General features: G+C 35.3%; 112 protein-coding genes and 1 tRNA gene (1 of these 113 running past the window's edge). 79 read left to right on the top strand and 34 right to left on the bottom strand.

The features are described 5' to 3' along the window. The 4 genes from ACXAGJ_RS20910 to ACXAGJ_RS20895 all read right to left on the bottom strand — a co-directional run. A protein-coding gene (locus tag ACXAGJ_RS20910; protein ID WP_474842613.1) for a VCBS repeat-containing protein crosses the window boundary here: on the bottom strand, positions 1-702 show its 5' end (the start). The gene continues 2,664 nt to the left of window position 1, outside the view; the window shows 702 of its 3,366 coding nt (coding positions 1-702); it begins with the start codon at positions 700-702; its stop codon lies off the left edge, out of view. 100 nt (positions 703-802) lie between these two features. Beyond that, positions 803-2,374 carry a RagB/SusD family nutrient uptake outer membrane protein gene (locus tag ACXAGJ_RS20905; RefSeq protein WP_474842611.1) on the bottom strand — a complete coding sequence of 524 codons (1,572 nt, stop codon included), beginning with the start codon at positions 2,372-2,374 and terminating at the stop codon, positions 803-805. Positions 2,375-2,407: 33 nt separating this feature from the next. Further along, positions 2,408-5,419 carry a SusC/RagA family TonB-linked outer membrane protein gene (locus ACXAGJ_RS20900; RefSeq protein WP_474842609.1) on the bottom strand — a complete coding sequence of 1,004 codons (3,012 nt, stop codon included), beginning with the start codon at positions 5,417-5,419 and terminating at the stop codon, positions 2,408-2,410. 263 nt (positions 5,420-5,682) lie between these two features. Further along, positions 5,683-6,699: a GntR family transcriptional regulator gene (locus ACXAGJ_RS20895; RefSeq protein ID WP_474842607.1), complete on the bottom strand. Its 1,017-nt coding sequence runs from the start codon at positions 6,697-6,699 to the stop codon at positions 5,683-5,685. 228 nt (positions 6,700-6,927) lie between these two features. Between ACXAGJ_RS20895 and ACXAGJ_RS20890 the strand changes: the two genes are divergently transcribed. Further along, positions 6,928-7,077 (top strand): hypothetical protein, encoded by a 150-nt coding sequence (locus ACXAGJ_RS20890; RefSeq protein WP_474842606.1) that lies wholly within the window; start codon positions 6,928-6,930, stop codon positions 7,075-7,077. 23 nt (positions 7,078-7,100) lie between these two features. On the opposite strand, the gene ACXAGJ_RS20885 is transcribed toward ACXAGJ_RS20890, so the two are convergent. Further along, positions 7,101-7,556: a GAF domain-containing protein gene (locus ACXAGJ_RS20885; protein WP_073319462.1), complete on the bottom strand. Its 456-nt coding sequence runs from the start codon at positions 7,554-7,556 to the stop codon at positions 7,101-7,103. Between the two features lie 176 nt (positions 7,557-7,732). Between ACXAGJ_RS20885 and ACXAGJ_RS20880 the strand changes: the two genes are divergently transcribed. Next, positions 7,733-8,275 carry a DUF3347 domain-containing protein gene (locus ACXAGJ_RS20880; RefSeq protein WP_474842602.1) on the top strand — a complete coding sequence of 181 codons (543 nt, stop codon included), beginning with the start codon at positions 7,733-7,735 and terminating at the stop codon, positions 8,273-8,275. Between the two features lie 171 nt (positions 8,276-8,446). Beyond that, positions 8,447-9,205, top strand: a complete 759-nt coding sequence (locus ACXAGJ_RS20875; protein WP_474842600.1) for a M15 family metallopeptidase — start codon at positions 8,447-8,449, stop codon at positions 9,203-9,205. 1 nt (position 9,206) lies between these two features. Here ACXAGJ_RS20875 and ACXAGJ_RS20870 read toward each other — a convergent pair whose 3' ends face one another. Together ACXAGJ_RS20870 and aceB are read right to left on the bottom strand one after the other, a co-directional pair. After that, on the bottom strand, positions 9,207-10,337 hold the full coding sequence (locus ACXAGJ_RS20870; RefSeq protein WP_474842598.1) for a hypothetical protein: 1,131 nt from the start codon (positions 10,335-10,337) through the stop codon (positions 9,207-9,209). 448 nt (positions 10,338-10,785) lie between these two features. Further along, positions 10,786-12,384 carry a malate synthase A gene (gene aceB / locus ACXAGJ_RS20865; RefSeq protein WP_474842596.1) on the bottom strand — a complete coding sequence of 533 codons (1,599 nt, stop codon included), beginning with the start codon at positions 12,382-12,384 and terminating at the stop codon, positions 10,786-10,788. 145 nt (positions 12,385-12,529) lie between these two features. On the opposite strand from aceB, the gene ACXAGJ_RS20860 reads away from it, so the two are divergent. Then, complete coding sequence (locus ACXAGJ_RS20860) at positions 12,530-14,011, top strand: helix-turn-helix domain-containing protein (RefSeq protein WP_073319447.1); 1,482 nt, start codon at positions 12,530-12,532, stop codon at positions 14,009-14,011. 136 nt (positions 14,012-14,147) lie between these two features. Here ACXAGJ_RS20860 and groL read toward each other — a convergent pair whose 3' ends face one another. The 7 genes from groL to miaB all read right to left on the bottom strand — a co-directional run bounded on the left by groL (position 14,148) and on the right by miaB (position 20,880). Then, the gene (gene groL, locus ACXAGJ_RS20855; protein ID WP_073319444.1) at positions 14,148-15,785 is read right to left on the bottom strand and encodes a chaperonin GroEL; all 1,638 of its coding nucleotides are present in this window, start codon (positions 15,783-15,785) and stop codon (positions 14,148-14,150) included. 85 nt (positions 15,786-15,870) lie between these two features. Next, on the bottom strand, positions 15,871-16,146 hold the full coding sequence (locus ACXAGJ_RS20850; protein ID WP_073319441.1) for a co-chaperone GroES: 276 nt from the start codon (positions 16,144-16,146) through the stop codon (positions 15,871-15,873). 144 nt (positions 16,147-16,290) lie between these two features. Next, positions 16,291-16,617: a preprotein translocase subunit SecG gene (gene secG / locus ACXAGJ_RS20845; RefSeq protein ID WP_474842593.1), complete on the bottom strand. Its 327-nt coding sequence runs from the start codon at positions 16,615-16,617 to the stop codon at positions 16,291-16,293. A gap of 7 nt (positions 16,618-16,624) precedes the next feature. Next, entirely contained in the window at positions 16,625-17,560 is a 936-nt protein-coding gene (locus ACXAGJ_RS20840; RefSeq protein WP_474842591.1) for a hypothetical protein, read from the bottom strand. Positions 17,561-17,584: 24 nt separating this feature from the next. Further along, positions 17,585-18,091: an LptE family protein gene (locus tag ACXAGJ_RS20835; protein WP_474842589.1), complete on the bottom strand. Its 507-nt coding sequence runs from the start codon at positions 18,089-18,091 to the stop codon at positions 17,585-17,587. A 43-nt stretch (positions 18,092-18,134) separates the two neighbouring features. Next, on the bottom strand, positions 18,135-19,400 hold the full coding sequence (locus ACXAGJ_RS20830; protein WP_474842587.1) for a sigma-54 interaction domain-containing protein: 1,266 nt from the start codon (positions 19,398-19,400) through the stop codon (positions 18,135-18,137). A gap of 34 nt (positions 19,401-19,434) precedes the next feature. After that, positions 19,435-20,880 (bottom strand): tRNA (N6-isopentenyl adenosine(37)-C2)-methylthiotransferase MiaB, encoded by a 1,446-nt coding sequence (gene miaB, locus ACXAGJ_RS20825; RefSeq protein ID WP_474842585.1) that lies wholly within the window; start codon positions 20,878-20,880, stop codon positions 19,435-19,437. Positions 20,881-21,008: 128 nt separating this feature from the next. On the opposite strand from miaB, the gene ACXAGJ_RS20820 reads away from it, so the two are divergent. The 8 genes from ACXAGJ_RS20820 (at position 21,009) to ACXAGJ_RS20785 (ending at position 31,386) form a co-directional block, all read left to right on the top strand. Continuing rightward, positions 21,009-21,800 carry a hypothetical protein gene (locus tag ACXAGJ_RS20820; protein WP_474842583.1) on the top strand — a complete coding sequence of 264 codons (792 nt, stop codon included), beginning with the start codon at positions 21,009-21,011 and terminating at the stop codon, positions 21,798-21,800. Between the two features lie 106 nt (positions 21,801-21,906). After that, the gene (topA, locus tag ACXAGJ_RS20815) at positions 21,907-24,414 is read left to right on the top strand and encodes a type I DNA topoisomerase (protein ID WP_474842581.1); all 2,508 of its coding nucleotides are present in this window, start codon (positions 21,907-21,909) and stop codon (positions 24,412-24,414) included. A 3-nt stretch (positions 24,415-24,417) separates the two neighbouring features. Continuing rightward, a complete protein-coding gene (locus ACXAGJ_RS20810; protein WP_474842579.1) occupies positions 24,418-25,581 on the top strand; it encodes a formimidoylglutamase in 1,164 nt (387 codons plus the stop codon). Positions 25,582-25,691: 110 nt separating this feature from the next. Beyond that, positions 25,692-27,065, top strand: a complete 1,374-nt coding sequence (gene porK, locus ACXAGJ_RS20805) for a T9SS ring complex lipoprotein PorK/GldK (RefSeq protein WP_474842577.1) — start codon at positions 25,692-25,694, stop codon at positions 27,063-27,065. Between the two features lie 76 nt (positions 27,066-27,141). Beyond that, positions 27,142-27,771: a type IX secretion system motor protein PorL/GldL gene (gene porL, locus ACXAGJ_RS20800; RefSeq protein ID WP_073319410.1), complete on the top strand. Its 630-nt coding sequence runs from the start codon at positions 27,142-27,144 to the stop codon at positions 27,769-27,771. Between the two features lie 49 nt (positions 27,772-27,820). Next, positions 27,821-29,368, top strand: coding sequence for a type IX secretion system motor protein PorM/GldM (gene porM / locus ACXAGJ_RS20795; RefSeq protein WP_474842575.1), 1,548 nt, complete (start codon positions 27,821-27,823; stop codon positions 29,366-29,368). Positions 29,369-29,384: 16 nt separating this feature from the next. Further along, the gene (gene porN, locus ACXAGJ_RS20790; RefSeq protein ID WP_474842573.1) at positions 29,385-30,275 is read left to right on the top strand and encodes a type IX secretion system ring subunit PorN/GldN; all 891 of its coding nucleotides are present in this window, start codon (positions 29,385-29,387) and stop codon (positions 30,273-30,275) included. Between the two features lie 70 nt (positions 30,276-30,345). Then, positions 30,346-31,386 (top strand): NAD(P)/FAD-dependent oxidoreductase, encoded by a 1,041-nt coding sequence (locus ACXAGJ_RS20785; protein WP_474842571.1) that lies wholly within the window; start codon positions 30,346-30,348, stop codon positions 31,384-31,386. On the opposite strand, the gene ACXAGJ_RS20780 is transcribed toward ACXAGJ_RS20785, so the two are convergent. Continuing rightward, entirely contained in the window at positions 31,383-31,769 is a 387-nt protein-coding gene (locus tag ACXAGJ_RS20780) for a DUF983 domain-containing protein (RefSeq protein ID WP_073319399.1), read from the bottom strand. The genes ACXAGJ_RS20785 and ACXAGJ_RS20780 overlap by 4 nt on opposite strands. Before the next feature lie 58 nt (positions 31,770-31,827). On the opposite strand from ACXAGJ_RS20780, the gene ACXAGJ_RS20775 reads away from it, so the two are divergent. The 7 genes from ACXAGJ_RS20775 to ACXAGJ_RS20745 all read left to right on the top strand — a co-directional run bounded on the left by ACXAGJ_RS20775 (position 31,828) and on the right by ACXAGJ_RS20745 (position 40,655). Next, entirely contained in the window at positions 31,828-33,753 is a 1,926-nt protein-coding gene (locus tag ACXAGJ_RS20775) for an ABC-F family ATP-binding cassette domain-containing protein (protein ID WP_474842569.1), read from the top strand. A gap of 217 nt (positions 33,754-33,970) precedes the next feature. Further along, positions 33,971-34,429 carry a MarR family winged helix-turn-helix transcriptional regulator gene (locus tag ACXAGJ_RS20770; protein ID WP_073319393.1) on the top strand — a complete coding sequence of 153 codons (459 nt, stop codon included), beginning with the start codon at positions 33,971-33,973 and terminating at the stop codon, positions 34,427-34,429. A 163-nt stretch (positions 34,430-34,592) separates the two neighbouring features. Next, complete coding sequence (locus tag ACXAGJ_RS20765; protein WP_474842566.1) at positions 34,593-35,759, top strand: efflux RND transporter periplasmic adaptor subunit; 1,167 nt, start codon at positions 34,593-34,595, stop codon at positions 35,757-35,759. Beyond that, entirely contained in the window at positions 35,759-38,986 is a 3,228-nt protein-coding gene (locus ACXAGJ_RS20760) for an efflux RND transporter permease subunit (protein WP_073319385.1), read from the top strand. Before ACXAGJ_RS20765 ends, ACXAGJ_RS20760 begins: the two co-directional genes overlap by 1 nt. Further along, positions 38,955-40,292, top strand: coding sequence for a TolC family protein (locus ACXAGJ_RS20755; protein ID WP_474842565.1), 1,338 nt, complete (start codon positions 38,955-38,957; stop codon positions 40,290-40,292). Before ACXAGJ_RS20760 ends, ACXAGJ_RS20755 begins: the two co-directional genes overlap by 32 nt. A gap of 3 nt (positions 40,293-40,295) precedes the next feature. Then, positions 40,296-40,478 (top strand): zinc ribbon domain-containing protein, encoded by a 183-nt coding sequence (locus tag ACXAGJ_RS20750; RefSeq protein WP_473282764.1) that lies wholly within the window; start codon positions 40,296-40,298, stop codon positions 40,476-40,478. Between the two features lie 104 nt (positions 40,479-40,582). Beyond that, positions 40,583-40,655 (top strand) — tRNA-Met (locus ACXAGJ_RS20745). A 117-nt stretch (positions 40,656-40,772) separates the two neighbouring features. Here the strand turns inward: ACXAGJ_RS20745 and ACXAGJ_RS20740 are convergent. The 4 genes from ACXAGJ_RS20740 to ACXAGJ_RS20725 all read right to left on the bottom strand — a co-directional run bounded on the left by ACXAGJ_RS20740 (position 40,773) and on the right by ACXAGJ_RS20725 (position 44,322). After that, on the bottom strand, positions 40,773-42,140 hold the full coding sequence (locus ACXAGJ_RS20740; protein ID WP_474842563.1) for a hypothetical protein: 1,368 nt from the start codon (positions 42,138-42,140) through the stop codon (positions 40,773-40,775). 35 nt (positions 42,141-42,175) lie between these two features. Beyond that, a complete protein-coding gene (locus ACXAGJ_RS20735; RefSeq protein ID WP_474842561.1) occupies positions 42,176-42,535 on the bottom strand; it encodes a hypothetical protein in 360 nt (119 codons plus the stop codon). A 95-nt stretch (positions 42,536-42,630) separates the two neighbouring features. Further along, on the bottom strand, positions 42,631-43,398 hold the full coding sequence (locus ACXAGJ_RS20730; protein ID WP_474842559.1) for a MerR family transcriptional regulator: 768 nt from the start codon (positions 43,396-43,398) through the stop codon (positions 42,631-42,633). 165 nt (positions 43,399-43,563) lie between these two features. Continuing rightward, positions 43,564-44,322 (bottom strand): hypothetical protein, encoded by a 759-nt coding sequence (locus ACXAGJ_RS20725; RefSeq protein WP_474842557.1) that lies wholly within the window; start codon positions 44,320-44,322, stop codon positions 43,564-43,566. 254 nt (positions 44,323-44,576) lie between these two features. On the opposite strand from ACXAGJ_RS20725, the gene ACXAGJ_RS20720 reads away from it, so the two are divergent. From ACXAGJ_RS20720 to ACXAGJ_RS20695, 6 genes are all read left to right on the top strand, one after another. Beyond that, positions 44,577-44,870 (top strand): hypothetical protein, encoded by a 294-nt coding sequence (locus ACXAGJ_RS20720; protein ID WP_474842556.1) that lies wholly within the window; start codon positions 44,577-44,579, stop codon positions 44,868-44,870. 19 nt (positions 44,871-44,889) lie between these two features. Next, complete coding sequence (locus tag ACXAGJ_RS20715; RefSeq protein ID WP_474842554.1) at positions 44,890-45,024, top strand: hypothetical protein; 135 nt, start codon at positions 44,890-44,892, stop codon at positions 45,022-45,024. A 105-nt stretch (positions 45,025-45,129) separates the two neighbouring features. Next, positions 45,130-46,482, top strand: coding sequence for a hypothetical protein (locus ACXAGJ_RS20710; protein ID WP_474842552.1), 1,353 nt, complete (start codon positions 45,130-45,132; stop codon positions 46,480-46,482). A gap of 23 nt (positions 46,483-46,505) precedes the next feature. Then, entirely contained in the window at positions 46,506-46,997 is a 492-nt protein-coding gene (locus tag ACXAGJ_RS20705; protein ID WP_474842551.1) for a hypothetical protein, read from the top strand. After that, positions 46,994-47,293 (top strand): hypothetical protein, encoded by a 300-nt coding sequence (locus ACXAGJ_RS20700; RefSeq protein ID WP_474842549.1) that lies wholly within the window; start codon positions 46,994-46,996, stop codon positions 47,291-47,293. Before ACXAGJ_RS20705 ends, ACXAGJ_RS20700 begins: the two co-directional genes overlap by 4 nt. Before the next feature lie 35 nt (positions 47,294-47,328). Continuing rightward, positions 47,329-48,486, top strand: a complete 1,158-nt coding sequence (locus ACXAGJ_RS20695; RefSeq protein WP_474842547.1) for a glycosyltransferase — start codon at positions 47,329-47,331, stop codon at positions 48,484-48,486. A gap of 46 nt (positions 48,487-48,532) precedes the next feature. Here ACXAGJ_RS20695 and ACXAGJ_RS20690 read toward each other — a convergent pair whose 3' ends face one another. Continuing rightward, the gene (locus tag ACXAGJ_RS20690; RefSeq protein WP_474842545.1) at positions 48,533-49,630 is read right to left on the bottom strand and encodes a helix-turn-helix domain-containing protein; all 1,098 of its coding nucleotides are present in this window, start codon (positions 49,628-49,630) and stop codon (positions 48,533-48,535) included. 896 nt (positions 49,631-50,526) lie between these two features. Between ACXAGJ_RS20690 and ACXAGJ_RS20685 the strand changes: the two genes are divergently transcribed. The 19 genes from ACXAGJ_RS20685 (at position 50,527) to ACXAGJ_RS20595 (ending at position 71,780) form a co-directional block, all read left to right on the top strand. Next, entirely contained in the window at positions 50,527-51,129 is a 603-nt protein-coding gene (locus ACXAGJ_RS20685) for a C2H2-type zinc finger protein (protein WP_474842543.1), read from the top strand. Between the two features lie 57 nt (positions 51,130-51,186). Then, a complete protein-coding gene (locus ACXAGJ_RS20680) occupies positions 51,187-51,483 on the top strand; it encodes a hypothetical protein (protein ID WP_474842541.1) in 297 nt (98 codons plus the stop codon). A 1,047-nt stretch (positions 51,484-52,530) separates the two neighbouring features. Further along, positions 52,531-56,154: an Eco57I restriction-modification methylase domain-containing protein gene (locus tag ACXAGJ_RS20675; protein ID WP_474842539.1), complete on the top strand. Its 3,624-nt coding sequence runs from the start codon at positions 52,531-52,533 to the stop codon at positions 56,152-56,154. After that, positions 56,151-56,573: a hypothetical protein gene (locus ACXAGJ_RS20670; protein ID WP_474842538.1), complete on the top strand. Its 423-nt coding sequence runs from the start codon at positions 56,151-56,153 to the stop codon at positions 56,571-56,573. Before ACXAGJ_RS20675 ends, ACXAGJ_RS20670 begins: the two co-directional genes overlap by 4 nt. 62 nt (positions 56,574-56,635) lie before the next feature. Next, a complete protein-coding gene (locus tag ACXAGJ_RS20665) occupies positions 56,636-60,949 on the top strand; it encodes a strawberry notch C-terminal domain-containing protein (RefSeq protein WP_474842536.1) in 4,314 nt (1,437 codons plus the stop codon). Between the two features lie 33 nt (positions 60,950-60,982). Next, on the top strand, positions 60,983-61,939 hold the full coding sequence (locus ACXAGJ_RS20660) for an AAA family ATPase (RefSeq protein WP_474842534.1): 957 nt from the start codon (positions 60,983-60,985) through the stop codon (positions 61,937-61,939). A 9-nt stretch (positions 61,940-61,948) separates the two neighbouring features. Continuing rightward, positions 61,949-62,965: a DUF7192 family protein gene (locus tag ACXAGJ_RS20655; RefSeq protein WP_474842532.1), complete on the top strand. Its 1,017-nt coding sequence runs from the start codon at positions 61,949-61,951 to the stop codon at positions 62,963-62,965. A gap of 3 nt (positions 62,966-62,968) precedes the next feature. Beyond that, complete coding sequence (locus ACXAGJ_RS20650; RefSeq protein ID WP_474842530.1) at positions 62,969-63,313, top strand: hypothetical protein; 345 nt, start codon at positions 62,969-62,971, stop codon at positions 63,311-63,313. Positions 63,314-63,315: 2 nt separating this feature from the next. Next, positions 63,316-63,675, top strand: coding sequence for a hypothetical protein (locus ACXAGJ_RS20645; protein WP_474842529.1), 360 nt, complete (start codon positions 63,316-63,318; stop codon positions 63,673-63,675). Positions 63,676-63,691: 16 nt separating this feature from the next. Continuing rightward, on the top strand, positions 63,692-64,348 hold the full coding sequence (locus ACXAGJ_RS20640) for a hypothetical protein (RefSeq protein ID WP_474842527.1): 657 nt from the start codon (positions 63,692-63,694) through the stop codon (positions 64,346-64,348). 6 nt (positions 64,349-64,354) lie between these two features. Then, a complete protein-coding gene (locus tag ACXAGJ_RS20635; protein ID WP_474842525.1) occupies positions 64,355-64,615 on the top strand; it encodes a hypothetical protein in 261 nt (86 codons plus the stop codon). A gap of 26 nt (positions 64,616-64,641) precedes the next feature. Continuing rightward, entirely contained in the window at positions 64,642-65,130 is a 489-nt protein-coding gene (locus ACXAGJ_RS20630) for a hypothetical protein (RefSeq protein WP_474842523.1), read from the top strand. A gap of 20 nt (positions 65,131-65,150) precedes the next feature. Continuing rightward, positions 65,151-65,609: a hypothetical protein gene (locus ACXAGJ_RS20625; protein ID WP_474842521.1), complete on the top strand. Its 459-nt coding sequence runs from the start codon at positions 65,151-65,153 to the stop codon at positions 65,607-65,609. 6 nt (positions 65,610-65,615) lie between these two features. After that, positions 65,616-66,569 carry a hypothetical protein gene (locus ACXAGJ_RS20620; RefSeq protein WP_474842520.1) on the top strand — a complete coding sequence of 318 codons (954 nt, stop codon included), beginning with the start codon at positions 65,616-65,618 and terminating at the stop codon, positions 66,567-66,569. Further along, positions 66,508-67,560 carry a zonular occludens toxin domain-containing protein gene (locus ACXAGJ_RS20615; protein ID WP_474842518.1) on the top strand — a complete coding sequence of 351 codons (1,053 nt, stop codon included), beginning with the start codon at positions 66,508-66,510 and terminating at the stop codon, positions 67,558-67,560. Before ACXAGJ_RS20620 ends, ACXAGJ_RS20615 begins: the two co-directional genes overlap by 62 nt. Before the next feature lie 201 nt (positions 67,561-67,761). Continuing rightward, positions 67,762-69,987 carry a hypothetical protein gene (locus tag ACXAGJ_RS20610; protein ID WP_474842516.1) on the top strand — a complete coding sequence of 742 codons (2,226 nt, stop codon included), beginning with the start codon at positions 67,762-67,764 and terminating at the stop codon, positions 69,985-69,987. Positions 69,988-70,009: 22 nt separating this feature from the next. Continuing rightward, on the top strand, positions 70,010-70,627 hold the full coding sequence (locus ACXAGJ_RS20605) for a HEPN domain-containing protein (RefSeq protein ID WP_474842514.1): 618 nt from the start codon (positions 70,010-70,012) through the stop codon (positions 70,625-70,627). A gap of 47 nt (positions 70,628-70,674) precedes the next feature. After that, a complete protein-coding gene (locus tag ACXAGJ_RS20600; RefSeq protein ID WP_474842512.1) occupies positions 70,675-70,908 on the top strand; it encodes a hypothetical protein in 234 nt (77 codons plus the stop codon). A gap of 17 nt (positions 70,909-70,925) precedes the next feature. Further along, positions 70,926-71,780, top strand: a complete 855-nt coding sequence (locus ACXAGJ_RS20595; protein WP_474842510.1) for a hypothetical protein — start codon at positions 70,926-70,928, stop codon at positions 71,778-71,780. Between the two features lie 14 nt (positions 71,781-71,794). On the opposite strand, the gene ACXAGJ_RS20590 is transcribed toward ACXAGJ_RS20595, so the two are convergent. Both ACXAGJ_RS20590 and ACXAGJ_RS20585 read right to left on the bottom strand, forming a co-directional pair. Next, a complete protein-coding gene (locus ACXAGJ_RS20590; protein WP_474842508.1) occupies positions 71,795-72,703 on the bottom strand; it encodes an IS1595-like element ISAlg2 family transposase in 909 nt (302 codons plus the stop codon). A gap of 101 nt (positions 72,704-72,804) precedes the next feature. Beyond that, the gene (locus tag ACXAGJ_RS20585) at positions 72,805-72,945 is read right to left on the bottom strand and encodes a topoisomerase DNA-binding C4 zinc finger domain-containing protein (RefSeq protein WP_474842506.1); all 141 of its coding nucleotides are present in this window, start codon (positions 72,943-72,945) and stop codon (positions 72,805-72,807) included. Between the two features lie 263 nt (positions 72,946-73,208). On the opposite strand from ACXAGJ_RS20585, the gene ACXAGJ_RS20580 reads away from it, so the two are divergent. The 27 genes from ACXAGJ_RS20580 (at position 73,209) to ACXAGJ_RS20450 (ending at position 90,775) form a co-directional block, all read left to right on the top strand. Further along, complete coding sequence (locus ACXAGJ_RS20580; RefSeq protein ID WP_474842504.1) at positions 73,209-73,376, top strand: hypothetical protein; 168 nt, start codon at positions 73,209-73,211, stop codon at positions 73,374-73,376. A gap of 113 nt (positions 73,377-73,489) precedes the next feature. Further along, on the top strand, positions 73,490-74,389 hold the full coding sequence (locus tag ACXAGJ_RS20575) for a hypothetical protein (RefSeq protein ID WP_474842503.1): 900 nt from the start codon (positions 73,490-73,492) through the stop codon (positions 74,387-74,389). Between the two features lie 115 nt (positions 74,390-74,504). Continuing rightward, positions 74,505-75,137: a hypothetical protein gene (locus tag ACXAGJ_RS20570; RefSeq protein ID WP_474842501.1), complete on the top strand. Its 633-nt coding sequence runs from the start codon at positions 74,505-74,507 to the stop codon at positions 75,135-75,137. A gap of 1 nt (position 75,138) precedes the next feature. Continuing rightward, entirely contained in the window at positions 75,139-75,879 is a 741-nt protein-coding gene (locus ACXAGJ_RS20565) for a hypothetical protein (protein WP_474842499.1), read from the top strand. Between the two features lie 24 nt (positions 75,880-75,903). Continuing rightward, the gene (locus ACXAGJ_RS20560; RefSeq protein WP_474842497.1) at positions 75,904-76,719 is read left to right on the top strand and encodes a hypothetical protein; all 816 of its coding nucleotides are present in this window, start codon (positions 75,904-75,906) and stop codon (positions 76,717-76,719) included. Beyond that, positions 76,703-76,930 carry a hypothetical protein gene (locus ACXAGJ_RS20555; RefSeq protein ID WP_474842496.1) on the top strand — a complete coding sequence of 76 codons (228 nt, stop codon included), beginning with the start codon at positions 76,703-76,705 and terminating at the stop codon, positions 76,928-76,930. The genes ACXAGJ_RS20560 and ACXAGJ_RS20555 overlap by 17 nt, the downstream gene beginning before the upstream one ends. Positions 76,931-76,946: 16 nt before the next feature. Further along, on the top strand, positions 76,947-77,408 hold the full coding sequence (locus ACXAGJ_RS20550; protein WP_474842494.1) for a hypothetical protein: 462 nt from the start codon (positions 76,947-76,949) through the stop codon (positions 77,406-77,408). A gap of 20 nt (positions 77,409-77,428) precedes the next feature. Further along, positions 77,429-78,184: a hypothetical protein gene (locus ACXAGJ_RS20545; protein ID WP_474842492.1), complete on the top strand. Its 756-nt coding sequence runs from the start codon at positions 77,429-77,431 to the stop codon at positions 78,182-78,184. After that, positions 78,181-79,899 carry a YncE family protein gene (locus tag ACXAGJ_RS20540; RefSeq protein ID WP_474842490.1) on the top strand — a complete coding sequence of 573 codons (1,719 nt, stop codon included), beginning with the start codon at positions 78,181-78,183 and terminating at the stop codon, positions 79,897-79,899. Before ACXAGJ_RS20545 ends, ACXAGJ_RS20540 begins: the two co-directional genes overlap by 4 nt. A gap of 14 nt (positions 79,900-79,913) precedes the next feature. Further along, a complete protein-coding gene (locus tag ACXAGJ_RS20535; RefSeq protein ID WP_474842488.1) occupies positions 79,914-80,372 on the top strand; it encodes a TIGR02594 family protein in 459 nt (152 codons plus the stop codon). A 34-nt stretch (positions 80,373-80,406) separates the two neighbouring features. After that, positions 80,407-80,916, top strand: a complete 510-nt coding sequence (locus ACXAGJ_RS20530) for an N-acetylmuramoyl-L-alanine amidase (RefSeq protein WP_474842487.1) — start codon at positions 80,407-80,409, stop codon at positions 80,914-80,916. Beyond that, entirely contained in the window at positions 80,913-81,101 is a 189-nt protein-coding gene (locus ACXAGJ_RS20525; RefSeq protein ID WP_474842485.1) for a hypothetical protein, read from the top strand. Before ACXAGJ_RS20530 ends, ACXAGJ_RS20525 begins: the two co-directional genes overlap by 4 nt. A 10-nt stretch (positions 81,102-81,111) precedes the next feature. Then, positions 81,112-81,570 carry a hypothetical protein gene (locus tag ACXAGJ_RS20520; protein ID WP_474842483.1) on the top strand — a complete coding sequence of 153 codons (459 nt, stop codon included), beginning with the start codon at positions 81,112-81,114 and terminating at the stop codon, positions 81,568-81,570. Further along, complete coding sequence (locus ACXAGJ_RS20515; protein WP_474842481.1) at positions 81,567-82,061, top strand: hypothetical protein; 495 nt, start codon at positions 81,567-81,569, stop codon at positions 82,059-82,061. Before ACXAGJ_RS20520 ends, ACXAGJ_RS20515 begins: the two co-directional genes overlap by 4 nt. Positions 82,062-82,071: 10 nt before the next feature. After that, on the top strand, positions 82,072-82,608 hold the full coding sequence (locus ACXAGJ_RS20510; RefSeq protein ID WP_474842479.1) for a hypothetical protein: 537 nt from the start codon (positions 82,072-82,074) through the stop codon (positions 82,606-82,608). Positions 82,609-82,632: 24 nt separating this feature from the next. Continuing rightward, positions 82,633-83,163, top strand: coding sequence for a peptidoglycan-binding domain-containing protein (locus ACXAGJ_RS20505; RefSeq protein ID WP_474842477.1), 531 nt, complete (start codon positions 82,633-82,635; stop codon positions 83,161-83,163). Next, the gene (locus ACXAGJ_RS20500) at positions 83,160-83,588 is read left to right on the top strand and encodes a hypothetical protein (RefSeq protein WP_474842475.1); all 429 of its coding nucleotides are present in this window, start codon (positions 83,160-83,162) and stop codon (positions 83,586-83,588) included. The genes ACXAGJ_RS20505 and ACXAGJ_RS20500 overlap by 4 nt, the downstream gene beginning before the upstream one ends. Before the next feature lie 5 nt (positions 83,589-83,593). Then, entirely contained in the window at positions 83,594-83,836 is a 243-nt protein-coding gene (locus ACXAGJ_RS20495) for a hypothetical protein (RefSeq protein WP_474842473.1), read from the top strand. Between the two features lie 4 nt (positions 83,837-83,840). Further along, on the top strand, positions 83,841-84,185 hold the full coding sequence (locus ACXAGJ_RS20490; RefSeq protein WP_474842471.1) for a hypothetical protein: 345 nt from the start codon (positions 83,841-83,843) through the stop codon (positions 84,183-84,185). After that, entirely contained in the window at positions 84,182-84,535 is a 354-nt protein-coding gene (locus ACXAGJ_RS20485; RefSeq protein WP_474842469.1) for a hypothetical protein, read from the top strand. The genes ACXAGJ_RS20490 and ACXAGJ_RS20485 overlap by 4 nt, the downstream gene beginning before the upstream one ends. A 338-nt stretch (positions 84,536-84,873) precedes the next feature. Then, positions 84,874-85,659, top strand: a complete 786-nt coding sequence (locus ACXAGJ_RS20480; RefSeq protein WP_474842468.1) for a hypothetical protein — start codon at positions 84,874-84,876, stop codon at positions 85,657-85,659. Between the two features lie 17 nt (positions 85,660-85,676). Further along, positions 85,677-86,309: a glycoside hydrolase family 73 protein gene (locus ACXAGJ_RS20475; protein WP_474842466.1), complete on the top strand. Its 633-nt coding sequence runs from the start codon at positions 85,677-85,679 to the stop codon at positions 86,307-86,309. Positions 86,310-86,968: 659 nt separating this feature from the next. Further along, positions 86,969-88,669: a group II intron reverse transcriptase/maturase gene (gene ltrA, locus ACXAGJ_RS20470; RefSeq protein WP_474842464.1), complete on the top strand. Its 1,701-nt coding sequence runs from the start codon at positions 86,969-86,971 to the stop codon at positions 88,667-88,669. Next, on the top strand, positions 88,666-89,022 hold the full coding sequence (locus ACXAGJ_RS20465) for a hypothetical protein (RefSeq protein WP_474842463.1): 357 nt from the start codon (positions 88,666-88,668) through the stop codon (positions 89,020-89,022). Before ltrA ends, ACXAGJ_RS20465 begins: the two co-directional genes overlap by 4 nt. 129 nt (positions 89,023-89,151) lie before the next feature. Continuing rightward, positions 89,152-89,643, top strand: a complete 492-nt coding sequence (locus tag ACXAGJ_RS20460) for a D-Ala-D-Ala carboxypeptidase family metallohydrolase (protein WP_474842462.1) — start codon at positions 89,152-89,154, stop codon at positions 89,641-89,643. 12 nt (positions 89,644-89,655) lie between these two features. Continuing rightward, the gene (locus ACXAGJ_RS20455; protein WP_474842460.1) at positions 89,656-90,135 is read left to right on the top strand and encodes a hypothetical protein; all 480 of its coding nucleotides are present in this window, start codon (positions 89,656-89,658) and stop codon (positions 90,133-90,135) included. Positions 90,136-90,202: 67 nt separating this feature from the next. Next, entirely contained in the window at positions 90,203-90,775 is a 573-nt protein-coding gene (locus ACXAGJ_RS20450) for a hypothetical protein (RefSeq protein WP_474842458.1), read from the top strand. Between the two features lie 576 nt (positions 90,776-91,351). Here the strand turns inward: ACXAGJ_RS20450 and ACXAGJ_RS20445 are convergent. The 9 genes from ACXAGJ_RS20445 to ACXAGJ_RS20405 form a co-directional block, all read right to left on the bottom strand. Then, a complete protein-coding gene (locus ACXAGJ_RS20445; RefSeq protein ID WP_474842456.1) occupies positions 91,352-91,624 on the bottom strand; it encodes a hypothetical protein in 273 nt (90 codons plus the stop codon). 498 nt (positions 91,625-92,122) lie between these two features. Next, positions 92,123-92,515: a DUF2750 domain-containing protein gene (locus ACXAGJ_RS20440; protein WP_474842455.1), complete on the bottom strand. Its 393-nt coding sequence runs from the start codon at positions 92,513-92,515 to the stop codon at positions 92,123-92,125. Between the two features lie 41 nt (positions 92,516-92,556). Continuing rightward, complete coding sequence (locus tag ACXAGJ_RS20435; protein ID WP_474842453.1) at positions 92,557-92,898, bottom strand: DUF6678 family protein; 342 nt, start codon at positions 92,896-92,898, stop codon at positions 92,557-92,559. A 218-nt stretch (positions 92,899-93,116) separates the two neighbouring features. Next, on the bottom strand, positions 93,117-93,614 hold the full coding sequence (locus ACXAGJ_RS20430) for a hypothetical protein (RefSeq protein WP_474842451.1): 498 nt from the start codon (positions 93,612-93,614) through the stop codon (positions 93,117-93,119). Next, positions 93,615-93,902, bottom strand: coding sequence for a hypothetical protein (locus tag ACXAGJ_RS20425; RefSeq protein WP_474842449.1), 288 nt, complete (start codon positions 93,900-93,902; stop codon positions 93,615-93,617). Between the two features lie 4 nt (positions 93,903-93,906). Continuing rightward, complete coding sequence (locus ACXAGJ_RS20420) at positions 93,907-98,925, bottom strand: DUF6443 domain-containing protein (protein WP_474842447.1); 5,019 nt, start codon at positions 98,923-98,925, stop codon at positions 93,907-93,909. Positions 98,926-98,942: 17 nt separating this feature from the next. Next, positions 98,943-102,278: an RHS repeat domain-containing protein gene (locus ACXAGJ_RS20415; RefSeq protein WP_474842445.1), complete on the bottom strand. Its 3,336-nt coding sequence runs from the start codon at positions 102,276-102,278 to the stop codon at positions 98,943-98,945. Between the two features lie 844 nt (positions 102,279-103,122). Next, entirely contained in the window at positions 103,123-103,620 is a 498-nt protein-coding gene (locus ACXAGJ_RS20410) for a hypothetical protein (protein ID WP_474842443.1), read from the bottom strand. 278 nt (positions 103,621-103,898) lie between these two features. Continuing rightward, on the bottom strand, positions 103,899-104,396 hold the full coding sequence (locus ACXAGJ_RS20405) for a hypothetical protein (RefSeq protein WP_474842441.1): 498 nt from the start codon (positions 104,394-104,396) through the stop codon (positions 103,899-103,901). 445 nt (positions 104,397-104,841) lie between these two features. Between ACXAGJ_RS20405 and ACXAGJ_RS20400 the strand changes: the two genes are divergently transcribed. Continuing rightward, complete coding sequence (locus ACXAGJ_RS20400; protein ID WP_474842439.1) at positions 104,842-105,288, top strand: hypothetical protein; 447 nt, start codon at positions 104,842-104,844, stop codon at positions 105,286-105,288. Positions 105,289-105,292: 4 nt separating this feature from the next. Here ACXAGJ_RS20400 and ACXAGJ_RS20395 read toward each other — a convergent pair whose 3' ends face one another. The 3 genes from ACXAGJ_RS20395 to ACXAGJ_RS20385 are packed head-to-tail and all read right to left on the bottom strand — an operon-like array spanning position 105,293 to position 106,329. Next, on the bottom strand, positions 105,293-105,490 hold the full coding sequence (locus tag ACXAGJ_RS20395; protein WP_474842438.1) for a hypothetical protein: 198 nt from the start codon (positions 105,488-105,490) through the stop codon (positions 105,293-105,295). Between the two features lie 13 nt (positions 105,491-105,503). Beyond that, positions 105,504-106,115 (bottom strand): hypothetical protein, encoded by a 612-nt coding sequence (locus tag ACXAGJ_RS20390; RefSeq protein ID WP_474842436.1) that lies wholly within the window; start codon positions 106,113-106,115, stop codon positions 105,504-105,506. Between the two features lie 31 nt (positions 106,116-106,146). Then, a complete protein-coding gene (locus ACXAGJ_RS20385) occupies positions 106,147-106,329 on the bottom strand; it encodes a hypothetical protein (protein ID WP_474842435.1) in 183 nt (60 codons plus the stop codon). A 586-nt stretch (positions 106,330-106,915) separates the two neighbouring features. On the opposite strand from ACXAGJ_RS20385, the gene ACXAGJ_RS20380 reads away from it, so the two are divergent. The 7 genes from ACXAGJ_RS20380 (at position 106,916) to ACXAGJ_RS20350 (ending at position 115,087) form a co-directional block, all read left to right on the top strand. Beyond that, complete coding sequence (locus tag ACXAGJ_RS20380) at positions 106,916-107,374, top strand: DUF4262 domain-containing protein (RefSeq protein WP_474842433.1); 459 nt, start codon at positions 106,916-106,918, stop codon at positions 107,372-107,374. Positions 107,375-107,519: 145 nt separating this feature from the next. Further along, the gene (locus tag ACXAGJ_RS20375) at positions 107,520-107,783 is read left to right on the top strand and encodes a hypothetical protein (RefSeq protein WP_474842431.1); all 264 of its coding nucleotides are present in this window, start codon (positions 107,520-107,522) and stop codon (positions 107,781-107,783) included. Between the two features lie 154 nt (positions 107,784-107,937). After that, positions 107,938-108,228, top strand: coding sequence for a helix-turn-helix domain-containing protein (locus ACXAGJ_RS20370; RefSeq protein ID WP_474842429.1), 291 nt, complete (start codon positions 107,938-107,940; stop codon positions 108,226-108,228). 12 nt (positions 108,229-108,240) lie between these two features. Then, positions 108,241-110,451, top strand: a complete 2,211-nt coding sequence (locus ACXAGJ_RS20365; protein ID WP_474842427.1) for a type I restriction-modification system subunit M — start codon at positions 108,241-108,243, stop codon at positions 110,449-110,451. Between the two features lie 2 nt (positions 110,452-110,453). After that, positions 110,454-111,875 (top strand): restriction endonuclease subunit S, encoded by a 1,422-nt coding sequence (locus ACXAGJ_RS20360; RefSeq protein WP_474842425.1) that lies wholly within the window; start codon positions 110,454-110,456, stop codon positions 111,873-111,875. Then, complete coding sequence (locus ACXAGJ_RS20355) at positions 111,868-112,998, top strand: hypothetical protein (protein ID WP_474842424.1); 1,131 nt, start codon at positions 111,868-111,870, stop codon at positions 112,996-112,998. Before ACXAGJ_RS20360 ends, ACXAGJ_RS20355 begins: the two co-directional genes overlap by 8 nt. A 4-nt stretch (positions 112,999-113,002) precedes the next feature. Continuing rightward, the gene (locus ACXAGJ_RS20350; protein ID WP_474842423.1) at positions 113,003-115,087 is read left to right on the top strand and encodes a GmrSD restriction endonuclease domain-containing protein; all 2,085 of its coding nucleotides are present in this window, start codon (positions 113,003-113,005) and stop codon (positions 115,085-115,087) included. Positions 115,088-115,343: the final 256 nt, after the last annotated feature.

The following is a 115,343-nucleotide window of genomic DNA, read 5'->3' as shown; positions in this document are numbered from 1 at the left end:
CTTGTAGACTATTTGCCCAGTTTCGGGATCACTTTGACGCTCTAATAGTATGTCCTGGAGATAATTCGGGAAATATTTTTGAGGTATGGGGATATTTTTATCCCTTCTCGTGTTGCCATTATGGACAATATAGGCATCGAGATCTCCATCCAGATCATAATCAAAAAATAAGGTTTGCTGACTGTAATGACCATCATCAAGCCCGTATACCTTGGCTTGTTCCTTAAAAGTGATTCGTCCTTTATCGTCTATGCCTGTATTTACAAACAATAGATTATTGCATTGTTTTTTCAGGCAGTCTGGACCACCTACACTAAGGTAAATATCATCCAGATCATCTCCGTTGATATCGACAATACTCACACCGTTTACCCAGGCGTTTGTCTTGAAATTTGCCGATGCGGAGATGTCTTTAAATTTCAAATTTCCTTGATTGAGATAAATTTTACTAGAGGTTTGATTGCCTGTAAAAACAATATCGGGTAAGTTGTCATTATTGAAGTCTCCAATACCCACACCACCACCATTGTAGCAGTACTGAAAATCTAATACGTTTATAGTATCGTTTTCTAGAATAGTATTTTCGAAATCTACATGAGTATGAGTGTTCGGAACATAAGAAAATAGAAAGTCATTGTTTTTTCTTTTGCAAGAAAAGATAAAAACTAGGCTTAAAATGATATGTGGCACACTGTTTTTCAAGAAAAAAAGAATGTTGGTTATAGTTAGCAGAGAGCAAACCCAATTATTGATTTACTCTCTGCTTGGTAAATGAAAAGTATGAGAACTGTTTAATCTTTATTTAGTATCCAGGGTTGGGTCTTAAATTAGGATTTGTTGCGATCTCACCTAACGGAATCCAGATCAATTCATCTCTTCCTGATTGGAACGATCCTCCTACCAATGATTTAGGGTGCGGAGTTCCGTGAAGAGAATTAGAACCAAGAAAATCATCTGCTAATTCCCAACGTACCAAATCCAGGAATCGATGTCCTTCTCCTGCAAGCTCCATGGCTCTTTCGTCAATAATTGCATTTCTCATATCTTCTTGACTTAGCGCATTTAGTAATGTGATTTGGGCTCGTTCTCTAACCATGTTAATGTACATTTCTGCTTCACCGGTTTTCGAATTTTCGTTAAGAGCTTCAGCAAGCATTAGTAACACATCAGAATAGCGTATTATTCGCCAATTATTTTCCATAGTATGCCCTAATTGTACAGCAATTACTTCTTCTCGTGTACCCAGGTCCAATCCGGCATATTTTTTAGAAAAGATAGGTTCCAAACCTTCGTTGGTAGCGGTTGCAATATCGTTGGCAAAATCTGTTAGATAATCGACTCCCCCGTATCCTGTTGCTCCTGGATAATCATAAACCAGGGTTTCATTACGTCTTATTACATCTCCATTGTTCTCAAACAGATCTCTTAACCAAGGGTTAATGAGGTGTCCTCTATCCGGAGATACTTCTGGAGAAGCATAGTCGATCAAGAAATTAGCTTGAGTACCCGTTCCTGGTATATCCTGTCCCCACGCAAAACTGGCTACCCCTTGAAATTGCAATTCGAAGATAGACTCTTCGTTATTTTCGTTAGTAAATCCAAAATTCTCTCCGTAACGGTTAGAAGGAAGTAAATTGTAGATTCCTGAGTTGACTACTTTTTTAAATTCGATTTCTGCAAGCTCCCATTCTTTTCTAAACAGATGACTTTTACCTTTTAAAGCAATGGCAGCACCAGATGTAGGTCTTCCTAAATTATCACCTCCCCAACTATCGGGTAGCATTTGCTCGGCCATCGTTAGGTCGTCTATGATCTGCTGCCATACCAATTCTGGATCGGCCTGCTCAACAAGTAAATTGTCTAGGTCTGGTTCTTGTGTAATTAATGGGATATTACCGTATAGCGTTAGTAAATACCAATAGTCGAAGGCTCTAAGGAAATATGCCTGTCCTAATAAGCCGTTTCTTGTAGCTTCATCAGGAATCCCTTCTTCGTTTACATTTAGGATGATCGTATTACATCTCCCAATAGATTTGTATAATTGTTGCCAGGGTTCTAGCGCCCAACGATCTCCTGGGTTTGCTCTAAGTCCGGCCATAGCGGTGTTAGAACCAAAAGGAAATACATTAAATTCGTCAGATCTTTGTAAGGCACCCACATGTAATACTCTTCCCCAGAAAAATGCAGTAGTAAGCGGATGGAATGCTGCATTTACAGCACTCTCTACCTGATCTGCTGAGGTCCCAAAGTTACTAAGCGAAGTACCATTGTTATTCTGTTGATCCAATAATTCATCAGAACATGCAATGACTAGTAAGCTGAACAATCCAAGAGTAAACAAGGAGGTAAGCCCATATTTATTAAATGTTTTCATCTGCTCTTTTTTTATTGTTTTGATATTGTGTGATTAAAAAGTTGCCTGAACGCCAAAACTGAAAGTTCTTGCGTTAGGGTAGGCTCTGGCATCTAACCCTCTTCCTAGTAAAGGGTTTACATTGTCTCGTAATCCTGGTACTCCAGAATTAAGATTGGCGCGTCCTCCATTGGTTGAAGAGACATCGGGGTCATAACCGCTGTAGTCGGTAATTACAAATACATTTTGAATATTGAAAGATACTCTGAGATCCTTTAATAAGGCAGATCCCAGTACATCTTCATCAAAGTTATATCCTACTTCTAATGTTTTTAGCCTGAAATACGATCCGTCTTCAACAAAAAATGAAGAAGGTGCCTGGTTTCCTGCGGGATCGCTTACCGAAGCTCTTGGAATATTAGTATCTGTATTCGTAGGAGTCCAAGCATTTAATACTTCGGTTAGCTTCCCACCATCCTGCCACAAGATGTTGTAATATCGTCCTAGATTGTAAATTTCATTTCCTTGTACTCCTGCAAAGTTTAATGCAAAGTCAAAGTTTTTATAGCCAGCATCAAATGTTAAACCATACACAAAATTAGGTACGGGATCACCAATAAGTGTAATGTCATCGTTGTCTATGGTTCCATCTCCGTTAATATCTCTTCTTACAAAATCTCCTGTTGCTGGATTTACTCGATCTTCTACCACAAAACCATAAAAGGCACCAATAGGTTGGTTAGGTCGAGTAGCATTTACAATTCGTAAATCCTCATCTATGGTAGGCCCGAGAATTGGATTTGGAATATCTCCTGCGCGGCTTTCTACATTAAAAGAGAAATTCGTTCCGATTCTATAGGTAAAATCTCCATCGTTTTTAGAATAATCGATATTGAATTCCAAACCTCGATTTACAAGATCCCCAGCATTACGAATTACCGGTAGACTTACTCCTGTAGTAGAAGGGATATTGGTAGCGACTAATACATCTTCGATATCTTTGGAATAGTAGTCAAAGGTTAGGTTTATTTTGTTGTCTAACAATGACATGTCAAAACCAATATCAAAGGTCTTTGTAGTTTCCCAGGTGAGATCTGGGTCTGCCAATGCCGTTTGTGCCAGACCTGGTGCTGCAGAGTTTCCGAAAGTTACATTGGACTGCCCACTTAGGAAAATGGCATCGGTTGGGTAAAATTCTCTGGTGGTGGATCCTAGCTCTCCATAAGAAGCTCTAATCTTGAAATAATTAATTTCAGGAACGTTCCAAAAAGATTCGTTTGAGATATTCCAGGCTCCAGAAAATGAAGGGAAGTACCCCTCTCTATTTTCTTCTTGAAAACGAGAAGAAGAGTCTCGTCGTAAAGTCGCAGAAAACAGATATTTTCCAGCATAGTTATAGTTTACTCTACCAAAATAAGATTCTAACCCGGCAGTGTTGTCGGTGCCTAAAAGCACAATTGAACTACTGGCGGGTAAATCACTAATTACCTGTATGTCGTTGGATTGTGTTCCCTGACCAAAAACACCGGTACCTTCTTCGTTTTCCAGAAAATAAGTATATCCAAGTACTGCGGATACTTTGTGATCTCCAAACTCCTGTTTATAGTTGATGGTTGGCTCGACCAGTACGTTAAGCACTTCGGATCTAAAATCGGTTAGATCATTTTCTTGATTATCGTTTCTCACTGCATCTACAGAACTCATAAAGAAGGTCGGCGTAAACTGAAAATTACGTTGATTGGTATAGTCTAATCCAAAATTTACAGATGCGGTAAAATTATCGGTGATATCGAAATCAAATTTGGTACTACCAAATAAGGTTCGAGTAGTAACCAAGTTGTCTTCCAAAACAGCTTGTGCAAATTGATTTACCCCTCCTGGACCCTGTACATCTGTTGACGGAGCTTCAAAACCACCTTCGTTATTTGGGTTGGTCAAAGCAACTGTTGGTGCTGTAGTACCATCAAATCCATACCATCTATTTTCTTGTAGCTTTCCTTGGGTTAAACCAAGCGATTGAGTAACATGAAATCTCCCTTTATCAAATCGGTTATTAAATCTGAAATTTATTCTTTCAAAACCTGAACCTACAAGAATACCATCTTGATTAAAGTAATTAGCAGATACAAAATGAGAGGAGTTTTCACCACCTCCTGATATTGAAAAGCCATAATCCTGTACGATAGCACTGGAAATATTTTCATCTTGCCAATCTGTGTCTACACCATTCCATTGGACTACTGTGTTTACACCGTCATTCGCAAAACGCTGATTGATATAATCTGTGTATTGTTGACCGTTAATGAAGTCTAGTTTTTTACTAGGTGTATCAACCCCCGTTCTTAGGTTTATCTTTACTTCAATGTCTTGGTTCTTTTTTCCGTGATTGGTTTTGATTAATACTACACCATTTGCAGCTCGTGACCCATAGATGGCAGCTGCAGCAGCATCCTTTAACACAGAGATATCTTCGATGTCCGCAGGGTTTATAAATTCCATACTATCGACAAAAAGACCATCAACCAAAAATAATGGGTCAGCGCTATTTAAAGAATTTACCCCTCGGATAAAAACATTGGCTCTACCTCCAGGTTGTCCACCAAAACTTTCTACTTGTATCCCGGGCACTCTTCCTTGTAATGCGGTAACAGGGTTACTGGCAACAGCGGTTTGTGTTACCGCCTCTCCTTTGATTGTGGATATTGCTGTAGTTAAATCTCTTTTGGATTCTGAACCGTATCCTACGATTACGATTTCGTCCAGAGATGCTGCGTCTTCTTGCATAGTAACATCAATTACAGTTCTACCGTCCACAGGAACTTCTTGAACCACAAATCCTATGTATGAGAACACTAGAATAGCGTCTTCTGCAACATTATTTAGGGTGTATTTTCCATCAAAGTCTGTGGTAGTACCTAAGTTGGTTCCTTTTACAGTGATGTTAGCTCCTGGTAAAGGTCCATTAGGTTCGGTTACCGTACCGGTTATGGTTTGTTGTGCAAGAACCCCGGTAGAGAGAAGCCCAATAAGCATCATCATAATACGATTGATTGTTTTTCGCCTCATATGATTTGTATTTGTGTGATTAATTTTAAAGTCTATCGGAAATCAAAACGGAGCAAGAGTTTAAATGCTATGATACTCTATGCTACTATTCAAATGTATATGATTTTTTATTAAATCAAAATAAAAACTTAAATAATATTAAGATTTACACAAAGAAATACTTAAAAATTAATGAAAATAGTAATATCTATTGAGCAAAAGAATTACTCAATAGCCTAATATTTCTTAGGATTGATTCGTTTTATAAAGGGGAATGGATAGTCTTATAAAGAATTTCTGCGGTAAAGATGTGTAGGAACAATTTCGTGAACATGATTGCCTTCTTTTACAAAAAGAGCTGCTTTTTTTGCCATTAAGTTGAAATCTGTAGAGATGGTAGTTATACCTCCAAAAGCAATTTCTCTCACGATGTTGTCATTGTGTGCCATAATACCAATGTCTGAGCCAATTCTATATTCCATTTTGCGAGCATCTTTTAGAACTTGCCATAGCTGAGTGTCGCTGATGCAGAAGTATACGGTGTTTTTATGTAATGCCTCTGATTCGTAAGTGTCCAAAACCTCACCTTTAATATGATGATCTCTAATAAACCGATTAAACGCAACAAGAATTTCGGGAGGGAAGTCTGAATTCTTTTTGAAGAATAAAACAAACTTGTCATATTTTTGGATTTGAGGTATTAACTCGACTAATTTTTGGTAAGTTACTTCTTCAAATTCTTGAGAGATAAAAGAGTATTCTTGAGGCATTTGTAATTGTCGATCTACAATTAACAATCGGTTCGAAGGTATTTGCTGTAATAGGTTAGAAACCTCTTCTTCCTGGATAGGAGCTACCACATACATTCCATACTTTTTGGAGATATTGTCCATGATAGTTTTGAAAAGAGCTAAGTTATTGTGATGAAAGAATACATCAATATGGTATCGTTTACCTAATTCTTTTCTAAATGTATTGTAAAACCCTTCCTGAAAACTATGAAAAGCAAATAGGATTAATGCTACTTTTAAGGTCACATTGGTTTCTTGGCTGATAATATAATAGCCTTTTAAGTTTTTTGATTCGACCAACCCACGCTCTTTAAGCTCGTTATACGCCTTTACAAAAGTCTTTCTAGCATAACCAACTTCGGCAACCATCTCATTGATAGAAGGAAGTTTATCGCCAACTTTAAGTACTCCAGAATCAATAGCTCCTATGATCCCATGAACAATTTGTTCGTGCTTGGATAAGCTGTTTACATCTTGAAGTTCATGAATTTTCTGAAGTAATGGCGACATTATTGGATAATGGTTTTTGTGTTGCCTTAAATTTAAGCTTTATAACTAAATTTCAAAAAGATAGCTTGATTTAAGTGTTTTTTGATACGCTACATGTTCAAACTTTTGTAGATATTCTCCAGTTTATAAGTTTGATGATGGAATGAAAACACAATACTTTTTAGGTCTCTAGGTTATCATTTATCTGCGATAAAAGACATAACAAAATTTTATAAGAAGTCATATGTTATGAAAGAGTTTATCATTCCATTTCCTATTGTAGAAATCACTAGGAGCGATAATACGTATTGGATACAAGATATTTGCAAATCCACAAAGATATATTACTCCATCACCGATTGTAAATACAATACACGAGCAGAGCAATGTCCACTATAATTCGAAGATAAAATAGTAACCTATTAAAGGATTTTTGCTACTTCTTGATTTACAAATTCAAGAAAACGTTCATCTTCTTCATTGAATGGATCTGGAGTTTCCGAATCAATATCAATTTGACCGATATTTTCACCATCTTTAAACAGCGGGATTACAATTTCTGATTTCACCGCAAAACTACAGGCTATATAATTATCCTGGGCCTGTACATCAGGTACCACAAAATTTTCATTAGATAGGGCTACCTGACCGCAGATTCCTTTACCAAAAGGAATAATATCATGTTCAGTTTCGGCTCCAACGTAGGTTCTTAACTTTAATTCTTCCTTGTCTCCATTTTTAAAATAAAAGCCAACCCAGTCGTAATAGGTGATATGATCTTTTAATAATTGACAAATTTCATGAAGTCTTTCGGTTACCGATTGACCTGTATTTTGAAGTATAGAAACTACTTCGGGCTTTAAATCTTCAAACGTCATTCTTGCAATTTTGATCGGGTAAAAATATTTAAAATATTTAATAAAATGAGTAATCTCAAATGGTATAGTTTTGTTAAAACTTTTCTCATCAAAGGAAAAATGTACTGGCGAATGTTTTATTTATAAAGTATTTTTGCAGACTTATAAAGAATTCAAATTATAAAATCTGAAAGCTGATGCGAAACTTATTTCTGATGTTATTGTCGTTTGTTGTTTTGATGAATATTTCTTGTAAAAGAGATAAGCAAATCGACACCAAGGTGGATACAGTTATTGCCGAAGGAGGAGACCTGAATGCTACTAAAACAAATTCTACCGTTGCATTTTCTGATCAGCATACCCAGCAAATTTATGATGCCTACCTTTCGATTAAAGGAGCATTGGTAAATGGTGATTCGAAAGCCGTTAGAACGAATTCTGAACTATTAAAATCATTATCAAAAGACAATAAAGAACTTATCGCTACGGCAAAATTGATAGCGTTGACCAAGGATATAAAAAAACAAAGAGATTTTTTTGTGGCACTTACCGTTCAGATAGAGCAAATTATTGAAAATGCCACCGTAACTAAGGGAGAAATTTACAAACAGTTTTGCCCTATGGCTTTTGATGGAAAGGGAGGGTATTGGCTCTCTGATTCTAAGGAAATACGAAACCCATACTATGGAGCAGCTATGCTCAACTGTGGAGAAGTTAAAAAGACTATTAAAAGTAATTAAACGCGATTTATTGTCAATAATTGGGTAGTTTATCGATGAAATTGCCCTTATAAAGAAAATATTAATTATCTTTAAAAAAGATTGAATGTTTTGAATCTGAATTTTTTGAGGGAAGAATTGTCGATGCATGATACATTTTGATCTTTTGTAATTGGAGTAAAATAGAGAAATATGATTGAGAGAAAATTAATTTTGCTGATTTTTTCGGCATTGGTTTTTTCTTGTAATAACGCTAAGGTTGCCCCGGGGATACAAACATTATCTCTCTTAGAAAAATCAAAAGCACTTAAATTACGAGGAGAAAAGGTAGAGCAAAGTATGCTCCGAAAGAAGGATTCTATCGAGAGACTTTTTGATGGAAAGCGTGATCAGTCTGTTAAGAGAAATGACGAGTTTGTTGATGTAGAAAAATTATCGGGGAATTTTGTACTGGATATGAAATATGCGACTGCCGATAACTTCCTGAAAGAAAAAGTATATTCCTGCGCCAAATGTTATGTTCGTAACGAGGTAGCACAAGCCTTGTTGAATGCTAACAAGGATTTTATGAGGCAAGGCTATCGTATAAAACTATTTGATTGTTATCGCCCACATAGTGTTCAAAAAAAGATGTGGAAAATCGTTCCAAACCCTGGGTACGTAGCTGATCCCAAAGGAGGGTCTGTTCATAATAGAGGAGCGGCTGTAGATATTACGTTGACCGACCTTAAAGGAAATCAATTGGATATGGGTACTTCCTTTGATCATTTTGGTAAAGAGGCAAGACATTCCTACACACAATTACCAGAAAAAGTGATTGCCAATCGAAAAATGTTGAGAAGTACCATGGAAAAGCATGGTTTCACAACTATAAAATCAGAATGGTGGCACTATAACTTCAGTACGGGTAAGAAGTTCAAAATATCTGATTTCCGATGGAAATGTAAGTAGTTTATCGGTTAAAAGGACGTTCGCTTATCCAGCGAAAACCCCGGTTGATTAACAAAAAGTCTTCTCTAGGCTTCTTTTTAGTTTTGATTTTTAAAGTATCCCCTTTGTAGATGGTTTCGAAATAAAACAAGCTGTCTTTTTGTTTAAAATAAAAACTCATCACATCTGTACTGTCTGTATTAGATGTTAGCTTAAGGATTTTAGAAATGGTATCGGTTTCCTCTTTGAATCTGATAATTTTTTCGTCCATGGTCTGGATTCCACTATACCATTTGTCTACTATTATACGTTTCCAACGAATACTATCTGTTGCTAAAGGCGGTAATGTGTCATTGTTTTGTATAAATTCTTCGACTTCATAAATCCCATACAAAGCGGGTTTTGGTGCTTTTTTACCCCATTTTTCTTGGTTTTTTATAGCTCCACCAAGGTTATTATATATCAAAAAACCTATAAACAAGACTTTGAAAATTAATACTGTTTTTTGATATTTTGAATTTGAGAAATAAGGTAATATGGTTTTAGGATATACTGTTTTGTTAAGGATGAAAAAGTTTAAAGTACGTTTGATATCCGGAGATAACAAGAACAATCCCATCATGGTTATAAGACCACTATATAATTTTCCAGGGATATCGTAACTCATATTCATCATAAAAACATTAAACATGACTCCTATGACAACTATGGCGCCGAAAACAACAGTTTTTCTAAAAAGTAATAGTGCTCCTGCGATTACTTCGGCAAAACCAGAAAACCGAGTATAGGTGTCACTATACTCCATAAAATTCCACATTAACCCCATAGGAGATTGATCTCCAAAAGTCTTTATTAAATCAAAATTATTTAGTTCTGAAAATTGTAAAGGGATAACTTTACCAAAACCATAAACAAATAGGGTAGAAGCTACATAGTATCTTATAAAAGCCCTAAAGTACAAAAGTACCTTGTCGTAATTTTGTCTTTTAAAATCAATAATACTCCAAATTACCATGATAATCAGAGATATTACGGCAATAATGAAATGAACAATGTAATTTGAAGTGGTATCTCCACTACCATTGAAACCAATAGTTATTTCATAGTTAATTCCTAGTACGTTCTTTCCAACCCAAACGGAAAGTTGTTGCATCCCGTTTGTATAAAAAGAAAATAGGTTATTCCCTAAAAGTGTATCGAGATAACTTAGAGGAAAAGGGAAAATGTGAAGAAAAAAGTAAACGCAAAAAAATCTAAATGCGATTTTGGTAGCTAGACTCCAATTGGTCTTTGTAATATCTTGATTAACAGTCATAGTGAACAACAAGATGTATTTCAGGTTTATAGTAAGATAATATGATTACAAATTAGGAATTTATTATAAGAAGATCAACGGGAATTGTATTAAAATGAAAACGACATTCATCGTAATGAATGCCGTTTTCGAGCACAATAATAAAAATCGGAAAAAAATTATGCTAATAGTTACAATTGCTCAACTTTTGTACTTCCCTCCATATACTTATAGATGATTTACTCACTGCAATCCCATAATATACAGCTTATAGTTGTAGTACCTATAAAACATAAATTATCATTATTTAGAGATACTGATAAGCCGAAGTAGTTAAGAACTCTTCAAAATCATCAGAGATTACTAGGCTTTTGAAAGTTGCAATAGCATTTTGATAATTTTCGGAATCAAAAAGTTGCTCTCCTACCTGTTCTTTGATGATATTTAGCTCATCTTCAAAAAGTGTATCAAATAATTCTTGGTTAAACGTTCTGTCATCTTCCAGACGAACTTCGTTTTTAAGCCATTGCCAAACTTGAGTTCTGCTAATTTCTGCAGTTGCAGCATCTTCCATAAGATTGTATAATGCTACTGCTCCGTTACCACTCAACCAATTGGCGATGTAATGAATGCCTACGTTAATATTTTCTCTGATTCCTTTTTCTGTTATCGTTCCTTGTGGAATCGCTAGCAGATCGTCTTCGGTAATCGTAATATCTTCTCGTTTTACGTGTAGTTGATTAGCGGTTGGCATGTGGGTATCAAAAACCTGCATCGCCAATTTTACCAAACCAGGGTGTGCTACCCAAGTACCATCATGTCCATTTTGTACTTCTCGCTCTTTATCTGCTTTTACTTTTGCAAATGCTTGAGCATTGCGTTCTTCATCATCTTTGATTGGAATTTGAGCTGCCATTCCTCCAATTGCAAGAATATTTCTTTTATGGCAACGTTGGATTACCAACTTGCTATAAGTATCCATAAACGGACTGGTCATGGTTACTTGTGCACGATCAGGAACTACAAAACCTTCGTGGTTTCTTAATTTTTTGATATAGCTAAAGATATAATCCCATCTTCCGCAGTTAAGACCTACAATATGATCTTTTAATGCGTAAATGATTTCATCCAATTGAAAACTTGCGGTAATGGTTTCTACCAAAACGGTAACTTTTACGCTTCCTGGTTCGATTCCCAGATATTCTTCAGAAAAGTCAATCACATCATTCCACCAGATAGCTTCTGTAAAATGTTCTAGTTTTGGAAGATAGTAATAGGCGCCTGTGCCATTTTCTTTCAGTTGTACATTGTTATGAAATAAGTATAATGCAAAATCAAATAAAGAAGCACTCATTTCCTGACCTCTGATCAACAGATGTTTTTCATCAAGGTGTAAACCTCTTGGGCGAACGATCAAAGTGGCTATTTTTTCTTTAAGTTGATACGTCTTATCTTTTTTTGGATTGTAAAACGAAATAGTTTTATTGACGGCATCCTTCAGGTTTTTCTGTCCTTGTAAGCAGTTCTCCCAAAGTGGAGCATTACTGTCTTCAAAGTCTGCCATAAATGTTTTGGCTCCAGAGTTTAATGCGTTGATGACCATCTTGCGGTCTACTGGTCCTGTAATCTCGACTCTACGATCCTGAAGATCGGCAGGGATTGGAGCAGCACACCATTCTGCATTGCGAATTTCCTTGGTGTTTTCTGGAAATGAAGGATACGTTCCCAGATCAAACAACTGCTGTTGACACTCGCGGTTTTTTAATAATGCTAATCGTCTTTCGTTAAAGCGATCTTGCAAAGCTTCTAAGAAAGTTAATGCGCCATCAGTTAAAATTTCCGGATGGTAATTTTTTACATTCTTTGAGAAGCTAATTTTTTGACTAATGTTTGTCTGAGTTTCCATAGTTTAAAAATTTAGGTTTTTACAACTATTATCGTTTTGAGTGAACAATATTAAAAAAAAGTTTTTTATAAAACAAGCGAACGTTCGCTAAATGTGAATTTTTTCTTTTTTCCAGGATTACGCGAAAATTCTTACTTTTGATTCTATGGCGATAGCAGAAGAATATATTAGACTTATTTTTGGCTTGAAAATCAAGCAAATACGTACAGAAAAGGATTTGTCTCTTTTTGGATTATCCAAATTAAGTGGATTGTCAAAGTCGTATCTCAACGAAATTGAAAAAGGAAAAAAATACCCAAAAACGGATAAGATCATCAAACTTGCAGAAACACTTGGGGTACCTTATGATCAATTAGTTTCTCTTAAATTGGATAAAAATCTGGCTCCTATTGGAGAGATTTTACAGTCAGGTATTTTAGATGAAATTCCGTTGGAACTCTTCGGAATTCAGCAAAGTGATTTAATCGATATCATTGCAAATGCTCCATCCAAGGTAAATGCATTTATAAGTACGATCATAGAGATCGCTCAGCACTATAATATGAGTCGCGAAGGATTTTATCTGGCTTCTCTGCGTTCTTACCAAGAAGCACATAATAACTTTTTCAAAGATTTAGAAGATAAAGTAATACGTTGCGCGAATACCTACCAACTAGATCTGACTGGTAAAATTGGATCGGCAGAACTAGAGGAGATACTGAAAGAAGAATATGGATATAATATTAATGAATCCGGAATCCCCAAACAGGAGGAGCTGGATAACCTGAGATCTGTATTTGTGCCTTCGACCAAGACCTTATTGCTTTCGGATAGAGTAGATGAGGCTCAAAAGACGTTTATTTTTGCCAAAGAGCTAGGGTATCAATATTTGGAGATTACAGATCGCCCTTATACCTTTACCTGGATACGATATAATCATTTTGAAGAGGTGTTGCATAACTTTTATGCCTCTTATTTTGCAGGGGCTCTTATTTTGCCTAGACAACATTTAGGAGAACAGCTTAAAGAATTGTTTTCTTCAGAAACTTTTTCTGAAAAGGCTTTTCATAAGATTATGAATCTTTACAATGCATCTCCGGAGTCTTTTTATCAGCGTTTGACTAATGTATTGCCTAAGGATTTTGGAATGCAAAATGTATTCTTTCTTAGGTTTACCCATAAAAAAGGTGTCGAAAAGTTCAATTTGGTAAAGGAGTTGCACATTACTCATCAGCAGCAACCCCATGCTAACGAAATTAACGAACACTATTGCAGACGATGGATGGCTATCAAAACTTTGCAACGCACTGCCAACGAAGATTTAGAATATACCTTTAACATCCAGATTTCTGATTATGCCGATACCGATCAGCAATATCTGGTTTTTACTTCAGCAACCAAAGACCCGTTTAGAAAAGACTATTATCGTAGTATTGGGATCGGTTTCTTGATTTCGTCAGCGTTAGAGAAAAAAATTAAGTTTGTTGGCGATTCAAAAATACCAAAGGTCAAAGTGGGGGTAACTTGCGAATCTTGTTCTCTTAAAGATTGTGATGTGCGTATGGCGCCACCTAAACGATTATTGATAAGAGAAAAACACAAAAAAACAGCTTCTTTGGTTCAAGATTTAGTGAAACAGTATTCGTAGAAGCTTTAGAACGTATTGTACTTTATATACAGACAAAACCCATTTTGAAACATTCAAAATGGGTTTTTATATTTTATTAACTGACTTGGAAACTTTACTTCACAAGCGCTAAATAATTTCGCTGTGGCCGCGCGACTTACATCATTCCTGGCATACCTCCGCCCATTGGTGGCATTCCGCCTCCAGCAGGAGCATCCTCTTTGATGTCTGTTAATGCACACTCGGTAGTAAGGATCATTCCTGATACAGAAGCTGCATTTTCTAAAGCAACACGAGTTACTTTCTTAGGATCGATAATTCCTGCTTTTAGCATATCTACATACGCTTCAGATTTTGCATCGTATCCAAAGTCGTCTTTACCTTCCAAAACTTTAGAAATCACTACAGAACCTTCACCTCCAGCATTTTCTACAATGGTTCTAAGAGGAGCTTCGATAGCACGGTTTACGATTTGTACACCAGTTACTTCGTCTGCGTTCTCAGTTTTTACCTTGTCTAATACTGCCTTAGCTCTTACTAGTGCAACACCACCTCCGGCAACGATTCCTTCTTCTACAGCAGCACGAGTAGCATGAAGTGCGTCATCTACACGGTCTTTCTTTTCTTTCATTTCTACTTCAGAAGCAGCACCAACATAAAGTACAGCAACACCTCCGGCTAACTTAGCCAAACGCTCTTGTAGTTTTTCTTTATCGTAGTCAGACGTAGTGGTCTCGATCTGAGCTTTGATTTGATTCACTCTATTCTTGATCAATTCTTCTTCTCCAGCACCGTTTACTACTGTAGTGTTATCTTTATCGATAGCTACTTTTTCTGCAGTTCCTAAGTGGTCGATAGTTGCATTTTCTAAAGTAAATCCTCTTTCTTCAGAAATTACGGTACCACCCGTTAAGATAGCAATATCTTCAAGCATTGCTTTACGTCTGTCTCCAAAACCAGGAGCTTTTACAGCAGCAATTTTTAACGCACCACGTAGCTTGTTTACTACTAGGGTTGCAAGAGCTTCTCCGTCTACATCTTCTGCGATAATCAATAAAGGTTTTCCGGTTTGAGCTACTGGCTCAAGGATCGGTAATAAATCCTTCATTGCAGAGATCTTCTTATCAAATAATAAGATGTATGGGCTTTCTAACTCGGTAGTCATCTTTTCGCTGTTGGTCACAAAGTAAGGAGAAAGGTATCCTCTATCAAATTGCATTCCTTCAACGATATCAACATGAGTTTCTGTTCCTTTAGCTTCTTCTACAGTGATCACTCCTTCTTTACCTACTTTTTCAAAAGCTTGAGCAATTAGGTCACCGATAGTTTCGTCGTTATTTGCAGAAATGGCAGCTACTTGTTTGATTTTATCTGAAGAATCACCAACTTCTTTAGTTTGCTTTTCCAAATCAGCAGTAATAGCTTCAACGGCTTTGTCGATACCACGTTTTAAATCCATTGGATTTGCACCCGCAGCAACATTTTTAAGTCCTTCTTTTACGATAGCTTGTGCTAAAACGGTTGCTGTTGTAGTTCCGTCACCGGCAAGATCATTAGTTTTTGAAGCTACTTCTTTTACCATTTGCGCTCCCATATTTTCAAGAGCATCTTCTAATTCTACTTCTTTGGCTACAGAAACACCATCTTTGGTTACTGTAGGCGCTCCAAAAGATTTGCTTATAATTACATTACGACCTTTTGGTCCTAAAGTAACTTTTACTGCATTGGCCAATGCATCTACACCACGTTTTATACCGTCACGTGCTTCGATATCAAATTTTATATCTTTTGCCATAATGATTTATGTATTTTGAAATTGTCTGTCCCAACGGTCAAAGGCCGGAACTTTTGATTTGTTGTTTTTAAAGAATTGTTGCGAATTAAACAATAGCTAGAATATCATCCTCACGCATGATTAGATAATCTTTACCATCTAATTTTAATTCTGTACCAGCATATTTTCCATAAAGTACGGTGTCTCCAACTTTTACAGTCATTTCGTGGTCTTTTTTACCATTACCAACAGCGGCAACTTTACCTTTCTGTTGTTTTTCCTGAGCAGAGTCAGGAATAAATAGTCCTGATGCAGTTTGAGTTTCTGCAGGAAGTGGCTCAACAACCACACGGTCTGAAAGAGGTTTGATATTTACTCCCATTTTATGATTCGTTTTTTTATTATTAATTGAAATCTTCGTTGCTTATTTCAGAAATTATGCCAGTGGTTGGATACTGACAAATTGAAACAAAAAATGCCGACTGTATGACAAGTCGACATTTTTGTAGTTGTTTTTATGATCATGTTACTCTTGATCGTCATTATCTGTTGCCGGAGTGACAGGAGTTTCTACTTGTACATCATCTGTATTTACTTTTGACTCCTGAGCAGTACCGGTGCTCATCAAATCGATATTTGATAGTAAGATCAATACCAATAATAGCGTGGCCAAGGTCCAGGTACTTTTATCCAAAAAGTCTGAAGTCTTTTTTACACCACCTAATTGCTGAGTTCCACCACCTCCGAAAGAAGATGATAAACCTCCTCCTTTAGGGTTTTGTACCATAATTACTACAACTAGTAAAAAAGATACAATAACGATTAGTATTAAAAAGATTGAAAACGTTGTCATTATATTGTTATTTATTTTCTTGTAATTTCTTGATTGCTCGAATTTGGTCTGCAAAGAAACCACTTTTTTCGGGATTTTTCAAAATTAATATGTTATAAGCTTGAATTGCTTTTTTATAGTTTTTTTGAGCCAGGTATACTCGGGCCAAAGTTTCTGTCATTAACTCATCTGTAGGGGTCTGATTTTCCTTTGCCAGATTACGGGTCGGACTATTTTTTGCAGCTGGTTGTATTTTGGGGTTGCTGGCAATGAACTCGTCGATAAGATCAAACTTTTCTTTCTGTTTTAGCGAATTATCTGATTTTTTTTCTTGCTCTTCAGTAGGTAACTTCTCTTCCTGATCCTCTTCTAATCTTTCTATCGGTTGTACCGAGGTAAGTTTTAACCATTCTGCAAACGAATGTGTTTCTTTTCTATTAAAATCAAGCGGCTTATCGATTTGTAGTTCGTCTTCTTTGGTGTCGCTTGCTATTTCTTTCGAGTCCTGTTTTTCTTCCTCCTCCGTAATATGAATCTGTTGTAAGAGACTTTCTTCTTTTCTAGTCGAAAAAAGCGCAGGATCAAGCACGTCTTCTGCTTCTTCGATATCCATTTTAATGGCGTCATCCATCGCCATTCTAGGAAGTGTCTTTACCTCCTCATGGTCCACAACCTCAATATCAGATTTGCTCTTTTTTGCTGTAGCGGTTTCTTCTTTTTTCTCTTGAAAAACGTGAGAAGTAATAAAATCAAAAAGTACCGTACGATCTGTAGTGTAGGCTGCGGTAGTTTTTAATTCCTGATTATAGGTAAAACTACCTTGTGCTTTCAGTGTTTTTAATAACAAAGGTCTTACTGCTTGAAAATAAGGGAACTCTCTAGAGATTTTTTCTAAATTCGAGATCTGTCCTTTGTTCAATTCTTCGGGATGTTGAAGCAAATATGTAAGCTCTTTGGTGTTCAATAGATACTTGTGTAATTTGATAGATTACCACCTTGCTAAGGTAGCGTTAAACATATCTTGCGTGATTCTTTCGTAAATGATTTGTAAGGCTTCATCTCTAACTGCGTTTTCGGATTGCGATGCCGGATAATCAAAAAAGAATGAAAAGCGTTGTTCCAAATCCTGAGTAGAATCTTTGGTGTCATAAAATCGCATATTCACCGCGATGGTCAATCGGTTTTGTGCTGCTGTGATATTCGAAGTAGCTGTGTTTGGAGCTACATAATCCTGTACAATTTCTCCTTCGTAAATAATATCTCCTCCCGAGGTCACTAAATCCAAATTAGTTTGGTTAAGAATCAGATCCTGTAACTGATTGGTAAATCGTTGATCGGCCCCGGGGAAAATCCTAGACGATTGATTCTGAAAGAAGTTGACCTGAAACGTTTTGGTGTTTGGAGAGATGTTGGTGCCGGTAAATGAGTAAACCCCGCACCCCTGGCACAATGTGATTGCCAGTATAGCAATGATAATGTATTTTACTTTGCTCATTAATTGTAAATTATGAGTTATTTTGTTTAAACCCCTGTATCATTTACAGGTTATATTGTTTGATTTTTCTATACAGCGTTCGCTCGCTAATCCCTAATTCTTCTGCAGCGGCTTTTCGTTTCCCTCGGTGGCGCTCTAATGATTTTTTTATCAATTCCAATTCTTTATCCTGAAGCGATAAAGTTTCTTCTTCTTCAATTTCTTCGGCAAAGTGATATTTGTCCTCTTCCTTTATAATAGGGGCTGTTGGCGAAGAAATCTGCAACACTTCTGCGGCAGGAGTAACCGGTTCTTCAAAATGAACGTTCTTTTCTTCCTCGTCTTCGCGATAAATTTTTCGAATCAAACCTTCGTTGTCTTTTTGTACCTGTTGGGTGTTGCCACTCCTCATCAGTTCCATAGTCAACTTTTTAAGGTCATTAAGATCTCCTTTCATATCAAAAAGAACCTTGTACAAAATTTCTCGCTCGTTGCTAAAATCGCTTTCCTTTTTGTCAGAAGAAATCACAGCAGGCAAGTTGCTTCCAATATTGGGTAAATAACTGTGTAAAGCTACTGCAGAGATCGTTCTGTTTTGTTCAAGGACTGAAATTTGCTCTGCAATGTTGCGTAATTGCCTGATGTTTCCGCTCCAATGATATTTTTCTAGCATGGCTACCGCATCGTCTGCAAGCCTAATGGTTGGCATTTTGTATTTGGTGGCAAAGTCTGAAGCAAATTTTCTGAACAGAAGATGGATGTCATCTTTTCTCTCTCGTAAAGGAGGTAGAAGAATTTCTACCGTACTTAAACGATAGTACAGATCCTCTCTGAATTTTCCTTTTTTGATGGCTTCAAACATATTTACATTGGTCGCTGCCACAATACGAACATCGGTCTTTTGTACTTTTGAAGACCCTACTTTGATAAACTCTCCGTTTTCGAGTACTCTTAAAAGTCTAACTTGCGTGGTTAATGGTAATTCACCGACTTCGTCCAAGAAAATGGTTCCTCCACTGGCTACTTCAAAATATCCATTTCTGGTTTGCGTTGCCCCGGTAAAAGCACCTTTTTCGTGACCAAACAATTCACTGTCGATGGTTCCTTCTGGAATCGCACCGCAGTTTACAGCAATATATTTGCCATGTTTGCGATGTGATAATGAATGTATGATTTTTGGAATACTTTCTTTACCCACTCCACTTTCTCCAGTTACCAGAACCGAAATATCGGTAGGAGCCACCTGAATGGCTTTTTCTACCGCACGATTTAGTTTAGGGTCGTTACCTATAATTCCAAATCTTTGTTTTATGGCTTGAACAGATTCCATTCGGTTTATATTACTTGGTTTTAAGTTGTTTTATTTAGTTGTTGTCAGAGTACCCAACAGCCTCGCCCAAGAGGGTGGCACTCGTGCATTCATTAATTTTGACCATTACAAAATCTCCTATTTTGTAATCTCCTTTTGGGAATACAGCTACCGTATTTTGTGTGGTTCTACCACTCCAATGTGCATCCGATTTTTTTGAGGCTTTCTCGATCAAAACTTCTACGGTTTGTCCTACAAAACTTTGATGCCTGTATGCACTGTGTTTGCGTTGTGCCTCAATAATCTCTGCCAAACGTCTCTTCTTTACCGGCTCAGGAATATCATCTTCCATTTTACGAGCAGCCAGTGTTCCAGGTCGTTCAGAATAAGCAAACATGAAACCATAATCGTATTTCACATATTCCATAAGAGATAAGGTATCTTTATGGTCTTCTTCTGTTTCCGTTGGGAACCCGGTAATGATATCTTGCGAGATCGCACAGTCGGGAATGATACGTTTGATATTATCGATAAGATCAAAATATTCCTGTCGGGTATGTAATCTATTCATTTCCTTCAGGATCCGATCACTACCACTTTGTATAGGAAGGTGGATATATTTGCATATGTTTTTGTGTTTTGCCATTACTTCAATTACATCCAGTGTCATGTCTTGCGGATTAGAAGTGGTAAAACGCAATCTTAGTTTAGGATGTTTTTCGGCAACCATATCCAATAACTTTGCAAAATTTACGGCAGTTGCTTTTTGAAAATCACTGGCTTTTTCAAAATCTTTCTTCAATCCTCCACCGTACCACAGGTAGCTATCTACGTTTTGTCCCAATAAGGTAATTTCCTTAAAATTTTGAGTTGCCAATTCGTTAATTTCTTCCATGATACTTTGTGGATCACGACTACGTTCTCTTCCTCTCGTAAACGGAACTACACAGAAGGTACACATGTTATCACATCCTCTTGTGATCGAGACAAAGGCAGAAACTCCATTACTTTGCAATCTCACTGGAGAAATATCTCCATAGGTTTCTTCTTTAGAAAGGATGACATTTACGGCATTACGACCTGCGTCGACTTCTTCGATAAGATTAGGTAGATCTTTATATGCGTCCGGACCCACTACGAGATCCACAATTTTTTCTTCTTCAAGAAACTTACTTTTAAGACGCTCTGCCATACAACCAAGAACTCCTACTTTCATTCCTGGATTGATTTTTTTTACGGCATTATATTTTTCTAGACGTTTTCTTACAGTTTGTTCTGCCTTTTCGCGAATAGAGCAAGTGTTTACCAATACTAGATCAGCATCTTCCAGATTTTGTGTGGTATTAAATCCTTCTTTCGCCAAAATAGAAGCTACTATTTCGCTATCGCTAAAATTCATTTGACAACCATAGCTTTCGATAAAAAGCTTTCGTTGGTTTTCCTTCTTCTGGTCTAGAACAAGAGGTTGTCCTTGTTTATTTTCATCTATAATCTTCTCCATACAAATATTCCTTAACGAATTGAGGCAAATAATGTGCAAAGATACTTTTTAATACGATTTATGACAAAGTGGCAGGGTTTTATTTTTAAAAAATATATATTTGAGAAGTCCAACCAAAAATAAACACTATGCAAGCCAATAAACTTTTCGAAAAAATAGAAAATAGCAAATCCCCAGATTTTGGAGATATATTTAATAAGAGTATCGAGTTATTCAAAAAAGTCTGGCTGCAAGGATTCATTCATTTGCTGATTTCTACGGTTATCGTTCTGCCTTTAATTTTTGTGATGTACATTCCTATCATTGCATTAGCGGGATTGGCAGGATACGAAGGTGGTTATTCAGAGTATGGAGATCCTGGATATGGTCAGGAAGAGCTATCTATTGGGATAATGATTTTGTTTATTATTCTAGTATTAGTAGTGTCTATTATTGCATCAGCTTTTCAGTTAGGGATCACCGCTCACTTCTATAAGGTTTGTAAACAAGCTGATTTGGGTGAACTGGAAAGCTCAAAATATTTCATGTTTTTTAAGGGGAAGTATTTGATCAAAATATTTACACTAGCCATTGCTTCATTCGGAATCGCTTTGTTGGCTACTTTATTATGTTATCTTCCTCTTTTTTATGTGATTGTGCCTTTGCAATTACTAGGAGTAGTATTTGCATTTAATCCGGATATCAGTACTTCAGATTTGGTCAAAGCCAGTTTTAAATTAGGAAATAAAGTTTGGTTGATTGCATTTGGGCTTATTATCATTTCGTCAATTTTGGCTCAATTTGTTGGTTTTCTCTTGTGTTTCGTAGGAGTGTTTTTTACAGCTTCCTTTGTCTATATGCCTGTGTATTATTTGTATAAAGATACGATCGGTTTTGATGATGATGAGAATGAACAAGAGAATACATTGTTTGTAAAATAAAAGCGATCGGCTGTTATTTTTACAGCTTATTTTTAAACTAATTTTTTGATAAACAATCTTGATATCATTTTTTTGATATACTTTTGTGGTCTGAAATTAAAGGATTATGGCTAAGAATTTAGTGATTGTAGAGTCGCCTGCCAAGGCCAAAACTATAGAAAAATTTCTCGGAAAAGATTATACTGTCGAATCTAGTTTTGGGCATATTGCGGATTTGCCTGCCAAAGAATTAGGGGTCGATGTAGATGGAGATTTTACTCCGAAATATATAGTGTCTAAAGACAAGAAAGATGTCGTAAAGAAACTAAAAGATCTATCCAAGAAAGCTGAAATGGTTTGGCTAGCAAGTGATGAGGACCGAGAAGGAGAGGCGATTGCATGGCACCTTGCAGAAACACTAAAATTAGACAAAGCAAAAACGCGTAGAATTGTATTTCATGAGATTACCAAAAATGCAATTTTAAAAGCTATAGAAAATCCTAGAACCATCGATTATAATCTGGTAAATGCCCAACAGGCAAGACGTGTTCTGGACCGATTGGTGGGATACGAATTGTCTCCAGTATTATGGCGCAAGGTAAAAGGTGGATTGTCTGCAGGTAGAGTGCAATCAGTATCTGTACGATTAATCGTTGAGCGCGAAAGAGAAATCACTAGTTTTAATCCAGAGGCATCCTACAGAATTGATGCAGAATTTTCTAACGAAAGTGGAAAATCGTTTAAAGCTAAACTTCCTAAGAATTTTAAAACTAAAGAAGAAGCAGAAGCGTTTCTTCAAAAAAATATAGGAGCTGCTTTCAAGGTTGGTGAGTTGACGAAAAAACCAGCCAAAAAATCACCAGCTCCCCCTTTTACTACTTCTACATTACAGCAGGAAGCTTCTCGTAAATTATATTTTTCGGTAAGTAGAACCATGACTATGGCGCAGCGATTGTATGAGGCCGGTTTAATCACTTACATGAGAACAGATAGTGTCAATCTTTCTGTAGAGGCGCAAAACGGAGCTAAAGCTGAGATCGTTTCAGCCTATGGAGAAGAGTATAGCAAACCAAGACAATATAAAGGAAAAGCCAAAGGGGCTCAAGAAGCTCACGAAGCGATTCGTCCTACGGATTTTTCGAGACATACGGTAAATGTAGATTATGATCAACAACGATTATATGAGTTGATCTGGAAACGTGCAATTGCTTCGCAAATGAGCGATGCTCAATTGGAAAGGACTAATGTGAGAATCGAGGCAAATACGCATAATGAACATTTTACGGCTAACGGGGAGATGATCAAGTTTGAAGGTTTCCTGAAAGTGTATTTGGAAGGTAATGATGATGAAGATGAAGAGCAAAAAGGAATTTTGCCTCAGATGAAAGTAAACGAGACCTTATATAATGCATATATCTCAGCGACTGAAAGATTTACGCGTCCGCCAAGTCGATATACTGAAGCTTCTCTCGTAAAAAAATTAGAAGAGCTTGGGATTGGAAGACCTTCTACTTACGCACCAACGATTTCTACTATTCAAAATAGGAATTATGTAGAGAAAGGAGCTAAAGAAGGAGAGTTAAGACCGTATGTGCAACTCATGTTGTCTGGAGACACTGTAAAAGAAAATAAGTTGTCTGAAAAAGTAGGAAGTGATAAAGGGAAATTGATCCCTACCGATGTAGGAGTTGTGGTAAATGACTTTTTGGTAAATCATTTCTCTGCGATTCTGGATTATAACTTTACCGCAAAGGTAGAGCAGGATTTTGATGAGATTGCCGAAGGTCAGGAAGACTGGACCCATGTGATGAAAGAGTTTTATGAAGAATTTCATCCAAGAGTAGAAGATGTTGCGCAAAATGCAGAAAGAGAAGTAGGGGAGCGCATCCTTGGTGAGGATCCGGCTTCAGGGAAGGTGGTGAGTGTACGATTAGGAAAATTTGGTCCTATGGTACAAATCGGAACTGCCGATGATGAAGATAAACCAAAATTTGCAAGTTTACCCCCGGGGCAGACGTTGAGTAGCATTACTTTTGAAGAAGCGATGGATTTGTTCCAATTGCCAAAAGAGTTAGGTGATTATAAAGGAGAAACTATTGTTGTGAATAATGGTAGGTTTGGACCTTATGTTCGTTTTGGAGATAAGTTTGTTTCCTTGCCTAAAGGAGAGGATCCACTGGAGGTAAATCTGGATAGAGCTATCGTACTTATCGATGAGAAAGAAAAAGCAGATGCTCCTATATATACATATGAAAATCTACCAGTTCAAAAAGGGAAAGGAAGATTTGGTCCGTTCCTGAAATGGAACAATATGTTTATCAATGTGAGTAAAAAGTATGATTTCGATAATCTTACTGATGAAGAAATTGTACACCTTATCGAAGAAAAGAAACAAAAGGAGATCGATAAGGTGATTCATAATTGGGAAGAAGAAGGTATTCGTGTAGAAAAAGCAAGATGGGGAAGAAGTAATATCATCCAAGGGAAAATCAAAATTGAATTGCCTAAGACTGTGGATGCTACCAAATTGACCTTGGATAAAGTAAAAGATCTTATCGAGAAGAATGCTCCCAAGAAAAAGACAACAAAAAAGAAAACAACTGCCAAAAAGAAAACGACTACCAAAAAGAAATAAATAATGTCTTTCGAATTTCTTGCTCCTGTTAGTGATTTAGTTGCTGCGCATACCAAGTTGCTCTCCGAACATGCTTTAGGAAAAAAAATAAAAATTCATACTGTCGATCAAGGAGTACCCGATCTCAAAAAGGTGGATATAGCCTTATTGGGTGTAAGAGAAAATCGTAATGACATTGATTTTTTAGGGGAGAAGTTAAATTTTGATACTGTCCGTAAATCCTTTTACGAATTATACCCAGGAAATTGGAGCGCCAATATTGTGGATCTGGGGGATGTGACTCCAGGAAACGAAGTGAGTGATACATATTATTTGGTTCAGGAGGTATTATCTGCATTATTACAAAAAAACATCATTCCTATTATTATAGGAGGAAGCCAGGATTTGGTATATGCACAATATCGTTCTTTTGATATTTTAGAGCGTATGGTAAATCTGGTTAATGTAGATAGTAGATTTGATCTAGGGAATTCTTCGCAACCGATTTCAAACAAATCTTTTGTAGGTAAAATTATAGTAGAGCAACCCTATAATCTTTTTAATTATAGTAACATAGGATATCAAACTTATTTTAATCCTCAAGAAGAAATCGACTTGATCGAAAAGTTATATTTTGATGCATATCGATTGGGTGAAGTAATTTCAGATATTACTATTGTAGAACCTATTATGAGGGATGCTGATATCGTAGCGTTAGATTTAGGAGTTTTAAATTCGACAAGTCTACAGGGAAGTATTGCGTCTCCAAATGGTTTTGATGGAAGGGAGATATGCGCTATAGCACGTTATGCGGGGATCAGTGATAAAGTAAAAAGTTTTGGAATTTATGAATTCAAGAACTTTAAGAACGAAGAAACGGCTGCTCTATTGATTGCCCAAATGATATGGTATTTTGTAGAAGGGGTGAATTACAGATCCAACGAATTAGATGTGAAAAATTTGAAGAGTACATTACATTATAATGTGCCCATAGAAGATGAAATTTTATCATTTTATAAAAGTGCAAAAACCGGAAGATGGTGGATAGAAATACCATTTATTTCATCTGGTAATAATAAATTGGAAAGACATACGTTATTACCTTGCACATACAACGATTATGAGCGTGCTTGTAATCAAGAAATACCTGAAAGATGGTATAAGGCAAAACGAAAAAACGAAGTTTAACATTTTTATTAGGCAGATTTAAGGTTTTTTTTAGAAAAAAATTGTTTTTCTGAAAATAAATAAATAGGTTTACGTCCTTAAATCTAGAAGATCTTAACCTAAAACACGTTATGAAGAAATTTGTATCACTCTTTGCTATTGTAGCAATGCTCTATAGTTGTGGTCGAGGAAACCGAGGAGAACTGGTTGGAGCGCAAGGGAAAAAATGGCACCCAGAAAAGCCTTACGGAATGGCCCTAATTCCAGGAGGTTCTTTCATTATGGGTAAGTCAGATGATGACAAAGCGGCGTTAGCAAACGCACCAACAAAGATGGTTACCGTTCGTTCCTTCTACATGGACGAGACCGAAATTACCAATAGTGAGTATCGTCAATTTGTGAACTGGGTTCGAGATTCTATTATCCGAACACGATTGGCAATTATGGCCGATGATCTTGGTAAAGTACCAGAAGATGAAGGTATCGGAGAATTTGCGTTTTTAGATGCAGATACTACCGATATGACTCCGTATGAAAAATACATGTACGAAAACTACAGTGGTATTGGAGAAACTGGTTATGAAGGAAGAAAACTAAACAAAGACGTAGATATTGTTTGGGATATCGAGGATTATCCGGATGAGTTTTACGCTGAGGTTATGGATACTATGTACATTCCTTTAGAAGAGTCTTATAACGGAAGACGTACACTAGATGTAAGTAAGTACGAATTTAGATTTACCTGGATGGATATCGAAGCTGCGGCAAGAGCTAGAAAAGGTGGAAGAAAAGATTTCGTAAAGGAAGAAGTGATCAAAGTATATCCTGATACTACAGTTTGGATCAAGGATTTTACGTATTCATATAATGAGCCTATGCACAACGATTATTTTTGGCATAGTGCTTATGATGATTATCCAGTAGTAGGTGTTTCTTGGGAACAAGCAAAAGCCTTCTGTAGATGGAGAACTATTGAGAAAAATACATTTCAAAAGAGAAAAGGTAAGGAGTTTGTAAACTATTTCAGACTTCCTACTGAAGCAGAATGGGAATATGCGGCTCGCGGAGGTTTAGAGTCTGCAACTTACCCTTGGGGTGGTCCTTATGCTTTAAATGACAGAGGTTGTTTCCTTGCTAATTTCAAGCCTCTTAGAGGAAATTATGCAGCCGACAACTTTTTATATACTGTAGAAGCCAAAACGTTTGACCCAAACGATTACAACCTGTATAATATGGCAGGAAATGTTTCTGAGTGGGTGCAGTCTTCTTATGATCCTTCTGCATATGAGTTTGTTTCGTCTATGAACCCGAATGTTAATGACTCCGAGAATAAACGTAAAGTTGTTCGTGGTGGTTCATGGAAAGATGTCGCTTACTTCCTACAGGTAAGTACCAGAGATTACGAATATGCGGATTCAGCTAGAAGTTATATTGGATTCAGAACTGTTCAGGACTACATGGGTACTGACGCTACTGGAGAAGATAACACTGTGAATCAGAAATAGTCCCAAAATTTTCTATCAACTTAATTACTAACCCTTTTTTTAAAATTTAGATTTAAAAAACAAAACACATTTTATTATGGCAAATTCAAAAGCAAGCAAAAAGTTAATGAACATGGTATACGGTCTAGGAGCGGCCGTTGTAATTCTCGGTGCACTTTTTAAGATTATGCACTGGCCATTTGGTAACCAAATGCTTATCATTGGTCTTATTACAGAAGCATTCGTATTTACAGTTTCTGCATTCGAACCAGTAGACGACGAACTAGACTGGTCTCTTGTATATCCAGAATTAGCTGGAGGACAAAAGAAAGATAAAAAACAAAAAGAGGAAACTCCAGAAGGTTTATTATCTAAGAAATTAGACGAAATGCTTAAAGAAGCTAGAGTAGATTCTAGTTTGATGAGTAGTTTAGGAGAAAGCATCCGTAACTTCGAAGGTGCTGCAAAAAACATCTCTCCTACTGTAGATGCTATCCAAGGAACTAAGAAATATAGCGAAGAGATGGCTACTGCTGCTTCTCACCTAGAGTCATTAAATAGCCTTTACAAGGTACAATTAGAATCTTCTGCGAAGCAAGCTGAAGCTAATGAGCAAATTGCAGCAAATGCACAGCAATTAAAGCAACAAATGGAGAATCTTGCTACTAACCTTTCTTCTCTAAACGGAGTATATGGTGGTATGTTAACTGCAATGAACAGAGGTTAACATTAAATAATTGAGTATAATTATATAACTACCAAAATCTAAGAAGAATATGGCAGGAGGAAAATTGTCCCCACGGCAAAAGATGATTAACCTGATGTACTTGGTTTTCATCGCAATGATGGCACTAAACATGTCAAAAGAAGTATTATCAGCATTCGGATTAATGAACGAAAAGTTAACCGAGTCTAATACCATAGCAACAGAGCGTAATACTGCATTTATGGCTGGTTTGGCCGAAAAAGTTTCGGAGCAACCAGAAAAGTATACACCTCTTAAAGAAAAAGCAGATCAAATTAGTGCGCTTTCTAACGAATTCAATGCTTATATCGATCAGTTAAAAACTGAAATTACTGAAGGATTAAGTGATCCTACGGATTATGAGACAATGGATAAGTCACTTACCTTGGATCAAAAATTCTTTGAAGGAGGAAAAACTACTGCGGCAGCGCAAGAGTTTATAGATAACATATCTAAATACCGTGACGGTGTTTCTGCAGCTATCAAAGAAGTAAAAGAAGTAGATGCAGCTATAGCAAGTGATGTTGAGAAAACATTTGCAACAGGAGATGTTAAAGACAGATCAGGAGTATCTAAAAAATGGTTGAACTACAACTTTGAAGGGTTCCCATTGGTAGCTTCTTTAACAAAGCTTACGCAAATGCAAGCTGATGTTAAGACTACAGAAAGTAAAGTGCTTTCTGCACTATTAGCAGGTCAGCAAGCGTCAGAATTATCATTTAGTAATTACGAAGCAATTGTTGTTCCAGACAAGACGGCTTTCTTTAGTGGAGAGAGCTTCAAAGGTAAGATCGTTTTGGGACGTTTTGATGCTACTTTAAAACCTACAAAAGTAGAAGTAAACGGAAAAGAACAAACTGATGTGCAGAATGGTCAAATTATGTTAGATTTCCCTGCAGGGAATGTAGGAGAAAGAGAGATAAAAGGTGTACTTGAGTTTAAAGAAGGGGATTCAATTGTTCCTATTCAAATTAAGAGTTCTTATACTGTAATTCCTAGACCTAACTCGGCGGTAATTTCTGCAGATAAAATGAACGTTGTATATCGTGGTGTAAACAACCCAATGACGATCTCTATTCCTGGTGTGCCTAATGTAAATGCATCGGCTACAGGATTGAAGAAAGTTGGAGGTGCAGGTAAATACATGATGAATGTAACTGCGGTTAAAGGACGTGAAGTAAGCATTAAAGTAAGCGGTAAATTACCAAACGGTACTACTGTAAGCGATAGTAAGAAATTTAGAATTAAGGATATTCCTAGACCAGTTGGAACTGTACGTGGAGAAGACGGTGCAATAAAAATGGCTAGAAATGCGTTACAAATATCGTCTATCGGTGCGATCTTACCAGACTTTGATTTTGATATCAAACTGAAAGTAACTGGATTTAAATTTAAGGTAGAAGGTCAGCCAACAGTAAGTGTACGTGGTGGTAGATTAGATTCTAAAGCGAAGTCTGCATTACGTAAGGCAAAAAGAGGATCTTCTGTGCAGATTATTGATATAAAAGCGCAGTTAACTACAAACGCTGGATATAGATTGAAGAAAATATCTCCGGTAATTGTTGAGTTAACTAACTAAAATAAACTTAAGAGTTATGAATTTGAAAAACTTAGTATTAACCGTTCTTAGCTTGGTTGTTTGTCATCTTTCGTATGGTCAGGCTAATGTGTTGAATGCTTCAGAGCCTGCAGATATAGGAAAGAAGACACAAGAACAGATCCTTTACGATAACGATCATCCATTAGAGTATGGTTACGTTGATAAACGTGATGTTTTATGGGCTAAGACTACTTGGGAAACTATAGATCTTGATGAAAGAATTAACTTCCCGTTATATTATCCTATAGATACTAATAATATTGGCGCTAATCGTCGTTCATTATACGATGTATTGGTAACAAATATTAGAAACGGTAAGGTTAAGAATATTTATTCAGATTCATATTTTACAGAAACCCGTACATTCGAAGACTTACAGTCTACAATGTCTAAAATTGATACTACGGATTTAGGATATGAGCAGTATAATGCAGGTGAGCAGGTAGACCCTCAATATATTAATAGAAGGGATATTACTTCAGCCGATATTGCAGAATATAAAATCAGAGGATATTGGTATTTTGATAAGCGCCAAGGTGAATTGAGATATAGATTACTTGGATTAGCTCCAGTAGCTCCCGATGTAAACTTTATTGATGACGATGAGCCAGATATGGTAGCTTTGTTTTGGGTGTGGTATCCAGATGTAAGAGAAATTCTTCATAATACTTCTTCTTTTAATAGAAGAAACACATCGATGCCGTTTACTCTCGATCATATTTTAAATGCGAGACGATTTAATTCGATTATATACAAGGAAGATAATGAACAAGGTGACCGCGAGATTAAGGATTATATCGTGGATAATGCCCTGATGCAACTTCTGGAAAGTGAACGAATTAAAGAAAGTATTAGAAATTTCGAACTAGATATGTGGTCTTATTAAAAGTCACTTTATCTAAGAGATATATAGAAAACGCTCGACTATTAGTCGGGCGTTTTTTTATTTTTGCAGCATGTTGGATTACATTATCGTTGGTTTCGGATTATCAGGCTTATCTTTTGTTGAACAACTAGAAGATCATAATAGGTCATTCGTTGTGTTTGAAAACGCTTCACAACGATCTTCCAGAGTTGCAGGAGGTATTTATAACCCTGTAATCTTAAAACGCTTTACAGCAGCCTGGAATGTTTTGGAGCAAATGGAGAAAGCAGTGCCGTTTTATAAAAGCATTGAAACTAAGCTAGGGAAACAACTGGTAACCGATCTTCCGGTACTAAGAAGGTTTAACTCGGTAGAAGAACAAAATTCATGGTTTGAAGCGAGTGACAAACCAATTCTAAAACACTTTTTATCTCCTGATCTTATTCCCAACACCAATGAGGCTTTGGATGTTCCTTTTCAGTATGGGCAAGTAAAACAGACCGGAAAAATTGAAGTTGAACAAATGCTGACTTCTTATGCAGACTACTTGACTCAAAAAGATAGTTTTGTTCAAAGTTCTTTTGAGTATTCAGAATTAGAGATAAAAGAAGGTTATGTTGTTTATAAAGATTACAGAGCCAAGCATATTGTATTTACTGAAGGGTTTGGCGTAAAGAACAATCCTTTTTTCAATGATTTGCCTTTGGTGGGTAATAAGGGAGAGTATCTTTTGATCAAATGTGAGTCTTTAGAATTGGATGTTGCTATAAAATCTTCTGTTTTTATCATTCCTCAGGGAAATGATGTGTATAAAGTTGGTGCCACTTATGACAACCAGGATAAAACACCGGAGACCACATCTTCCGCAAGAGAGGAATTAATTAAAAAATTGAACACAATTCTTAAAAAGCAATATCAAATTGTTGGGCAGGTTGCGGGAATTCGGCCTACAACCAAAGATAGACGACCTTTGGTAGGAGTACATCCATTATATCAAAATGTCTATATTCTGAATGGTTTAGGAAGCAGAGGGATACTTATTGGGCCAACGATAGCAGGTCAGTTATATGAATTCATAGAAAATGGTACCCCATTACCTGTCGAAATGGATATCAAACGCTTCGGTAATTAAGACCAGCTTTTTTCTTTGTCGTAGTGCATAAAAAGATTAATCCAGATATTTCGGGATAACCTCATAATGACTGGCATAAACACTACCAAGGTGCCTACAATCGCAAAAAATGTATGCAACAAATTCAGTTTCAACAACAAGTTAGCGATCACAAACGCTGCTACAGCGAAAGCGATTCCTACTGCATAACTTACATACATGGCTCCATAGAAAAAGGAAGGTTCAATTTTGTATTTAGTATGGCAATGACCACAACGCTCCCGCATTTTTAAGGTTTCGCTTAGTTTATAAGGATTTGAATTTTGGTACATGCTTTCCTGTTGGCATACAGGGCAACTGCCATTTACTATGCTATTTATTTTTGTGCCTTTTAAGAAGTTCATATGTTCCTTTTATGCTAACACAAAAATAATCATCTTTGCACAAAATATTCAAAAGCTCATGTTAAACATACATAACCTATCAATATCATTTGGAGGAGAATATCTGTTTGAAGAAATCAGTTTTCGGTTAAATGCCGGAGACCGTGTTGGCCTGATAGGGAAAAATGGAGCTGGAAAATCCACTATGCTCAGAATTTTGTCTAAAGAACAAGAACCAGATTCTGGTCAAATAGCCCTGGACAAGGAGATAAATATTGGATTCTTGAAGCAGGATATCGATTTTGTGCAAGGGAGAACTGTGTTGGAGGAAGCCTATGAAGCCTTTACCGAAATTAAGAAGGCAGAGCGGCAAATGGATAAAATCAATGCGCAACTTGCTGAGCGTAGCGATTACGAAAGTGATTCTTATAACGAGCTGATTACCGAATTAAGTGATCTTACACAGCATTACGAGATTATAGGAGGATATAATTATGAAGGAGATACCGAGAGAGTGCTCCAAGGATTGGGATTTGCTCGAGAGGATTTTGAAAGATTAACAGATACTTTTTCTGGTGGGTGGAGAATGCGTATCGAACTGGCTAAATTGTTATTACAAAATAACGATATCTTATTGCTGGATGAGCCAACCAACCACTTGGATATTGAATCTATCATATGGTTAGAAAATTTCTTAAGGAGTTATGCAGGAGCCGTTGTAATCGTTTCGCACGATAAGATGTTCTTGGATAATGTAACCAATCGTACTATCGAAATATCCTTGGGGCGTATTTATGATTACAATACCCCATACTCAAAATACTTAGTGCAGCGCAATGAAATTAGAGAACAACAATTAGCGGCACAGAAAAATCAATCCAAACAAATTGAACAAACCGAGAAGCTCATCGAGAAGTTTCGTGCCAAAGCCTCAAAAGCCTCGATGGCACAATCTCTGATCAAAAAACTGGATAGGATAGAACGTATTGAAGTCGATGAAGACGATAATGCGGTTATGAATGTTCGTTTCCCAGTAAGTGTACAACCCGGTAAAGTGGTCATCGAAGCAGAAACCGTTGGGAAATCCTATGGAGAGAAAGAGATTTTGAACGATATTAATCTTTTGGTAGAACGAGGATCCAAGATTGCTTTTGTGGGGCAGAATGGTCAAGGAAAAACAACTCTGGCCAAGATCATCATCGACGAGATTGAGCATACAGGTACCCTCAAACTAGGACATAATGTGCAAATAGGGTATTTTGCCCAAAATCAGTCAGAATATTTAGATGGAGAGCTTACTATTCACGAAACTATGGTGAATGCGGCCAACGAAAAAAATCGCAGTAAGGTTCGTGATATGTTGGGAGCATTTTTGTTTAGAGGAGATGAAGTGGATAAAAAAGTAAAAGTGCTGTCTGGAGGAGAACGAAATCGATTGGCGCTATGTAAATTGCTTTTACAGCCATTTAATGTGCTTGTGATGGATGAGCCTACCAATCACCTGGATATTAAATCAAAAAATGTATTAAAAGAATCTTTAAAAAGTTTTGAAGGGACTTTGATCCTGGTGTCTCACGATAGAGATTTTCTTCAGGGACTTACCAATACCGTTTATGAGTTCAAAAATAAAAACATAAAAGAGTATTTGGGAGATATCGATTTTTATCTGGACCAGCGTAAGGTGGCAGATTTACGAGAAATAGAAAAGAAAGATAAAATTCAACATAAAGAAGTTGCTGATTCCAAAGAGACTGCAAAACAATCCTATCAGGATCAAAAGAAACTGAAATCGTTGAATAACAAGCTAAGCAATGTAGAGGCAAAAATTAATAAGCTGGAGAAAGAAATCAAAGAAATAGATGTCGAGCTTGCAGTTAACTATGACCAAACCATTGCTGCACCTAACTTTTTTGATACGTATCAGGCAAAAAAGGATGAGTTGGCAGCATTAATGGATAATTGGGAAATTCTTCAAGAAGAGATTGACTTGTTGACCAGTCAATAGAACGCTTTAATTTTTATCTAATTCTCAATATTTACTCAATTAATTTTCTTTTTTTGAGCTAGTCGTTGTCTTTTTTGAGAATCAAACAGAAAGATAAGGGAGAATTTGAAATTCCCGAAAAAACCCAATGTTACTTTTACGATATTTTTATGGTTAGCGACAGTAGCAACTAGATTTTTATGGATATTTTTGTATCAAAAATTAAACAACAGTATTTATGAATAATACAAAAGCCATTGATTTGAATGCTCATGCCTTATCTTGGGTTGGTAAGATTCACTACGATTTTGGATTCCTAGTACAAAAAGCGTTTACAGAAAATGGATTGGACCTGTCTAAAGAGCAATGGAGTGTTCTAAAAAGATTGAATGTAAATGACGGGCAACCCCAAAATGATTTGGCGTTCATCACGCATCGAGACAAAACATCAATGACGCGTCTGGTAAATTCTATGGAGAGTAAAGACCTGGTGGTTAGAAAAAGCGATGAAAACGACAGAAGAGTAAATCGTATTTTTTTAACGGAGTACGGAAAGCAGGTAATTCAGAAAGTACAGCCAATAATGTACGATCTTATTCCGGCAGTTCAGGAAAGCCTAAACGACGAAGAAATTGAAGTTTTGATCAATGTATTGAAAAAAGTAAAAGGTAAAATAGCTGAAATAGCAGAAGAATAATAGCTTAGAAAAATAAGTAACTCATTCAAAAGCATCTGTTTACAGATGCTTTTTTGTTAAAGAATCCTTGATTTAATTTTTATGAGTTCTTTAACTGCAACCTAATTAGGTTGTTGATAGCTTTGTGCAGTTTTTCTCGGGAAAAGCCTAAACAAAACTACTTATGAGAAACATTATACTTGCTATATTGGGTGTGTTGTTGGTTATCGGTGCAGTGTTTTTTGCCTCTACATTGATCGATAGTAACAAACGACAAAAACCAAAACCTCCCAAGGTTGTAAAAACCGTTTTTGTAGACACGGTTAAGAATAAGACTGTGCCTATAGTCATCCAGGCCAATGGTAATCTCACGGCCAAAAGAAGATTGGAGTTATATGCAGAGGTGCAAGGAGTCTTCAAAGGAGGATCCAAACTATTCAAAACAGGACAAAATTATAAGAGAGGGCAGGCGTTAATACGAATTGATGCTTCAGAATATTATGCAAGTGTGCAGTCTGCCAAAAGTAATTTATACAATCTGGTAACATCCATAATGCCAGATCTTCGATTGGATTATCCCGAAGTATACGATAAATGGCAAACATATCTTAACCAGTTAGATATGAATAAGGTAACTCCGGAGTTACCAGAAACCTCTTCAGAAAAAGAAAAATACTTTATTACCGGAAGAAATATCTATACTACCTATTATAATGTAAAGAATTTGGAGCAGCGTTTGGCCAAGTATACCATAACTGCGCCTTTTGATGGTGTGCTTACCGAAGCCTTGGTTAACGAAGGTACCTTGATACGTCAGGGGCAAAAGTTGGGAGAATATATCAATACCGATGTATACGAAATGGAAGTTGCTGTAGGTAAAGAATATGGAGATCTACTGCAAGTAGGAAAATCAGTAGCACTTACCAATTTGGATAAAACCAAAACGTATAGTGGTCAGGTAATCCGTATTAATGGAAGAGTGGACCAGGCTACGCAAACCATCACTGCCTTTATTCAGGTATCAGAACCTTCACTACGAGAAGGAATGTATCTGGAAGCCAATCTGGATGCAAAAAACGAAAAAAACGCCATTGAAATAGACAGGAGTCTGCTTCAGGAAGGGAATAAAATATTTGTAGTTCGTGATAGTATTTTGGATGTGGTAGATGTACAACCCGTATATTTTTCGGATAAAAAAGTAGTGCTTAAGGGAATTCCGGATCAGACCATCATGGTGTCCAAGGCAGTTCCGGGAGCCTATGCGGGAATGCTCGTATCTGTGTTTGGCAGTAAAACCCCGGAAAAGAAAGGGCAAGGACGAGCAATTAGCAATAGAAAAGCAGCCCAGTAATGAGAAAAATCATCGCATATTTTATCAAATATCATGTGGCGGTAAATGTCATAGTGATTGCTTTTCTGATCTTTGGAGTTTTTGGTGCGTTGTCACTTAAATCTTCATTTTTCCCACTTACCGATTCTAAGAACATTAATATTAGCATTACCTACCCGGGAGCTTCGCCTCTGGAAGTAGAAGAAGGGATTGTATTAAAGATCGAAGATAACCTAAAAGGGCTTGAGGGGGTAGAACGAGTGACCTCGACATCCCGAGAAAACAGCGGAAATATCAATGTGGAAATCGAAAAAGGTAAGGATATCGATTTCATGTTGTTAGAAGTTAAAAATGCTGTAGATCGCGTACCTACTTTTCCAACAGGGATGGAACCTATAGTGGTGGCCAAACAGGAGGCGGTTCGACCTACTATCAATTTTGTAGTGAGTGGAAAGGATATTCCGCTAATTACCTTAAAACAAATCGCAAGGCAAATAGAAAACGATCTTAGAGGGATCGATGGGATCTCTCAAATCACCATTTCTGGATATCCGGCAGAAGAAATAGAGATAGCAGTAAATGAAAATAGTTTGCTGGCATATAATCTAAGTTTTAATCAAGTAGCTCAGGCCGTTAGTCAAGCTAATATTTTAACTACCGGAGGTACTATCAAGACCGATGCAGAAGAGTATTTGATTCGTGCCAATAATAGATCATACTATGGAAACGAACTTTCGAATTTGATCATCCGTGCCGAGTCTTCGGGAAATACCATACGATTAAAAGATGTAGCACAAATCAGAGATCGTTTTTCTGAAACACCGAATGCGACTTATTTTAATGGAGATTTATCCGTAAATATTGAGATTACCAGTACCAATACTGAAGATCTGATTTCGTCGGCAGAGAAAACAAAAGCCTATATCGAAGAGTTTAATCAAAAGTACAATAATGTCGAGCTGAATGTGGTTAGTGATCGTTCGATCACACTTGTGCAACGAACCAAGCTTTTGACCGAAAATGCAATTATTGGGATGCTACTAGTACTTACTTTCTTGTCGTTGTTTTTGAACACAAGATTAGCATTTTGGGTAGCGTTTGGATTGCCCATTGCCTTTTTGGGAATGTTTGTCTTTGCCGGTTCTTTTGATGTTACTATCAATGTATTGTCTTTGTTCGGGATGATTATCGTGATCGGGATATTGGTAGATGATGGTATTGTGATTGCAGAAAATATATACCAGCATTATGAACGGGGAAAAAGTCCGATTCAGGCAGCAATCGATGGTACAATGGAAGTAATTCCGCCAATTATTTCTGCCATTATCACTACCATTCTGGCCTTTGGGATATTTTTATTCCTGGATGGGCGGATCGGAGATTTCTTTGGAGAAGTTTCAGTTATTGTGATACTTACGCTTACCGTTTCGCTGGTCGAAGCATTGATCATTCTTCCTGCTCACTTGGCGCACTCAAAAGCACTAAAACCACAAGATAATAGTCCAAAGAAAGGGATCGCACAGATTTTTGCAAAACTTCGCTATATCAACACGTTTGGAGATCGTATTATGCGTTGGCTTAGAGATAATTTATACAGCCCAGCCATACGATTTACGCTGCAAAATAAACTGTTTACCTTTTCTATATTTCTGGTTTTATTGATCATGACTATTGGTAGTATTGGTGGTGGAATTGTACGAACGGCATTTTTTCCACGTATTGCCAGTGATGCAGTATCGATAGATCTGGGGATGCCCAATGGTACCAATGAAAAAATTACGGACTCCATCATTTCTATTATTGAAGAAAAAGCATGGATCGTCAACCAGGAATTGACTGAAGAGTATCTACAAGATGAAGAATATGAAGGTAAAGTACTGTTTGAAAATGTAATCCGCAGAGTAACATCATCTTCAGATGCCTCTTTACGAATCAACCTATTACCGGGAGAAGAAAGGCCAAATGCCATTAATTCTGGTTTGGTTGCCAATCGTATTCGTCAAAAAGTAGGGCCTGTATTTGGAGCCGAGCGATTGATATTTGGTTCTGGTGGTAATTTTGGAGGGAGTCCGGTATCGGTTTCCTTATTAGGAAATAATATTCAGGAACTAAAAGCGGCCAAGGCAGAGCTCAAAAAGGTACTGGAAGATGATGATCGATTAAAAGATGTAGCCGATAATGACCCAGCAGGTATCAAAGAGGTACGTCTTGAACTTAAAGAAAATGCATATGCCTTGGGCTTAAATCTAAGAGATGTGATGGCACAGGTACGATCTGGATTCTTTGGAGTGCAGGCGCAACGTTTTCAACGAGGACAGGATGAGATACGAGTTTGGGTACGTTATGATCGGGAAAACCGTTCTTCGATCCTGGATTTGGATAATATGAGAATTGCAACGAACTCTGGAGAAAAAATTCCTTTGAGCGAAATTGCTAATTATAGTATAGAACGAGGAGATGTGGCTGTAAATCACCTCGAAGGAAGGCGAGAAGTGCAAATTTCTGCGGATCTTAAAAACCCGGAAGCGACAAGTTCTACCGATGTGTTGGAGGAGATCAGAAACGATATTATGCCAGAAATTATAGCCAAATACCCTACAGTAACTCCATCGTACGAAGGCCAAAATCGAGAGGCAGGAAAATTCTTAGGATCGTTACGCCCGGTAGGATTAACTGTTTTGGTATTGATCTATATTACCATTGCATTTACTTTCCGTAGTTATAGCCAGCCTTTATTGTTGCTGTTATTGATTCCTTTAAGTCTTCCTGCAGTGGCATTAGGACACTGGATACATGGTTTTCCAATCAATATTTTATCATTATTAGGGATTGTTGCGTTGATCGGAATTATGGTGAATGATGGCCTCGTCCTCATAGGTAAATTCAATAGTAATCTGCGAGCGGGAATGACCTTTGATCATGCCATTTATGAAGCAGGAAGATCCCGTTTTAGAGCTATTTTCCTAACATCCTTAACTACTATAGCCGGTTTAGCTCCTTTGATTTTTGAAGAAAGTCGACAAGCAAAATTTTTGATCCCGATGGCGATCTCTATTGCCTATGGAATTGGATTTGCTACAGTGCTTACACTGCTGGTATTACCATTGTTTTTGTCATTCAACAATAGTGTAAAAGTATCTACAAAATGGTTGATTACCGGAAATAAAATAACCAAAGAAGAAGTAGAACGAGCGATTAAAGAACAAAATGAAACTCATGAAGAACACCAGGAATTACAGGAAGCTTAGATCGGTTGCACAATTTGTTTTCTTTCTGTTGATGGGGTCTGGAGTGGTTGCTCAAAAATTGACCAAACAGGAGGCGATACGATTAGCATTAGAAAACAACTTTGGAATCATTTTGGCTACAAACGATATCGAAGTTGCCGAAAACAATAAAAGTGTTCTCAATTCAGGCTATTTACCTACGCTATCCGGGAATGCATCTGCGGTATACAATAGAGATAATATCGAAGCTCAATTTGCTAATGGCGAAACAAATGTGCTGAATGGTGCAGAAAGTGATCGCTACAATGCGTCGGTGAATCTTAACTATACGTTGTTTGATGGTTTAGGGCGTTTTTACAATTATAAACGACTGAAAGAGCAATATAATCTTACAGAGCTTCAAGCTCGCGAGACTATCGAGAATACCTTATTGCAACTATTTACTGTCTATTTTGAAATTGCCAGGCTTACCGAAAATAATGAGATTTTGGAAGAAACCCTTCGTATCTCTCAAGAACGAATTACCCGAGCGAATTACCAGTTTGATTATGGGCAAAATACCAAGCTAGACGTTCTCAATGCTCAGGTAGACGTGGCTAATGATAGTATCAATCTTATTAATGCAAAGCAACAGCTATTGAATACAAAACGCGATCTGAATTTGATTTTGGACAATGAGCTGGCTCAGGCTTTTGAAGTGGATACTACTGTAAGTTTTATCAATAAATTACAGATCAGTAGTTTTATGGAAAAGGCTATGGAAAATAACGTGAGGATTCTGCGTAATCAAAGTGCCATCAAGATCAATGAGTATGATGTAAAAGTCAGTAAATCTGGATATTTGCCTACAGTTGGCCTGACAGGAACGTATGGCTGGAACAAAAATAATAACAATGCGGCGGCTTTCTTGGCTACCTCGATATCTGATGGATTATCGGCGTCGGTGAATCTAAGTTGGAATATTTTTGATGGAGGATCTACAATAACCCGAATTAAAAACGCGAAGATAACCTTAGAGAACACTGAGATCCAACAGCGACAAGTAGAGCAGGAGGTTAAAAGAGATATTGCAAATGCGCTGGGTAATTATGAAAACCGATTACAGGTGTATGAAATCCAACAGCAGAATGTAATTACCAATCAAAATAATTTTGAAAGATCCAAAGAACGCTTTAAACTAGGACAGATTACATCCATCGAGTTTAGATTGGCTCAAATTAATTTGATTAATGCACAGACCAATAAAAATCTGGCAAAGTATGATGCCAAGATTGCAGAACTACAGTTGTTACAACTTACAGGGCAATTATTGAATATAGAATTTTAAAAGATGTTTGAACATTTTTTTCAATGTCCGTATTGCTGGGAGCAAATTTCGATGTTGCTCGACCCTTCTATACCATATCAGGTGTATGTAGAGGATTGCGAAGTATGTTGTAATCCCATAGAATTACACCCCAGGTTTGAAGACCAGGAATTGATCAGTTTTGATGCGATAAGTATTGAACAGTAAGGTGTTATGCGACTATTGATAGTTACTTGTATTATTTTTTATTAATTTTTAGTAAAAATAGTGTTGTATAAAATAAAAATGGTTGTATATTTGCCGTCCAATAGCGCGGGATAGAGCAGTAGGCAGCTCGTCGGGCTCATAACCCGAAGGTCGCAGGTTCGAGTCCTGCTCCCGCTACAAGTGATAACCTCTTGATTCTCAAGGGGTTATTTTTGTTTAAAGAAATCTGCTTATAAGGATTTTTCATTGAACTTTGGCTTGGAGTACCTAAACGGAGTACCTATTTTTTAAGTTTTATTTGCTGAAAATGGTCATCTCAGCTATTGCTTTATTGATAACTGTGGCATCAATATAGTGTTTATTAAGGATCTCATCGGTAGAATGTGAATCCAACTTTCTCATATCGTTACCCATAGCTAGTTTTAAATACGTTAGATATGTTTTTCTAAGGCATTTCATTTGTAAATCTCTATCCGTGTTCAGTCTTTTGTAGAAGTGAGAAAAGCCTTTAGAAAGATTCTCCATTATGGTTTGAGTTGATGTCTTTTCTCTGTTTGGACATAGAATATAATCAGTAGACCCTTTAAATTGTTTATATCCAAGTCTGTATAATAAATCTTTTAGGTCTTTAGTGATCGGAATGATATTGGTTTGAACATCGTCATTGAATCCATCCCCTAGCATTCTTTCTACTTTCAAGTTATTAAACTCTATATACGAAATATTGCCATTGATTTCATGTATCATATCCCATCGGAGTTCTACTACTTCTTCTCTTCGACCTCCGGTATGAAGGCATAATTCTATTCCATCCCTTAGGAAGTCACGATAAACATTTCTTCTTTTAGCATTCTTGTTACCAATGATTACCCAGCCATTCTCATAGCACATATTTGTTGAGTCAATAAGATTATTAAATTCTTCTTTGGTAATGGTAACGTTTTTCGTCTTAATGGATTTATGTCGAGCTTTTTTAAATGGGTTTTTCATTTGTAATTCATATTCGTCAATAGCCCATTCGAAGAAGCTTTTTAAAGATGTAATTTTATTATTGTATGTTTTATTTGCATAATTTAGATCATCTGTAAGGTAGGAGTGGAAATACCCAACATGAACGTCAGAAATTTTATGAATAGCTATAGTTTTTTTGTTTATTCTTTTTTTGGATAAAGTGATATTAAATTGCTCAAGCGACTTTGCTTGTTCCTTAATGTGTTTGTCGGTTCTTTGAACTTTTTGATGTTCCGGAACATCGATATTATCTAGGAAGTTTAAATAAGCTATCTGAACATCGAATAAGAAAACAGCTTTTCTATGGGTACGGGGTTGTGTCTGCATAGAAAAAAGCTCTTCCGTATACTCCTTCTTAAATTGAATCGCTTGTATTACAGCATCGTTATAATTAGTCACATCGAATGTTTTACTAGCTCTTGCCATATTACTACCTGGTATATGAAATCTTGTTTTGAATCTATGTCTTGCATAATCTGGGCAATTAGAAAATTTAACTTGCGAATCACCACAAATTGGCTCTACCTTTTTAGGAGTTCCATTTTCATTGGGCAAGTATTTTTGAGTCCAAAAAAAGTGTTTTTTGCACTTGTTACAAACAATACAAACACCTTCTCGTTTTCCGGTTGGAAGTTTCTTACGTTTAATCATTTTATTATTATTTAAATTAATATTTGATACGAATTTTAATCATTGGCAAACTTTTTTGCGAATCTTGATATAGGGGTAGTCTTTTTATTTGTTTTGATTGGGGTATTGATATCTTGTTCGATTTCTAATACATATTCTAGGTGATCATTGTTTTTATAATGTTTGAATAAGGTGTCCCATTTTTGAGGATATTGTGTTTTTAAAGCTTGAATCACAAGTCTGTCAAATACTGCTTCCGCCATGAATTTGAATGTCATTTTATTACTTCCTACGGGCATTATAGGTAGGTTATTTTCCTTACACCATTTTATTGCTGTTCTCCAGTCACTTGCTCCAAGTATTTTGGATAATTTAGTCATTGATATAAATTGTTTATCATCTTCATTAAATTTCATTTGATACTTAATTGCTACTTCTCCAATTGTCTCGTAGGTAAAAGCAGTAGTTTACTAAGTGTGCGTGACTTGTCTCGGTCAACTTGCGTTAATAATTATTTTTTAAAATCTGTTCTATCTATTCTATAGGCGACTGCGATTTTATCATTGTTTTGTTTTACCTCTATATTTCGGTAATCTCCATTTCTCAGCATTTTTTCAATTCTTTCGGCATCATCAATTTTTTCTGTGCCTTCAATACAATCCATTTCTCCATTTCTTTTTAATACACGGATTGTTTTATACTTTTTCATTCTAATGATCTCTATAACTTTCAATTCATCATTAGTTAATCCGGCCAGTTTACAGAATTCAGGAATTTTGTATACGGGGTCAAGATTTGTTTTGACCACCTTATGCAGACATATCGTTGTATGGTTTTCGATTTCTCCGGACCTGAGCTTTGCGAAATAATCTTTTTCATCAAGCATCCAGACAGCTTCCAGAGTGTCGTTATAAGAAACAACAACAAAAATAGGTTGATCGTACAAGAGAACTCTAAACGAATAATATTCCAGTGCAGGATATTCTTTTCCATCCTCTGCTGTAATAGGGGCAAGCATTGATTCTTTACAAGCCTTCATTTCAGCGTGAGAAAACCGTAATCGTTTCATTTGGTCAAGTACGCCTATAAGAATTACATCTAAGGCGCTATAATAGTTATACTTGTTTGAGACATTAGGATCTCTTTTGTCATCCAAAATGCCTTTTAACCGCCAAGTATGCAGGGTCATTCTATTGATGCCAACCATTGCTTTGCTTTCGAATATTAATTCATTCAAGGCTTCGCTGTGTGCTGTAAAATCCTCCTTGTTTGATTTCATTTTTGTATGTATTTGTTGATTTATAAAAGCTAATATACAAAAATAACGTCACGTAAAGATAACGTGACGGTTTAACTTAATATAGTTTTCTATTCCATTTCTTAATTTAGTTTTCATACTTCGGTCTTTTAGTGGATGGTTACTATGTATAAATTGGGATCAATTTTAGCTCTTTAAAGCCAATAACTGCTTAAGGGCATCCGTTTCTCCATTTTTAGCTTCCAGAAGCGATTTATTACACGCTCCCAACTCTTTGTTCAGTTTTTGAATGTTTTCTTCTAGTTTAGCTTTTTCTGCCTTGTATTGTTTATTTTCTTCGGTGAGCTCTTCAAGATCTTGTTCAAGACTATCGTTGTTTATAATGATGTCTATTTTTCTTCTGGAGAGAAAAATCATTCTATCGAATAGCGCAATAATAGCTTTCCTTTTTTCGGCAAAGGTTTCTTCAGCGAAAGCTTCATTAAAATGGGTTTTGATATGCAGTAGATCATTTTCCGTTTCACCACAGAGCTTTTTGGCATCTTTTCCTTTAACCTTTTTGTTTTCAGCAATAAATAATTCTAATCGTTTTTCAACTTCTTCGAACACTTCGCTTAGATCACTGTCATCGATAGCCGAACTATTTTTTTTGTCAGACAAAAAAGCATCTTCCACGTTAATGGATTCATCATAAAAATAGTTGAAATCAATATTCAGGTCTTTTCCGAGATTAAACATTAACAAGTGTGGAGCGTGTTTTTCTTTACCTCCTTCTACATCTTTTCCTCGCATGTGGGTCACAATATACTTGTTATAGGGATAATATTTTACCCCAAAAGCATAATCGGTAATCAACTCCAAATTGGTTTGCGATTCCTTATGTGATTCGATCAAGAAATCGATCAGTTTTAAGGTCTGTTTGTCTATTATTTTGAGGTCTTGCATGTTAAATAAGTGTTAAAATATAAATTGTATATAGATTTTATACGCTGTTAATCAGTTAACTATATTTTTAAAAGATTTTGAAAAATCAACATATTTATAGAAAATATATAAATATTCTATAAATTTGAAAATGAATATATATAATTTATATTACCGTTACGCGATAAACTGTTTTTTTCATTGTCCGTGACAAATGTATATAAAATTTATATAATATTCATATAAAATTTCAACAATTTTTAAAACCATTGGGGATGTACACAAAAGAAGAATTTGACCAGCAAGTAAAAACACTCTATGACTACCACAAAGAACCGATCCATAAACTCATAAAACGAACAGGGCTTACCAGACCTACCGTTATGAAATTCTTACAAGGGAAAGCATTGCGGTCTTACAATCAAGACAAGCTGATAGAAGAAGTTATTAAATTGAATGAAGAAGCACAGGAAAAAAGAAGGTCGCTTCAGGAGCGAGGAAAGCGTATTCAACAATTGGAACTGGAATTAGCTGACGGGGATGCTAGAGGAAAAAGTGAATCTGTATAATGTAAAGCTACGGGAAACAATGAAGATTATCATCATTCAGGAATCACAAAGGATAGAAATGCTGCGCAGCATTGAACGCACATTTAAAAGAAGGAAAAGACCAGGTACAACACCTATTCACTATCACAAGGTACATATCAAAAAAGAAGATTAAGCATTATAATTTTTTAGTAAAGTCAGGAATTTATTTACCAGTTGTTTTACAGCAATTGTAGGGTTTTTATGTCTTGATTTTCAGATAGAAAGGAGAACATCATCTATGATTATTAACTATTCCATTTCATTTCAGGCGTTAGATCAATTTGTATTTCGGTTTAATAATGACCAGGAAACCATCGGTACAAAAGTCAGGCAATCAATGATTGCTACCGCAAAAGAAGTCATTAAGATTTATGGGGTTTCTTTGGTAAAGTCCAATAAGGTATCTCCCATAGACCCCTGTAACTTACCTTCTTTAAGAACCAATAATAAGCAACTAGCTAAGATTACTCAAGCTAGTGGAAGAACTATACAACGTCATATAGATCGTCTATTAGCATGCGGTATATTAACGGAGAAGATATGGCACGGTTCTCACTCCAGTTATGAGTTGTTTATAAACCCAAAAATTCTGTGGATAAAGGGTATTGGGAGTGTTGATAAGCTAAAAGATAGACGAAAAGACACTGAAAATTTAAGCATTGAAAATCAAGGAATTAAAAATAATATAACTACAAAATGTCCTCATTCATACACTAGTAAAAAGACTTATAAAAGAAATAATGGAATAATAGGTGTTGAAAAGCTTCAAGACAGTGGGGAGGTGAATTTCGATGAAGGTTCGGGATTGACTCAAAAAAGTACTCATAAAAAGACCAAAAAAACAGAAGAAAGGTGTTCGCTCTCGCTCACGGACAAAGGTGGTACCAAGAAAAAAACTAAAAAAGAGACTGAAAAAACACGAAGGAAAGACCTTTTGGAAGAAGATGCACGAAGGAAAGATGCCTGGCGGGAAAAAAATGAGCTTGATGAAAAAGCTGTGCGTGGAAGGCAAACCAGTGCGGAAAACATCGAGATCGGAGAAAACAGACAGGGAAATGAACCCTACTGTGATGCATCCCGCCACGCTTTCCTATCGAAATACGTCAACGAGCTATGGGAATTGGCAAAAGAGGTTTTATACAAAGATGTACGGCTAAACAAACGGCAATGTAACCTTGCGCTTACTCTTTTATATCAATGGTATGAACCTGTTTCCGATGAAAAAATGGATTATGTTCATAATGTCTATAAATCCCGAATTTATATTGCTCGCGACTATGTGGATCGAGATCCGGAGCATCGATTTATCAAACTTCCGTATGAATATTTTAATCCGAAAGCAAAAGGTGGCTTTGCGGGTACAATGCCTTGGTATCAGGCCGATAAAAAACATAAAGAGGGCTTGAAGTTAAAAAGGATTTTACGGGAAGAAATTCAAAAATTCAGGAGAAACGAAAAGAAAGACACAGCCGAAGCACGCCCACGATTAACAGTCTATAGGGAGTGCGAACAACGCCTTGGTAAATTGGGGATACCAGAGCTATTAAGCAAGTTTTATGCGGCTGTTCTAAACCCAAAATTGAAAGAATAATTAAATCTAAAAAGAGTGAAAAAATGGAACAAAAAACCAAAAGGAGAAGCCCAAGATTGGCAGAAAAATTAAGAAAAGCAGTACAAAATTTGAATGTTGATGTGTTTGGCTATGAATCGAAAGTAACCAGGAATATCATTAGCTATGTTGAGAAACTCTCTAAAGAAACCGGATTACCACCGGATCGATTGGTTGTCCGAATTTTTCAGGATAGAACAGCTATCAATGTAGCAGTTCATAATCAAGGAAGACCTGTTAAAAAGATTCCGGTAAAAGAATTGATTACCCTATTTACCAATTCCGAGCCGTCTGGATTGTTCGATCTGGAAGCAAAAGTTATACGTGGTATTGAAACATTTATGAGTGAGTTTGCTGAACATCATCATATTCAAGTTGACCAATTACAGATTTGTATTGTTACAAGTCATGATAAGGTTTGGGTGAAAGGATACCAAGGAATAACTCACATCAAGGACATCCCATTGGGTGTATTAATCAAACATTTCACGCAATGAACACCAGGAAAAAAAGAAAACGATGGAATCCTAAAGAACACTCCAGGTACAAAATGGTGGTGTATTTCAAGGACAAGGAATCTATTGATCCGAATAAAGATGATGAATCAAGTACATTCTATTCATTTGATTGGAAAAGTGGATACTCAAGATTTCTTGATCCGCAAAAAGGATTAGAAGGACTACGTAAAAAAGTTCAGGAATATGGGCATAAAGCAAATTTTATATTGATCTATGACCGTACTACGGACAGATTGATCGAAAAGTATTTTGAGGGAGAACCTGTGGAATTCTAAACAGATAAAAGACTATAAAAAACAAAAATAAAGGGATGAAAAAAGTCAAGGAGTTATTAAAAAAATCAGAGATAAAGGAAGATTTGGAAATTGAAAAGTCTTCTACGGATATCGTAAGGTTATTGTATGTATCACCGTTATTAAACTCAGATGGGTATTACCGAATGATTCTTCCATATATGGAATTACGAACTGTGGAAGGGTTTGAAACACGAGTAACTTCGGTGACCAAATGGGATTTTGCAAAAACCTTTACTATTGGAACGGATACCTTACAAGAAGAAGAAATACGGTGGGCTGATTATATCATTTTTCCAATGCTCACTAAAAATTATATCTATTTATTTCAGGCTATCAGGGTTCTGAATCCAAATGTATACCTGGTTATGGATGTAACCAGGCAAATTCACAATATTCCTAAAGCGCATCCAGATCACGAAGTATATAAAAAAGAAGATCAAGATCAATTATTTCAGAACCTTCTTCAGATGGATATGATTACTACACCCATAAAGAGATTGTGTAAATTATATCAGGCATGCTTACATACCGTTTCAGATGGAGAACTGTCGATAGAATTCTTTTGGCTTCCATCTCTTATTTCCAATATAGGTTTTGAAGGGATTTCATCAGTAACAAAACCAAATGATGATGTAGTAAGAATTGGTATAATTGGATCTGCTAAATCTATTGTAGAATATCAATATATACTTCCTGTGCTAAAGAAAATAAAAGAAAAGTATAAAGATAAGATAGAGTTGATCTTATTTGGCTGGAACGGCAAAAACGTGGAGGGTATAGAGGTATTAAAAGACATAGAAATTACCTATCATAAATCGGTTAGTTTTCTTGATTACTACCAAACTCTTAATAACTTACACTTTGACCTGATACTAATTCCGATGCGTCCTTTATTATATTATGCCTACGCCAATACGATATTATTTTTAGAAGCTGCTGCTATTGGTGTTCCTGTAATTGCATTAAAAGATTCTTCTTATCGCGAAGTTATCGACCACGAAAAAAATGGGTTATTAGTTTGGAAACTGTCGGAGTGGGAAGCCGCATTGATGCGCTTGGTTGATGAACCTGAATTTCGCAATAGAATAGGTAAATATGCTAAGAAATGGGCTTGGGAAAATCGTTCATATACACGGAAAAACTTGAAGATTTTTAAGAATATATTTTTTTAAAGGTCATAAAATCAGGTTATTTCTTCTAGACTTAATAGGGGCAGTGTTATTCATTGTCTCTTATTTTTTTTATGTATTCGGATAATTTTACTTTTTCTTTCTTATAAAACGCTCTGGCAAATATTTCAGCAGAAGTATATCCAGTTTCGTTTGCAATGGCTTTAAATGTATAATTTCTGAATTTTTCATCAGTCTCTAATCTACTTTTAGCATAATTGATTCTTAAATCATTAATATATTGTGTAAATGATTTTCCTTTATGAGTATTTACCACTTGAGAAAGATATCTGGAATTGGTTCCAAATCTTTTTGCAAGGACACCGGTAGTAACTTTTCCTTTAAGGTAATCTTGATTTTTTTCAAATTCCCTAAGTTTCTCCATGATATTATTGATAATTTCATCTGCGATTAAAATTTCTCCATTTGTGGCTTCAGTCTTTTTGGCAATTTGAGCTAAAACAATCGCTTCTTTTTGAGCTAGCGATATAAAATCAATGATATAGGTAATCATCATGGCTAAAAAACCAAAGTTCAATACTATGACTCTTAGAGGTTGATAGTTTGCAAAAATTAATAAAACTGGTAACATAGATAAAGTAAATAAACCCAGATAGCTCGATATGACTCTATATTTATAATGCTTTGAGATCTCACGGGTATCTTTAAAGTAGAGTTTAATTAATATGTTGCCGACTTTGATCAAAAAAGCAAATGCAATAATCACAGGGACCGTTAAAAAAAGTAGTCTGGAAAGTTCCAAGTTTTTGAAAATAAAATAGGGTATGACAAATAACAATAAAAAAGCTCCAACTAGAATATATAATAAAGGTTTAACTCCAAAGAGAAAGTGTTTAAAAGGACGGATATCAAATTCTTGATATATGTAATAGATAAAGTATACGGCTACTAAAATTCCCGAGGCAAAAGCTAGGATGTATTGTGTTATTATACTAATTGAAAAATTCTTTGAAGGAAATAATCCTGCAAGAGTATTATAGAGGATAAAAACAACAATAAGGAATAAAAAACGTATTCTGGATTTATCATTTGGTCTAGCAAATACAAATAATAATTGTGCGAATAGTACAAGGGATTGAATAATTAAAATAATAAAAGTGGAGAGATGCATTTGTGTACCGAACATGTATTTGATATGGTTTTAAGGTAAATTATGATTTTGTTTTAGCTAACGAAACAATCAAGTAACTTTGCTTTTGGTATTTATTTGATGATTTCGGGACTCGTCCGATTAGTTTTTTGTTGATTTGAGTGGTGAAATGAAATCAGGATAGCCTGTTTTAGTGGACGATATTAGTCCTACTTACTAGGGGTAGGAGTATGGTTTACAGGAATTACTCTGTTTGAGAAATAATTCCGATTTGATAGATGATCTAGCTAATTTAAGTTCAACAGCTTTTAAACTCCAACAAAGTATTTTTAAAATATTGTTAGGTAAATCAATAATCGATATATCGGTTTTTTTGATTTCTCGTTCTAAGTTAGATTTGCTTTTGAGTTTACTTCTATGGCTTACAGAGTGCTTTATAGATCGCTGTAATGATCTAAGTCCTTTTTGATTTTGTTTTACAAGGAGAATAATTAAATGAAATATAATTTCAATCGATTTCGTGTTTTTTACACTAGTAGCTATGTACCCCATATAGCAAGAATGAATTTTTAGTTGTTAATTAAGTCGGTATTTGATTTATCGTTTGTTGCATAACTATGGAAAATGTTACCTTTTTATCAACACTTTTACTAGTACTTTGTGTCATGGCAAGAGTAAAAAAACATAAAAAACATAATTTTATTACGGTAAAACCTTAAAATTTGTCAATTTTCATGAAAAATAGGACAACTTTTCGTGAAAAGTAGAATATACCTTTTGGTTTTAACAACTCCATGCTACTAATTTTACAAATGCCTACCCGGAATTTTAGAATCATCTAAATTCAGAAATCACAAATACAAAGGGATGTACTTTTTTTGATTGTATAAAAACTAGTACATCAGTTATTACAGATGCTAAAGGGGAACAGCATGAAAAGTTTAATAGAAAAAGAAGTATTTGGAATCTTTGCTATGGCAATTCTTTTGATTCCGCAAATTGCGCATACATTATATGTATTCGAAGCCAATAGTCATTACGATCATCCTTGGTTTTCATGGTGCTATGCCTTGGGTGTTGATCTTGCCATTTTAATCTTTACAGTAAAGGGATGGTTGCGTACCGCTTTCATTTATCTTTTTGCCACACTTGCACACAATTTAGTATATCAATTTATGCCAGTAGGTGTTGTAAGTAGTGTATTAATTAGTGTCGTACAGTCGACAACCTTGTTTAGCTTTTGTCATCTCTTTTTCAAAAAGAATAAAAACGATACTGTATCAAATAAGACAGATTTAATACTTTTCGATGAAGCCATAGAAATACAACGCGCTATGGAATCAGGAGTTCATTTCAAACCTTACCCTTATATATGCCCTGAATGCAATGCATCATTTATGACTCCAGGAGAGTTAGAGGAGCATATTTTAGAGCATAAATCTCAAAAGGAATGGGAACCTGAGAAATATGGAGCGTGGGAGTTGGAGAACGACACCAGGGATAACTACTGTAGCAATTTCAAAGCCTATGTATAGAACAATTACTTTTTAGTTTCATAGGGGAACGAATATAATTATAAAACATAAATCAGAATGAAAGTGCATTTTAGTATTCATTGGAGTAAGACAAGGCTATATAATGAAGGGCAGCGTGATCTTACCATCCAATGGAATCAAGGAGAGGGATTTCCAAGAGAAGGAGAAGCTATTAACATTCCAAAGTTCATAGGCGGTAATCTTAAACCCAATGAAATATTTATCCAAAACGATAAAGAATTAAATGTTTTTGATTGGGTGGAGAATACAATAGGATGGGAAGTTGAAATGGTGAAATGGGACTATCATAATGGGGTTATGTCACTACATATTTTAGTAGGGGACAAAGGATAATTTTAAAAGTCAAAGTAACTTATCGTTGTCTAATTTTTAAATAAAGTTTTAGTTATATGAAATCATATCGTTTAGGACCAAGTAAATGACTGTTTTATTGATTATAGTATCAGAGAATTAACCGATCTTGATGCTTTTATTCCTATTAGGATGTTATCCATTGTATAGATAATTCAGAGTTTATAAACTCTGAATTATCTCAACGTATAGTTTATTTAGTATTATCAGTTACACCTGTATAGTTTTTTTAAGGTGAGGCAGGGTTAGGCAATAAAATTATTTTTACTACGGTTTTGTGGGTTTAATTTATGGGTGGTATAAATTCGGAAACCCTATTATTATTGGGTTAAACGACTTATTAGTGTTTTTGTAGGTTTTATTTACACAACAGTAGCATTATATGTCAAAAAGAAAATTAAAAAAGACTAGTTATATTTGAAGATATAAATTATCGAATTTGGACTATTTACAGTATTGAAAACTGTTTTTTTGCACAAATTCTTAAGGTAACTTCTCTAGAGACACAGAGAGTTCCTAAGTGTTTTTTTATGATCCAATGGATCAACAACGTTATCTACATTTTTACTCCAGAGACACGGAGATTTCTGTACACATTTTGAGATTATAAGACTAAGTTTTTCCTATAGTAATGACTTCAAGTATTTCCTATAGGGATGACGTGTAAGTTTTTCCTATAGCAATGACTTCAAGTATTTCCTATAAGGATGACACGTAAGTTTTTCCTATAGCGGAGACTTCAAGTATTTCCTATAGGGATGACACGCAAGTTTTTCTTATAGCGGGGACTTCAGGTATTTCCTATAAGGATGACACGTAAGTTTTTCTTATAGCGGAGACTTCAAGTATTTCCTATAGGGATGACACGCAAGTTTTTCTTATAGCGGAGACTTCAAGTATTTCTTATAGGGATGACACATAAGTTTTTCCTATAGCAAGACTTCAAGTATTTCTTATAAGGATGACACAGAAGTTTCTGGTAAAGTACTAAGTTCTATAATCTCATTTTACGAAAAGAAAAAGAAGTAAATGAGAATCACAAAATCATATTACGAATCACCTAAAGGAATTCAGCTTGAATTTGATCCTGAATTATTCAATGTTGATTTAAAGAAATATCTGATTTCGATTGGATTTAAAAATGCAAATCGAAATAAAGGTATTTGGTATATACGTGGAGTTCGTCCTTCTTTTGATAAATATGCAAGTGCATTAGAAAATGCTAACAAGAAAGGTAAAGACCTTTTAGAGGTTAAAATTGAACCGTCTTATGAAGCTGTAAGAGGGAATATCGATCACAAACTTTTTAGTCTGGTTGTTGCTTCGATTGGAAATAAAGACAAGGATTATGTTGTTTTTGAAGATTTTAGGGTTTCAGCCGAAGACATAGCAAAACGTTTCTTGACCTCTCAGTTAGGAGATAAATTTAATGGGCTTAAAGTTACCGCCAGGAATTTCAAGGAGAGAGCAAGAAATGCATTTGATGAAGGAAGAATCATTACTGTTGTTCCAGATGCTAAAAAGATCGAGAATGGCGAAAAGATACCTTCAAAAACAAGTATAGATGAGCTACCAACTAAAGAAGTCCATTCAATTGATTCTGAAAATGTAGTCGAAGAACGTGAGCAAGTACAAGAGCCACTTCAAGCCGATATACAATTGGATGATGATATCTCGGTAGAAACGGTAGAGGAAACCTATGAAGCGCCTTCAGATTCAAAACGTGGTATTGTCAAAACCATGATTTCAACGCTTACCGATTTAGAGATCGATATTGAAGGTAAAACAGAAACCATCATAGCCACCTTCCGATTGGCATTAGAAGAAGCATTACAGATCAATGATGAGATAACATTTTTAGGGGAAATTACACATATCATTGAGGATCAAAAAGATTGGGTTAATGATATAGAACCAGAAGCTGTCAGGAATACTTTTTTAGACCTGATCCTTTCAAATGCAGAAGCATTAGGATACACACCTTTTCCTGTTCCCCACAGCTCTGGTTTTATTTTAGAACAAGCTTGGACAAAACTGGATGAAAAAACCATCAAGGATTTTGAAAAGTTTATCAATACCAATTCTGCATTTTTAAAAGTTCATAATTATCCAGACAATTCAGAACCAAATGGATATGGGATATCCTCTGATCGAGATCAAATTACTTTTCAAGTTCTTGAGAACAATAGCATTGCCATAGGAAGTCATAAACCTGAAAAAGAAGGGATTATATATGGTGGGAGTACAATGTCGATGACCAAGCTTAAAAAAGCGATTCGATATATGATCTCTAACCCCAACAAGTTACTAGTTCCTAATACCGAGAATAAGCAAACGCAACAAGACAAAAAACAAGCTGTTACTACTGATATTACCAGATATGGAAAAACCATTCCTAATGTTTTATCAGCCCATCGAGTATTAGAATTATTTAACACTGGACTATATATTGAAGATGCGCAAAAGATTCAGAAAGTTGCCCCTTATCTGTTAGAAGTTACGGATGACAACCTTTCGGAATTAGGTGCAAAGGAATTATTTGAATTCGTCCAAATGGCACACCCAAAGGATTACGGGTTTAAGGTAACAAGATCTGCTATGTTACGTGAATGGGAAAGACGGGGGCAGCAATTATTTGAAGAATTAGGTTTTCCAACGGATACCAAGTATCCATACGTAAACATCAATACAGGTTATGAAGGAGTATATCCACTAGAGCGTATTATCGAGAAAGACAGGGACGCACAATCTTGGTGGTCTGCTGCTTCTTTATATCGTCCTATTGCAGATTTGGAGAAGGCACTAGAGATTATAGAAGAAGAAAAAGCTGATTACAAGAAGCAACAGTTAATACATACCAACCCCAAAACAGGAAAGCCAAAATCAAAAAAAGAAGATAAAGAGAAATATCGGGATATCGAATTCAAAATTGAAGATCTTGATAATTCCGCAGCGCTCATAACCGAGTATTTAAAAAATCAAGAAGAAAAAGCCAATGCCAGCCAAGCATTTGAATCCAAACAGATTGAAAAATCGTCACTAGAAGAATTCTTTTTTATACCATCAGGTGAAGTAGATCCAATACGAAAAAAGTTTGCTTCACAAGCTTTTACAATGGGCTTCACAGGTAAGCAGGCTTTTATTGATAATGTAACTGTATTTGAATTGGGCTATCGATATGAAAGTAACCAATTCAAACTTCAAGAAAAGACAGAAAAAGAATACGACAAATGGATCTCTATTCTGGAAAAAGACATTCATAAGCTCAAAGATAAGGACGACCAGAAAAGCAAGAACAGCAAAGCGCATAGGGAAGAACGAATTTCAGTATTGAGGGAAGAAGCTGGCGAACTTGCCAAGTTGGTTGATAATGAAGATAAGATATTTCGTGATGAGTTGTTTTTTGAGTTTATAGTGAGGGCGAAAGAATATGGCTATGTCATAGATAGGGGTGACATAGCCAACTTTCGCGATTTTATACTAGACAACTTGTTTGGAGGTCGAATTGCAGAAAATTATCCTGATGAACCACTAGGAAAAATGGCCAGGGTTCTTATTGATGACTTCTTTACAACCCATAACGCGGAGAACGGAGAACCATCGTGGAACCCTGATTATTTGGATAAAGTCGTAGCTATTATGCACGATCATTATATCAAAAATGAACGGTTAAGTAAAAAGAAAGTTGAAGCGGTTAAAGAAGAAGCTGGCGCACCCAATTTAGGGGCTTTATGGGAAGCTGTAGAACTCAGTTGGCTTTTGTGGTATAAGCAGCTCTATGAGCTACCTATTCCATTTGAGGAGCGCCTGGTAAAAATGATTACTTTTTGGGATAGGGTTCAACCTGCCTATGCCTATTCTGATAGCAGTAAGGAATTGTATAAGCAATACTCTACCCCTTGTCCCATTGGAGCTATGATTGCAGAATATACAGATATGACTGGTGCGAGTCGCACCTTTGAACCAAGTGCAGGGAATGGTTTATTGGTATTGGGGGCAGCTCCCGAAAAAACACACGTCAACGAGATCGATAAAAGCAGGCGCTATTCTTTGGAAATGCAAGGATTCGATACCATCACTCATCTCAATGCTGCTGAACCTTTTCCCGAAGAACTGACCCATTCCTTTGATGTTATGGTTACGAACCCTCCATTTGCCAGTTGGGAAGATTCCAAGTTTGATAAAGAGCGTTGGGTTCAGAAATACTTTAATAATCAAATCGGGGTAGCTCGACACATGCGATTGGAGCATTTTATGGCAGGGCTGGCCTTACATACCCTAAAAGATACTGGAAAAGCAGCAATCATCATTATGGGGCATGTCTATTTTGGTCAGGACGGATACATCGAGAAATACAAGCCTTTTTTCAATTGGTTATACCGTCACTACAAGGTAGATGATATCATCAATATGAATAGCTATAAACTGTACAATAAGCAAGGAGCAGTTGCTAAAACGATGCTAATTCTCATTAATGGAAGGAAGCCAACACCAGAAGGTGTTGCCCCTACTAAGAAAGAAAACCCTGCTATAGAACAAATGGTGAATAGTTTCCCTGAATTATGGGAACGAATTAGTTCCCATATAACAGCAAAAGAAGTAAATAAACTAGAGGTGATTATCACCCAACTTAAAATAGAATTAGGACTATGATTTTTTTTAATAATCAATTAATGCCTTCGGACGGAAGTGCAACCTTGTTTATGATAAGCAATCCGATACCCTTTGAAAATTTTGAAGATCATGAAACGGGGATCTTTATCAGATTACACAATTTAATTGCCTGGTCAATGGCAGAAGGAGATGATCCTATCGCTCTTATTGAGGAATATTTAGAGACAGTCTATCCAGATGGCAGGGAAGTAGATGAAATTGCAAATTTCCTGATGTACCACGATACAATGCAAAATGCACTTTGGAAGCTTAAGGAGAACTGGAGCAATCTGGATACTACTGTACCCGATAACTCCTTAATGTATGGCGGTATGGATAAAGAAGAAGCTACACAAGTATATGCCGATACCACATTACGTAGCTATTTAGAAACCCTGGCAAGATTTGAAAGCGTGTAATCATAGATAGGTAGCAACACAGCAAGTGACAATGTTGGAGTTTGAAGAAAATCACTTGCTGGATGCTACAACAAAGAAAGCCCTTTAAAAAAAGTAATATGGAGAATATCGAATTACAGGTAGAACAAGACGGGTTCACCGGGGATGCAGCCCAAGTAGCGAAACTAGCAGCCGAACAGACCGCTTTAGTTCCTTATGTACCAAAATCAAATGGAGGTAAAATGAATACGCTTATTCCTCGAAATATGGCTTTTGAAGTACAAAAGGCACTCAACCGTATCGTAAAGGAAAAAGGAAACATTGATAACTACGTTCGTAATGAATTAAAATATATTTCTACGGCAACCTTATGGAAAGCTTTCGCTGCGGAGCAAGTGGATGCTGTAGCCTTGTATCTTAAACAATTTGAACGCCAACAAGGAATTATCATTGGAGATCAAACAGGAATTGGAAAAGGGAGACAAGCAGCAGCCGTCATCAGACACGCAGTAATGCAAGGGTATTTGCCCATATTTTTTACCAAAAGCCCAAGTTTGTTTACGGATATGTATAGGGATTTGAAAGCAATCGGTTTTTCAGATATTCAACCCTTTATCGTGAATTCAAGTTCTGATTCAGGAGCTAAAATAAAAGATGCGGACGGTACTGTGGTATTCACTCCACTATCAGGGAAAGCACAAGAAGAATTATTGACATCATCCAAAACCCTACCCACCGAAAGCTTAGAGTCGATAGAGTGGCATAAAAGAATGGGTAGAAAACTGCCAAACCCTGAAACCACCCCAACCGTAACCATTTATGAAAATGTAGACTATCTGCCTAGCGGTTATGATATGGTATTTACAACGTACAGTCAAATCCAATCTGCAAGTTACTACAAGCGAGCTTGGATAGAAAGTATTTGCGAGAGTGGTATTGAAGGTAGTAAACGCTACAAAAAGGTAGTATTCATTTTAGACGAGTCCCATAGCGCTGGTGGATTTGATTCTATCATTGGAAATTGGATGCGTAGGGTATTACCCAAAACACACTCCTGTTGTTTCTTAAGTGCGACTTTTGCGAAATATCCAGAAGTGATGCCCTTTTACGGGAAGAAAACAGCGATTTCCGAAACAGGGTTAAAAGATGGTGCATTTGTGACTTCTATGCGTAGCGGAGGGTTAGCCCTTCAGGAAATTGTTGCATCAAATCTTGCAGAAAGCGGTCAGCTCATCAGGCGTCAACGCTCTAATGAGGGGATTAAAGTGGAGTATATCACTTTAGATGAAGAACCAAGCCGAAGTAAAAACAGGGCAAGTGTCAATCGTATCATCAAATTGATGAATGAGGTAGTTCGTTTTGAAGAAGAATACGTATCTCCAATTCTCGGTTTAATTCATGCAGATGCCAAAGCTCAAGGGGAGAGAATGGATAATAAACCAAAAGGTTTAGGGGTAAAACAAGCCCCATATTTTTCAAGAGTATTCAACATTGTAGATCAGATGCTTTTCGCTTTAAAAGTTGAAGAAGTTGCCAAGAAAACACTTTCACTTTTAAGGGAGGATAAAAAGGTAGTCATTGCTTTCAAGTCTACAATGGGAGCTTTCCTAAAAGATCTCAATCTGTCAAGTGGAGATGTTTTACCAAAGGAAGAATTGGACTTCGTAAGAACCTTGATAAAAGGGTTAGATAGTGTGTTTTTCTATAGCTATACAGATATTGATGGTAAAAAAAGCAGGCAACGAATACCGTTAGAAGAATTATCTAAAAAAGGTCAAGAGGAATATACCAGGATTAAAAAAGCAATGCTTTTAGAAAGTTCAGGGCTAAGTATTTCTCCAATTGACCAACTTATTCAGTTAATAGAAAATGAAAAGAAACCTTCCAATTTAGGCGGTCACGATGATGAGCATTTTAAAGTAGCTGAAGTTACCGGAAGAAATCAAAAAGTACGCTATACAGGTGATGATGTGGTCGTATCATCGTTTAGAAGTGATTCAGAGAAATCATTTCGATTGTTTAATTCAGGGGAGTATGATGTGTTGTTGATTAATCAAAGCGGAAGTACTGGACAGTCTGCCCACGCTTCTAAAGATTTTGCCGATAAACGACAACGTGCGATGGTGATTCATCAGTTTGAATTGGATATCAATATTGAAGTACAAAAGCGAGGGCGCATTAACAGAACAGGTCAGGTGAATTTACCTGAGTATTATTATATCACAAGTGATATTCCAACGGAACGTAGATTGATGACCATGCTAAAGGCAAAATTAAAGGCTTTGGATGCGAATACTACAGGATCTCAAAATACCAACGATGATACCCTGAAAAGTGCCGATTTTTTAAACAAATATGGTGATAAAGTAGCTTGGCAATGGATTACTGAACATCCAGAAATGATGCAAAAATTAGGGCATCCGACATATCACCGAAAGACCGATGCAAAGACAGGAAAGAAGTATTACGAACGTAATGACGGAAAAGAGGGAGCTATACGGCAACTTACAGGGCGTGCAGGATTGTTATTAGTTGAGGAACAAGATAACTTATACAATGTCTTACTGGAACGTTATGACCACCAAATCAAGCTTGAGAAACAACAAGGAACATATGACTTAGAGACCGAGTTTTTACCCTTAGATGCAGAAATCAAGAAAAGATACTTATTCAAACAAGGTAATGGAGGAAACACACCCTTTGGGAAAGATACGGTTCGCGAAGTAAGCATTGTCAACAATTTAAAACGACCCTTAACCAAACAAGAAGTTGAAGATCGAATCACAAAAGCGTTGGATGGGAGAAAACCAGAGGTTGTAACATCGGACTTAGTCCGCGATATCAATGAAAAATATCCGGTGCTTATAGAGGAACGCAGAGAAAAACGGATGGAAGTTGTTGAAAAACTTCGTCAGGAATTAAACGATTTACCAGATATCGGAAGTGGTAAAGATGATGATGAAAACGAAAAAATAGCGAATGACAGGGAACAATTGCAAGAGCTGATTGCGGAAAAACTAAACGCTGTCAATGAGTACTTGCAAAAGTTGGAATATATCAAAAAGCAGATTGTAAAATATGTAGGCTATTTTGATATTGGACAAGTACTGAAAATACCATTTTTAAATCCAACGAAAGAACCTTCTTGGGGTATATTTTTGGGAATTTCGTTAGGCACATCTGCTAAGAATCCGTACACCTATGGTAACATACAATTACGATTTGCAGTAGCCGATTCACGTAGACTTATTTCGTATTCCTTACAACCTGAAGAACACGCCTATATCAGTTTGATTTATACCCAAAGCAAGGATATTTCGGAAGAAGAACGAAAGCAGATCCCAAATGAATGGAACGAGCTGATAAAAAAGGCTTCATCCAAGAGGGAACAAAGACATATTTTGACCGAGAATATTGTTGCTGCATCTGGAGCCATTGGAGGAGAAAACAAACTCATAAAGTACAATACCAAAACAGGAGTCATAAAAAATGGTATTCTGATGGATAAAGAATTTGGTAAGGATGGTGTTAACAAAGCCTTATTACCAATGTCAGAAGCCTTCAATATTATTAATGCGCTTTCTGTTGATGAGTTCTTTTCAGATCAAAAAGACCAGCTTCGCTTTAAACGAATCGGGGAGAATTACTTTCAGGTATATATTCATAAAGGCGAGAACTATAAAATGGCAATTGACCCTAAACTTAGGGAACTCATTCGACGGGCAGAAGGTCAGAGTGAAGATGAGTTGCCTGATTTTGTTCAGAACGGTGGTGAAATGACAGGAGTACTTCACCTAAATAACCTAAAAGCTTTTTTAAAACAACTAGATACGTATGGTTTACAGTTTTTAGGGAAGGCAAAGGAACTAGAAGATTGGGAGATAGAAAATCAAAAAGATTGGGATCGCACTACCAAGGACAAAGAAGGCAGTTTTTCCTATGAATTAGGTAGACCTTATGGACAAGGTAGCAATCCAGTAACAGGGTTTAAGGAGTATAAAGAACCAGGAGATACTAAATACATCTATGGGACAGTATCCTATAATCGTCCTTTGAGTGATAAGGAAAAATACAATTACTCATTAATCCCAATTTTCAAGAATGTAGTAGTGCTGTATAGAGCTTGGAAAAAGGCTATAAGTGGTACGCCTGTAGAAAAAGAGTTTGAGAGCATTGTAAAAGAGATCCCAAAGCAAGCACTTTATGAAGCGAAAGATAGCTTGGGCTTCTTCATTACAAACAATCCACACGAAGATGGAAATCCAGAATTTGTTTTTGGAAGATATACCGAAGAAGAATTGGGGAGAACAGCCTATGAAGATATGATCGGAATCATAGAACCCATAGATGAATTACTCGATCAATTAAGATTATACGATAGACTTCAAACCGCATAAGAAGGAGTAGTAAACAGGATATAACACAATGATATGAAAAGAAGAACATACACTTTGGATATTCCAGAGATCAATCAGATCCCAAACTTTATGAAAGTATTAGATGATCTGAGTAGTGGAAATAACGTGTTTTTGGTAGGTAGTGCAGGAACAGGTAAAACTACTTTGGGAGAAAAGGTAGCCTATGCCCTGTTCGGTAGAACTGAAAATGATAAGAAGGAATTACCTTTTGTAGTGGTGAATTGCAATCAATGGACATCACCCATTGATATTAAAGGAGGACAGACAATTTCAGGGTATAAAGAAGGTGCGCTCATCGAAGCTTGGAGAGATGGGAAAATATTGATTCTGGATGAGATGCCAAAGTTGGATGCTAATACCGCAGGGTTATTGAATGATGCCCTTGCCAAAAGTGCCAAATCCGATGCGATCATTTTTAATGGTCTGAATGAGCCCATTGTAAAGCATCACGATTTCGGTTGTATTGCGACTGGAAATGTGGTTGGTAAAGGAGCAAGTGGCAACTATGTTGGAAATAATAAGCAAGATGCTTCACTACTGGATCGCTTTAGTGGATGCATCTATAGAATTGGGTTTAATGAAGTGTTAGAACGTCAGTTAGTCTATGCTCCAGTAGCAGATATATGCATAAAGATTCGTAAGGCCATATTAGCCTATGAGGGAAAACAAATAGGTGATGATGATACGGAAGATATTATGACACTTAGAACAATGCTCAATATGGAACGAGCTTATGAGCTGGAGATGAAAAGAGCTACGGGTTTAAAAGATGAACATGGTAAGCCCTATCGCAAAGTTGCAAACGGTAAGACCTTGAAGGATGCCTTGGAAAGCTATTTTATGGTGATGAATGTTGATAAAGCCAACAAGATCAAGCTTGAAGTAAATCTGGAAGGTTTTCTAAACTCTTACAAAGGAGCTGCGAATTTGAATGATTTCAAAAATGAATACAAAAAGCGGTTAGGATAAAGATTGAGTATGAGTGCAGCTAAAATACATCTTAAAAAGCTAGGAAGAAGGAGAACCTACTATTCTTATTTCGATAATGTGCAGTTATTTAATGATTTTGTAGATGAACAGTCCAAAGTATTAAATGACCATAATCGGGATATGCTGAAGGGGATGAATAAAACAACCGAATCATCCATTAAAAGGGGTACTAGTTGGTACGGATCACCAAGCCCCAAAGATGTTAGTGAACTCAATGAGCATCGATATTTTCTTGGGATGGAGCTATTACGCAAAGTTCAACCTAAAATAAAAGACAAATTAGAAGCCTATATAAAGCTAATGGACAATAAGATCCTCTCGAAGCCTAAAGTGGCATATAATGACAGAGGTTTGGGAGTGTTTTCATTTGATCGTGCAGCAATGGGGTTGTATCGATTACAACCAACAGGATCTAAACAACAGATCGATAATACCATTAGTCAACTTCAAATAGAACTAGATACCTCAAATAAAACGACTGCGGTAAAAAGTGTATATGCCTATTTCAAAAATAAAAAATCGTCCTATCCAGCATTGCAATTATACCTGATGGCAGGAGGAAATGCAAGAGTCAAAGGAGATGAATTGCTATATGTTGGCTTGGCGTGTGCTGAATTGGTAGAATTTATGGAGATACGCGGTGTAGCTGTAGAAGTGAATGTACTATTGGGAACTTCTTTTGATGGGCGAGTAGTGATGAGTGTGATTCGTGTGAAGCGGTTTCAGGATAAACTGGATAAAAATCAACTGCTATTAATGACAAGTGATCCAAGATATTTCCGTTACAGGGGATTCAAAGCACTCATAGCGCTATGCGAGCATTTTGGTCTGAATATACCAGATGGATTAGGTTCCATAAAACAAAATATAGGAAAAGACTTTGTCAAAGAAATTACCAAAAAGGAAAATCGCTACGCTGTTTTTGAACAAAGCTATTCCATTGATGCAGCCGTAAAAGAAGTTACTCAAGTCATTGAGCATTATACCCAACAAATAAATCCTTAATAAATGAAAGAAACAGTAAAAGCAAATAGGCAAATCATTGCCAAGAATATTATCAATAGGATAATGAACAGGGCTATTGCCATTAATAAGGAATGTAAGGAGCATTGTAGGGATTTTAGGATTATGGAATCATCCATGCATAAAAATACCAAAATCCTACGGTGGACAACGATTGACATTAGTGATGTTGATCGCCCTATACAATGCTATCGCTACGAGTGCTTTGATATGGACGGGACTCCACAAAATTGTTCTATTCATTACTCCGATCAGGAAGAAGCAAACGAGTTTTTTATGAGTTTGACCACCCTTTATAAACAAGAATTTTCAATAGATCATACCCTTTAATTATGTACAAGATAAAAGATACAAAACCCGCAGCATTGAAAGCAGTTAAAATTCTGCATCAACAAGAAATTCTGGAAAGAACGAAGAGCAAACTAGATCCGGTTCAAGCTTTTGCTATTATCAAAAAAGAATCAGATGGCTTTAGTAAACCTAGTGCTAAAGCTCAAGAAGCAGATGAGTTACTACATCGGTTACTCAATCGGGATACTAAAGAAGCTTCAGCTTCCACTTCTAACAAGAAGGAATCCTCAAAAAAGGAACTATCTGTAGAAGAAATACAGATTCAGGCAAAAGCGAGAGCAAGAGAATTGGAACTGCTTGAACTGGAACTAGAACTAGACCTAAACACAAAGAGTGCATAACCTTAAAAACAAGAACATGGCAACAATACAAGATTTATTACAACTAGACCTTTCTAAAGTACGACCACAAGCTTTGCAAGATTCAGTAAAAGGAATTATTGATGATTACAATGGTATAGAAGCTAAACAAGTATTTGAAAAGGAAGAAGAAGCAAGTATCAATAAGATATTTCAGATGGTAACAAAACTATCTCCGGATGCTATCGCAGATAATCCTTGTGCAGATCCACAGGAAGAAAAACCCAAGAAAAAGACCACAGAAAATAAAAAGAGGACTACTACAAAGAAAAAGGATAAAACACCAAAAAAGGCAAAAAAAGAACCTCCCAAAAGAACAACAACAAAAAAAGAATTGGATGCAGTCTTAAATGAGATCAAGCAATGTCGTGTCAAAATCAGGAAGTACAATGAGCAAAAGAGAAAAGAAGAAGGACCAAAGCCAAAACCTTCACCTTACATAAAAATACGGGGTCATTTCATTTCACTAGGAAACTTAATTCCAGAAAAGCTAAAAGATAATCTCGAAGTCCAAAAAGAATCCAAGAAGCTACTGAGAAATACACATCGAAGTCTATTGAAGATTTACGGGATGAATGCATTGAGAGGTCAAAAAGACAATGAAGAATTAAAGGAACGATTCGAGAAAATCGAAGAAAAACTAGAAGATAAATAAGACAGTATGGAACAGAAAAAGAAGATTGATAAAAAAGTAGCCATTATAACATTTGCAGGAGTGGCTATTGGAATTGGAGAAGCGCTGCTGTATTACAATCTTGGAAAGAATGCGAATAGCAAATCATTCAAGTTTGGCATCCCAAAAGGGAGAGAGTTATATCAAACCCTCACGGTTATTGCTGTTACTTCAGTCCTCACCGCAATGCTATCCAAAGGGATTGAAAGCGCGATGAAAGGTGATACTCCAGAACGTAGAATGGTGTAATTAAATAACATAATAAAGTAAGAAAAATGGAAATTAAGGCAATACAGTTTAAGCGTTTTTTAAAAGAAAATAATATTAATAAAAAAGACCTTCCTAAACCGATTCAGGAGATGATCCAAATCTATGATCAGTTATACGAGTTGGTTGATACTATCGAAGAACCAAACCTTCAGGAATTATTGGAGCAATTAGAGAAATTGGATATTGATATCCTTGAAGACATTGAGGAAGAATATGAAGATCAACTGATGAATAATGAAACTCCTGTAATTCCAAAAGAAGTGAAAAGCACTACACAAAAACCCACGCCTAAGAAGGTGATGACCAGAGAAAAATCAGACGAAATGATTTTGGATGAGTTGGTGAAAATGAAAAGAACCAAAGGGCTTAGAAGATCGAAATTGAGAGAAATGGGGCTAAAAACCAAGATTACAAGTGATACAATCATTGGTAAATACAAGCTTAAACGAACTGCGTTTTTCCATTTCCGGTATGACATCATTCGGGTGAAGTAAACTTTAAAATGGGAAATGTTATGGAAGGAACAAATGGAAAAGAGTATACAACGGATTTACAACAAGGCATTGATAACCTTATCGGAAAATTTGGAATGCCCAAGGCCATTAAAATTATACGTCAATTATCAGGAACAGAAATGGTTCGTCAACACAAAAAACAGCATTTGGAGTTAATAACGGTTTTTGTGGTTTCTGAAGCCTGTAAGATTTTTGAAGTTAAGCATAAAGAAGTAGAAGGAAAGTTGACCAGGGAATTTAAGCAAGCTCGTATGGCAGGCTATCATATCCTTAGTCAATATACCAGGTTAACCTATAACGAAATGGGGAAGTATTTTGAACAGGGAAAATTTGGCGCATACTATCATATTAAAAAGTGCAAGGAAATTTTATCAGTTCCTCAGTTTAACAAAGCGTTTGTGGGTCGATACGAAGCTTTAGAAGAAAGTCTGATTCAATTTATGGCAAAGATAAATTAAGATGATATGAAGAAAGAGTTAGAAAAAGAAGTAGTAGAAGTACTGAAAAACCCGAATGACATAGATTTTGAGAACATTCAGGATGAAGAATTAAGCCCTTTAAATAAGGCGGTTATTGAAAAAGAAATAGCCGGTGTTTCAAAAGCTAAAGATTGGAATATCTGGAAAGGAGGACGTCCAATACAAGGAGATGATATGGATGAAAAAGAAATAAAGGTAACAAGTGGTATGGAACAAGAAACTTTCAATATGAGGGACGACACGCCCTTAGATGCACCTGAACAAGAGATTGGCGAAGGGTTTGACGATGACGATGACATCGATGACAATCAGGTACATGATGATAGCGCTAAGGAAGAATTTGAATTACCAACCGATGCAGCCAAACAAGCTGCAGATAGCATCTTTGGAACCGTTAATAACCTTATTGATCTTGGAGGAGGGTATTTTGTCAAGATCAAGAAACACAAAGAGTTTTATGATTTTGATGAGATCATTGAACTCATTGAGTTACAGAATGAGAAGAACGTAAAGCGGATCAAGCTTGATAAAGAGGATAAAGCAATGCTTAAACCTTTGCTAGTTCAGATACTCAAAAGAAAGGCTAAAAAACTCACTCCTGAACGACAACTAATGGCCGTTGTTTTGTCAATTCTCTTTAAAAAGGGTCGGGCTTTTATGGAGATCAAAGCAGAAAATGATTTGTTAGTAGAAAGGATTTTAGATATAGTCCGTGAAGAAAAGGGATATTCAGACCAGGACTTGGAAACGGAGGGTGATGAACGGGATATTGTTGATTTGGCTTATGAAGAAATTAATGGAAAACCTGAACCTAAAAAAGAAGAAGTTCCTATTAAAGAAAAAGAAGTAATAGATCCTGTAATTGTTCAAGAAGAATATGATGAAGAACCAAGAATGGAAAGCGCAATTATCGAAGTGGCAGAAGATAGCACGAAATGATGGTGAAACATCGACTAAGCTCAAGCCAAAGAGAAGATCAAATAGGGGTAGAAAGCCAATTGTATATAGTAACGAAGATTTAGAAAGAGATCCATTTGTGATGTTGATTATTGGAGAAATGGGCGTGGGAAAAACGTTTCGTACCAATCAAGAAATCAAATACTATATGATGGACAATCCGGAAACGGGTAAGAAAGGAAGAAAGGTTTTAGCATTTGATACCAACGGTCACGATTATCCGACATTTCGCACAGTAAGCCCAAATTACATTAAAGCACTAACAAAAGTAGCAGCAAGAAGAATACTTCCTTTTAAAAAAGGAGGTAAAGCGATGAGCAATATTGAAAAGCGTGAAGTAGCTGAAAAAATTGTAAGTCATTTTAAAAATGGACTTGTGGTACTGGATGATACAGATAGTTATATGTCAGGTGCAAAAGGTCAATCATTGATCGGGGCATTAACAACCGTAAGGCACAAAGGAATAGATATTTTGTTTTCGCATCAATCCCTGGGGAAAGTAACAACAACGCAATTTCAAGCGTGTACTTTTATACGATTACATCACCAAGTTGATCCTGTTACAAAATATAAGGAACGTATTCCAAACTATCCTATCGTTAGAATTGCCCAGCTCATTGTCAATGAACAATATGACCTATGTTCTAAAGCAATGGATGAAGGGAAGTTTGAAACAGAATCAGAGTACAAAAAGCAACGTAGTTTTTTTGTTTATATCGATATGCGAAGGAGAAAGGTTAGCGGATGCACAAGAGCAGCTTACATTAGAGCATGTAAACGATTCATCGATCAGGAAGAAAAATCTACTATTAGAATGATGCTTAATGAACGAGATTTTTATGATAAACCCATTTATCCGAATCGTAATGCTGCTGTAATCAAGTTGATTTATGATTACTTGCACTATCACGATAATAAAGTTCTAAGTCCAGTTTTAAATTACAACGTAAGGAATATGATATCATTTCATTGATAATAGGAAAACAATGTATAAACCTTCTCTTTCTTCGATTAAAGAACTTTTAACCTTAAAAAGAAAATACAAAAAGAATAGCTTGAATTAAAGATATAATTCGTAATTTACTGGAGAATAACCCCGTTTATTGAGCTAATGCTCAGTGACGGGGTTATTATGTTTATACCTCATAATTTATTTAAATATTAATATACAAACATGAAAAAATTTTTACCAGTAGTAACACTAATTTTATTTCAATTGAATTATGGACAAGTAGGAAAAGATTTTTCCTTATTAGAAAACACATATAGATATGAATACAATGAGGTGAGTCAAATTTTAAAGATTATAAAAATAGAATCTGATAATAGTTATATTGTCAATCAAAGAAATATAGCTCCGGATTCTTTTTCAGGCTTTTCCCAGTACATAAGAACGCATTTTGAAGATCAAGAATACAGATTTCTCAAAAGCACATTTAAATTTAAAAATTTGGATGATAATGGAACATCTCTTGCATCTGCTATTGTAAGTAATGATATTACTTTTATAAATGGCCAAGACCCTTTAGACGAAGGTAAAATTAATATTGAAGGGCTTCCGGAGTCTTTTCAAGAATTTGAGATTATCAAAAATCCTGCTACTAACAATTATGAGCTTAAGAATCCTACACTATTTAAAACCCCGGTAGCTCTAAGCGATGCTTCAGCTATCACTGTTGCTAATGAGGTTGCAATTCTTTTGAATAATAATATCAAAACAGTTGTGGCTAAACTTAAGAGCGAATTTGAAATCTATCTAAAGGAGTTCGATAAATTTCATAAGAATACAATCCTGAAAGTAAGGGGTTATTCTTTTTTGACCATGCAAGATTTTGAAGTTAGTGGTAACTCTAAAAGCTATAATGTTTTTATAATGGATAAAGGAAAAACACTTAGTTTAAAGTTATGTGAAGTTTTAAACGGTGATTCTTGTTCTAATGTTGGTATTTATAATTATTCTATTTCTGAGAAAGAGTTCGAAAACAATTTTTATAAAAATTACTTAAACCAAAATTTTGATAAAAGTGCTGTAAATAATGTAGTAATTGATAATATTTTAAAATTAATCAGAAAGGAAAAAGAACAAATTGAAATACAAAAGGAGAAAGAAGAATTATCAAAATCTTTAGAACTTGTTGCAGAAAAATTAGATAATGAACAAAATCGATATGCCGGTCGGATTGTATTGAATAAGGAATTCAATCTATATGAATGTAAAATAAATGAAAAAGGTGATACAGTTGCAGGTAAGAAAATAGAAGATGTATTTTTAGTTGACAATGCGAACATTTCATTCTTCAATAATCGCATAGATGAAATATCCATTGAAGGAAGATTAAGGAGCAACCCAACAAAAACTATTAGACTAGAGAATGATGAGTATAGTTTAACTTTTAAAAACTTCAAAGAGAGAAGTTCTACCGATGGATATACAAACAATCAGTTGGAAATATGTGGACGTTTTTTTTATGACGATATTTTAGATTTTCTTTCCTTAAAAGAAGGAGGGAAGTTTAGTAAAGCCATTAAAAATAGTCAAATAAGAGTTGAACCAGAGGAAGATGCAAAAGTAAAAGCAAGGAACATATCAGACTATTTCACAGGAGTAATATTTTCAGATGTTTTAGGTCTTAATCCAAATAATAGTAACAGTTTATTAATTGCTGAAGGAATTGTTAGAGTACCTTTAAATAGGAGAAGTTCCAGGTATTTTACATTATTAGATAATATTACACTGTATGGTGCTGTAAATATAGTAGGGAATCTTGATAATACTGCCAGAAAAATTGAACTTGAGTCTATTACTAGCGAGAACCCGGAAGATTTTGATGAAACTAAAGAACTATTCTCGACTAATAATTTTAATTTATTTACTAACTATAATGCAACTTTAGGCCTAAATACGAGTATTTTAACTTTTGAAATAAAACGGGCTAAGACATTTGCTCATTTACGTTATGGGTTTCAATTTTTAAGAACTCGTGTTGAGTACAACTTGTTGGATGAAGATATTACTATGGACAATGGTACTACCACAATTGAAACCACAGTATTTGATGAAAGGGCTTTTCAAGTATACTCGATTGGACAGGAAGTGGATATTAACTTCGAGATTCGTCCGCAGGCAGAGTGGTTTGGTGCTGATTTATCTTTGGGAGTTAATTGGTTTGGAGAAACCGGAGTTAATAAAAACGATATCAATTTTAGGGCTACCAATAACACACCTAACTATAAATTGATGACCACAATTTATGCCTTTACAAATTCCGATAAGAGTAACAATGGTTTTTTTGTTAGATTGGGGGGATACTACAATTTGGGAGATTATGAACTCTTTCCCCAGTTTATGGTTGGGTATGCTACAAACTTAACCTCATTTATTAATAAAGTAAAAAAATGACCTAATTAAGAAAATTAATGATATGGAATTAACACTTACGAAAAGTGAAGTAAGAGATTTTACAAGAAGAAATAAAACTGCAATGGGAATGCATAGTGTTGCAACAGAAGATTACCTAGGATGCAGATGTTGTATATTAAATGGGTTGTTAAGTCCTGGTTTTGTTTTAGCAGAACAGGCTATTGAGAAAGAACTCAAATGCATTCTCTTGTTATTGGATCGGGATGTGAATTTAAAAAGCTTTCCTAATCATCAGATAGAACCGATTATACAAAAGATACAGGAAATAGAAGATTTAGGGCTTACTAGATTCCAAGCTTTGGGAAGGAGATTATCCGAAATATATGAGTTGTCGAGATATCCTGATAACAGGCTAAAGGAAAGAATAACTTCTTGGTCAATGAATGGAGGTGATATCGTCGAGATTGATGAGATGTTTTTTCATCTTAATGAGGTATTACCGTTACCTGATGAAGTAAAGTATAGGAGTGGTATTTATGTAAAACTTCTGGAAAGGCAAGATGTAACTGATCTAGTCTATAAATGGGGTAAATTAGGGAATGTATCTTTTAATGACAAAAAACCTATTCTCGAAGAAAGATACATAGAGGTAAAAAAGCATTTGTATCCTGGACAATAATATTCCTTTCACTAAGTTTTCATTTAATACGAGCAATATTATTAAGAATGACATTCATAAACATAGAAGAAACTATACTTGAATATCACCGTGCTACAGGTAAAAATTGGGAATATGCTATAGAACAAGTGGATGAATTTCCTGATGGGATTACTGATGTGAGGTCTGTATGTATTAATTCAGCTTATATTCAGTTTTGTGAAATAATGAATATAGAGAAAACAAGCAGTATTATCCTTTGGAAATTAGAATTTGAGAAATTAATAGGAAGCAATATTTAAAACAAAAGTTATGATCTATGTACTATGCATATAGCCTTGAACTTAATGATGTAATAGATTCAGATAAAGCTTATGAATTTTATTGGAATGGATTAATAACCGATAAGAAGAGTTTTGAGTGTCCTTCTCCAAATTGCGAAGCTCAAGTCACTTGTGCTAATATTGATAAATTGGTAACTGAAATGAAGCAAAGTGTTCATTTCAGGGTAATAGGAGATCATTCTGAACAATGCTTAATTACCCAGAAAGCTGCCATCGCTAGCTCTAGGTCAGTTACAAAGGAAGATAAAAAAGTCGACAACTTTTTACTAACTCGTCCCACCAATTATTTTGATAAAAATAATCAAACTTCAAAAGTAACTAGAGTGGTAAAACAACAAGTTAAAACAAGACTTGTTAAATCGATTTATTCTGGTAGTAAGGCTAAAAACTATTATTCTATTCGATCAATTGTAAATAATTATACAAAACTGATTAGCAATAACAAGGATTTATGTAGACATTACATTAATATAAAAGGGAAACAAATCTCATACAAAGATTTTTTCATCAAAATAAATGAAATCAATTTTGAGGATACCCCGGATCACCCAAGAATTTATTACCATGCTGCTTTTGTGAACACAACAAAAAAAGGTAATATTCAATTTCGCTTCTCAAAGGGTTTTAAGGACAATTCAGAAGGGTATTACAAGACATCTGTATTTCTGAATTTGGAAAAACTAAGTGATTATCCAAACTTTGATTACTGGAATAAAAAGATTGATAAGGTACTAGATTCTAAAAAGCCTGAAACGATGCTTTATATTTATGGAAAACCAGAGCTATATCAAGGGTATGCAAATTTCCATTTGTATAAATTTGATTTATGAATATCCGTTTTCACTCATAATCCGGTAATTCCTGCTATTACCAGCCTATCAAATAGTTTTTCCTCAAAATATCTTCGATTGAGTTTGTAGACAAATTCGTTAAGGTATAGTTGCAGGTATTTACCTTTTATTTTATGATAGTTTCCTAATAAATTTCGTTTAGCATTACTGATGGTTATATGTACCCATTTCAATGTTTCTTTAGTAGTATCCTTATCTGATTTTTCACTAATATGTAGTTCTACAAAATCGGCAATATCAACATATGAAGTACTCTTATCTGTAAAAACAATGCTTTGTTCATCTAAAGATTCTTTGACAGTATCATTTACACCATCAGCTTTATGATCTGAGAGTACTTTGGCTTTAAAATAACGACATTGACGATCCTTTTTATTTGTTTTAGGGTCTTCTAAAGGTGTGGATTCTGCCATGATCATTACATTTTGCTTTCCTGCTGCACCACGACCTCTTTTTCCTTTCTGTTGCTCTATCTCAGAGGATTCCACTGTAAAATAACCTTCATCCATTTCAATCATACCTTCTAAGGTATAGCGAGCATCTCTATTACCCATTGCCTTACGAAGTTTATGGACCATAGCCCAAACTGGCTCATATCTTTTTAGACCGAGCTGTTTCTGAATTTCTTTAGAAGAAAATCCTTTCTTGGTAGTAGTCATTAAAAACATCGTTTTATACCATATCATAAAAGACAGATTAGAATTTTGCATAATCGTACCACTTCGTAAAGAAGTACGTGCTCGACAAGATTTACATTCATAGCTCCAAACAGCCTTTATCCAATAATGATGTGTATGACCACAGCGTTGACAGTTAACTCCTATCTTATCTCTTTCTTGCTTAAAATGAGTACGACAAGCTTCTTCACTATCAAAATGGGCGGTAAAACTGAAAATATTCATGAGTTGTTTTTTTACTAAAATAAGTAATTTTAAATAATTATTAGTAATTACGGATATTCAACATTTGATTTCATCGAAATGAAGTTTTTGTAACAATACAATTATACTTTTTTTACAAAACGACAACCATAATTAAAATTAGAGCATCCATAAAAACTCCCATAGGGACCCGTTCTTAATTTTAGATTCCCTCTTTTGCAACGAGGGCATTTTTTGATTTCTTCAGGAGGATTTTTATCCAATTCATGTATAAACTTAGATATATGATTAATATTGGCAATACAAATGGTTCTCTCTTTAGCTCTTGTATGTGCTACATAAAATTGAAAATCTCAAAAAAAGTTTTACTACGCTATATAAATCCTCACTCATTATCATTCCTGAATATTTCCTTTTTCTAATGCCCCGTAGCAAAAAAGTTGCGTGTTTTTCCAAAAATACCTGTTGAATTTAGCGGTCAAAGGTTTAGAGACCATCGCCAATTAATCACATAAAATACAATGAAATGGCAAACGAAAAAGATTTGGATTACAAGGCTATAGGAGCTGTAATTCTTGTATCAGCAATAGCATTTACCGCAGTAGGAGCTTTTCAAGTTGCTCCTTGGTTAGAAAAACGAAAAGCTAAAAAACTAGCAGCAGCTAAAAAATCTCAAGTCGCTAATAAGAAATGATAACCCTTTAGAGAGGGGCATCATCGATGCCATTTGTTATCAAAAGTTAGAACGGATTTGAGATCAAGAAATGTAAAACATTGCGCTTTTAGGCGTGATAAAAATCTAAGAAAATGAATTACAATGATGAATTAATGAGATATCAGGACGATGCGGAGGATCGTTATGATGACTATGATGGAGATATGGAAATGCATGATGGGTATGACGATTATGAGGATGAAGAAGATGACTTCGATACCGGATTTGAAGGAAATGAAGATGCCTATGATGACTATGATGATGAATATGAGGATGAGTATGTAGATGAGTATGAAGAAGACGGTTATGATGATTATACTCGTACTTCCATAGGAAAGATTGATCCAAATGACCGTACTCTTACAGTAGTAGTAAAAAATACATCTGGTGAAGCAGCGGAAGCAATTGTGTTTGGAGGTAATGAAAATGCAGCACAACCAGCAGGAGTAACTGTTGATGTCGAAGAATCCAGCCACAATGAGGTAAAAGAGGAGAGTAAGGCAAATCCTTTCAAGATTTCAGGGATGAAATACTCTGTATCAAATCCTTTACAGTTTGATAATGTATTAAAGCTGACTAAAAGGACAGCTACGGGATCAAATACAATCCGTGTATATCAACCACGTAATGCTACTAGCCCTCAGAATTTTACTCAGCAATTGATTGATGATGACAACTTCGAGTTGAATGTAACAGGACAAGATTCTTTGCGTGTTACCATCAATCCAGAAACTACCGCAGTTTTCACTTTTACCATCAAAGCGAGAGCCAACATGGGTAACCTGTTGAAAGGGAATAACGTAGCGGAATTGTCAAGAGCGCCTAGAACTACAGGACTACCGCAAATTGATTTGATCCGAAGAAGAAAAAGATCAACTGCATTTGGGCTTCGTCCTAGACGACGTAGAAGAATCCGAAGAAGACCGATACGTAGGTTTAGACCAAGACGTCGATATCCAATATCAAGTTTACGTAGACGCAGATTGAGATAGTTCGCAATAAGCAAGTAGACATTTTGCCTACAATTTACCCCGAGTGATACAGCCAAAGCAATAGGAATATTCCAAGGCTTTGGCTGGTCTCATTAAGACACTAATTAAAAAGCTTATGAAAACATCAAAAGAACATAGAACTAAAAGCTTAGCACCGAATAGTATTGACTATATAGTACTAAGTAATCCGGCTCCTATACGTAAGCTCATCTTTGATTGTGGATATGAAGTGCCAGAGGATCTGCGGACACTTGTGAAAGCAACCAAGGAACTGATACAAAAAAATGGTGCATCAATCATTTCTAAAGTATTACAGCACCATCCCGATAAGAAAGCCATACTAGCTTTAAATACAAAGGGAAAGAAAACTTCTTGTAACTCTTGTAGTAATGACAACTATAATAGTGAAGATAATTTTTGTGGAGAGTGCGGTCATTCCAATTACAACGGATCTGGTGATGAAGATGCTTTCTTAGATCAATTTTCTGATGCAAGTGATAAGGAAGTCAAAAGTTATTATGATCGTGCTGTTAAAAGAGCTAATGCGAATCCGGAAGATCAGAAGTTGGCTGCCGAGGTACAAATGGTCTGGAATGAATTGCGCCAGAGAAAAAAATTACAAAAGGAAGAAAACCCTACAAATTCGATACCTGAAAAAGCATCCCTATTTGGTAAGGATGAATTAGTCCTATTAGGGGTAGTTTTTATTGCAGGATATCTGGTTGGGTCAAATGTAAAAACCGCATAAAATGAAAAGTGAAAGACAACAAATATACAATCAGATTATTGATTTAATCACCCATCTGATTCTTACCAAACCCAAACCTGTAGAAGTACTATTAGCAGAGCATGGTATTGTCTTCAAAGGTAAATCAACCCAAAAAGAATTGATATTCGAGATGGTTGAGCTTTTGAAATCCAATCAACCCGAATTCAAAAAGAACTTAGAAGTATTGCTAGTAAAACATCTCCAATATAAGGGAAAAGAAATGCTTGCCTTAGAACGCAGTAATTTCTATTCCTATGATGATAGCGACTATGATGAGTTTTGGGGAAAGATTGCTAAAGTGGGTTTAGGTCTCGTTGGTAAGCTATTTAAGGGTAAAAGAAGGAGAAGAAGCCGAGGTGGTGGTAATGCTGCTGCCGTTGCAGCATCTCAAGCTGCTGCTGCAAGGAGACGAGCTGATGCCCAAGCTGCTCGAATGCGAAGGGATTTTGAACAGAAGCTATTGGCTATGAAAATGGCAGAATCAAAAAGGAGGAGAGAAGAAGCAGAAAGAAGAAGGCGTGAAGAAGCGGAGCGCAGACGTAGAGAAGAACAGGCTAAACAAGAAGCAGCAGCAGCCAGAAAGAAACAAACGAATACTATGCTCATTGCAGGAGGTGGAATTGCACTTTTAGCAGTAGTAGGCATCTTTATGGCCAAGTCTAATTCTAAGCCTACTTATCCCTATATGCCGACACAAGGTCAACCTGTCATCGGAAGGTAATCTAACACCAAAAAGTACAATGATATGATAGATTATCCCATAGATATAGATGAATTTGAGGCTTCTGAATATGATCCTTTTTTACATCATGTGATTCGTCATAAGTTACGTAAAAAAAAGAACCGCAGAAGATTAGGTAGGCTAATATGTAATCATCCTAAAAATAGAATACTACGTGCCGTTGGGATTGGAAGAAGGAGGCGAAGAACACGACCTGTAAGACGTTTAGCAAGTCGTCCTATAGGACGCCCAAGGCGAATCGTGAATAGAAGGTATCGTACTCCCATTGGACGTCCCCGTCCTGTACGAAGAACATTGGGATCTCGATCAAGATCAATTAAAAAGCCATTTAGGATGCCACCTGTCAAGTTCGGTAATCCGATGCATAGAGACTTAGAAGGAAATAAAGGAATCTCTAAAATAGGTATAGGAAAACCTCAATGGAGTGGAAACCCCATAATGCCAGGTGATCCTTCAAAACGTAATAAACCACCTGTGTTTGTTGCTCCTAAGAAGAAGCCAAAAGTATCAAAGGATATCGTCATACCATACAAACGAAGATATGGAAGTCGTAAACGCAGGGTAAGACCAATGCCAAAAAGGATTTCAAAAGAAAGAATCCAACCTATTGAAGAAGAATTGCCCATAGTAGCGGAAGAAGTAAATGTTTCAAATCAGGAAGTAATGGAGAATAAAGAAAAAGATCAGAAACCACAAGTCCAAAGTAACAAGCGTAAAATGAAAAACATCGTTGGACTCGCAGTAATTGGGCTAATGGTAGCTGGATTTGTTATGTATAAAATGAAATCAAAAGTAGAAGAAAATGGACTTACTAGCTGAAACCGTAGAGCAAATATTTACAGATGCAGGTGAAATTCCGTTGGGAGTGTTATTTGCTTCTGTAAAAAATATAGGGGATTCTCCAGCAATGGTCAATGGAATACCGTTAGCTGCTGGAGATGCAAAATCATATCCCTTTGTTGGAAAACCAAGTGATGCAAAACCATTTGACCCAATGGATTCTACACTTTACGTAATGTATATCACATAATTTAAAACTTAAAAAAATGATAGCAGGAGAAACAGAAATGTTGTTAGCAGATCACTTAGATGAGGAAGTTTATGACGAATTCTTGTTTTTTGGAAACAAGGAAAAAAGAGCAAAAAGGCGAGCTGCTAGAAAAGCAAGGCGCGCTAAAAGAAGATCCGATCCAAAACGAATTGCCAGACGAGAAAGAAGAAGAAACTTCTTTTCACAATTAGGGAAAGCCTATAGGGATTTAGGTGGTGGTGCAGCTATTGGTGGTGCAGTTGATACCATTGTTAGCAGACCAAGACCTATTCAAACACCTGATCTAGCAGTTGGTCAGAATCAGGAACCCCCGTCAGATTTCAGAGTAGGACTCCGAGGTGAACCTACAAACGTAACTCCCAAAAAAGATAACACCATACTATATGTTGCCTTGGGTGTGGTGGTACTAGGAGGAGCAGGTTTATTGATGTATCAAACTCAAAAGAATAAAAACTAAATAGTAATCAAAGTTAGGTAATGATCATTCCAATTCCGTCCAATAGAAAGCGGTTCACTATTGCTGTCACTATAAAGGTGCAAAAGGCAATACACGTAGGATTTAAAGTATATGACCCTTTGTTCCCAAATACGCATTATTTCCGTAGAAAGGCATATTTGGAGAAAGGACAAAAAAGGAGCATTAAAATTCCTTTGCCAGTTTCACCGGATGAATTGGAATTAGAAATCTATGATAAAAAAACTGGAGATGATACAGGTATTGAGATCATTGATTTCAAGATTATAATGATGGATGAGCCAAAAATTTGGAGTACGCCAGAGCAACAACGATTTATGGATTTTGCGATCCAGTTTGCCCAAAAAGCGGGATACGTTCCCGCTGGTTTTTATGACAGTCCTAAAGGAGAGTTTTTATTTCAGTATTTGCCAAGCATCGTTGATGCTTTTGGGAAAGAATTGATTACTCCCGCAAGGATACATCGTAAAATGCCAAGAGTGCAAATTTCGCAACGATTATTCAAAACGTATACAATTCCTGTTCGGATAGCTATCCTTTCCCACGAGGGATGCCATTGGTTTCTAAACACCCGTAGTGAAAAAACGGCAGATTTATGTGGAATTAGGCACTACTTGGACTATGGTTTTCCAAAAATAGAAGCGGTATATGCAGCAACCAAAATTTTCAGTCAATATCCAGAATTAGTTGGTGAAACACAGGTGAGACGAACAAAAGACATTGTTCAATTTATCAATCAATACGCATTGCAAGAATGAAAAAGAGTACCGAAATAGCATTGATAACAACAGGGATTGGCCTTGCAGCGCTTTGGTGGATATTGCGTAATGACGATGAAGATCAAACTGAGGTGCAAAAAATTGGTAATACCAAAAAGAAAGATTCCATTTCTTCTGAAGAAAAGGAGGATGCCTTAATTCCAGAACTAATGCACTCCGATGCATACGATTCTTTTGCAAGAATGAATCGTCCTTACGCAAGAAGATTACCAAAAAGAATCTATAAAGACTTGCCAAGAAGTGCTATAAAATTGGATAATGATGTTTTTTACAAAAGGTTACAGAATAGGTATGAAACTACACAATTGACGATTACCAATACTTCTGATGTAGAAAGGGAAGTACGATTGTGGGCAGGTAATAAGAAACCACCCCTTAGTCCGACATTACCAGGAGACGTTTCGGATCATGTTTTTAGGACAGTAACTGTCAATTCAAACTTAGGAACAGGCATCTATCCACAAGGAATTATTGTCAATCCTTTTAATGGATATACCTACATCGCCAATCAATTGTCTCATAATATTACTGTACTCAATGAAGAAGGAGTAATTGTTTCCCTTATACCTATAACTGCTGATGCTAGCAGCCCCTTTGGGGTTTCGCCCGTAGACCTGACCGTGAATAGCCAACCTAGTTCCCCAAACTTTGGAACGGTCTACGTGGCGAATATTATAGGTGATACTGTAAGTGTGATTAATACACAATTAGAAGTTATCAATGAGATTGAAGTAGGGAAAAGACCTATCAGTATCATCTTTAATCCGTTCAATGCAAATGTATATGTAGCGAATATCGCAGATGATACTATTAGTGTTATTAATACTATTACGGGAAATGTAATAGAAACTATTGGTGTCGGAAAAGCACCAAGAAATATTACTGTTGTCCCTGATACTGGAAATGTCTACGTAATCAATTCAAATGATAATAGTATATCGGCAATAGACGCCAATAATCAGGTGACAAATACAATCGAAAATGTAGGTAATACTTTGACCACAGGAGCATATAACCCTATAAATAATACTCTCTATTTAGTTTCGGCTGAAGACAACGCTGTTATTCCAATAGAGATCGATACGAATACAGTAAAAGATTCAATTCTCGTAGGAGCTGATCCATATCGTATTATTTACAATCCAACCAATGAATTACTCTATGTAGGAAACAGAAGAAATGATTCCTATTCTATTATAGATAGTGAGGATACAGTCGTTGATACCTTGTTTTTGGGAGCTGTAGGCACAGGGGTGGCTATAGATCCAAATAGTGATAAGATTTATAGTACAGATAGCACTAACGGAGCTATAAATCTCATTAGTTACAGTAGGGAAAGTAATAAAGTAATCATCAATGATGGGTATCAGGCAAGACGAGAAGACTTCACCTTTAACCCTGCCATAGTTAAGCATGTAAAGTTTGTTTTATCGGGAACGGAAAGATTTAGGGTTTTAAAGCTCGAAGAAGATACCGTTACAGGTACAACTAAGGTGAAACCAATTTCTTTTTCTAGTTATAACAGTCCTCAGAATTTCGGAAACGTTGCCGAAGTTTTTGAAATGAATGGAGCTATCATAGACGGTAAAAATGGATGGGTATTCAAAATTGCAGGGAAGCAAACCATCACTATTCTCACCTACTATAAACAATTTGAAACAGAAAAAATATTGGAAAATGCAGTACATCATTAAAAAACGAGAAAAGTATGAACAGCAATGTATTAGATATAGCATTACAGGAGTACGGTGTTACCGAAATCGAAGGACAAGCTCACCATCCCCGAATTCTTACGTATTTCAAAGAAATCGGTCATAAATGGGTTACAACCGATGAAACAGCTTGGTGTTCGGCCTTTGCAAATTTTGTTGCGTTAAAAGCAGGTTGTCACCGGAGTGAAAAGCTAAATGCAAGATCTTGGCTCGCGGTTGGGGAAAAAATATCCAGCCCTGCCCTTGGCAGTGTAGTTGTGTTCTGGAGGGAAAAGCGAAGTAGTTGGAAAGGTCATGTTGGTTTTTTTATCGGCTATAGTGAAGATAAGAAATACATCTATGTACTTGGCGGAAATCAAAACAATCAGGTTTGTATAAAACCATACCCTACATATAGACTACTAGGGTTTAGATCTATCAAAAAAACATTTAAACCCATATTGGATGCAGTTTAGTTTGAAAAAAAAGAACATTTAAAAACGATAAGAAATGAAGAAAGTAGATTATCTAATCATTCAGAGTACAGAGTCAGGAGAAGGAATTCCAGTAACAAAGGCCGATATTATTGAATTGCATACTACCGATGAAGCACAAGGAGGTTACGGCTTTAATCGACCAGGTATTGATTACCTCATTCAGCCTGACGGATCATTGGAAACCTTAATATCCGAAGACAATCCTACAACTGTTGACTTATGGGGTATTTCAGAAGGAAAGAAAGGAGTGTTAGGAGTTTGTAAACATATTGCCTATGTGGGTGGACGAACAGAAAAAGAAGTAAAATCCAAAGATAGCCGTACTACGGCACAGACAAAAAGCTTAGAAGCTATAGTTAGATTTTACATTCTCAAATTCCCAACAATTCAAGTATTGGGACTAGACGAAGCTCCTGCCAAAAAAGGAAATGAAAATCCGGCGTTTAGCGTATCTGTTTGGCTAGAGGAAATTGGTGTGGATGAACGAAATATTTTTAAGAAAATTAAAAAGGAAGCAGCATGAAAAACACCCTCTTAGCATTAGGAGTGGGCTTTTTAATTGGGAGACATATTTACAAGAATTATGATCGGAAAGAAGCCCAAAGAAAAGAAGCCCAAATAAAGCGAAGGCTTATAGAAACCTTAGAAGATTTAGGGTTGTCAAAACGTGAAGTTACATCGCAATCGAATCACATTTTAAGAAGATAAATCGACTAGTATGCCTATTGAAATCAACATACAGAAGAAGTCATATATAATACCAGAATCTAATGATCCTTGTGAGCTATGGGTAGGTTATTTCAACAGCCTAAAGGCTGACTTAGGAACTGATAACGCTAGGACAATTTGGTTGGTCACTTGGAAAACTAACGGGTCATCCAGTTGTACTACCAATAGCAATTTCAATAGGTGGTTACAAAAGAATAAAATAGATGTATCAAGTGCAGCTACAAGAGCCATTGCAGATGCATCCGAAATAGGGAGCAACTTTATGGGTTTAGGGAAGAATCTTTCAAAAGTGGCATCCGTAGCACTTCCGATAACGTTGAGTTTATTATTGGCAATTATTGCCTTAATACTATGGAATACGGCAAAGAAAGCAGATGCCACAGATCTTGCTGCATTCACGCCAATGGGTAGATCAGTTGGAGCTGGGTTTAAATTCCTGAATAAATGAAAAAGGTAGTCGGATTACAAATAGCAGCAACAGCAGTAGGGTTGATATTAATAGGAACAACCTACGTTGCTTTGCGAAATAGAAAACGTGATAAGTTGGCTACAAGTTTAATGGCGAAACTTAACACGAAGCTGAACCCGATTACAAAAGGGTTGTCAAATGAAGCAGCATTAGATGTAAACTATGCTGATAAAGTAATGAATGCTATTGCTGCCAGTATAGTTGTTTTAAAAGGATCTACCGCGACCAGATATGCCAATGAAATCCATAAGGCTTTTCGTCCTTGGTACAGAGGTGGCGATTTAGAGGATAATGTTTATGCGGTATTTAGAAATCTCAAAGATAAGGTGCAAGTATCTCAAGTCGCTAAAGCCTATCAAAGAGATTATAGGGTTTCTCTTAGAGACCAATTAGAGAATCGCTTCGATAAAGATGAAATCAAAATAGTATTAGGGATTATCGAGAGATTGCCGAAATACAGAAAATTATAAAATCAAAAGAATGAAAATTACGAAAACAATGTGGTGGTTGGTTGGTGGCGCGGGAATAGCTGGATTGGGAGTTGGGATATACTTTTTTGTGAAGAAACGAAAAAGCAAGAAGGAAAATTCATTTTCCACATTAAGAAACATTGGAAGTGCAGGTAATACAGGAAAGCCGGTTGTGGTAACAGGTGGTGGTAGAGCCACACCCGTAGTAGAACCCAATTGGAACGCCTCATTTAATATGAATTATATCAATGATGTAAAAAAGTGGTTACGTGGGAAACGTATTAAAGAATTGTCTGCATCCGCAGCAAGGAAGTATGCACTTGAATTGAAAAATGCTAAAGGTTTATTTGATGATGATGAGAAAGCTGTAGAACGAGTATTTAGAAGCTTACAAGATAAAACACAAGTCGCCAGTTTATCCAAAGCATTTTACTTCAATCACAAGAAAGATATGTATCAATATTTGAAAGACTTTTTAAGTGATAGTGAGATGAAAAAACTTGTTAAAGATCCAGTACGAAGGCTACCTAACTACAGGTTGGCTTAGAACATAAACTATAATATTATGAAGATGAAAACAAAAGTAACACCTAAAATCAATAAAACTCCAAAAGTTAAGACAAGCGTAAATAACAATAAGAAAATATTCATAGGAATAGGTGCTTTTCTGGTCTTGGCAGGGGCTGGATATTGGTATTACAAGAAAAAGAAGAAAAAGGATGAAATATCTATGCTCGGAATGGATAGTAGCGATAGCGAAATAGCTAGGACTATAACAGGCAGTCGAAGAACATCAACCAGACCAACAAGACCAACTAGATCGATTGGATCAACGGTCTCAAGCAGACCAACTAGGTTTAGATGTACTAGTAGTAGTTATCCTTTGCAATATGGAACCTGTAATAAGGACGTAAAAGTATTACAATCCTATTTACACAAAATCTACAAAGCTGATTTAGGTCGTTCCGGAAGAAATAGGGATGGAGTTGACGGAATGTTTGGAAACAAAACAAATAGAGCAGCTAAGATGCATTTGCAAAAAACCTCTTTTAGTAAACAAGATATTGATGGAATGCGAACAGCTATAAAAACAATAAAATGATAATACGCACAAATGATTTGATTATTGCAGGAGTAGGTATAGGTGTAAGCCTTTTGGCGGTCTATTTGATTAGTGGGAAAAAACAAAAACCTGAAAAAGACGAACCTGTATTGAAGGAAAGGGAAGATATCCAAAAAGTACCTAAATCGATGCAAATAAAAAAGACAATACCTGAAGATAATTCGGTGACTTCCAAACCTGAAGAAAAGCCTTGGTTGTTATCGAAAGGAAGTAAAGGAAAAGAGGTTGAACGCTTACAGATTTGGTTGTTAAGGAATCATGGTTGGAAAGGAACGATTACTAAAGTGTTCGATGAACAGACAGAAAGATTGGTACAAAAGATTTTTAAAACGGATAGTGTTGATAAAGAAACTTATGATAAGAATCAAATGGGAATCCCAATTCACGAACTCATAAAAGCCTAAGAAGAATGGAACGTAAAAAAAGAAACCTAAATAGCCTATTGGATGCATTGGTAGACAAGGAAGGATTGAAAACAGAAGTAACTATTACCCTGACGAATCAAACCTTGTTGAAAATCATTTTAGGAATGCTGTTAGCGGGTGTAGCTATTGTTGTTGTAGCTAATACGGTTAAAAATCTATTCCCAAACACACAATTAACAGCGATAGAAAAAGAAATAGTAAATATTAAACAAACCCTTAATACATAAAGTTATGGAAATAGTAATGGAAAAATACACAGAGTTCTTACATGCACTTGATTGGGTGTATATCTTCTCTTTTATACTTATCACTCAAGCACTAAAATATTATGGTATTCCTGAGTTTATAGGCAATGGAACTGATATTAAACTTAAAACGAAATACCAGGTAGCGATCATAGGGCTGGTATATGGTATCATCTACTTTTTTGTAAGAGATTGTGAGCTATCACAGTTATTATGGATTCCCGTATCCTTCATTTTTGCGACAGCCTTTCATAAGTTTTTATTTGAGTTCGCTTTTGAAAAGTTCTTTCCCAAAAAAGGAGTTGAACCCCCTAAAGATGATCTTTTATGAAACATTATAAGTGGATACTACCTCTTATTGCAATCATAGGGGTAGTATTTGTTCTCTTTTGGATCATTCCTGCAGAGGATTCGGTAATCGATCAGATACAGAAGATAGAGATAGAAGAATTGAAGCGTGAAAATATTTCACTTCAACAAACGAATGATTTGTTGGATAGTAAAATAGAGATATTGGAAACGATCACGGACAGCCTTACGGGATTGATCGATACAGATCAGCTAGTAATAGAAAAGTTAAAGCAAATGAAGTATGAACAGGTTAATGCTATTGATGATTTTACTGATGACGAGCTTTATCAGTATTTCGCAGGATTTGACACCCAAAATAAGGGAAATTAACAAGTTACCGCACTTTTGTTTCACGATTGAGCAATCCCGCGAGATAGCCAAGCTTTTGGAGCTTGGAAAGTATAATGATTCTCTGGTAAATAGTTTGTCCTTGAATATTAAAAGGTTTGAGCTAGTAGCTCGAAAAAAGGATAGTATTATCTCTTTTCAATCAGATCAACTAGATAATTACGCATTAATGACAAGCAATAATGATCAAACGATTAGGCTATTGGAAGATACTCTAAAACGAAAAGAAAAGAAGCTCAAAAGAAGTAAGCTACATAAAACTCTCTTGGGAATTAGCCTAGTGGCACTTGGAACATTAGTAATTAGTAAATAAGTAAGAAATGGGAGGATATCAATCAGATTTTAGAATAGAAGATGTAAGGGGTGAAGAAAATTTACCTCTTGAAAATAGTTTAGGAGGATATGGGGTAACTACAGGAGCAGATGAAAACGTATACCAACTATCATTAGACCCACCATTAACAAAAGAATATGAAGCAGGGTTGCCTATAGAGCTACGCTTTCATAATTCAAATACAGATGCTTCTACTTTGAATATAGATAAGCAAGGAGCTGTACCATTAAAAAAGTTTGATGGTCAATCTTTAGTTCCATTAGCAACGGGAGATTTGAAAACTGATCTTGTATATAAGTTAGTGTTTGATGGGGCTTGTTTCCAAGTGCTTACAGGTATTTCATTACCTAGTGGGATTAGCGAAAATCGATTACAAGTATTATCAGTCCTTGATGAAAATATTAATTCTGACGAAGTGTTTTATGTCAACAATAAGAATAAATATTCAGTTGTCAATGGAAATTTGATAATACCACAAAATCTTCGCTTACGTAGAGTTGGTGGAGCTGGACAGTTAGGTGGCACAGGAAGTGGAGGAACCGTTCTAAAAATGCCTGTACCTCTCGATGTCGGTGGAGTAATAGCTTGGACAACACAATCAAATGAAGGAAACTTCTTTTTTTGTCAGTTGAGTGGGTTAGGAGTACTAAATATTACTGGAGAGTTTACTTCAACATTAGATGAAGTGGCCATAAACTTTCCACCATACGTCGCTAAAACCCCTTTGGAGTTCCCTGATATTCCTGTTTTTAATGTTCCCCCTGCACCATAGAACAAAAAATAATCAATATGTCAATCATCAAAGAACAGTTCGTTGTTAGATATTATCCCTATGCCAAGAAAGCATCTGAAAAATCTGGTGTACCTGTTCTTTTTGCTTTGGCACAAAGCGCTTTGGAATCAGGATGGGGGAGATCAGCGAAAGGGAATATGATGTTTGGAGTTAAAAAGGGTTCTGGAATAAACTACGGTGGGTGGAAAGGCCACAGCCAACTGATAACAACGACAGAATATTCGTCCACGGCGACACGTAGTTTTCCATTTATTTATCCTGGATACCCAATTCAAACTCCAAATGGAAAATGGAAGTATCGAATAAAAGATGTTTTTCGTGCGTATCCAAGTCCTTTCTTTTCATTTATCGATTGGGCAGGGCTACTTCTTAAAAATAGAAGATACCGATACGCAATACAACATAGAAAAGATCCTTATCGGTTTGCAGATGAAGTGGCAAAAGCGGGGTATGCTACAGATCCTAACTACGCCAGTAAGGTAAAAAGGATAATGAAGGAGATCGAGCAGATTGTGGTTCTGAAGAAATTAAATAAAAAAGAAAAGGACAATATCATTCCAATGGCCATTATGGGGATAAGTGTCATTGTAATCATAGTTGCAGTCTTAAAAAGTAATACGAAATCATAGATATATGGAATATTTAAAATTAGCTGGTGTAGTCATAGGAGCTTCGGCTTTCTGGAAGGTGCGACAAGAAGTCGTTGATTTTACTGTTAAGTGGCTTTTACTATTAAAGCCATCTTAACCTTATGTGCTGTCATAAGTTTCCTACCCTGACACGCTTTATTGGCAACGATTTGGTGTGAAGCTCAGGGAACAATGTAGCCTTAGAAATGTTGTGAAACTATTTCATTCTCCTTAGTACCAAAAGGAGTGGGCGCTAGGAATGAGTAGTATGTGTAACGTATGTGAATTGTTATTAAAGTGTCGTGAGAGCGCTGATAAGCCAAAAGGTACTGATAGGCTTAGACTAAAAAGTAAGAGGTATGGTTAATATGCATTCCATCATATTACACAGTCCACAATCCCTTCGGCACTAAGACAAACACTAACCTACTCGGTAAAGTCGATGGAACTTGGTAAGCCTGTACATTTCCTTTTAAAAGGAAAGTCAACCGCAAGGAAGACCGAAAAATGTGCAGGTAAAGGAATGTAGAAAAAGCGAATGCCTTATAGTAATTATAAGGATAGGAATTTAAACGTTATTCCGTGCGAAAGCATTGCAGACTTCTACAAGGTATTTTATCACGAGAAATTTGTAATGAAACTTTTAAGTTAAAAAGCAATTGAAGAATTCTAAATCTATAGAATATGCGTTTGGCACCTATACGGAAGGCTGGCAACATATTGATTGGGCTAAAGCTAACCGCAAGGTGAAGTTATTACAAAGACGTATCGTGAAGGCTTGGCAGGAAGGTAAACATCGTAAAGCGAAATCTTTACAATGGATACTGACCCATTCATTCTCCGCTAAAGCAATAGCGGTGAGACGTGTGACCGAAAATTCGGGTAGGCGAACAGCAGGAACAGACGGAAAGGTCTGGCAAACTCCTGAAAGTAAATGGAATGCTATTAAATCATTGAACCGCAAAAACTATAAGGCAAGCCCATTGCGAAGGGTACATATTCCAAAGAGCAATGGTCGAAAACGCCCCTTAGGGATTCCAACAATAAAGGATAGGGCTATGCAAGCATTATACTTACTAGCCTTAGACCCCATTTCGGAAACTACAGCGGATTACTACTCTTATGGCTTTCGTCCATATCGAAGTTGTGCAGATGCCATACAAATGATTTTTAATGTAATGGCAAGAAAAGATACTGCACAATGGGTATTGGAGGGAGACATAAAAGGGTGTTTCGATAACATAAGTCACAACTGGATATTACAAAATATTCCATTGGATAAACGTATGTTGAAACAATGGTTAAAGGCAGGGGTAATAGAAAATAAAAATCTATTCCCTACTGTAAAAGGAACTCCGCAGGGAGGTATAATTTCACCTGTATTAGCTAATATGGTGTTGGACGGTCTTGAGTCTAAAATCTACAAAGCTGTTGGTATAACTTATGATAAAAGTGGAAAGAAAAGAGGAACGGAGGTGAAAGTTAACTTTATCAGGTATGCAGATGATTTTGTAGTAACAGGAGTAAACCCACAATTACTTAGAGAAAAAGTTCAACCAGTTATTGAAAAGTTTCTTAGTGAACGTGGATTGGAACTATCAAAAGAGAAAACCAAAATTACCCATTTAGATCAAGGCTTTGATTTTCTAGGACAGAATGTACGCAAATACAAAGGGAGGTTAATCATTAAACCTTCTAAATCAAGTATTAAAGTCATCAAAAAGAAAATCCGGAATATTATTAAAACTAATAAAACTATGAAAACAGCCAATCTCATCAATAGGTTGAATCCTGTGATCAGAGGTTGGGCAAATTACCATAAACATATGGTAGCTTACAAAGTGTTTTCTCGTATTGATCACGATATTTTTATAACACTATGGAAATGGTCAGTACGAAGACATCCAAAGAAAGGAAAAAGATGGATAAAATGTAAGTACTTTAAAACGATAGGTAATCGTAAGTGGGTATTTGCAGGAGAATTGGATGGCAAATTAAAGCAGTTGTTCAGAATGGATTATACCAAAATCGAGAGACACGTAATGATCAAAAGAGGAGCAAATCCTTATGATCCAAAATGGGAAACCTATTTTGAAAAGCGTATTGATCGAACAATGCAAAGTTCACTGAAAGGATATAATCTGCTTACACGCCTATGGAAAAGTCAAAAAGGGATTTGCCCTGTATGCAATACGATAATAACTAAAGAAACCAAATGGCATACACACCATATTGAACCAAGGTTATTAGGTGGAGCATATAAGTTTGACAATCTGGTTTTATTGCATCCAGACTGTCACAGACAAGTCCATAGCTTGAATATTAAGGTTGTTAAGCCGTGTCATTACAAACGAAAATGACATTAAAGATGCTTGAGCCGTATGCGGTGAAAGTCGCACGTACGGTTCTTAGGGGACTTAGGTGGGGTAACCCACCTCGGTTACCCGACGCTATTGAAGCATTATTACACTTTCGTTTACAAAAGAAATTGAAAAATGCAGAATTACGAAACCTGAATGTTGAAGCTAATGAGAAAGTAATAGGAAATTGGATTGCTTGGAGCGATAAAATGGAAGAACGCATTCAGGATTTAGAGAAAAACAATAAAGAAATGAGAGCTACCATCATTAAACAACGTGAGCGTATTAATGATCTTGAAGTCTATATCGAGGAGCTTGAACATAAGTTGAAGAAATACCAACAGAAGAAATGAAAATTGATAAAGGAAATATGACATTGAATGTGCTTTTTGGAACTTTTTTGGTAGTAAGCATAGCATTAAAGTTTGTAGCTATTCGTGATCGCAATAAAAAGATGAAAGAGAAGAAACAATGCAAATGTATTGGCTAGGAATGACAATAAAATATGGTGGGCAGTAGGTGGAGCTTTTCTCGTTATTTCTACAGTTATAGTAGTTAGAAAATTGGCAAGGAAAGAAAAGGTCGATCTATCTAAATTTGATAGTCCTGATATTCCTGGATCTGGTAGATGTATGGATAAGGAGTTTATCAAAATGCTTCAAAAACTGGCAAAAGTAACCAGACTACCCATTTTTGATATGATAAATTCTGGAGCAAGATCACCTTACTGGAACACAAAAGTTGGAGGAGTATCAAATTCCTCGCATAAAATACCTACCTGCAAAGCTGCTGACATTAAAACACCTACAACTGCTATTAGAAATAAGATTGTAGTAGCTGCAAAATTAGTTGGGTTCAAGCGAATTGGAGTAGGTAGAACTTTTGTTCATTTAGATAACGATACTTCTAAAAGGCAATATGTAGCTTGGGGATATCCTTCAGGAACAAAGCCACCGATTAATCCTTTTGTTTAAAAAAGAATAATTATGTTAAGAGATCGAATACAAAAACAAGTATATCCAAATAGGAGGAATACTGCTACCATACTAAATTATTTGGAGGAGCTAATTTTAATAAGTGCTGAGGAGGTTGGACTTGTTCCAATAGAACAATGTAAAAAAGGATATAAAGATGTCCCACTTCCATTTGGCAAGGTTGTATCACTAGATGTTCCAGAGGAAGCTGTTTCTGCAAAGATGATTTTAGAGATAGAAGAAAGAGCTATTTCTAATAGTTTTTTTACGCAAAACAAAACTTGCTTCAAATCAAAAGGTATTGTAGTGGCAAGGTATAAAGAGAATGCATTCAGTCCTGGTTTAAGATCTGGTTTTGGACTCGGTAACCTTGAAATTCTTAACATTATTGGTAGGGAAAACCTAGAGAATTTTAGAATAATAGGCATAAAGAAAACCTTAAGGGTAGTAATTAGGTTACAGTTTTATAAAATAGCGCAAGAGCAGGGTTAATATAAATTTATACATTCAATTTGTATACGCTTAATATAATTTGGATATTTAGTTGCACAAAAAACTAATGATGAACAAGAGCTTACAAAAACATTATAACTTCGAACTACGCTTGGCTACGGAATCTGAAATCCAAGATCTGGCGGATTTTTTGGTCAATAAAAACTGGCAAGATCAAGACCAAAAATTAAACTCGATTTCTAGTATCGTAAAAAGTATAATCGCTAGTGATTTTATGAACAATGACAAATCTACGATCTTAGCTTTGATTGGTGGGAAAGCATTGGTAGAGGATTTTAAGAAATACGATATCCGGATTTTTAGTTATACCTATCTGCAGGAATTAAAAAGAGGAACAATAATCTCTTTGCCTTTCCGAATTTTACAAAATAAACAAGGATTCACCTTACTTGAAGAAGAAGATGCAGTATTTGATTTAAGGACATTGAAAAATCAAAAGCCGCTTCCTAAACCGAAAGTGGGCAAAATGCCAAGACCTAAATTAGAATCCATACAAAAGTCTTTAGAAATAAAGAAATACTTTGAGAAGCAACCTGAATTAGGAATCGATGGAATTTGCAAGGAGTTTGGGTTTTCGAAAAGTACTTATTACAGAACATTAAAATGGCTTCGTATTTAGCAATTTAAGACTTCATTAATAAAAAACTGTAATATTTTACAAGCTTTTATATTTCTTGATATTATGGATACAAATTCGCGTGAATGAGATTTCATAATGTTGAGCTTTATTTCCTCTTAATAGCTGTTTTTATTACTCAAGCATGGGGTGGGTCAGATCATACACACTAGAATTAAATAGATGAAGAACAAATAGAAAAGAAGATAAAAAAACATCCAATAGTAAGTGATTCGCACTAGACAAAGCTATTAATTCGTATCCATTGAAAACTTGCGTTCAGTGAGATTGTTAAATACCTTCAGTAAGATGATTTTACTTAGAAATTCAATCAATAAAAAAACCTCCTTTATTGAAAAGAGGTTTTTGTTAAGTTAAATTCAGGGTAATTTTGGGGGTAAAAGTAATCGTATTTTGACGGGCGATATATGAACAATTCTATATTATCTAATTCTATACTCAAATATACAATACGATTACGGTTTTGCCATAAATCCTAAGTGTGTAAAATATTAACTTATCGACAAAAAGCAATTTTCAACGATAAAATACCGCTTTGTTGTGATTTTAATTATTATATTAGATAAGCTCTTCATGTTCATAATCAACAGATTGCTCCACATCCTTTATGGAAATGTATTGATAGGTACGATCGTAAGAAATAAAATACTCTACATGGTAAATTGCAGTATTGTTATGATCTAGAAATTCATCCTGAATTAATCTACCGTATTTCTGTTTACCTTTTACCTGATATGTCTTTCTTGGGTGATCTAACAAATTTTTCTTTTTTAAAACACCCACTTTTGCACGAAACAATAGCTCTTTGTACTTAAAAAATAAATCGTTCATATAACCTACTCTTTGCTTTTTAAGAGTAAGTTCAGAAAGTTATACCTAACGATGTTACGGAAAACCGTATTTGTATTGATAAGATATCTTTAATTAGATACTGTTTATTTTGAAACTTCGGTTTCTTACATCTTTTCTTCTAGTAAATACAAGGTTAAAAAGAAGAGTATAAAAATTATAAATACTATAACTTTTAAAATGTCATTGTTATTTTTTTTCATTTTATTAATTGATTAAAATGACGACGTGTTTACTTTTGGGGATAGAACTTAAACTTCACCTTTATCCATAGTCCCCATGGGGCTAGATTGCAACTATTACCTCTCTCAAAACTAGGTAAGTCATCCAAAAATACAACAAGCCAGTTTTAAAAAATGAAACTGGCTTGTTATTTTTTTCTTACTCTTACTCCATTAATAAAAGACTGATGGGATCAGAAGTGTTTTATCCACACAAGTCACAGACTAGAAGGAGTGTGAATTATCCCTGTAAGTACTCTTACTCATGTTTATCTAATTCTGCTTCCAGTTCCTCTTTTAAAGTTTCTCCTTTTAAAACCAGGGCTTCTCTGTTTTTGTTATAAAAGATACCAAAATAAACATCTTTCAAACTTGGATCACCAATAAACTCTTCTATAAATGAGTAAATAGAAATTGAACTTGGCTTAGCTCCCATTTCTTTATGTTCATCAAAGGCACAAAAATCTGCTAAATCTTTGTGAGGCCATAAAGGGAATATTTCATCTCCTTCTGCGTCTTTAAAAATAATCCAATTATTATCATCAACTGTTAACCCCCAAATTTCCTCAAAATCTGCGCAATAGCGAACAAAATATTCAACACGATCTTCGCTACTTAATTTTAATAAGTTTTCTATTTGTTTTAGATGCATAATTATAATCTCTTTTTCGATATCGAAAATTTCTACGGAGACTAAACTGAACGAATAAAATTAGGGTTATCTATCTTTATCAAATCCTCTTTTTCAAAATAGAATATACCCTTACTGCTTAAATAATCTTTAATCTCTAAAGAATGATCTATAGTTTTTGAGAGAACCAGCTTCCCAATCACGACTTTCTCAAAAGGATTTATTTCTAACCATTGCCATTGATTAATCTTAATAGGCCCAATATGTTCTGGTTCAAAGTAACCAATGGTAGGGAAATTTAAATAGCTCCCCCATTCTGATACTTCATAACCTGGATCATAAAACCAGTTAAATCTAATACGACATCTTTTTTCTCTTATTAACTGACTTATTTCTTCTAACATATTCTAAAAGTTATATAGGATAATCTAGGTGTATTGCATCACTCTGGTTTTCAATCCGCGCAAGTTCTTAATACAAAGATAAAAGCACTATTAGCAATGATAAACATAACTGTGTCATATTTTAAAACTTTGGCAATAAAAAAGCCAGTTACATAACTGTAACTGGCTTTTTTATTTCTTAAACGCACATAGTATAAATCCGTGCAATTGGATTTATGCTAAAGTAAACTATTTGATTCAAAAATAGAACTCATCTCATCTAAATACTTTTCATAGTATTCTTCATTAGGCAACATGAAAAAAAGCCTGTATAGGGTACCTTCTTTTGCTGTTATATACATTAATCCCCTTACATTATTATCTAGCCCTAATTTCACTTTATAAAATTCTCTATTCTTAAAAGTTATTGATTCACTCATCAAAACTTCAGCCTTGCCTATATCTTTTAAATAATCCTTAAAATTATAATCAGAGATTCCTTCAATATTAGTTTTTAATTGATTTGACATCAAATAGATTAGATATTTGGTTCTATTATTATCTGTATCTATAACCTTATAAAGATCTACATTTGATAGTTCTTCTTTAGTTGAATTGACTTTATCATATGATGTTGATATTGGTAATTTTAAACTATAGTAATCATTACTTATTGTAGTTTGTCCTACCATATTCAATCCCGTAATGATGGCAAATAAAAAAATAATCTGTTTCATTTAAAAAAATATCTTTTTGAATAACTTCAGAAAAAAGTTTCCAATTATAAAGTAAACCCAAGTAAAAAACGATAATATAAAAGCAACAAATGGTATAAAAAGCAATATTACAAGAAATCCTTTTACCCCATAAGTTTCTTCTCCGTTAAAGTTAACAGGAACTATGCCAAACAAAGATAAAACACCAATTAATAAAGCAAAAGGAATATACGCAAATAAAAAGTTTGCAAATAATAAACCAAATAAATTCTCAGGTTTTTTTGAATATTTTTCAATTAACTTTTTCATTTTTCTAATCTAATACATTATTGACGTAATCATTAAGAAGACTAACTCCGCTTTGAATTGTTTTACTTAATCCCTTACCTAAATTATACAAATCCACACTGCCACTTACCTTTACTGGGCCGATCTTCCCACCAAGTCCAAAAGTTAAAAAATCTTTTGTAGTAAGTTTTAGGTCAGTTCCTTTACCTGTAACTATATCTCCATCAAAACCACCATTTTCTATTGATCCATCTACATTTAAATCCTTATCTATAGAAACATTTACATCCGCAACGTTAAAAGTTCCAAAAGCCGTTATATTTGAGTCACTATCTTTTGGCCCTATTTGAATACTTCCTTTTACATCGACTACCCTTATTTTGCCTTTTGCACCATCTTCATTAACTGAACCGCTTACTGAAATTGCATTTGCTTCTGCTCCAACCTTAGTAGGTCCTATATTTACATTTCCTCCTACACCTATTTTTCCTTTAGCTGATGCATTAAAATCAAAAACATCAGACAGTAATTGCTTTCCTTCTTCTATCAAATCAAGAGTTTCTTGAGAAGGGGTAAATGGCTCCAATTTTTTTACTGGTCCAGGAAGCGGGTTAAAATCTTGAGTTGGGTTTTCATCTCCACAACATTTTTGACTTCCTAAAGGCTTCATTCCATCAGGATCCAAGAAATAAATCGGATTATCAAACCCATAATTATAAGGAGAGTGCCTACGCATCTGCTCAGCAAAAGGATCCAAATTCATCCATCTACCTAATGCAGGATCATAATTCCGTGCTGTAATATCAACCCAACCTAAACCGATCTCGTCTTGCTCTTCTTTATTGGTAAATCCATACGCATGGTTTCTACCTCTAAGTACCTCATTATACCCCTTATGTGTTAACCCAAAGGGATAATAATTCTTTTCTTGTACAATCTCATTTTGGGTAATGCTGCCATCTTCGTTAGCATCCTTGTAGGATAACCTAATATTATCTAAATGATCCTTAAATTGATACACATACTTATACCCATCAGCTTCTTTTTCTACAATACCTTCAGCTTGATTAAAGAATTCTAGATTTCCATTTTTATAAACGAAACCACCTAAATACTCTGTATTTGTAATAGAACTTCCCTCTGTTACGATCTTTTTTTGTTTCGCTCCAGTGGCGTCGTAAATATAAGAAATACTTCCTGTACCTTCACTATTGCTTATAGAAACTGTTTCGGGTAAGTTTAAGTGATTATAGGCAATGGCTGATATCCCTTTGTTACGGTCTATGATCATGTTGCCATTATCGTCATACTCAAAATCATCATTGGTATTGGTGCCGTCTTTAAAACCATAGCCTTTGTTTCCAGTATCTACAACATTTTTAAGTTTGTTACCACTATGGTACTCATAGTCTAACACATCCATATTGCCAAATGTGGTAGCTGTAGCATTGGTGTGCCCTTTTCTATTTAATGTTAGGATGTTTCCAACTTTATCATAAGAAACACTACTTAGATCATATTTACCATCATTACTTGTTGCACTAAGAATACGATTTAAATGATCGTAGTTGTAATTGTAACTTCTGGTGATGTTGTCATTAGCTGTTCTCCAAGATGTTTTTGAGATATTTCCATTATATAAAGGATTGGTACCAGCATTATAATCAATAGCAAAACCAAAAATATCTCCATTGCTGGTTGTACCTTCATTAATACTTTTAAGCCATCCTCTAATATTGTATTTATAATCCACATCTTGTAATCCACCACCCACGTTTTTGGTGATTAGTTGCCCTAAGGCATCATAGCTGTTTTCTGCAATGGTTTCTTCTTGTCCATTTATGGATTGCGTTTGTTTAGTCACTCTCCCTGTATGATCATAGATAAAAGTATCGATCGTTACAATGGATGCATTATTACCTTTGGTATGTGTGGTTTTACTTTGTACTACTCTACCAGTAAAGTCCAATTGGGTCTCTATAATATCTGTAGCATCCAGATATTCATTTTTGTTGACTACATAGATTGGTCTTCCTTTACCATCATACCAGGTTACTGTAGTGATCCAATCATCAGTTCCTAATACGCGTACTTTGCTTCCTGTAGCCAGTGATCTTGTATTACTAGTTACCGCCTGACCAAATACACTTACTGGTGGTGGTGTAATCCCAGTCTTATCAAAACTATAATCATCGTAATAGTTAATAGTTAAGATTTCTAAGTTATTTGTTGGAAAAGCATTACTACTATACGAGATCTTAGCTCCGTTTACAGTAGTTTCTGCTCCTCTTTTTTCTATGGTTACGGGATCTGTAGTATTATTGATTTCTGTTTGTATGGTTTTTCTAGATCTGGTATCGGTATACTCTCCTGTATAAGCCACTCTACCATGAGCATCGTATTTGGTAAACAGCCAAGTATCGTCTACTGCCGACAAGGCATCCTGAGTTAAGATAGGACGATCTTGTTTGTCGTACACTATAGATTCTAATCCTTTACCTGGGATCTTCTTTTCAATCAATCGATTTCTGTAATCGTAACGATATTGATAACATAACTCGGCAAGCTCGGTGGCTGAAACACCATCTGTAATAGTCACCTTTGGAGAGATTACAAAGCTTAGATTATTGTATTTGTCATAGACATAATACGTATCATGGGCTTCTCCATTGTTATAGTTTCTTTTTAATACTACCTGATCTTGTTTGTCTTTGTATTCTCTGGTAGTATGATTATCTCCATCGGCTGGTGTCCAGTTTTCATCTTTGGTGATACTTACATACAACTCATTAGCAGCATAATATCCATTTTGATATAATTCTGGTTTTTCAGTATCACTATTTGTAAAAGTAACATCAAAACGTACTACTTCATTTGCCGTATTGTGTCTCCAATCAAATTTGATGGTATGATCAGCATCACTATTAGGGTCTACTTTCCAATCCTTACCTGGTGCTCCTTGCTCTAATGCTCTATTGAGTGGAGAATCCTCAAAAATCGTCTCACTATAGGCATTTACTTGTGCTGGGTTGGTAATCCCTGCAAAGTCCGCAGCATAGGTATCCAGATAATACTGGTTGATGTCGTTAGTAACATTTACTGTAGTATAGCTACCATTATTTGCTTTGGCAAAGGGTAAGTACTCCTTCGCTTGTCTACCAATCTCATCATACTCCATATGTGTGATGATGTCTGCTTCTGTTGGTGAAGCTTTAATCGCCGTTTGTTGTTTAGGTCTTCCTAACCCATCAAAATACGTTACTGTCTCGGTAACATCTTTGTTGTACTGTATCTCACTCGGAGATTCCATAGCTGTTTGATAGGTACGTGTAAATACATAGGTCTCTGTATCCGATAAGTTTAACGTATATGGAGAATATTCACATCCTTGATTTTCTCCAAATACTCCAGGACAGTTATCGGTATTGTCAGCTACATATCCTGTTGGAGCTATACACCCGGTTTGTATATCGGAAGGATCTCCAAAACCATCGTTATCCCCATCTCTATACCATTTTGTATTTGGATTGATAGTAGGATTGTCATCATTACAGTCATCACCATTAAGCACATAGTTATATGGATCTACAGGTGGAGCACTGCGGTAATACTTGATATTAGGATTACCAAAAGTATCATTGTCCCCATCTCTATAGAAATTCTTAGGAGCAATATTGGTGATATACTCGTCACCATCATCATGATCGTCTCCGTTTAACACATAAGTGTACTGGTCTACCGGTGCAGCACTGCGATAATATTTGATATTAGGGTTTCCATAGGTATCCGTATCTGCATCCCTATAAAAGTTCTTGGGAGCTATGTTGGTGATATACTCATCATTATCATTATAGTCATTTCCATTAAGTACATAAGCATACCCATCCGTTGGAGCTGCACTATAATAAAATCGAGCATTCGGATCTCCATAGGTATCGGTATCTACATCTCTATAGAAATTCTTGGGTGCAATATTGGTGATAAACTCAGTACTATCATTACGATCATTACCATTGGTCACATAAGTATATCCATCAGCTGGAGGAAAACTTTGATAATATTTGATATTAGGGTTTCCAAAAGTATCTCTATCCACATCCCTATAGAAATTCTTAGGTGGGATATTGGTGATATACTCATTCCCATCATTGATATCATCACTAGTTAGTACATACCCTAATGGCTGACCACACTGGGTTTTGGTAATCGAGGAATTTCCTCTACCATCTCTATCACCATCCTTATACCAAACCGTGTTGGGGTTGATATCGCCTTCTCCATCATCACAATCCAGATTATTGGTTACATATCCACCTGGACGAACACTACGGTATACTCGAGTAGCTGCTGCCGGGGAACCAAAGGTATCTGTATCTCCATCTTTATAAAAATAACGGGGTGGAATATTGGTGATATACTCATTACCGTCATTGATATCATCATTGTTACTTACATAACCTGAAGGCTGCATACATTGTTTTTTGGTGGAGTTTCTATTCCCTCTACCATCTCTATCGGCATCACGATACCAAACCTTGTTAGGATTAATCGAAGCATTACCATCATTACAATCATTACCATTAGTTACATAAGTATACCCATCACTAGGGGGAGCACTACGATAATACTTGATACTAGGATTTCCAAATCCATCTCTATCCACATCTCTATAATAGTTTCTAGGAGCTACATGAGTAATGTACTGATTGTTATCATCTCTATCATCACTATAACGCACATATCCAGAAGGCTTGGTACATTGTCTTTTGGTGGGACTGGTACGCCCTCTACCATCGCCATCAACATCACGATACCAAACTGTATTAGGATGAATAGATGGATCATTATCATTACAATCTCTTTTATCCAACACATAACCCGTTGCAGGAGAGGTTAACCAAGCACTGTTGGGGTTACCAAATCCATCACCATCATTATCATAATAATATCTGGTATCACCATCTAAACCAACTCCAATCTGAGCTGAAGCTGCAAACGAGCATAGCAATACCAATACTGTTAGTATATATTTATTGTTTTTCATCTTTTCTGATTTGTCGGTTAGTTTTTGTAGTGGTATTTGTTCTCTGAGATCAGATTGCCATCGGCATCCCGTACATATTGCAGACGATTAAAATCATCATACTCATAATATACCGTGTACCCTCTTGGATCTGTCATACTGGTCACTCCTACCATAGGATCATAGGTATAGGTAGTAACCATGGCATCTGCTGGTAATTCTACATGTAGCTTATTGAGCTCCGTACGTAAAGCACCCTCAGTACCCTGACTGCCCATTTTATGATCAGTATCCGAGTTTGATTTATTTTGAATCTCACCAACATATGCAGCTACTCCGCTATAGGTCATATTTTCAATCTTAGCTACCGGGTATTGGTGATCATATCCCCAGATATAGGCCATAGGTGTCCCATCTGCCTTGGCAACCTCAGTTGGATTACCGAAATTATCGTAAGATGTATATTTTACTCTAAGTTCTAAATCGTTACTTCCTTTAGCAGTCAGCACTTCTTCTGGAAGTAATACATTATTCCCCCAATCTTTATATTCGTTATGTACTTTAGAAAGCACTTCTTCAGTACCTCCCACCTGTTCTATAGTAATCACATCGATAGCTGCTGCAATTTGATGTTGATCGATTAGTTTTTGTTCTGTAACGGTTCGATTAGGAGCTGCTATATCTTGAGGATAAATCGTTTGGGTTTTGATGATTCTACCTTTACTATCCGTTACCTCTGTTCGGGTCTGTTGTAAGTGATCCGTATTATCATAGAAAAACTTCTCTGTGGTAGTTAATGGATTTTCTCCATTGCTATTGTACTGTTTGGTAGTGCGCTTACTCATCGTATGCCATTGGCGTAGTAACGAATATTGACCAATATGATATTGAGTATTTTGTAGGGTATATCCTGGATCATCTGCAAATCCCACTGAGATACTCCTTGCTTTTCGTACCGAATACACTATTGTTTCTTTATCTAGGCTTGTTTTATGAGTATATTCATTGGTTTGTTCCTGTACGATTTTAAAACCGTTGTTTTCTTTTTTATACGTCTTTTCTGAAAGCTTACGACCAAATCCAAAGAAATTGCTGTATGGTAATCCAGCAATATATTCTTCTCCAAAAACAGCGACGTTAGGAACAAGCAAAAAATCACTCTCAAATTCATGTAGTTTCAACCCTCCTTTAAAATCTTCTCCTAATTCTTCGATTACTTTATTATATCCAATATGGTATCCTTGTACTCCATACAAAGGGAAAGCGGTGTTTGAGGATATGGTGGTAGAACCACAAAGAGTTGCTTTATTCTCAGCATCATTAAACAATACAGTATTGGTATTGATATGTGGTTCTATGTTTCTGGCAATAGCCACCCCAGAATCACAATCCAGACAATCCATATTCCCATAATGGTATTTTTTGGTTTCAACCTTTCCATTACCATCCAATGTTTTTACTTCAGCAATACGCATCCCACCAACTGGAATTTTTTGTGTAGTCACAATAGGTAATTGATCAAAGTAAGTGAGCTTGATATTAGAAAGTGTATAGCCATTATTCAATCTGATCTTGAATCGATAGCGATGATCTTTTTGCAATTGCACGTATTTTCTCTTTGAAAAGTTTTGATTGGTAATTCCGTAGGCTACTCCCGGTATAGGGCTATTACCATGAACATCAGACTCATCAAAAATAGAAACCCCCACTTCTGTACCTGTAGTGATATCAAATACATCAATTACTGCAATATTAAAATTCAACGGATTTGTTGTATCTCCAATACCCTGGCTAAAATCATCCAGATTAGCACCAAAGCTCAACCATCCTTTATGAGTGTGGGGTATAACTGGTGTATCAAAACTACCGTTTGGATTGGTATTGGTGACATTTGCGATTTGATCTACGTAAGATGGATTTGTGGTCACTTCTCCGTAATATCCATGCCCTTCGTAACTAAACTCATTTTTACCTTTGGTGGGATATGTAATCCCTTTTATCATTCCAAAGTTTGCATGCGTAGAACTAGGACTGCGATCTGCTGCTTCCAAACCACTCAATGCGTTATAGAGCACAAAGTTTGCTGCTATCTTATCTATCGCCTCAGTAGGGATCAAATTACGATTGTCATCTTTACCATTATAAAATCCCCAATGATCCTGAGCGTATACAAAACGTGCAGGTAATTCTTCTGGATTATTATATTCAAAAGCATATGGTGATAATAGTGTCCCACTAGAAGAAATTTCGGTTACCTTGGATAGATAATATCTTGTATTAAAATAAGGTTCTTGCGTAAAATCTAAATTAGCTTTTGTACTAGATACCATATCATACTCCAAAGAAAAGCCCTTAATGGTAGTATCATGCTGGTTTTTAATTACGATTTCTTCTAGTTTATTAAAACCAGTTGGCATATTCGCTTTGGGGCTATAATTAAAAGTAATGCTTCCTGAATCTGTAGAACTAATTTGTGAGAGGTAAGAAGTATTCCCTTGTGCAATATTTAAAAATGCACTATCACTGCCACTTGAAATACAAGCATCAGAATCACGATAAAAACCATCTACTCGAGTTACACTTTGCGAAATACTTTGTTTATAAGTACTTGATGTAGAAGTGTAAGAAAAAGTGATTTCTTCTCCTGATGGATGTGTAATTTTGGTTAAATACCATGCAGAAGGCACAAGCGGCCTTACATCACCAGAATTAGCCTGATTTGTAGAAGAATATCTGGATTTTTCTATCGCATTAGTACCTCCAAAATAATAAACAATCCCACTAGGATCAGTAATTTTAAAATGATGCTCTGTACCTACATTCAGGATTTCCACTTTTACTGGGGAAGGTTCTAAGAAAATTATATTGCGATCTGTTATAAAAGGCGCATTATCATCTAGATAAAACTTACCACTAAAACCATTAAAGCTAAAGGAAAAAATATCCGGTTGGATATCGATCCCTTCAGGTCCCGGATCTGCTGCTGCTGAAGCATAGAAGAATCGAGCCACAGGATCATTTAAATCTACATCTTTTGCAGGGCGATACTGATTTTCATCTTTTTTCCCATATACCGATCGTGTAATGGCTCCCCCAGCCGATAAATTCCATCCTAATCCTACAGAAGAAGAATATTCATCAACTCGGATTCCATTAGAACTATAATCCAAACTCACAGGAATGGATAATGGTCCTGATGTAAATGTATAAATCGGAACACTTACCTGCGCGGTTCCTGTAAATAGCCCAACTGGTACTTGACCATATCGGGCAATGGATGCAGCCTCTGGTGAGACCGGAGTAACATCTGGTAATTCCTGAGCAGTGGCTATAGTGCATACCACCATCAGAAACAGTATGATTGATTGTTTCATTGTTGAAATGTTCATTTGATTTAGTTACTTAATTTTTGTTTTCTTTTATAAATAGTATTCGAATTCATACGCAAATCGAAAAAGGGATAAGAAGAGATTTCTTCTCTTTTTTGCTGCCTACCTAATAAACTTATCCCTTTGCGATTTGACCCACTAAATTCAAAATAACTGTCATTCAATTTTTCCTTTTTGTAATGCAACACTAATGCACATGAGTTTCAATATCCGACACTCATTATTTTTTGATATTCAATTGTAACAAGACTCATCAAAAAATCGCAAACAAAACTATCACCTTGTTTTCTTTTAACAATACAGAAATCTGTATTGTGAGTATTTTTTTTATAAAATGTATTGTTATAAGTTTTGTTCAAAGTGCTGGAAATTAGCTCATCAATCACTGGTGCAGATAGAGTAATCCTTTTAAAAGGGAATAGTTCTTCCATAGTAATCTCAAATGTTATTTTGGGTTTCTTTTTTTTGTTACGCGTGCAAACCTAATGTATTCTCTATTATCTTTTTAGGGGAAAAATACCCTTTTCGACAAAAGGAACAATCTACTAGACCAGGGGCATAGTTAATCTTATTACTTTAGATCGATAAGCTAGCTTTTCTAATAAAACTGCTTACACTATAACCCGTCAAAAACACTTCTTTGAGACACCCAGCATTACAAAAAGCACAAGTAGAGTTATGGATCCGGGATCGGGGAATCCCGAAATGGGACGATATCATCATATAAAAAATCGGTAATCATAGAAATAAGGTTTTATTGTGGAACTAATAGGGATTGAAGTTTACTTTTCTTAAAGACGTACTTTGACGGTATTATGCGCTACTCTGTTTATTTGGCATCTGCCGTTTTATAAGGCAGATCGATCTGATCAAATAACTCCAACAAAACAAATCGATTGGTTTTCGTATTTCGCTTCTTTACATGATTGTCTCTTAGAAAATCATCAAGGATATAAGCAATGTTAGTATCCTTAAAAGCTTCTTTAACTGTTTTGTTATCAAAAGGCATCATCTGATAATCATTATAAATGGTAAAATAGGTGCGCTCTCCTCCAAGAAAAGTTGGGTACTCAGATCTAAAGGTGTAGATCTGCAAATAATGACATTGATCCTCCAAATAACAATACGAATGACTACCCACTGGTAATACATTTTTAATGTCATACGCCTTTTCAATAGTCCTTTCTATACTTTTATATTCAATGGGAGAACTCTCTTCGATAAGTAATGATTCTATTTTATAGAGAATATCATAGGCATCGATCTTAGTCATGCCATCAAATTGCTTCACGCATTTCTTTAAAATTTTATCCTGATAAGTAGTCATATACTAAAAGGGTTATAGATTAGTAATATGCATAGGATATGACGATAGTATTTAAAGAAGATATACTGGCACTTTTCTTCAATACTCTGAAATAATAACAAATGGGGTGTTCACTAAAAAACAGGCAGAAACTTGACGAGCCAAAATAGCGATTTCAAAGTATGGTCTATCTCCTTAAAAAATGCCAGATATCTCTTTGCTTATGGGGTACACAAACTAAACTGTATTGTTATAAAGTAATTTCATTTTGGGTGCGTTTTATGATTCGTATTTTTAAACTAACCGATCTTAATTGTTTTTTTCGGATGTTCCATCCAAATACTATTGTTATTAGATTTTTTATGCTGCAATTCTGATTTAATAATATCTAGTATAAGCTCCACAACTCTTAGGTATGTATATAATCTTGTGCTTATAAATCCTTTCACTTTGCCGTTTATGAAATTTTTATTAGAAACGTCAAGGCGATTATATATAGGATTAGTAGATAATATTTCTAATGCTTTCTGATACTGTCTGGTCAGTAATGAACCACCTAGTTTTTCATGTAAGCTATGATAGTGTTGGTCAGACTGTAGCATTCTTTTATAAATAATAGTATTTACGGCTCGTTCTGTATTTATCCCTTTTTCAAACAACACTACTATCCATCCATATAACGTAGTCTCATAAATACAACCATTTGCAAGGTTTTTTACAAATTTAGTGCTATCAATATTCATTGCTCGCACCACTGAAAGTATATATCTGTATTTATTTATGTTCTGCTTGCTCATCTTTTCATACTATAATCATCCTCTAGACCTAGGTATTTGTCAATTATTTTTTGAAAATAATTGTCGATCTTTTGGATTTCTGTTTTGTTTAATTTTCTGTTATATTTTAAAAACTTGTAAATATTCCCTCTTGAAAAGCCGAGTTTTCTTTCAAAAGGTAATATAGAGAGGATGTCGCTCAGCTCTACGAGTATCATTTCCACCCGCTCTCTTTGGCTTTTTTTCATAATGATAAATTACAATAGTTAACCTCGAGAAACTTAAATGGGGTGTAGTTCTCATATTAAATCTAATCTATACTTCAAATACATGTTAAGATTAGTCAAAACAATCTAAGTGTAATATGCTCTCAAATAGCTTAAAATTTTCTTACATTTGTTATAGGAGAGCATACAAATATAAGAATATTTTCTTTATTTGAAAATATTTAATAGATTTTTTTCTTATGATCACAAAAAGATTGGGGCAATATATCACAACGAAGGGCATAAGTTTTTATCAGTTTGAGAATACTATTAATGCGAGTAGAGGAAGTATTTCAAAGGCTGTTAAATACAACAAAAATATTGGATCAAACGTAATAGAAAATATTCTTAATAATTTTACAGATTTAAATCCAATTTGGCTGTTAACTGGTAGTGGTGCCATGTTTATAGATCCGGAATTACAAGAAAAAAAGAAACAAAAAGGAAATCAATCCAAAAATCTTGATGATTTTGATAAATTAGAGATTATTGACTATGTTTCCGATAATATTGATGATTTTCGGAATTACAGTAGTTTTAAAAAGCTTACTAAACTTTTATTTGCTGACGAAGAAATTGGATCTGTTATGAAGGATATCAAACAGCTAAAGAAACAAGTTTCTAAATTGGCTAGGGAGTCTCACTGAAAAACTATTTAATTCTTTTATCTATTCTCAGTTTCAACAACTCACGCTCGAAAAGAAGTGTCTTTAATCTATCTTTCTTTTTCAGATATTCATTTTCTAAATCTTGCTCCAAATCTTTATCTAAGTCATTATAATCTTCATCATATATTCGATTTGTATTTTTTAACTTATCTAATATTTCTTTTCTTTTTTTCTTATCCATAACCTTCAGTCTCTTATTCCTCAACAACTTTTTCAAAAGTTTGATAAACTCTATAATCTACTTTTTCTTTTTCTGCGTCAGCTACCGACTTAATTTCATGCTTGTCTAAGTTTTTAAATAATTTAGCTCTAAGCAGCACTGTTAAGCCAATTAATTCTCGCACCTCAAATCTACGGTACGCAAGAGATTTAGATATAAAGTAAAAACCGAAAGATAGAATTACGGAAGAGATCATTAAAATATTATAATAAGTGCTTTGTTCAAAGTCATACTTATTTGGATCAAAAGGCCATAGAGTCCATAAAATGAAATAAAGTGCGGTAAATTGAAAAGCCACTCCCACAATAAAACTACCTTTTTTTACAAAGGAATCAACGGCAAATCGAGAAAAAAAAATGAGTACAAAAGAGCAAATAAAAAGGGCTATGGGCAATCCTATTGCATATAAAAAACGTCTAAAATTAGTAAAACCAATAAATTGATATTTTTGCCATAATACTTCCTTTTGTTCTTTATAATAGTCTATACTAATATCTCCTTTTTTAAAACTTTCTTCTAATTCAATTTTTTCAATAGCAGTTTTTGGATAGAGTATGTGTATAAAAGGTGCTGCACTTCCAAGCACAGCACCTATAATTATGGAAATTACTATTAATTTAACCTTTGTTCCCTCGATCACCGGGGTCTTCGACTTCTGGTCTTTCGATGGCCTGAATATTCCATTCATCTTCTTCAATGTTTTGCGTTTCTTCATTTATGTCAGAGGGTTCACAACTCTCTAAAAAGCATACGCCTAAAAATAGAAAAAGAATTTTCAAAAAGGATAATTTACGATTCATAATTAATCAGATTTTTTATTTAATACTAGGTTTTTACTTTGGCAGCATACGACGTAAGCTGTTGATTTACAAGATCAAAGCTAAGGTATAATTAAGGAAAAATTAGTAGGATTTTTCTTGTTTTTTCTGACTATTTTTGTGCTCAAAAAAACGTAAATCTGGGGGTTCCCAGAGGTTTATAGAGTGAAGGGTTACACCAATTCCAAAGTAAAAACGTCAGATTTGGTATTTACGATAGAAAAAAAAGCAACATTTAGTCATGTAACTATTTGGTAGACAGATACATAACCATAAATAAATTACGGTAATACCATAATTAATATTATGGGTTTCCGTAAAATCTAAATTAAAATAATTTATTATTTATTGTTTTAAAAAAAAATCCAAAGTAGTTTAAGTAGTCCTTAAATTGTGTTTTATAATAGGAAGCAATTACTAGAAATATCTACAGCATCAAAGTTTTGTTTTAATAAGGCGATATTGTCTTTTTCTTCTTCCAAATTTTATCTTACTTTTAAATTGCATATCAGCAGCAGAATATTAATCAGTGTAGATATGGGGTCAATAAAAGGATGAATAAATAATTATGGAGGAAAATAAGCGTAAATATTTAGAACTAATAGACAACAATATCGAAAAACATGGTTTTCATGTGACTTATATTAGAGAGGAAATAGATTTCACACCTTTTGGTTATTCAACGGGTTTATATAGAAACTTCGGTATTCCAGAAGTTTTTGTTTCGGGATTACCGAATGGTTTGACGAATACGCTAATCACTAATTATGCTGAAATTTTTAAGGATAAATCGATTCCATTCAATAAAAAACTGAACAATCTAATTGATAGGTTTTTAGTTTATTTAATTCCGGTTGAATCCTCATTACTCCAGGATAAAGTATTGGCCTCCTTAAGACTTTATGATGGAAACAGTTTTGATTCTGTTCAAATAATTTATCCGGATTTAAATGGCTTTTTTCCAGGTGATAAAGGTTACGATTATGACATGGAAATATTTGGGAAGATAAAAGAAAAAAATGCATAATACTTTATATGAAACAATAGACACCCAACTGCAGGCAATATTTCATAATTAGCTGTTAAAAGTTTAAAAAACGATTAGTTGTTTTAAAAGAGATAATTATATATAACATGTTAGATAAGTTTGAAGAGCTCATCTATTAGATGGTATGGATCTATTAGAAGAAGAACCATCTGAAAAACATTTGTATGATTGTAAACTTACTGATGAGGATTGGGGTGCAAAAGGTTGTATCTGTCCTGGAGCTTATGTGTATAGAAAATATTTGTCAATTGGATTAAGTGAAGAAGAAGCTAAATTAATTTCAGATTATGTTGAATTTGGATCTGTAATGGAAGAACGGAAAAGAATCAAAGCAGAAAAAATATATGAAAAGCACAAATTTTTAAATGTCAAAATGCTAGTAAAATAATGAAAGTATGGAAATAAATAAAGGATATAAAGTAGGGTTTTCCTTAAATCCTTAATATCCTAATTATTTGTTAATAACTGTATCTATCTTTTTGTTGCCTTTTTTCCTTTTTTTTAGATTAGACAAACATTGTCAAGTCAAAATCTCTCTAATAATGGCATTTGGAAATCATATAAGAAAGTTAAGAGAAAAGAGGCAGTTATTGTTACGTGAAGTTGCTTCACAAATGAATATTGATACTGCTTTATTAAGTAAAATTGAAAGAGGAACTCGCATAGCTAGAAAAGAACAAGTAGAGGATTTAGCTAAAGCATTAAATGAAAGTGAAAATGAGTTACTTAAATTATGGATGGCAGATAAAATTGTCAATATGATTAAAGATGAAAATAACAGTACGGAAATCCTCAAAAAAGTAAAAGAAGAAATTAAGAACTTAAAAAACTAATCATATCAATAGATGAATCTAATTGAACAAGGAATAAAAAAAAGGTTAATAGAAATTCTTAATGATGGAAAACAAGTTAACTACATCCATCAAGGGAAAAAAAGAAATCTCACTAATCCCGAAGAAGAAGTGCAACTTGAAACCTTCTTAAAATTGGTTTTGGTTTATGGGTATCCTGTAGAAAGGATTGCTCAATTTAAAACGGTAACGATGGCTTCAACAACAAAAGAAGCAGATATTATTGTTTATAATGATATTGAGCATACCAAACCTCATATAGTTGTAGAATGTAAAAAAGCAGAAGTTTCTGAACTTGAATTTTTACAAGCTGTAGAACAAGCCGCAAGTTATGCGTATGCGCTTTCAGGTACTATAAAATATATTTGGATTACATCAGGCATCAAAGATGCTAGTTTTAGAATAGATAAAGATAGTAACGATAAACAAACTGTTCCTAATATACCAAGATTTGGTGTTACTGATGTTGAGAAATATAAATATGCAAAAGGTGGTAGAATTGGAAATGAAGAGGTTGGGGACGATTCTGTTAAGCAACGTTTTTTTGAATTAGAAATAATTGATGAAAATGATTTAACAACAAGGTTTAAGCAAGCTCATAATTCTCTTTGGGCTGGTGGCGAATTAAACCCTTCTGAAGCATTTGACGAGTTAGATAAACTCATTTTTTGCAAAATTTGGGACGAAAGAAAACCTCGTAGAAATGGAGAACCTTATGATTTTCAGGTATTCAATGAACCAATTCCAAAAAATGCTACTAAAGAGGAAAAAGAAAAGATCGAAGAAAAAATATCAAAAGATTTATATAAAAGAATCTTATCTATATATGATGTAGGAAAAACTAAAGACCCAGAAGTATTCAAAGATGGTATTCGTTTGAACCACACAAAAGTAAAAACAGTTGTAGGTTATTTAGAATCCATTAATTTAAGTGCTACTGATTTAGACAGTAAAGGTAAGGCTTTTGAGACTTTTATGGGTTCATATTTCCGTGGTGATTTTGGTCAGTACTTTACCCCAAGACCCATTGTAGAATTTATTGTAGATGTTTTACCTATTACAAATGAAAGTAGAGTTTTAGACACCTCTTGTGGTAGTGGTGGGTTCTTATTATATGCTTTAGATAAGGTTAGAGACCAGGCAGGAGAATATTATCCAGACCAAATTGGAGACCCAAACAAGGGGATTCCAGAAGGTAGAGACCACCATAGGCATTGGCACGATTTCGCTAAAGAAAAATTGTTTGGAATCGAAATAAACGAGCAAATTGCACGTACTGCTAAAATGAATATGATTATTCACGATGATGGTCATACCAATGTAATAGCATCAGATGGTTTATTGGATGCAGAAGTAATGGTACAGCGTTCAGGTCGTCAAGGCTTTCAGTATAATTCTTTTGATTTCATAATCACTAATCCACCTTTTGGTTCATCCGTAAAGCTTAATGAAAAGGCGTATTTGAAGAATTTTGATTTAGGTAATAAAGATGTTTCTTGGTTAGATTTAAAGAACTCTGCGGTAAAAAATAGAGCAAACCAAAGTACAGAAGTATTGTTTATTGAACAGTGCTATAAGTTTTTAAGAGAAGGGGCTTACTTGGCTGTTGTTATACCTGATGGTATTCTAACCAATAGTAGTTTACAATATGTAAGAAATCAAATAGAGGATTGGTTTAGGATTGTGGCAGTCGTATCTATGCCTCAAACAGCTTTTTCGCATACAGGTGCAGGTGTTAAGAGTTCTGTATTGTTTTTAAGAAAATGGAGTAACGTTACAACTCAAGCAATAAAAGACCAGAAATGGGGTATTCAAACTGCAATTATTGCGGATGAATCTTATGAAGATAAAGTAAGAACTATAGAAACAGAAAAACGTACCATAATCAGAGAACATAATGGTTTTGTAAATGAAACTGGTTTAACTGATGTTAGAGCTATTGAAAAAACTGATGAGTTTAAAGATTGGAAAAAGGAAATTACGGATACTTATCGTCAAAAAATTAATGACCTAAAAGATAGTTTAGAAGAAGAACTGATAGAGCGCAAACAAGAACAACTTAATAATTATAAAGTTTTTATGGCCATAGCCGAGGATATAGGCTATGATGCAACAAATAGACCTACAGGAAATAATGAGTTAATACCAATAGGTAAAGAGCTTAAAAAATTTATTACTCATATTAATGGATCTGAAATAATATGAATATGACATTAAGTAGCGAATCAGTTTTTTTTCTTGATAAATCTGAAATGGATGATAGAATGGACCCAATCTATTATTTGATGAAGAGTAGATTAATTGATAATTTCAAATATCCGTTATCTAAATTAGGTCATTCATTTATTATAAAAGATGGAGACCACGATGCTTTACCAGAAGACGCCAAAGATAGAGTAAATAGAACTCGTAGATATTTAAGAGCGCAAGATTTAAAAGATAATACAATTATTGAAGAACGTCCGGTTTATGTTACTGAAGAGTATTTTCAGAGCGTAAAACGTTGTCATATTTTCCCAGGGGATTTATTATTTTCCATTATGGCATCATTAGGGGCTACAGCTATTGTACCCCAAAGCTATCCAGTATGTACTGCTAATAGAGCAATTGGTATATTAAGGGCGAAACCTGACTCTGTGTTTATTCCAGAATATGTTCAAGCAATTTTAAATACCAATTTAGGTTTTTCTTTATTAGAAATTCAAAAACGAGGTGGTATTCAACAAAGAATTAATTTATCAGACCTTTATCACATAAAAATACCTAAACCAAGTTTTGAAGAGCAAAATCACATAATTTTTGTTTATAATTCTGGACTTTTAAGAAAAACAGAATTAGTAAATAAAGCAAATACCGTAATTGGTTCTATCAGTAGTTTAGTATTAGAAAAGTTAAAATTGAAGTTTCCAAAAAGAAGCAACAATTTAGCAGATAGAATGTTTGAAGTTAACTATTCGACTATAAGAGACGGTCGTTTAGACCCTTTTTATTCAGAGAATATCTATCAAGAGCTTTCCGATAATATCAATGAATCAATAAACCCAACAAAATTAATTGACGTCATTTCTTTTTTAGAGAGTGGTAGTAGGCCACCTGGAGGCGCATCAAATATTTCCGAGGGTATTTTAAGTTTTGGAGGTGAGCACGTAAATAATAAATGTGAAATAGAGGTAAAAAAAGAAAAATTTATCCCAGTTGAGTATCACAAGAAAAATTTAAAAACTGAAACTAAAATGTATGATATTATTTTAGTTAAAGACGGTGCTACAACAGGTAAGATAGGTATTATAACAAATCCTGAACACGTTGGACAAAATGTTAATGAACACGTTTATATTATTCGCACAAACGAAAAATGTAACCCCTTTTATTTACTGAATTATTTGGCTTCCGATGTCGGGCAACTTCAAATTAAAAGAATTATTACAGGAGCTACTGTAACTGGGTTAACTAAAGATGTGGTAAAAAGGTTAATAATACCATTACCCTCAATTGAAATTCAAAAGGAACTAGTTATAGAAATAAATAAAAGACGTGAAGAAGCTGATGCATTATTTAAAGAGGCAAAAAATGTTATAATAGAAGCTAAAGCAGAAGTCGAAAACTTAATCTTGGGGAATAATGTATAAAGTTAAAGTACAAATACATCACGAGGAAGCGTTACCATCACAATTTATTTGGCGTCCATTATCTGACGAAATTGGAGAAGAATATAATCTTTCAGAAGAGGATGTTAAGGAGTTTTTTTCTATTCAACAACAAATTGTATTACCAAACAAAACCTTTGTAACTGTTTTTACTGTAGATTTTCCTGAACTAGAGGTTAGAGATACAGACCCAAGAGAAGTCTTTTTATCTTATCTCAATTCATTGTATCAGGAAGGAAGAATAATTTCATTGCTAAAAGTAAATGATGAGCTATTAAAAAAACTTGCAGTTAAGTATTACGAGGAAATTATTGAGTTAGAAATGGATTTAAGAAATGTAATAACCTACATTCTTAACTACGACAATAAAAGAATAAACAAAGAACTTTTTAAAGAATTTGGTATTCGACCTTCCGAAGCATTCAATGATGATTTTATAGAACAAAACCACGAAAATGGATTATTTTATATTTTGTTTAATCACTATGCAAGCTTTACTGAACCCCAAAAGATTAAGGCAGATAAGATCGCAGAATTGTTGCAGGATGTGAGCATCCAATCATTTGACAATTTCAAGCAGAAATTAGCTAGTAGAGCAATTTCAGAAGAAAGACATCTATCATTTTTATATTCCATTAACCAAAAATTAGGGGCAGTTGAGAAAATGCGTAACGCAATTATGCACGTCCGTAATCTTTCAAAAAACATAATTAACAATTACGATAAAGCAGTTAATACTTATCAAAATGATAAGGGAGTTAACGACCTTATTAAAGAGTTTTGGGATAGTGAAAATGATGAGTTAAAGGAAAAAACTTGGTTTGAAATAGTTAAATCCTTAATTCCTCGTATTGTGTTTCCTAAAGCTACTATGGATGACGGTCAGACATTTTATAAAGTAGATGATGATGAAGTAGATTATGGTTTAGAAGAAGGGTATATAGGTTTGGAAGATTTAAAAAGTGATTTAATTCCTTACCTGCAAGACAAAATTGTTATTAATGATTTAGATACAGAAACAGAAGAATTTGAACAAAAGATAGAGGTTATAATAGATAACCTTTTAGGAGAAATAGAAATAATATCTGTCGAGGAAGAAGAATAATTATATGGAAGCAACCCAAGCACAACTCATAAGCCTTTTAGATGGTAAAAAGCAATTTACAATTCCTATTTACCAACGTACCTATTCGTGGCATCAAAAACAATGTTACCAATTATTTCAAGACATTATAAAAGTTGGTAGTAACACATCAGAGTTAACGCATTTTATCGGTTCTATTGTTTATTTTAAACCAGGTACATCGCCAGTCACAAGTGTACCAGAATTGCTGGTAATAGATGGACAACAAAGATTAACAACAGTTTCAATATTATTATTAGCACTCACACATTTTCTTAAAGACAATGAAGATGTAGAACTTGAAGATGAAACTTGGGAAGAGGTACAGGAAACCTATATAGTAAATAAGCATCGTAAAGATGATACAAAGTACAAGTTACTGCTTACCAAAAAAGATAAGGACACATTAAAAAACCTTATTGATGAGGTTAAAAATGATGATTCTGCTTCTCAAAGAGTTATAGATAATTACCACTTTTTTAAACAACAAATTACTGCTGATAACGTGCAGCAATTATATCACGGTATTAAAAAATTACAAATAGTTGATGTGATTTTAGAACGTGGTAAAGACGACCCACAACTCATATTTGAAAGTCTTAATTCTACGGGTGTAGATTTAACCCAAGCCGATTTAATTCGCAATTACATCCTAATGGGGCAAACACTTGAAAAGCAAAATGAGCTTTACTTGAAGTATTGGTATCCTATGGAAAAGAATTTTGGGGAGAAAATACATTTATTGGCTTGGTTTATTAGAGACTATCTCACAATGAAGGAAAATGCTATTCCAAAAATAGATGAAGTATATGAGAAGTATAAAAAATTCATTAGCAATAAAAGAGCTTTTGCGTCTATTGATGAAACTATAAAAAGTTTAAATCGATATGGAGATTTTTATGTCCGCATAGCATTACATAAGGAATCAGACCCAATACTAAAATCTAAATTCAAAGAAATATCAAAATTGCGTATTGATACATCATTTCCATTATTATTAGCTATTTATGGCGATTATGATGATGAGGTAATTACTAAAGATGAGTTTATAACGATTCTTGATGCAATCATTTCTTATGTATTCAGAAGAGCAATATGCGGCATACCAACAAACAGTTTAAATAAAACGTTTGCAACATTTTATAAACGCTTAAAACGTGAAACCTATGTTGAATCTTTTCTAGCTAATTTATTACTCTTAAATAGTTACAGAAGAATACCAGACGACACAGAGTTTGAGAAAGCATTAAAAGTTAAGGATGTATATAACTTTAGAACAAGAAATTACTTGTTAGAATCTTTAGAAAATTATAAACGTAAAGAATTGGTTAATGCCGAAAACTATACCATCGAGCATATACTACCTCAAAATGAAAATGTCCCTATAGCTTGGCAACAAGAATTAGGCGAGAATTATAAAGAGGTTAAAGCTAAATATTTACACACATTAGGAAATCTAACACTTACAAGGTATAATTCTGAATTATCTGATAAATCATTTTCTATAAAAATGGATTTAGAAGGAGGCTTTAAAATGAGTCCATTATTTCTAAATAATTCGGTCAGAGATAAAACCGTTTGGAATGAAACCAGTATTAAAGCAAGAGCCAAAGTATTGGTTGAAAGAGCGGTTAAGGTTTGGAAGATACCTACTTTATCTCAAGAAGTGTTAGATATTTATCGTGAACCCGAGACAGTAAATGAAGAAAGTATTTACACCATTGATGATTACGACCATTTAAATGGCGGTATGTTATCACTATATCAAGTCCTTGAAAAACGAATATTAAATTTAGATTCAAGTGTTAGAGTAGAATTTAAAAAACTATATATAGCGTTTAAGGCTTCAACTAATTTTGTGGATATAGTACCTCAAAAAAGAAGATTGCGCTTGTCTCTAAATGCAAATTTTGATGAAATTAAAGACCCTGATAACTTATGTAAAGACGTATCTGGTTTAGGACGTTGGGGTAATGGTGATGTTGAGGTAGGTGTAGACAATCAAACCAATTTAGATGCTGTAATGACTTTAATACAGCAAGCTTTGGATTTACAATTAGAAAATGAATAATATGTTTGTTTGGATGAAATAGTAATTTTAAGTAAAATATTAAACAGGTACTCTATTATGGAGTACCCATTTGAAGTACCTATTTGTAGGTATATGCAGGTATTTGCGTACTCCAATATTTGTAAAGCACTAATAAGCAAGAGGTTGTGAAGGTGTAAAATTCTGCTCATAACCCGAAGGTCGCAGGTTCGAGTCCTGCTCCCGCTACTAGAAAAGCTAAAGCATTGAATTTAAATGTTTTAGCTTTTGTTTTTTC

It is taken from the genome of Aquimarina sp. AWH4_224 (assembly GCF_056160245.1).
Note: the sequence above shows the minus strand (reverse complement) of the source record. Positions and strands in the feature narration are given on the sequence as shown.

Bases quoted from the DNA above. Each gene is read 5' to 3' on its own strand.
- ACXAGJ_RS20905 (WP_474842611.1), bottom strand. From the start codon at position 2,374: ATGAAAACATTTAATAAATATGGGCTTACCTCCTTGTTTACTCTTGGA.
- ACXAGJ_RS20900 (WP_474842609.1), bottom strand. From the start codon at position 5,419: ATGAGGCGAAAAACAATCAATCGTATTATGATGATGCTTATTGGGCTT.
- ACXAGJ_RS20895 (WP_474842607.1), bottom strand. From the start codon at position 6,699: ATGTCGCCATTACTTCAGAAAATTCATGAACTTCAAGATGTAAACAGC.
- ACXAGJ_RS20890 (WP_474842606.1), top strand. From the start codon at position 6,928: ATGAAAGAGTTTATCATTCCATTTCCTATTGTAGAAATCACTAGGAGC.
- ACXAGJ_RS20885 (WP_073319462.1), bottom strand. From the start codon at position 7,556: ATGACGTTTGAAGATTTAAAGCCCGAAGTAGTTTCTATACTTCAAAAT.
- ACXAGJ_RS20880 (WP_474842602.1), top strand. From the start codon at position 7,733: ATGCGAAACTTATTTCTGATGTTATTGTCGTTTGTTGTTTTGATGAAT.
- ACXAGJ_RS20875 (WP_474842600.1), top strand. From the start codon at position 8,447: ATGATTGAGAGAAAATTAATTTTGCTGATTTTTTCGGCATTGGTTTTT.
- ACXAGJ_RS20870 (WP_474842598.1), bottom strand. From the start codon at position 10,337: ATGCAACAACTTTCCGTTTGGGTTGGAAAGAACGTACTAGGAATTAAC.
- aceB (WP_474842596.1), bottom strand. From the start codon at position 12,384: ATGGAAACTCAGACAAACATTAGTCAAAAAATTAGCTTCTCAAAGAAT.
- ACXAGJ_RS20860 (WP_073319447.1), top strand. From the start codon at position 12,530: ATGGCGATAGCAGAAGAATATATTAGACTTATTTTTGGCTTGAAAATC.
- groL (WP_073319444.1), bottom strand. From the start codon at position 15,785: ATGGCAAAAGATATAAAATTTGATATCGAAGCACGTGACGGTATAAAA.
- ACXAGJ_RS20850 (WP_073319441.1), bottom strand. From the start codon at position 16,146: ATGGGAGTAAATATCAAACCTCTTTCAGACCGTGTGGTTGTTGAGCCA.
- secG (WP_474842593.1), bottom strand. From the start codon at position 16,617: ATGACAACGTTTTCAATCTTTTTAATACTAATCGTTATTGTATCTTTT.
- ACXAGJ_RS20835 (WP_474842589.1), bottom strand. From the start codon at position 18,091: ATGAGCAAAGTAAAATACATTATCATTGCTATACTGGCAATCACATTG.
- ACXAGJ_RS20830 (WP_474842587.1), bottom strand. From the start codon at position 19,400: ATGGAATCTGTTCAAGCCATAAAACAAAGATTTGGAATTATAGGTAAC.
- miaB (WP_474842585.1), bottom strand. From the start codon at position 20,880: ATGGAGAAGATTATAGATGAAAATAAACAAGGACAACCTCTTGTTCTA.
- ACXAGJ_RS20820 (WP_474842583.1), top strand. From the start codon at position 21,009: ATGCAAGCCAATAAACTTTTCGAAAAAATAGAAAATAGCAAATCCCCA.
- topA (WP_474842581.1), top strand. From the start codon at position 21,907: ATGGCTAAGAATTTAGTGATTGTAGAGTCGCCTGCCAAGGCCAAAACT.
- ACXAGJ_RS20810 (WP_474842579.1), top strand. From the start codon at position 24,418: ATGTCTTTCGAATTTCTTGCTCCTGTTAGTGATTTAGTTGCTGCGCAT.
- porK (WP_474842577.1), top strand. From the start codon at position 25,692: ATGAAGAAATTTGTATCACTCTTTGCTATTGTAGCAATGCTCTATAGT.
- porL (WP_073319410.1), top strand. From the start codon at position 27,142: ATGGCAAATTCAAAAGCAAGCAAAAAGTTAATGAACATGGTATACGGT.
- porM (WP_474842575.1), top strand. From the start codon at position 27,821: ATGGCAGGAGGAAAATTGTCCCCACGGCAAAAGATGATTAACCTGATG.
- porN (WP_474842573.1), top strand. From the start codon at position 29,385: ATGAATTTGAAAAACTTAGTATTAACCGTTCTTAGCTTGGTTGTTTGT.
- ACXAGJ_RS20785 (WP_474842571.1), top strand. From the start codon at position 30,346: ATGTTGGATTACATTATCGTTGGTTTCGGATTATCAGGCTTATCTTTT.
- ACXAGJ_RS20780 (WP_073319399.1), bottom strand. From the start codon at position 31,769: ATGAACTTCTTAAAAGGCACAAAAATAAATAGCATAGTAAATGGCAGT.
- ACXAGJ_RS20775 (WP_474842569.1), top strand. From the start codon at position 31,828: ATGTTAAACATACATAACCTATCAATATCATTTGGAGGAGAATATCTG.
- ACXAGJ_RS20770 (WP_073319393.1), top strand. From the start codon at position 33,971: ATGAATAATACAAAAGCCATTGATTTGAATGCTCATGCCTTATCTTGG.
- ACXAGJ_RS20765 (WP_474842566.1), top strand. From the start codon at position 34,593: ATGAGAAACATTATACTTGCTATATTGGGTGTGTTGTTGGTTATCGGT.
- ACXAGJ_RS20760 (WP_073319385.1), top strand. From the start codon at position 35,759: ATGAGAAAAATCATCGCATATTTTATCAAATATCATGTGGCGGTAAAT.
- ACXAGJ_RS20755 (WP_474842565.1), top strand. From the start codon at position 38,955: ATGAAGAACACCAGGAATTACAGGAAGCTTAGATCGGTTGCACAATTT.
- ACXAGJ_RS20750 (WP_473282764.1), top strand. From the start codon at position 40,296: ATGTTTGAACATTTTTTTCAATGTCCGTATTGCTGGGAGCAAATTTCG.
- ACXAGJ_RS20740 (WP_474842563.1), bottom strand. From the start codon at position 42,140: ATGATTAAACGTAAGAAACTTCCAACCGGAAAACGAGAAGGTGTTTGT.
- ACXAGJ_RS20735 (WP_474842561.1), bottom strand. From the start codon at position 42,535: ATGAAATTTAATGAAGATGATAAACAATTTATATCAATGACTAAATTA.
- ACXAGJ_RS20730 (WP_474842559.1), bottom strand. From the start codon at position 43,398: ATGAAATCAAACAAGGAGGATTTTACAGCACACAGCGAAGCCTTGAAT.
- ACXAGJ_RS20725 (WP_474842557.1), bottom strand. From the start codon at position 44,322: ATGCAAGACCTCAAAATAATAGACAAACAGACCTTAAAACTGATCGAT.
- ACXAGJ_RS20720 (WP_474842556.1), top strand. From the start codon at position 44,577: ATGTACACAAAAGAAGAATTTGACCAGCAAGTAAAAACACTCTATGAC.
- ACXAGJ_RS20715 (WP_474842554.1), top strand. From the start codon at position 44,890: ATGAAGATTATCATCATTCAGGAATCACAAAGGATAGAAATGCTGCGC.
- ACXAGJ_RS20710 (WP_474842552.1), top strand. From the start codon at position 45,130: ATGATTATTAACTATTCCATTTCATTTCAGGCGTTAGATCAATTTGTA.
- ACXAGJ_RS20705 (WP_474842551.1), top strand. From the start codon at position 46,506: ATGGAACAAAAAACCAAAAGGAGAAGCCCAAGATTGGCAGAAAAATTA.
- ACXAGJ_RS20700 (WP_474842549.1), top strand. From the start codon at position 46,994: ATGAACACCAGGAAAAAAAGAAAACGATGGAATCCTAAAGAACACTCC.
- ACXAGJ_RS20695 (WP_474842547.1), top strand. From the start codon at position 47,329: ATGAAAAAAGTCAAGGAGTTATTAAAAAAATCAGAGATAAAGGAAGAT.
- ACXAGJ_RS20690 (WP_474842545.1), bottom strand. From the start codon at position 49,630: ATGTTCGGTACACAAATGCATCTCTCCACTTTTATTATTTTAATTATT.
- ACXAGJ_RS20685 (WP_474842543.1), top strand. From the start codon at position 50,527: ATGAAAAGTTTAATAGAAAAAGAAGTATTTGGAATCTTTGCTATGGCA.
- ACXAGJ_RS20680 (WP_474842541.1), top strand. From the start codon at position 51,187: ATGAAAGTGCATTTTAGTATTCATTGGAGTAAGACAAGGCTATATAAT.
- ACXAGJ_RS20675 (WP_474842539.1), top strand. From the start codon at position 52,531: ATGAGAATCACAAAATCATATTACGAATCACCTAAAGGAATTCAGCTT.
- ACXAGJ_RS20670 (WP_474842538.1), top strand. From the start codon at position 56,151: ATGATTTTTTTTAATAATCAATTAATGCCTTCGGACGGAAGTGCAACC.
- ACXAGJ_RS20665 (WP_474842536.1), top strand. From the start codon at position 56,636: ATGCTACAACAAAGAAAGCCCTTTAAAAAAAGTAATATGGAGAATATC.
- ACXAGJ_RS20660 (WP_474842534.1), top strand. From the start codon at position 60,983: ATGAAAAGAAGAACATACACTTTGGATATTCCAGAGATCAATCAGATC.
- ACXAGJ_RS20655 (WP_474842532.1), top strand. From the start codon at position 61,949: ATGAGTGCAGCTAAAATACATCTTAAAAAGCTAGGAAGAAGGAGAACC.
- ACXAGJ_RS20650 (WP_474842530.1), top strand. From the start codon at position 62,969: ATGAAAGAAACAGTAAAAGCAAATAGGCAAATCATTGCCAAGAATATT.
- ACXAGJ_RS20645 (WP_474842529.1), top strand. From the start codon at position 63,316: ATGTACAAGATAAAAGATACAAAACCCGCAGCATTGAAAGCAGTTAAA.
- ACXAGJ_RS20640 (WP_474842527.1), top strand. From the start codon at position 63,692: ATGGCAACAATACAAGATTTATTACAACTAGACCTTTCTAAAGTACGA.
- ACXAGJ_RS20635 (WP_474842525.1), top strand. From the start codon at position 64,355: ATGGAACAGAAAAAGAAGATTGATAAAAAAGTAGCCATTATAACATTT.
- ACXAGJ_RS20630 (WP_474842523.1), top strand. From the start codon at position 64,642: ATGGAAATTAAGGCAATACAGTTTAAGCGTTTTTTAAAAGAAAATAAT.
- ACXAGJ_RS20625 (WP_474842521.1), top strand. From the start codon at position 65,151: ATGGAAGGAACAAATGGAAAAGAGTATACAACGGATTTACAACAAGGC.
- ACXAGJ_RS20620 (WP_474842520.1), top strand. From the start codon at position 65,616: ATGAAGAAAGAGTTAGAAAAAGAAGTAGTAGAAGTACTGAAAAACCCG.
- ACXAGJ_RS20615 (WP_474842518.1), top strand. From the start codon at position 66,508: ATGATGAAGAACCAAGAATGGAAAGCGCAATTATCGAAGTGGCAGAAG.
- ACXAGJ_RS20610 (WP_474842516.1), top strand. From the start codon at position 67,762: ATGAAAAAATTTTTACCAGTAGTAACACTAATTTTATTTCAATTGAAT.
- ACXAGJ_RS20605 (WP_474842514.1), top strand. From the start codon at position 70,010: ATGGAATTAACACTTACGAAAAGTGAAGTAAGAGATTTTACAAGAAGA.
- ACXAGJ_RS20600 (WP_474842512.1), top strand. From the start codon at position 70,675: ATGACATTCATAAACATAGAAGAAACTATACTTGAATATCACCGTGCT.
- ACXAGJ_RS20595 (WP_474842510.1), top strand. From the start codon at position 70,926: ATGTACTATGCATATAGCCTTGAACTTAATGATGTAATAGATTCAGAT.
- ACXAGJ_RS20590 (WP_474842508.1), bottom strand. From the start codon at position 72,703: ATGAATATTTTCAGTTTTACCGCCCATTTTGATAGTGAAGAAGCTTGT.
- ACXAGJ_RS20580 (WP_474842504.1), top strand. From the start codon at position 73,209: ATGGCAAACGAAAAAGATTTGGATTACAAGGCTATAGGAGCTGTAATT.
- ACXAGJ_RS20575 (WP_474842503.1), top strand. From the start codon at position 73,490: ATGAATTACAATGATGAATTAATGAGATATCAGGACGATGCGGAGGAT.
- ACXAGJ_RS20570 (WP_474842501.1), top strand. From the start codon at position 74,505: ATGAAAACATCAAAAGAACATAGAACTAAAAGCTTAGCACCGAATAGT.
- ACXAGJ_RS20565 (WP_474842499.1), top strand. From the start codon at position 75,139: ATGAAAAGTGAAAGACAACAAATATACAATCAGATTATTGATTTAATC.
- ACXAGJ_RS20560 (WP_474842497.1), top strand. From the start codon at position 75,904: ATGATAGATTATCCCATAGATATAGATGAATTTGAGGCTTCTGAATAT.
- ACXAGJ_RS20555 (WP_474842496.1), top strand. From the start codon at position 76,703: ATGGACTTACTAGCTGAAACCGTAGAGCAAATATTTACAGATGCAGGT.
- ACXAGJ_RS20550 (WP_474842494.1), top strand. From the start codon at position 76,947: ATGATAGCAGGAGAAACAGAAATGTTGTTAGCAGATCACTTAGATGAG.
- ACXAGJ_RS20545 (WP_474842492.1), top strand. From the start codon at position 77,429: ATGATCATTCCAATTCCGTCCAATAGAAAGCGGTTCACTATTGCTGTC.
- ACXAGJ_RS20540 (WP_474842490.1), top strand. From the start codon at position 78,181: ATGAAAAAGAGTACCGAAATAGCATTGATAACAACAGGGATTGGCCTT.
- ACXAGJ_RS20535 (WP_474842488.1), top strand. From the start codon at position 79,914: ATGAACAGCAATGTATTAGATATAGCATTACAGGAGTACGGTGTTACC.
- ACXAGJ_RS20530 (WP_474842487.1), top strand. From the start codon at position 80,407: ATGAAGAAAGTAGATTATCTAATCATTCAGAGTACAGAGTCAGGAGAA.
- ACXAGJ_RS20525 (WP_474842485.1), top strand. From the start codon at position 80,913: ATGAAAAACACCCTCTTAGCATTAGGAGTGGGCTTTTTAATTGGGAGA.
- ACXAGJ_RS20520 (WP_474842483.1), top strand. From the start codon at position 81,112: ATGCCTATTGAAATCAACATACAGAAGAAGTCATATATAATACCAGAA.
- ACXAGJ_RS20515 (WP_474842481.1), top strand. From the start codon at position 81,567: ATGAAAAAGGTAGTCGGATTACAAATAGCAGCAACAGCAGTAGGGTTG.
- ACXAGJ_RS20510 (WP_474842479.1), top strand. From the start codon at position 82,072: ATGAAAATTACGAAAACAATGTGGTGGTTGGTTGGTGGCGCGGGAATA.
- ACXAGJ_RS20505 (WP_474842477.1), top strand. From the start codon at position 82,633: ATGAAAACAAAAGTAACACCTAAAATCAATAAAACTCCAAAAGTTAAG.
- ACXAGJ_RS20500 (WP_474842475.1), top strand. From the start codon at position 83,160: ATGATAATACGCACAAATGATTTGATTATTGCAGGAGTAGGTATAGGT.
- ACXAGJ_RS20495 (WP_474842473.1), top strand. From the start codon at position 83,594: ATGGAACGTAAAAAAAGAAACCTAAATAGCCTATTGGATGCATTGGTA.
- ACXAGJ_RS20490 (WP_474842471.1), top strand. From the start codon at position 83,841: ATGGAAATAGTAATGGAAAAATACACAGAGTTCTTACATGCACTTGAT.
- ACXAGJ_RS20485 (WP_474842469.1), top strand. From the start codon at position 84,182: ATGAAACATTATAAGTGGATACTACCTCTTATTGCAATCATAGGGGTA.
- ACXAGJ_RS20480 (WP_474842468.1), top strand. From the start codon at position 84,874: ATGGGAGGATATCAATCAGATTTTAGAATAGAAGATGTAAGGGGTGAA.
- ACXAGJ_RS20475 (WP_474842466.1), top strand. From the start codon at position 85,677: ATGTCAATCATCAAAGAACAGTTCGTTGTTAGATATTATCCCTATGCC.
- ACXAGJ_RS20465 (WP_474842463.1), top strand. From the start codon at position 88,666: ATGACATTAAAGATGCTTGAGCCGTATGCGGTGAAAGTCGCACGTACG.
- ACXAGJ_RS20455 (WP_474842460.1), top strand. From the start codon at position 89,656: ATGTTAAGAGATCGAATACAAAAACAAGTATATCCAAATAGGAGGAAT.
- ACXAGJ_RS20450 (WP_474842458.1), top strand. From the start codon at position 90,203: ATGATGAACAAGAGCTTACAAAAACATTATAACTTCGAACTACGCTTG.
- ACXAGJ_RS20445 (WP_474842456.1), bottom strand. From the start codon at position 91,624: ATGAACGATTTATTTTTTAAGTACAAAGAGCTATTGTTTCGTGCAAAA.
- ACXAGJ_RS20440 (WP_474842455.1), bottom strand. From the start codon at position 92,515: ATGCATCTAAAACAAATAGAAAACTTATTAAAATTAAGTAGCGAAGAT.
- ACXAGJ_RS20435 (WP_474842453.1), bottom strand. From the start codon at position 92,898: ATGTTAGAAGAAATAAGTCAGTTAATAAGAGAAAAAAGATGTCGTATT.
- ACXAGJ_RS20430 (WP_474842451.1), bottom strand. From the start codon at position 93,614: ATGAAACAGATTATTTTTTTATTTGCCATCATTACGGGATTGAATATG.
- ACXAGJ_RS20425 (WP_474842449.1), bottom strand. From the start codon at position 93,902: ATGAAAAAGTTAATTGAAAAATATTCAAAAAAACCTGAGAATTTATTT.
- ACXAGJ_RS20420 (WP_474842447.1), bottom strand. From the start codon at position 98,925: ATGAAAAACAATAAATATATACTAACAGTATTGGTATTGCTATGCTCG.
- ACXAGJ_RS20415 (WP_474842445.1), bottom strand. From the start codon at position 102,278: ATGAAACAATCAATCATACTGTTTCTGATGGTGGTATGCACTATAGCC.
- ACXAGJ_RS20410 (WP_474842443.1), bottom strand. From the start codon at position 103,620: ATGACTACTTATCAGGATAAAATTTTAAAGAAATGCGTGAAGCAATTT.
- ACXAGJ_RS20405 (WP_474842441.1), bottom strand. From the start codon at position 104,396: ATGAGCAAGCAGAACATAAATAAATACAGATATATACTTTCAGTGGTG.
- ACXAGJ_RS20400 (WP_474842439.1), top strand. From the start codon at position 104,842: ATGATCACAAAAAGATTGGGGCAATATATCACAACGAAGGGCATAAGT.
- ACXAGJ_RS20395 (WP_474842438.1), bottom strand. From the start codon at position 105,490: ATGGATAAGAAAAAAAGAAAAGAAATATTAGATAAGTTAAAAAATACA.
- ACXAGJ_RS20385 (WP_474842435.1), bottom strand. From the start codon at position 106,329: ATGAATCGTAAATTATCCTTTTTGAAAATTCTTTTTCTATTTTTAGGC.
- ACXAGJ_RS20380 (WP_474842433.1), top strand. From the start codon at position 106,916: ATGGAGGAAAATAAGCGTAAATATTTAGAACTAATAGACAACAATATC.
- ACXAGJ_RS20375 (WP_474842431.1), top strand. From the start codon at position 107,520: ATGGATCTATTAGAAGAAGAACCATCTGAAAAACATTTGTATGATTGT.
- ACXAGJ_RS20370 (WP_474842429.1), top strand. From the start codon at position 107,938: ATGGCATTTGGAAATCATATAAGAAAGTTAAGAGAAAAGAGGCAGTTA.
- ACXAGJ_RS20365 (WP_474842427.1), top strand. From the start codon at position 108,241: ATGAATCTAATTGAACAAGGAATAAAAAAAAGGTTAATAGAAATTCTT.
- ACXAGJ_RS20360 (WP_474842425.1), top strand. From the start codon at position 110,454: ATGACATTAAGTAGCGAATCAGTTTTTTTTCTTGATAAATCTGAAATG.
- ACXAGJ_RS20355 (WP_474842424.1), top strand. From the start codon at position 111,868: ATGTATAAAGTTAAAGTACAAATACATCACGAGGAAGCGTTACCATCA.
- ACXAGJ_RS20350 (WP_474842423.1), top strand. From the start codon at position 113,003: ATGGAAGCAACCCAAGCACAACTCATAAGCCTTTTAGATGGTAAAAAG.